Raw genomic sequence first — 115045 nt, 5'->3', positions numbered from 1 at the left:
CAACTAATTCCCTGAAACGCGCACTGTCTTCTATCCGCTGATAAATTTGGTCATTCATCACAGAGCTCTCCAGAGGTCCCCCTGCGTCTTTCGCGCTACAGGCGCGTTGGCCGCACTCGCGCGCCCCAGCCACATAGTGAACTATGCTGCTGAGGATGTGCTCGCTTGCCGCCTTCCTGTAACACGAAATCCTTTGGGGGAGGTTTTTTTATATTTCCCTCTCCCGGTTTGAGAGAGGGCAGGGGTAGGGTCGTAGGCCGGATAAAACGCATTCGCGTTGCCATCCGGCATTTATGGTTATGACGGCATCGCGATGGCCTGCTTCTCTTCGAGCAGTTTCTCCACCACGCCAGGATCGGCGAGAGTCGAGGTATCGCCCAGATTGCTGGTATCGCCCGCCGCGATTTTGCGCAAAATGCGGCGCATAATTTTGCCGGAACGGGTTTTTGGCAGTGAGTCGGTCCAGTGCAGCACGTCCGGTGTCGCCAGCGGGCCAATCTCTTTACGTACCCAGTTGCGCACCTCCGCGTACAGTTCTGGCGACGGCTCCTCGCCGTGGTTGAGCGTCACATAAGCGTAAATCGCCTGGCCTTTGATAGCGTGTGGAATACCCACCACCGCCGCTTCGGCGATCTTCGGATGCGCCACCAGCGCCGATTCGATTTCCGCCGTACCCAGACGGTGGCCGGAGACGTTTAACACGTCATCCACGCGACCGGTGATCCAGTAATAGCCGTCTTCATCGCGACGCGCGCCGTCGCCGCTGAAATACATATTCTTAAAGGTAGAGAAATAGGTCTGCTCAAAACGTTCATGATCGCCGAACAGAGTGCGCGCCTGGCCCGGCCAGGAATCGGTGATGACCAGATTGCCTTCCGTCGCGCCTTCTTGCGGATGGCCTTCGTTATCCACCAGCGCAGGCTGTACGCCAAAGAAAGGACGGGTGGCGGAACCGGCTTTCAGTTCGATAGCGCCTGGTAGCGGCGTGATCATAAAACCGCCTGTTTCAGTCTGCCACCAGGTGTCGACGACCGGACATTTTTCCTTGCCGATCTTCTTCCAGTACCATTCCCACGCTTCGGGATTGATCGGCTCGCCGACGGAACCCAGAATGCGCAGTGAAGAACGGTCGGTGCCTTCAATGGCTTTATCGCCTTCCGCCATCAGCGCGCGGATGGCCGTTGGGGCGGTATAGAGAATGTTGACCTGGTGTTTGTCGACCACCTGGCACATGCGAGCGGGCGTTGGCCAATTCGGCACGCCTTCAAACATTAAGGTGGTCGCGCCGCAGGCCAGCGGGCCATACAACAGATAGCTGTGCCCCGTCACCCAACCCACATCGGCGGTACACCAGTAAATATCGCCAGGGTGATAATCAAAGACATACTTAAAGGTGGTCGCGGCGTAGACCAGATAGCCGCCGGTGGTGTGCAGCACGCCTTTCGGCTTGCCGGTGGAGCCGGAGGTATAAAGGATAAACAGCGGATCTTCGGCATTCATCGCTTCAGGCTGGTGCTCAGGGCTGGCTTTTTCAATCAAATCGCGCCACCACAGGTCGCGGTCTTCTTGCCAGTCAATGTCGTTGCCGGTGCGCTTCAGGACGATCACATGCTCAACGCTAGTGACATTCGGGTTTTTCAGCGCGTCATCGACATTCTTTTTCAGCGGGATACTGCGTCCGGCACGTACACCTTCGTCAGCGGTGATCACCAGCCGCGAGCTGGAGTCGATAATGCGTCCGGCGACGGCTTCCGGCGAGAACCCCCCGAAGATCACCGAATGCACCGCACCGATGCGGGCGCAGGCCAACATTGCCACCGCCGCTTCCGGCACCATCGGCATATAAATCGCTACCACATCGCCTTTTTTAATGCCCAGATCCAGCAGTGTATTCGCGAAACGGCAGACATCGCGATGCAGTTCGCGATAAGAGATATGTTTACTCTGCGACGCGTCATCGCCTTCCCAGATAATGGCGGTGCGATCGCCATTTTCCTGCAAATGGCGGTCAAGACAGTTCGCCGCCAGATTCAGCGTGCCGTCCTCGTACCATTTAATCGACACATTGCCTGGCGCAAAGGAGGTGTTTTTCACTTTTTGGTACGGCGTGATCCAATCGAGAATTTTTCCCTGTTCGCCCCAAAACGTATCGGGGTCGTTAATAGACTGTTTATATTTAGTCTCATACTGCTCTGGATTTATCAGGCAACGATCCGCAATGTTGGCGGGAATGGCGTGTTTATGTGTTTGGCTCATGCTGTTGTTCTCCTTGTAGGATGTTAATAATATGTCGCATAAACGTTAAATGTAGGGTCTTAATAAGTTTTGTTTAGTATTTGGGCGACAGATCACGCAAAAAGGGAACTGTGCAAATAAGCAGCAATCTATTTTTTGATTGTGTCCCGCAAAATTAGATAAATTTTCGGGATAACATGACGTTATATGAAATTTTTTAAAAAAGTGATCCGTGTCCGGAAATCAGAAAAGAGAGGGAGTTTTGTCCAGGTTACTAACTCTAAAGTGGTATTTTACATACACTTACAATTGATTAAAGACAACATTTTAAGTGTGGTTATTTGTTACACATAGAGGAGATCAATGTAATAACAGTATTTGTGCGGTTGCTGTTATGGAAAACGATAAAAAATCGCCATTAAAGATAATGGCGCAATCTGGATGAGACCTCTATGGCAAGGAAAACACTACGCGCACGCCGTTTCTTCAGCCTTATATTTCCTTTTTTCTTCATTACCTCTGTTTACGCTGAGCAAACGCCTGTATCCGCAAAAACCGTTACTGTTGAAGCGAAAAATGAAACGTTCGCGCCTCAACACCCCGACCAATATCAGTCATGGAAAGCGACGTCAGAACAGTCTGCCCGTGAAGATGCGCTGGCGGAAGACCCTCGTCTGGTGATCCTGTGGGCGGGCTATCCCTTCTCCCGTGATTACAACAAACCACGCGGCCACGCGTATGCGGTAACTGACGTGCGTGAAACGCTGCGTACCGGCGCGCCAAAAACGGCGGAAGACGGCCCGCTGCCGATGGCCTGCTGGAGTTGTAAAAGCCCCGATGTCGCGCGCCTTATCCAACAAGAAGGCGAAGACGGCTACTTCCATGGCAAATGGGCGCGCGGCGGCCCGGAAATTGTCAACGATTTGGGCTGTGCCGACTGTCATAACACCGCGTCGGACGATTTCGCCCAGGGGAAGCCAGCATTAACGTTGTCGCGCCCCTATGCCGAACGGGCGATGGAGGCTATCGGCAAACCGTTTGATAAAGCGGGACGATTTGATCAGCAATCGATGGTCTGCGGCCAGTGCCACGTGGAGTACTACTTTGACGGTAAAAACAAAGCCGTTAAGTTCCCGTGGGATGAGGGCATGAAAGTCGAAAATATGGAGCAATACTACGACGCCATCGCCTTCTCTGACTGGACTAACTCTCTGTCCAAAACCCCGATGCTGAAAGCGCAGCACCCGGAATATGAAACCTGGAGCGCGGGCATTCACGGTAAGAACAACGTGACCTGTATCGACTGTCACATGCCGAAAGTACAGAACGCCGAAGGCAAGCTCTACACCGACCATAAAATCGGCAACCCGTTCGACAATTTCGCGCAAACCTGCGCCAACTGCCACACCCAGGACAAAGCGTCCCTGCAAAAAGTGGTCGCCGAGCGTAAACAGGCGATTCATGACCTGAAAATCAAGGTTGAAGATCAGCTGGTACATGCGCACTTCGAAGCGAAAGCCGCATGGGATGCGGGGGCGACAGACGCGGAAATGAAACCGATTCTGAACGATATTCGCCACGCGCAGTGGCGTTGGGATCTGGCGATTGCGTCACACGGTATTCATATGCATGCCCCGGAAGAAGGTCTACGGATGTTAGGCAGTGCGATGGATAAAGCCGCGGATGCCCGAACTAAACTGGCGCGACTGCTGGCGACCAAAGGCATTACCCATGAAATTCCGCTGCCGGATATTTCGACAAAAGAGAAGGCGCAGAAAGCGATTGGTTTGAATATGCAACAAATCAACGCGGAGAAGCAGGACTTCCTGAAAACGGTCGTACCGCAGTGGGAAGATCAGGCGCGTAAAAACGGTCTGTTAAGCCAATAACCTCACATGTGACAAATTTGCCGGATGACAGCGCAAGCGCTTTATCCGGCCTACAGAAGTCTTGTAGGCCTTAAAGCTGCGCGCCATCAGGCATTATGTAATGGAGTGAATATGAGCGTATTACGTTCGTTATTAACTGCTGGGGTGCTGGCGTCAGGCCTGTTCTGGAGCCTGAGTGGAATTACTGCCACGCCAACGCCGCAGGAGTCGGATCAACGCTGGACGGTCACCCAGCAGCGTAATCCGGATGCTGCCTGTCTGGACTGTCACAAGCCGGACACCGAAGGTATGCACGGTAAACATACGGGCGCTATCAACCCGAACAATAAATTGCCGATAACCTGTACCAACTGCCACGGTCAACCGTCGCTTCACCACCGTGAAGGGGTGAAAGATGTGATGCGTTTTAACGACCCGATGTATACGGTAGAGCAACAGAACAGCGTCTGTATGTCCTGCCACTTGCCTGAACAACTGCAAAAAGCGTTCTGGCCGCACGATGTTCATGTTACTAAAGTGACCTGCGCCAGTTGCCATTCCCTGCATCCGCAGCAAGACACGATGCAGACGCTAAGCGAGAAAGGGCGGATCAAAATATGCGTGGATTGCCACAGCGATCAGCGTACTAACCCGCACTTTAACCCGGCGTCCGTTCCGTTGCTTAAGGAGCAGCCATGAGTTGCACCCGACGTCAATTTATTACCCGTGTCGGCGCGCTGGCGGCGGTAAGTGGGATGGCAGGACGCGTTGTAGCGAACACGTTGAATATTAATGGCGTGCGTTATGGCATGGTACACGATGAGTCATTATGCATCGGCTGCACGGCCTGCATGGATGCCTGTCGGGAAGTCAACAACGTGCCGGAAGGCGTATCGCGCCTGACGATTATTCGCAGCGAGCCGCAGGGGACGTTTCCGGAGGTGAAATATCGCTTTTTCCGCCACTCGTGCCAGCATTGCGACCATGCCCCCTGCGTTGACGTCTGCCCGACCGGCGCATCATTCCGCGATGCCGCCAGCGGTATTGTCGACGTGAACCCGGACCTTTGCGTCGGCTGCCAGTACTGCATTGCCGCGTGTCCCTACCGCGTGCGCTTTATCCATCCGGTCAGTAAGACGGCGGATAAGTGCGATTTTTGCCGGAAAACCAACCTGAAAGCGGGTAAACAGCCCGCCTGCGTTGAGTCATGCCCGACGAAGGCGCTGACGTTTGGTAATCTGGACGATCCCAACAGCGATATTTCCCGTTTGTTGCGGCAGAAAACCACCTATCGTTACAAGCTGGCGCTGGGCACAAAACCGAAGGTCTACCGCGTTCCCTTTAACTACGGGGAGGTGAGCCAATGACATCCGCTTCTGCATTTCATTTTGCATCACTGGTGTGGGACTGGCCCATCGCCATCTATCTGTTTCTGATTGGCATCTCCGCCGGACTGGTTACGTTGGCGATTCTGCTGCGCCGCTTCCATCCGGAGGCGGGCGGTTCGGACAGCACGCTGCTGCGCACTACGCTGGTGTTAGGGCCGGGGGCGATTATCTTCGGTCTGCTGATTCTGGTCTTCCACCTGACGCGCCCGTGGACCTTCTGGAAGCTGATGTTCCACTACAGCTTTACCTCGGTGATGTCGATGGGGGTGATGCTGTTCCAGTTGTACATGGTGGTGTTAGTACTGTGGCTGGCAAAAATCTTTGGAAAAGAGGTGATTGCCCTGCAACAGCGTTGGCTGCCGCGTTTAGGGATCGTGCAGAAAGTGTTGGCGCTAATAACGCCGTTTCATCGCGTGCTGGAGACGTTAATGCTGGTACTGGCGGTTCTGCTCGGGGCGTACACCGGGTTTCTGCTGTCGGCGCTGAAATCCTATCCGTTCCTGAATAACCCGATCCTGCCGGCGCTGTTTCTGTTCTCCGGCATCTCCTCCGGCGCGGCGGTGGCGCTGATCGTTATGGCGTTACGCCATCGTAGCAACCCGCACAGCACCGAGGCGCGTTTTGTACATCGCATGGAAACCCCAGTGGTATGGCTGGAGATCTTCCTGCTGGCGGCCTTTTTTATCGGGCTGGCGCTGGGCGATGACGGCAAAATGCGCGCGCTGGCGGCGGCGCTGGGCGGCGGATTCTGGAGCTGGTGGTTCTGGCTTGGCGTCGTAGGGCTGGGATTGATTATCCCGCTGCTGCTGAAACCCTGGGCAAATCGTAGCGTCACGTTTCACGGCGTGCTGGCCGTTTGCGGCGCCAGTTTGACCGGCGTGCTGCTGCTGCGCTTTTTCATTCTTTATGCGGGACAGCTAACGGTTGCATAATCTGGACATCTTCCTTCCTGAAGCCGGATTTCTGGCGCTGTTGTTGAGTCTCGGGGTCAACGTGTTGACCCCGCTGGCGACGTGGTGCGGGATGGGGCAGCACTGGCGTGGCGTCATGCGCCTGACGACCTGCGGCGCGTGGACGGCGTTCACGCTGCTGCTACTGGCGTTTGCGATTCTGGTTAGCTGTTTTCTGACCAGCGATTTTTCGGTCGTTTATGTTGCGCAGCATAGCCATAGTCAGTTGTCATGGGGACTACAACTGGCGGCGGTATGGGGCGGTCATGAAGGCTCGCTCCTGCTGTGGGCGCTGCTTCTTTCGGGGTGGACGGCGCTATTCGCCTGGCGCTCCCGGCATGAATCTGACGCGCTTTTTCCGCTGACCCTGAGCATCTTGTCCCTCATTATGGCTTCGCTGCTGCTATTTATTGTGCTGTGGTCCGATCCGTTCCTGCGTATTTTCCCTCCCGCCATGGAAGGGCGCGACCTTAATCCCATGCTGCAACATCTGGGGCTGATCTTACATCCGCCTCTGCTCTATCTGGGTTACGGCGGCCTGATGACCGCGGCGAGCGTAGCGCTGGCTTCGCTACTGTGCGGCGGCTTTAACGCGGCAACCGCCTGGGTGTGCTGGCGCTGGGCGTTACCCGGCTGGTGCGCTCTGACGCTGGGGATCATTCTCGGATCGTGGTGGGCGTATTGCGAACTGGGCTGGGGCGGCTGGTGGTTCTGGGACCCGGTGGAAAATGCCTCGTTGTTGCCGTGGCTTGCCGCCAGCGCCTTGCTGCACAGTCTGTATGTCAGCCGCCAGCGCGGGAGCTTCCGTCACTGGTCGTTGCTGCTGGCGATACTGACGCTGATCCTCTCGTTGCTGGGAACGCTGATTGTGCGTTCCGGCATTCTTGTTTCGGTACATGCCTTTGCGCTGGATAACGTGCGCGCGGTGCCGCTGTTTACCCTTTTTGCCGCGTTAAGTCTGGCATCGCTTGCTCTGTACGGCTGGCGGGCGCGGGAGCCGTATCCGGCGACGCGTTTGGACGGCGGAAAGTGCGAAACGCTCATTCTGGCGACGTTGCTGCTCTTTAGCGCCGTCTTGTTGATCGTGCTGGTCGGGACGCTCTACCCCATGATTTATGGTTTGATGGGCTGGGGAAGGCTTTCGGTGGGCGCGCCCTATTTTAATCGCGTCACGCTGCCGTTTGGCCTGCTGATGCTGGTAGTTATCGTGCTGGCGACAATCAGAAGCCGCAAACTCTCTGTGCATCGTCAGCTTCCGGCATTGCTGGCGCATACGGGCGTATTTATCTTCGCCGCTGGGATCATGGTTTCCAGCGGCAGTCGGCATGAAATCAGTCTTAACCTCAGCCCCAGTCAGCAGGTGGTACTGGCGGGCTATACCTTTCGTTTCGAGCGTCTGGATCTGGAGGCCAAAGGCAACTACACCAGTGAAAAAGCGCGGATCACGTTGTGGCGGAATGAAAAACGCATTGGCAGCCTGCAGCCTGAAAGGCGCTTCTATGCCGCGCGTCGTCAACAGATGATGGAGCCGGGGATTCACTGGAACCTGCTACATGACTGGTACGCGGTGATGGGCGAAAAAACCGGACCGGATCGTTACGCCATGCGCTTATACGTGCAGACCGGCGTGCGCTGGATCTGGGGTGGGGGATTGTTGATGGTGTGTGGCGCGCTGCTGAGCGGATGGCGGGGGAGGAAGCGTGATGCGTAAATTACTCACAGCGTTGCCGGATGGCGGCGTAAACGCCTTATCCGGCCTACAGGATGCGCAAACCGTAGGTCGGATAAGCGTAGCGCCATCCGGCAGAAAGTTTTTACTCTTAACGATCGTCCTGTTTTTAATCACCTTCGCCACCCACGCCCAGGTGGTGGATACCTGGCGCTTTGACAATCCGCAACAGCAGGAAAAAGCGCTGTCTATTGCCAGTCAACTGCGTTGTCCGCAGTGTCAGAACCAGAATTTGCTGGAATCCAATGCGCCCGTGGCGGTCAGTATGCGCCATCAGGTTTACAGTATGGTGGCCGAAGGTAAAAGCGAAGCGGAAATCACCGCCTGGATGACCGACCGTTATGGTGATTTCGTACGCTACAACCCGCCGTTGAATGAGCAAACGCTGCTGTTGTGGGCGCTGCCGTGCCTGCTGTTATTGCTGGTGGGCGTGGTGGTCTGGCGGGCGAGAAAGCGTCAGCACGCAGAAGAGGGGGAACAATGAGCCAGTCTGAACACTCCACTGCGCCGTTACGTCCCATGCCCGTAAAGCGTCTGGCGGCTGCGGCGGTGTTGATGGTGGCTGCCTGTATCGGCGGCTATATGTTGACGCCGAAATGGCAGGCTGTGCGTAGCGAGCAACAGCGTCTGGCCGATCCGCTACGTGACTTTACGAACCCGCAAACGCCAGAGGCGCAGCTTTCCAGGCTGCAAGAAAAAATACGCGCCAATTCGCAGGATAGCGAGCAATGGGCGCGGCTGGGCGAGTATTATCTCTATCGCAATGCATATGACAATGCGCTGCTGGCATATCGTCAGGCGTTGCGTCTGCGAGGCGATAACGCGCAGCTTTTCGCCGCGCTGGCAACGGTGTTGTATTACCAGGCCGGGCAACATATGACGCCTGCGACGCGTGAAATGATTAATAAAGCGTTAGCGCTGGATGCGACAGAAGTGACCGCGCAGATGCTGCTGGCGGCGGATGCGTTTATGCAGGCGGATTATGCGCAAGCCGTGTCGCTGTGGCAAACCTTACTGGACGCTAACTCGCCGCGAGTGAACCGCGCGCAGCTGGTAGAGGCCATTAATTTGGCTAAATTGTTACAAAATCGGCAGAAATAATTTTCTCTTTTTTGTGACTTTTGTCATGTGTGCTGTTTAAAAAAACGGCGAATGAGACACAAGTAAAAATTAATTACCTCAGTGTATTATTCGTTTTTGACGAAGTAAAAAACTTTCCATAACAAATAGTTATTCATCATTAACGCCATAAACTCGCGTTATTATGCATAAAAACAGCCAAAAGCCCTGTTATGAAAGGGTTGCGCAAGACGCTATGCAAATGATACTGATTATGCGCGTTAAAAAACTCTACAAACCAACGCAACACAAATCATACCCTTTCAGTATGTATTGCTCTCATGCTTTCGGCGGAGAGCAACGCTTCATCGAGGAAGTCTGTTGTTATGAAAAATTTGAAAGTCAGCCTGGCCTGGCAAATTTTGCTGGCTATGGTGCTGGGCATTCTGTTGGGCAGCTATCTGCATTATCACAGTGACAGTCGTGAATGGCTGATTGCCAACCTGCTGTCGCCTGCTGGCGATATCTTTATCCACCTGATTAAAATGATCGTAGTGCCGATCGTGATCTCGACTCTGATTGTCGGCATCGCCGGCGTTGGCGATGCGAAACAGCTAGGCCGTATCGGCGCCAAAACCATTCTCTATTTTGAACTGATCACCACGGTGGCGATTATCCTCGGCATTACGCTGGCGAATGTCTTTCAGCCAGGCTCAGGCATTGATATGTCGCAACTGGCGACCGTCGATATTTCGAAATACCAGAACACCACGGCGGAAGTACAAAGTCATGCGCATGGGCTGATGGGGACGATACTGTCGCTGGTGCCGACCAATATCATCGCATCGATGGCCAAAGGGGATATGCTGCCAATTATCTTTTTCTCGGTCCTGTTTGGGCTGGGGTTGTCGTCCCTGCCGGCAACGCACCGCGAACCGCTGGTGACGGTATTTCGTTCCATATCTGAGACCATGTTTAAAGTCACCCATATGGTGATGCGCTATGCGCCAGTGGGCGTTTTTGCGCTGATCGCCGTCACGGTGGCGAATTTTGGTTTCGCGTCGCTGTGGCCGCTGGCGAAACTGGTGCTGCTGGTACACTTTGCCATTATCTTCTTTGCGCTGGTGGTGCTGGGCATCGTGGCGCGCCTGTGCGGGTTAAGTATCTGGATTCTGATTCGCATTCTGAAAGATGAATTGATTCTGGCGTACTCGACCGCCAGCTCCGAGAGCGTGCTGCCGCGCATTATCGAGAAGATGGAAGCTTACGGCGCGCCAGCCTCTATCACCAGTTTCGTGGTACCGACCGGTTACTCATTTAACCTCGACGGCTCCACGTTATACCAGAGCATCGCCGCCATTTTTATCGCGCAGCTATACGGTATCGACCTGTCGCTGTGGCAGGAAATTGTACTGGTGCTGACGCTGATGGTGACGTCGAAAGGGATTGCCGGCGTGCCAGGCGTTTCCTTCGTGGTGTTACTGGCGACGCTGGGCAGCGTGGGCATTCCGCTGGAAGGGCTGGCGTTTATCGCCGGTGTCGACCGTATCCTCGACATGGCGCGTACTGCGCTAAATGTGGTGGGGAATGCGCTGGCGGTGCTGGTGATTGCCAAGTGGGAACACAAGTTTGACCGTAAAAAAGCGCTGGCCTATGAGCGCGACGTACTGGGGAAATTTGATAAGACCGCCCAATAACGGATTGCCGGATGGCGCTTTGCTTATCCGGCCTACAGAGAAAGAAAATGTAGGCCGGATAAGGCGTTCACGCCGCCATCCGACAACCTGCTCCGGGTTGCCTGATGGCGCTACGCTTATCAGGCCTACAACGACTACGTTCATCAGGCAATAAACATCAGCCATTTGTTAGCGTTTCGAACTCTTCGCAACCGGTATCAAACCCTTCCAGATAGCTTAGATTCAACCAGTGCAACGCCTTCTGCTTGTTCTTTTCAATAAAGCCCGGTTCACCGTTTAAAAACATCATTCCCGCCCAGTATTCTGAATAGCCGGTACGGGAAATGGCGGAACTGCGTTTGAAATACCAGGCGGCTTTTTCATCATCGGCGGCAATGCCCACGCCGTTGGCGTAAATCAGGCCAAGCAACATTTGCGCATCCACCGCGGAGTCGTTATCCAGATCTTCAGAGGCCTTTTGCAGCAGCGAGATGGCTTTTGGGTAGTCCGGACGCCCGGCCTGGGTGTTGACCAGGATCCGCGCCAGCGTAATTTCGCCCGCTTTACTGCCCGCGTTAGCCGCCTTTTCAGCCAGCTTTTTCGCGTCGGGATAATCCAGGCTTACCGGATTAGTGATTTTGATTTGCGCCAGTAGCGCGCAGGCGTCGGCGTCGCCATTGTCGGCGGCTTTTTGCGCCCAGTATTCAGCTTTGTTCAAATCGCCATAGCTCAACCAACTGTCGGCCAGAAAATATTGCGCGCGTCTGTCACCTGCCTCTGCTGCCTGCAAATACTGGCTACCCGGCTCAGGATCTGCGGCATGGGCAAAGAATGTCATAAACAACATCAATGCAAGAAGTGGTTTCATTTTGAATTTTATTTAGGGTACGGAAAAGACAGTATAAAGAGATCGTATGGATAAAAAAACAGCCTCCGGGCGGAGGCTGTTATAGGGAAAATGCCTGATGGCGATGCTAATGCATCTAATCAGGCCTACAGTAGACGCAGGCCGAATAAAGCATTCTGATGCCGCCATCCGGCAGATCAACCCATTGCGCTTTCGCGCAGGCGGGTTTTCAGTTTGTTGTACTCATCAATCACATACTGCTCGGCGGCTCGCTGATCGGCGATCGGCTCAACGCGTACGGCGCAGTATTTGTACTCCGGCGTTTTGGTAATCGGGCTGAGGTTTTCAGTCACCAGCTCGTTACAGGCGCCAATCCACCACTGGTAGGTCATGTAAATCGCCCCTTTGTTCGGGCGATCGCTGACCTGCGCGCGGGTGATGATTTTGCCTTTGCGCGAATGAACCCACACCAGCGCTTCATCTTCAATGCCCAGACGCGCGGCGTCGGCGGTATTGATTTGCGCATAGCCCGGTTCATCGGCCAGCGCGGCCAGCGCCGCACAGTTACCGGTCATTGAGCGGCAGGAGTAGTGGCCGACTTCGCGCACCGTCGACAGTACCATCGGGTACTCTTCGGTGAGTTTATCGATAGGCGCTACCCAGTCGCAGGTGAAGAACTGCGCCAGACCGTTGGGGGTATCGAACTTCTCTTTAAAGAGGTACGAGGTTCCCTGATCGGCATCCGACGTGTCGCGGCACGGCCACTGGATATAGCCCAGCTCGCCCATTTTCTCGTAAGTGGCGCCGTAGAAATCCGGGCACAGATGACGCAACTCATCCCAGATCTCCTGGGTGTTGTTGTAGTGCATCGGATAGCCCATCCGGGTGGCGATTTCACTGATAATCTGCCAGTCGGTTTTCAGGTCCCACTTCGGCTCAACGGCTTTAAAGAAACGCTGGAAACCACGGTCAGCCGCAGAGAAGACGCCTTCATGCTCGCCCCACGAGGTGGAGGGTAAAATCACATCCGCCGCCGACGCGGTTTTGGTCATGAAGATATCCTGCACGATGACCAGTTCCAGATCCTCAAACGCTTTACGTACTGCAGAGAGTTCCGCATCGGTTTGCAGCGGATCTTCACCCATAATGTACGCCGCGCGCACTTCGCCATGCGCCGCACGGTGCGGCAGCTCGCTGATGCGATAGCCGGTATGCGCAGGCAGACTTTCTACACCCCAGGCTTTAGCGAACTTCTCGCGATTTTCCGGGAACTTAACGTACTGGTAGCCCGGATAAGTATCCGGCAGCGCGCCCATATCGCACGCACCCTGAACGTTGTTCTGGCCGCGAACCGGGTTAACGCCCGCGCTTGGCTTGCCGAGGTTGCCGGTCAGCATCGCGAGGCTGGTCAGTGAACGCACGGTTTCCACACCCTGATAGAACTGGGTGACGCCCATCCCCCACAAGATCGCTGCGCTTTTCGCGCTGGCATACATCCGCGCCGCCTGACGAATCTCCTGTGCGCTCACGCCAGTGATCTCTTCGACGGACTCCGGCGTATAGCCTTCGACAATCTTGCTGTACTCTTCAAAACCTTCAGTACGGCTGGCGACAAACGCTTTGTCGTACAGGTTTTCTTCAATAATGACATGCCCCATGGCGTTGAGCAGCGCGATATTCGAGCCGTTTTTCAACGCGATATGCATGTCGGCAATGCGCGCGGTTTCAATTTTGCGCGGATCGCAGACGATAATTTTCGCCCCGTTGCGTTTAGCGTTAATCACATGATTCGCCACGATAGGGTGGGAATCCGCCGGGTTATACCCGAAGACGAACACTAAATCAGTGTTATCAATTTCGTTAATCGCATTACTCATTGCGCCGTTACCGACCGATTGGTGCAGACCTGCAACCGATGGGCCGTGTCAGACGCGAGCGCAGCAGTCAACGTTATTGGTACCAATAACGGCGCGTGCGAATTTTTGCATTACATAGTTGGTTTCATTTCCGGTACCGCGAGAGGAGCCGGTTGTCTGGATTGCATCCGGACCGTACTTCGCTTTGATGGCGCTCAAACGTTCAGCGACGTAATTGAGCGCTTCATCCCAGGAAACAGATTCCAGTTTGCCGCCACGCTGGCGACGGATCATTGGGGTTTTCAGGCGCGGGGTCAGGATCTGGGTATCATTAATAAAATCCCAGCCGTAGTAGCCCTTCAGACACAGGGTACCCTGGTTGGTTTTCCCCTGCGCCGCCTCAGCCCGGACGATTTTGCCGTTATCGACCACCAGATTGATTTTGCAACCTGATGCGCAATACGGGCAAACCGTGACGACTTTTTTCATCGGTTTCGCTCCAGTTAATCAAATCGCGCATACGCGCTGTCGCCCTCAGTATGCATGTTTTATGCCACTTTTTTAGTATGGGCTTTCCCTGATATTACGGGCGAATTTTGTTCAAAACCCTGACGAAAAACAGGCTATCGTCAGTTTTGACGTGTCGAAAGAAAATGCCGCATGACATTTATTATGGGGAGAAACGCTGAGCGCAGGCCAGATAGGGCGGAGCCGCCATCCGGCAATCTGCTCTGCCTGAAGTGGGGGTTTTTAATAAATTGTCCGGATGGATAGACTCAAGGCCAGGGAACGCGTTGAGACTAACGCCAGGATAGAACGGGCCGCGGCAGGCAGTTCCATACCGCGGCCCGGCTTCAGAGGAGGCTGAAAAGGATTATCGCGGCAAAAATAGCGGCAATAACGAGATATTTCAGCGCGTAATAGAGAGTGCGGTTTTTCTTTTTCAGCCGTTGCCCGGCATCGCGTGCTGCGTGAACGTATTTAAAGATGCGATTAATCGCACCGGTGCGATCGTTCTCGTCGTTTGGCGAACTGGCGGCGGACATCAACGATGCGCCGACCCAGTGGTTTACGCTCTGCGCCCAGCGCCATTTCATTGGGCGCTCAATATCGCAAAAGAGGATAATACGCGTCTGCTCAGTTTTATTTTCCGCCCAATGAACGTAGGTTTCGTCGAAGATGACGGCTTCGCCGTCGCGCCAGCTATGGCGCTGTCGATCAACTTCAATAAAACAGCGGTCATCATTCGGTGTGCTTAATCCAAGATGGTAACGTACTGAACCGGCATAGGGGTCGCGATGTTTTCCCAGATAGGCCCCGGGAGGCAACTCGGCGAACATCGCCGCTTTGATAGAGGGGATGCTGTTGACCAGCTTTGTCGTTATCGGGCATAACGTTTCCGCCGACGGGTGGGCATCGGAATACCATTTAAGGTAAAACCGTTTCCAGCCGCGCTTGAAAAAGGTGTTGAATCCGGCGTCGTTATTGGACTGCGCGGCTTTTATGTGATGCTGAAGCCGTAGCGCCTCTTCACGAATCACCTGCCAGTTTTCCGTCAGCTTCTGCAGCTCTGGAAATGCCGTGGTATCAAAGTACGGCTGCTTTGCCGGTAACGTTGAGAAGCGAGTCATGAACATATTGATCGGCGCCATAAACGTCGAGTGGTCAAAGAGCTGACGGGAAAGCTTTTGTTTTTCCACCCCGCGTGAATGCGCATAAATGACGCTGATAATAAAAATACCGATAATGATTGCTGCGAACATAACGTCACTGTCCTTCTAAGAAAACCTCATCCCGGGATTTTCAGGCAACCCTCCCGGTGATGCCAAAGAGAAAAGTGTAGTTCGTTGACAATAAATTTACATTTATACAACTTAAAAGGGCCATTTTTGTTAAAGAAGCGAGTCAGCCCGTTTAATCTTTATCCAGGCTTGCCGACAGTAGAATTAAGATGGCTCCGCTACTTCACCCGGTGACGGTTGATTACGTTATGTCTTATCTCCCGATGACGGCTGCCAGATCACAATGCTTTCGTAAACCGAAAATGACTTTGCTTGTAACCTTCGCGAACATAAAAACGGTGTGCATCGCGGCGTTTAATATTTGTGGAAAGCTCCGTTAGCTCGGCGCCCGCCTGACGTGCTTCTTCTTCTGCCCAGGCCAGAAGCTGACTGCCAACTTTTTGTCCCCGCATCTGCGGTAATACCACCAGCTCCTGAATTTCGCCAATCCAGTTGGCATGATGGAGATGAAACTGCATATGCAGGCTGATCATGCCGACTACCTCTCCGTTGCGCAGCGCTAAACGATAATGAACGTTGGGGTCCAGTAAATTAGCGGCGAATCCATCCCTGAAAGCCTGATAATCAAGCTCATCTTTAAGTAACTCACAGATAAGCGCGTAAACAGAATCGGTATCCTCTGTTGTCGCGTGGCGTAATTCACAGACTGGCATAATGTCCTCCCGATGCTTCATCAGGATCAACCATCTTTCGCCAGACTGTAACAAACTACCGTCATTATTTATTCTATGGCAGTTAAACGGCGGATAACGTGCAGCCAAAGATCACTCTGATGGCAAGGGGGAGGGCGAGCCTCCCGGGGAGTTAGGTGGCAGGCTGATGTTTAACCACGTTAATCATCCACGGCACACCGAAACGATCGCTGACCTTGCCGAACCCCTGCGCCCAGAAGGTCTCCTGCCAGTCCATTTCGATTTGCCCTTGTGCGGCAAGGTTATCAAACCAGCGCTTCCCTTCTGCTACATCCTGGGTATCAAGCACCAGCGTAAAGCCGGAATAATGCGCCGTTCCCGACGCGCTGGCATCACTCATCATGATATCGCTGCCGGCAATGCGCATGTTGGCGTGGGCGATAGCAGTATCGGGAAAGCGCATTCCTGACGGGCAGCCCTCTTCGTTATCCGCCGCCGAGGGGGGCATTTCACCGAAGCTGAGTTTATAAAGCAGTTCTGCGCCTAACGTTTGTTGATAATACGCGATGGCGTCGGCACAGTTGCCGGCAAAAGAGAGATAGGGACTTAACGGCATGATGGTTACCTCAGGTAAGAGATGCTCGTTAAGTGTAGTTCGAAATTGGCACAATATTGTCGGTGGCAGGCCCGCTCAGGCCCGGTAAGCGAGGCGCTACCGGGCAATGACACGGTAAATCAGTTCTTTTTCACGAACTCGGATTTCAGTTTCATCGGGCCAAAACCATCGATTTTGCAGTCGATGTTATGGTCGCCTTCAACCAGACGAATATTCTTCACTTTGGTGCCGATTTTCAGCATGGAAGAGCTGCCTTTTACTTTCAGATCTTTCACGATGGTGACGCTATCGCCGTCCGCCAGCAGGTTGCCGTTGGCGTCTTTGACAATCAGCTCATCGCTCTCCTGAGCGGGTTCCGCATCGTTCCATTCGTGAGCGCATTCCGGGCAGATGAACATGCCGTTATCTTCGTAGGTATATTCGGAGTTACATTGCGGGCAGTGGGGTAATGACATGTTGGTATCCTCAAAAAGTCAGCGGGGGCAAACGCGCCCAAAAATGGCAGATCGCCGAAAAAGGCCGCAATTATACACAAAATCCTTAGCGTTGTCGGGACTATTGCCGCTTTTATAAAAGGGTCAGCGCAACGACAGTCAGCAATGGTTTACACTCAAATAACCGCTTTTTTACTGTCACCACAGCGCATTAGGGCGTCCTTATTTACACCTTTTGACCGAATTGACATATATGTGTGAAGTTGATCACATATTTAAACCCTGTTAGGGTAAAAAGGTCATTAACTGCCCATTCAGGCGTCAACAGGTTCGGTTGTACAGTCCGTAACCGGACAGTGTAAGTAAACCTGCTACGCTTGTATGAGGGAGAGCGTTCGCGCCCCTCCCTCCGCTCGACGGCGACGCTGGCGCGGTATGCCAGTGCCCGCCGTATATAGCGCTACAGGGCTTAGCCTATGAGGACAGCTATGCTGAAAAGGAAAAAAATAAAACCGATTACACTGGGCGATGTGACCATCATTGATGACGGTAAACTTCGCAAAGCGATTACCGCCGCCTCGCTGGGCAACGCGATGGAGTGGTTTGATTTTGGTGTTTATGGATTTGTTGCCTACGCGTTGGGTAAAGTCTTTTTCCCCGGTGCCGATCCCAGCGTCCAGATGATTGCCGCGCTGGCCACGTTTTCCGTTCCCTTCCTGATTCGTCCGCTCGGCGGGTTATTCTTTGGTATGCTCGGCGATAAATACGGGCGCCAGAAGATCCTGGCGATCACGATTGTGATTATGTCGATCAGTACTTTCTGTATCGGGTTAATTCCCTCTTACGCGACGATCGGTATCTGGGCGCCAATACTGTTGTTGCTATGTAAAATGGCGCAGGGCTTCTCGGTTGGCGGGGAATATACCGGCGCGTCGATCTTTGTCGCGGAATATTCGCCGGATCGTAAACGCGGATTTATGGGAAGCTGGCTGGATTTTGGTTCCATCGCCGGGTTCGTGCTGGGCGCGGGCGTGGTGGTCTTAATCTCAACGATTGTCGGCGAGGAGAATTTCCTGGAGTGGGGCTGGCGTATTCCGTTCTTTATCGCCCTGCCATTGGGAATTATTGGTCTCTACTTACGCCATGCGCTGGAAGAGACGCCAGCGTTTCAGCAGCACGTGGATAAACTGGAGCAGGGCGACCGCGAAGGGCTGCAGGATGGGCCGAAAGTCTCCTTTAAAGAGATTGCCACCAAACACTGGCGTAGCCTGTTGTCATGTATCGGTCTGGTGATTGCCACCAACGTGACCTACTACATGCTGCTCACCTACATGCCGAGCTACCTGTCGCATAACCTGCACTATTCTGAAGATCACGGCGTGTTGATTATCATCGCCATTATGATCGGGATGCTGTTTGTGCAGCCAGTGATGGGGCTGCTGAGCGACCGTTTCGGTCGACGTCCATTTGTGATTATGGGCAGCATTGCGCTGTTTGCGCTGGCGATCCCGGCCTTCATCCTGATTAACAGTAACGTTATTGGCCTGATTTTTGCCGGTTTGTTGATGCTGGCGGTGATTCTGAACTGCTTTACCGGGGTGATGGCCTCGACATTGCCGGCGATGTTTCCGACGCATATTCGTTACAGCGCGCTGGCGGCGGCTTTTAATATCTCTGTATTGATTGCCGGTCTGACGCCAACGCTGGCGGCCTGGCTGGTGGAAAGCTCGCAGGATCTGATGATGCCGGCGTATTATTTGATGGTCATCGCGGTGATAGGCTTGATTACCGGTATTTCCATGAAAGAGACGGCCAATCGTCCGTTAAAAGGCGCAACGCCAGCGGCGTCGGACATCCAGGAAGCGAAGGAAATTCTGGGCGAGCATTACGATAATATTGAGCAGAAAATCGACGACATCGATCAGGAAATCGCGGAACTGCAGGTCAAACGTTCGCGTCTGGTACAGCAACATCCGCGTATCGATGAATAAATTTCGCGCTTAAGGTTCGCTTAATCTCTCGCGGGCATACTCTCCTCCATACCTTTGGAGGAGAGCGTCATGAAAAGCTATATTTATAAAAGTTTGACGACCCTGTGTAGTGTGCTGATTGTCAGCAGTTTTATCTATGTGTGGGTCACGACGTATTAAACGCCTGTTATGCCTTTTTCAACATCACCCAGGCACGGGTGCCTGTTCTTTCCGTACGGTTTTGCAGGAAAAACTGTCCCTGATGTAGCTGGGTGATGCGGCTGACGATACTCAGCCCCAGGCCAATTCCGCCATAACGGCTGTCCATCCGCACGAACGCTTCGCTTAGCTTCCCGCATTTGCTTTCATCAATACCCGGCCCCTCGTCTTCGACCGCCATAATAGCGTCGGGGTCGGCGCTAATGTGGATAGTGATATGGGTTCCTTCAGGGCTATAGCGATGCGCGTTTTCCACCAGATTTCGCAGCAGCATACGCAGTAACGTCGCGTCACCGCGCACCACCACGTCCGCCGCGCTTTCCGGCAGCAACAGAGTTTGCTGACGCGTTTCCAGCATGGTGTTCAGCTCATCGTAGGAGGGGAGGATCACATCTTCCAGCAGTTTTACTTCCTGATAATTCCCGGAAGAGAATGACTGGCCCACGCGCGCCAGTTGCAGAAGCTGGGAGACGCTATCCATCATCTGGTCAAGACGGGCGATAAGCGGCGCGACATCAACATTGTGGGTTTTTGACAATAATTCCAGATGCAAACGCACCCCCGACAGCGGCGTGCGTAGCTCATGGGCCACATCGGCGGTAAAAAGGCGTTCATTGTCGAGCGTGGTGGTCAAACGCGTAACCAGTTGATTGATCGCCGAGACAACGGACTCAATCTCAAGCGTGGAGCTGTGAATGGCGATCGGCGTCAGATTATCCGCCGTCCGCGCTTCCAGCTCTTTTTGCAGTTCGGCGAGTGGGCGGGTAATACGCCGTACCGCCTGGTAGCAAACAAGCAGCGTCAGGCTAACCATAAATATGCTGGGGACGATCAGGCTGGCGACCGCCTCGCGAATTTCGTGCATGATATGGCGATCGTTGTTGCGATTATCCCGCAGCGCCTGCTCGAACAGTTGGATTTGCTCAGTGCTTTCATGCCATAACCAGAAGGTACTGATTAGCTGGAACACCAGCAGAATAAGACCAATTGTCAGAGTTAAACGCTGGCGAAGGGTCATCGCTCTTCGCTGAAAACGCATCAGGCTCACTTAGCTTTCCTCAGTGGCAACCAGCATGTAGCCAAACCCGCGAACCGTGCGAATGCGCGACTTGCCGACTTTGTCGCGCAAATTATGTATATGCACTTCCAGAGTGTTGGTCGAGGGTTCGTTATCCCAGTTGTAGATATCGTTATAAAGAATTTCCCGGTGCACCGGACTGCCTGCCTTGAGCATCAACCGTGAGAGCAACGCGTACTCCTTAGGCGTCAGGGTCAGTTCCTGTCCATCCCTCCATGCCTGATGGCGGCCTATATTGAGCGTCAGATTGCCAACCGTCAGTTCACTTTCACCCTGGTTATTATGGCGGCGCAGCAGCGCGCGGATGCGGGCGTGCAACTCCTCCAGGGCGAAGGGTTTTACCAGATAATCATCTGCGCCGACATCCAGCCCGCTAATGCGATCGTTGAGCGTATCGCGGGCGGTCAGAATGAGTACCGGCAGAGTATATTTTTTCTGTCGGATTCGCGTCAGGAAATGCAGGCCATCCTCATCGGGCAGCCCTAAATCCAGCACCATCAGACTGTAATGACCAGACTCCAGACTATGCTCGGCGGCACGCGCTGTCGAAACGCCATCACACGCATAGCCTTCGGTTTGCGCGGCGAGTATTAACCCCTGTAATAATAGCGTGTCGTCTTCAACAATCAGTATCTTCATTCGCTTAGTCTCCTGCACGGTTGCAGAATATCATCTGCGGCCTGGTAATACGTCGTTTGTACGCCGGTTAATCCCAGCATGGTTGAGAAAAGATTGTCCTGTGAATAATCCAGCGTGCTCGCCCGTTTTTGCAGGCAGGCCTGATCCACCTGATAACGCTGTTGATAATCTTTAGAAAGCCAAATGAGCATCGGGACATGTTTTTGCGTATCCGGCGCAATGGAATACGGCAGACCGTGTAAATAAACGCCATTTTCACCCAATGATTCGCCGTGATCGGAAAGATACACCAGGCTGGTTGTGAATTTATCCTGATGAGATTTCAGCAGGTTAATGGCTTTATCTACAATATAGTCCACGTACAGCACGGTATTATCATAGGTGTTGATCAACTGCTGTTGGGAACAGTTCTGAATTTCGTTAGTGTCACAGGTTGGGGTAAATTTTTTAAACTGCGGTGGATAACGGTTGTAATAGGTTGGGCCGTGGCTGCCGATGGTATGTAGTACAATAACGCCATCGCCTTTCAAATGGTCGATATAGTCTTCCAGACCGTGGAATAACACCTCATCGTAGCACTCGCCGTCGATACATTGTCCGGGCAGGTTTAGCTCGGTGACATTTTGATGCGGAACGCGATCGCATGCGCCTTTACAGCCGCCGTCATTATCATTCCACAGTACGTTAATCCCCGCGCGCTGGATAATATCCAGTAGCCCTTCCTGGTGATGCGCCAGCTCTTCGTCATAATGTTTGCGCGGCATATCAGAAAACATGCAGGGAACGGAGATCGCGGTCGCCGTACCGCAAGAGGTGGTATGCGGGAAATAGATTACATCGTCTTTCGCCAGCCGCGGATTGGTGTCGCGCGGATAGCCGCCAAGAGAGAAATCATCGCCGCGCGAGGTTTCGCCAACGATAAGAATCGTCAGGTTTTTGCGATCGCCTTTCAGCATTAATGGATTGCGATGGGCATCCTCGCCAATGCGTACCAGCGGCAAATTCGCCAGCCGTTGATGCGAATACCATGACCAACTGGCGACAATACTGTTCGATGGGCTTAACGCTTTGATCAACTGTTTATTATTTCGAAATAGCGAGGCGTAATCTTTATAGAAAAAGGCGGCGACCAGAATAACTAATAAAATAGAGATCAGGACGCTGGCCAGGCGGTAAAGCCCGCTACGTAAGCGCGGCGTCGCCGGGCGGATTTTGACCCAGAAGGCAATCACGGCGGCCAGAACGCCGCTTAATCCCAGCGTCAGCACCATTCTCGGCGTCATCAGCGCAAAGGTTTCCGCAGGCGTGGTATCCATCATATTGGCGATCATGGAGCGATCGATGATGATGCCGTAAGTCAAAATAAAATACTGCGCGGCAGCGCCGACCAGAATAAAAACGCAGGCCAGCAGTCGGTTTAGCCAAATAAATGAGGCCAGCGTCAGCACACTATTGACCACGCTAAACGCGACGACCGGCATGGAAATAAACACCAGCACATTGCGTAGCGAGTTTAACGGTAGGTCTTGTAGTACCTGCTTGTAGAACGCAATGTTCAGGCAGACGGCAATATAAAAGGAAAAAAGCAGAAGCCAGGCGATTTGCCCAAGAACAGGTCTTTTAAGAAAGCGCTTTAACATGTTGATGCGTCCATCGATTCGGTGACGCTAATCGTGACAAAGTAAAATTAAGTGAACCTTAAGAACTTAATGTTGGTGGTGGCCGGATAACCTGCGCTATCCGGCCTGTTGCGATAACATTAACTACACGTGGTCAATCCTGTTTAACCGGCGCATCCAGCGGATACGGGTTTTTGTGAATGCGGTTGTAGTTCAACGCATACAGCGCGGTGATCACCATCAACGTGACGAACGACCACATCACTTCTTTGGCGCCGGAACCGATGACCGCCCAGATGCAATACACAAACGCGACGAAGGTAATCAGCAGATACAGCGGGCGCGCTTTACCAAAGTGGCCGTGGCCCAACAGCAACAGCGCAGCACAGGTGTAAAGATAAGGCACCAGGGTGAAGATAACCGACACGGAGGAGACCAGACCAAACTCTTTCGCGGCATTCGGCGACATACTGCTGAACTGGAAGATAGTCATCAGCACGCCGACGATAAGCAACCCAGCCACTGGCGTACCGGCTTTATTAACCCGCGCGAAGATCGGCGGGAAGAGACCATCGTCCGCCGCCGCTTTTGCGGTTTGACCGGCAAGCAGCGTCCAGCCGCCGAGAGAGCCCAGGCAACCTGCTGCCGCACAGAAGGAAACAATAGCCCCTGCGGTATCGCCCAGCGCCATACGCGCCGCGTCACCGAAAGGCGATGCCGACACACGCAGCGCTGCGTTGGGGATCATCCCCATAATCGCCGTTGTGGAGAGTACATAGCAGACGGCGGCGATCAGTACCCCGCCGATGGTGGCGATAGGCACGTTGCGTTTCGGGTTTTTGACCACACCGGCCGCAACGGAGGCGCTTTCTACCCCGATGAATGACCACAGCGTAACGTTCAACGTGCTTTGAATCGCGCCGAAGGTATTCATGCCGCTCACGTTCCAGGCCGCCATATAGGTTTCGCCTTTAAACCAGAACCAGCCGAAGACCGCAATCCCTACGATAGGCACCAGCGCCAGTACGGTGGCGACGGCCTGTACGCGGGTAATCATTTTCGGCCCGACGATGTTCAGCAGAACAAAAATCCACAGCACCGCGACGCAGGTAAGCGTTAATACCAGCGGATCTTTCAGAATCGGGAAGAAATAGCTCAGATAGCCGACGCCGATAACGACCATCGCGATATTACCGATCCAGCATGCCAGCCAGTACAGCACGTTCGTTTGATAGCCCAAAAACGGCCCGAAGCAGCGACGTGCGTAGGCATAGGAACCGCCGGGACTGGGATCTAAGGACGACATTTTGGCATAAACCATCGACAGCGCCAGGGCGCCGATGATAGTGACCAGCCATCCGTAGATTGCAATCCCGCCAGTGGCCGCCAGGTTGGCAGGGAGTAAGAATACCCCTGAACCCATAATATTCCCCGATACCATTAAGGTGACGGGGATTAGGCCCACTTTGTGAGCATCAGCATCCGAAGACATAATTTGGACTCCTGAAAAGGTGACTTCGTTACGATAAATTACGTCGTATCATACCCCCTCAGAATGCCGCTGAATTATGTCGGAGACGGGTTATCGCCAATGCTGTTATTATCGTGTCTTATCGTTGAGTGTAGAAAAATTAGGCAGCCGTTCGTTCCCGATGTTGGCTAACATAATGCAGGGGGGTCATACCATAAAACTCTTTAAACACGGAAATAAAGTACGATGTGCTGTTATACCCACACAGCTGTGAGACTTGAGAGATATTCTTTCCGTCCATTAATAATTGGTTTACGGCATAACGCATTCGGCAGGTCGTGATTATTTGGCTATAACTGGTATTCTCGTTTTTGAGCTTTTTCTTTAACAAGCTTGGACTCAGGCACAGGCAGCTGGCAACGGCGCTCAGATTCCAGTCTTTATGAATATCGCTCTGAATGATGTGGTAAACGCTGTCACTGATGCGGCTGCGCAGCATGTGCATTAACAAAGAAATAAATTTTTTGTGGTCAAGAAAGCGGGATAAAACGGTGAAAAGGAGCGCACGGGTACGTTCACTAACAATTTCATCCGGTGCTTCCATCGCGCTGTAGCGGGCGGCGACCCTGAAGATATCCGGCGTCAGACAGTTGGCGGTCAATAAGGGATCGGCGTTGCGTTGCCAGACGGGAAGGTGTGAGAGATCTTTATTCAGGAATTGTAAATAGTCTTTAATATTATTGCGACTCACTTGTATTACTAGCACGCTATTTAATGATGAAATGTCAATAACGTTATTTTCACAAGCCAGAATGGCCATATGATTCGCTTTTAAACTGATTGGCTCCTTACCATTTACTCGTAACCATGTATCTTTTTCGGTTAATAACACTATGCAAGGTTCGTTGCTGCAAATCCTCATACCCGAACTCCTGGAATATGAACATAAAATACCGGATCTCGCCAAACGGGAGAGATAACGGGGACTGAGTCAATTGTGTGATGAATTGAAACTGCACTAAAATAACTTTCCTGAATAATATTACAATATTTGTACGATGAATTAGGGTGTACAAAAAGTTGTACGCGAGTGGCAACTTGTCATTTTTGTATAAAAAAAGCGCGGGATGGGGCCCGCGCAAAAAGGTATGACAGTATTATTGTTTTGCAGCAATACTCAGGGAATACATGCCATCCTCAAAAAAAAGACTCTTTGTGATTAGGCTTTCACGCACATAACGTGATATACGCCATCAATAATTTCCGTGCCTTCGGTTTCATGCTCAAAGCCAGGGAAGTGATGATCCCAGGATTGCAGTGAGCGTAAGTAACCCACCTGCGGACTGTTTTCATCGCCAAAGTTTTCGCCGGAGAGCAGCATCGGGATGCCTGGCGGGTAAGGAATAACGGAGTTCGCCGCGATGCGACCCGGTAGATTTTCAATCGCCACCATTTCAATATTGTTGTTCACAATCGCGTTGTAGGCGTCGCGCGGGGTAATCTCCGCAACCGGCAGGGTGGAATAGGCGGCGTTGAGACGGGCGCCCGGGTTATTTTCACGTAGCCAGGCAAACATTTTATCGCCCAGGTCATGAATACCCATGTTCGCGTAAGTGTCAGGATAATCCTGCACCAGTTCCGGCATCACCTGCGCCAGCGGCGTATTCGCGTCGTAATGATGTTTGAAGGAGCACAGCGTGTTGATCAGCGTTCCCCATTTCCCGCGAGTTACCCCCATGGAGAACAGGAACATAATCTGAAAGTCGGTGGTGCGGGTCGGCACGATACCGTGGCGGCCAAGCCATGCTGTGACCAGCGCAGCAGGTACGCCGGATGCTTCCAGTTCGCCATCGTCGCCCATACCCGGCGCCAGAATACTGACTTTAATCGGGTCCAGCATACTCCAGTTATCCGGCAGGTCTTTAAAGCCGTGCCAGGTTTCTCCGGGGCGCATGACCCAGCAGTTCTGGTCGGTGGCCAGCAGTTTTGCCGGCGCGTCGGCGAAGTCATACGTTTTACCGGTTTGTGGATCGGTGACGACGTCTTTATTCCACGGTTTAAAGAACCAGTCGCCTTCATCGGTAAACTCTTTATAAAGACGCGCCATCGCCTGACGGAAATCAACCGCTTCGTCAATCACCTCTTGAGTCAGGGACAGGCCGCTGTTACCGTCCATCATCGATACCGCCACATCGTTGGATGCGCAGATGGCATATAACGGAGAGGTGGTGGCATGCATCATATATGCCTGGTTGAAGCGGGAGAAATTCACCGCGCCACGGCCTTCACGGACATGAATGTAGGAAGCTTGTGAAAGCGCATTCAATAATTTGTGCGTGGAGTGGGTGGCAAACACGGTCGGACCGTTATGGTCGCCTGGCTCGCCGCGCATCGCGTAGTGATCGCAATAAATCGGGTTGAAGCGCGCATAGCCGTACCATGCTTCGTCGAAGTGAATGCGATCGCTGGTTTTTGCCAGCAGATCCTGCGCCTCTTTGGCGTTATAGCATACGCCGTCATAGGTACAGTTGGTCACCACGCTGTAAGACGGTTTCTGTCCGGCTTTGGTTTTGGTCAGCGGGCTGGCGCTGATTTTTTTCTGCAAGGTTTCAGGCTGCATTTCCTGCGGGTAGATTGGCCCGATAATGCCGTAACGGTTACGGCTTGGCACCATATATACCGGTTTGGCCCCAGTGAGGATCAGCCCCTGCTCGATGGATTTATGGCAGTTACGATCCAGTACAACGACATCATTATCCGTCATACAGGCCTGCATAATAGTACGGTTAGAACCGGAGGTCCCGACAACCACGGACCAGGAGCGGTCAGCACCGAATACGCGGGCGGCGTTTTTCTCGCTTTCGCCAAACGCGCCGGTATGGTCGAGGAGTGAACCGAGCGTGGTACGCTCAATCCCCATATCGCTGCGGAACAGGTTTTCGCCATAATAATCGTGATAAAAGCGACCGGCAGGCGTTTTAGTGAAACCGACGCCGCCCTGGTGTCCCGGCGCCGCCCATGAATATTCATGAATGTCGCTGTATTTCATCAACGCGTTAAACAGCGGCGGTAACAGTTGCTGGCGATACCGGGTCATGGCGGCAACAGCGCGTCCGGCGATAAAGTCAGCGGTGTCTTCCAGAATCCAGGTGAATTCATCGACAAGCTCCAGCAGGTCGCGGTCCAGCGATGCCGTCGCTTTTTCCCTGTCGCCTAACAGGAAAACGGGCACGTTTTGCTGACGCTCGTGAAGCTTACCGATCAATTGCCTGACGCTCAGGTGCTCATCCGGTTGTTCCATTTGGTAGCTAAACATCAGACAGTCAATGGCTTCGTTCGCGGACAAGATGGCATAGCCGTCATCGAAGGATGTCGATTTAATGACGGTAACATTTTGTTGGCTCAAGGCATCCGCCAGACGCTCAACCGCGTTGCCAACCCAGGTGTCCTGATGCAGAAACTCACTTTCAACAATTAATACTTTCATCATCTTTTACCCGGTTGTGGAGGCCGTGCAATTTACGCCTTGCCGACCCGCCGTATGAATGTGACGTGGGCAAGTATTACCCCGTCAAATAGGGGGTGTAAAGTGATGGAATAATGGTCAGTTATTGATATTATTGTTTAATAAACAATGGGTTAATTATTGATATCGAGCGATTTCACCTGCCGTTTATCGACAGGTGAATTATTTTTTTGGCTGATAGTGGTATCCGGCTTTAGCCGGGCATCGTCTGGCGTCGTTGCTGGCTTAGCTTGCGATATTGTTGCGGAGACATGCCGACAAATTTGCTAAAAGTACTGTAAAAACGGCTGCTGGATCGGAACCCGGCAGTCAGAGCGACATCGAGGATCGTTTTGTCAGTATCGCTCAATAAGGCACGTACGTGATTGATGCGCATCGCCGTGATGTACTGCTTCATCGTCAATTGCATAACCCGCTGGAATATTCCCATCGCGTAATTAGCATTGAGTTTGACATGCTCCGCGACGTCGTTAATGGTGAGCGCCTGATCGTAGTTATCGGCAATAAATCCCAGCATCTGGCTTACGTAAAACTGCGCATGGCGTGAGACGCTATTCTTGTGGGTGCGTGATGTTTTATTGAGCAAAATGGGCTGCCAGCCGGAAAGGCTAAAGCGTTTAAGCATCAAGCCGATTTCATCGATCGCCAACTGGCGAATTTGCTCATTCGGGCTGCTTGTTTCCTGCTGCCAGCGCAACACTTCAAAGGTGCTAAGCTGCTGGGTCGCCAGTGATTTGACCACCATCCCGTGCGTGACGTGGTTGATAAGATCGCGATCCAGCGGCCAGGAGAGAAACAGGTGCATCGGCAAACTGAAAATCGCCATCTGGCGGCAGTTGCCGGGGCGGGTAAGCTGGTGTGGCGTACAGGCCCAAAACAGGGTGATATGTCCCTGCTTTATCTGCACGACTTCATTGTTGATTAAATACTCCACATCGCCGTCAAACGGAACATTCACTTCTACTTGCCCATGCCAGTGACTGCTGGCCATTCTGTGCGGTGGCCTCAGCTCAACGTCCAGTCGTTGATATTCGGAATAGAGCGACAGCGGGCTACGGGTTTGCTTTTCATCGCCGTTGCACATGTGCGGGTCGGGCGGGAGGAGGGATATTGCTTGCGTACTCATCGTCACTCCATTTCCTGAATTATCAGAATTATGCCCCTTTAGCCGGGAGGAAACCGGGAATCCGGACACAGAATCCGTCGATATTGTAGAGCGTAGCCTGACTTTCAGGCCGAATACTCTGCTTTTTACGCCATTTTGTCCCAAAAACTCAGATCTCCCGCATGTCAGCATACGATCTGAGTTTTCGGGAATGCTCATCGGGGAAGACGGAGGTTTTCACCGGGAACGCGTGCCACCATGAAGGTGTTCACTACTGTTCTGGAGAGTCATGATGACGGCACCCAAAATTACCTTTATCGGCGCAGGTTCTACGATTTTCGTCAAAAATATCCTCGGCGATGTGTTTCACCGCGAGGCGCTAAAATCAGCGCATGTCGCCCTGATGGATATTGACGAAACCCGGCTGGAAGAGTCGCACATTGTGGTACGGAAACTGATGGACTCAGCGGGCGCTTCTGGCCGGATTACCTGCCATACCAACCAGAAAGCGGCGCTACAGGATGCGGATTTCGTGGTGGTCGCCTTTCAGATTGGCGGCTACGAACCCTGCACCGTGACCGATTTTGAGGTTTGTAAGCGTCATGGCCTGGAACAGACGATCGCCGATACGCTGGGGCCGGGCGGCATTATGCGCGCGCTGCGGACCATCCCGCATCTGTGGCGGATTTGCGAAGACATGACGGAAGTCTGTCCGAAGGCCACCATGCTCAATTATGTCAACCCGATGGCGATGAACACCTGGGCTATGTATGCCCGCTATCCGCATATCAAACAGGTCGGCCTGTGCCATTCGGTACAGGGAACGGCGGAAGAACTGGCGCGCGACCTGAATATCGATCCCGCCTCGCTGCGCTACCGCTGCGCCGGCATTAACCACATGGCGTTTTACCTCGAACTGGAGCGCAAAACGGCTGACGGGACTTATGTCAATCTCTATCCTGAATTGCTGGCGGCTTATGACGCCGGACAGGCGCCGAAGCCCAATATTCACGGCAATGAACGCTGCCAGAACATTGTGCGCTACGAGATGTTCAAAAAGTTGGGCTACTTCGTCACCGAATCATCAGAGCATTTTGCCGAGTACACGCCGTGGTTTATTAAACCGGGACGCGAAGATCTGATTGCGCGCTACAAGGTGCCGCTGGATGAATATCCGAAACGCTGCGTAGAACAACTGGCGAACTGGCATAAAGAACTGGAGGAGTATAAAACCGCCGAGCGTATCGACATCAAACCGTCCCGCGAGTACGCCAGTACCATTATGAACGCTCTGTGGACCGGCGAGCCGAGCGTGATTTACGGCAATGTGCGTAACGAGGGGCTGATTGATAACCTGCCGCAGGGAAGCTGCGTGGAAGTGGCTTGTCTGGTGGATGCCAACGGCATTCAACCGACGAAGGTGGGGACGATCCCTTCTCATCTGGCGGCGATGATGCAGACCAACATCAACGTGCAAACGCTGTTGACCGAAGCCATCCTCACGGAAAACCGCGATCGCGTGTATCACGCGGCGATGATGGACCCTCATACCGCGGCGGTGCTGGGTATCGAAGAAATCTATGCGTTGGTTGACGATCTGATCGCCGCGCATGGCGACTGGCTTCCGGCCTGGTTACGCCGTTAATCTCCAGCCGCGCTGGACGGCAGATCCGGCGTTTAACCTCTACTAACAGAAGGCGGGCGCTGGTAACAGCGACCCGGTACCCTATGAGCATCTCTCTGACAACAAAGCTGAGTTACGGGTTCGGTGCGTTTGGTAAGGATTTCGCCATCGGCATTGTGTATATGTACCTGATGTATTACTACACCGATGTGGTGGGACTCTCGGTCGGCCTCGTCGGCACCCTTTTTCTGGTCGCGCGAATCTGGGATGCGATAAACGATCCCATCATGGGATGGATTGTCAACGCCACGCGTTCGCGGTGGGGGAAATTTAAGCCGTGGATATTGATCGGCACCTTAACCAATTCGCTGGTGCTTTTCCTGCTGTTCAGCGCCCATCTTTTTGAGGGAACCGCGCAGGTTGTATTTGTCTGCGTAACCTACATCCTGTGGGGCATGACGTATACCATTATGGATATCCCATTTTGGTCGCTGGTGCCGACCATTACGCTTGATAAGCGAGAACGCGAACAACTGGTGCCGTTCCCGCGTTTCTTCGCCAGTCTGGCTGGCTTCGTCACTGCCGGTATAACGCTGCCGTTTGTGAACTACGTTGGCGGAGCGGATCGTGGGTTCGGCTTTCAGATGTTTACGCTGGTACTGATTGCGTTCTTTATCGCCTCGACTATCGTGACATTACGCAACGTACATGAGGTGTACTCCTCCGACAACGGTGTAACGGCGGGCCGCCCACATCTGACGTTAAAAACGATCGTTGGATTGATATACAAAAACGATCAGCTCTCTTGCCTGTTGGGAATGGCGCTGGCGTATAACATTGCCTCCAATATTATCAATGGCTTTGCGATCTACTACTTCACCTATGTGATTGGCGATGCCGATCTTTTTCCCTATTACCTTTCTTACGCCGGCGCGGCGAATCTGCTGACGCTGATTGTCTTCCCCCGGCTGGTGAAAATGTTATCGCGGCGGATATTGTGGGCGGGCGCCTCCGTGATGCCCGTTCTGAGTTGCGCAGGGCTCTTCGCGATGGCGTTGGCGGATGTCCATAATGCCGCTTTAATCGTGGCGGCGGGTATTTTCCTGAATATCGGGACCGCGCTCTTTTGGGTGCTTCAGGTGATCATGGTGGCGGATACGGTCGATTATGGGGAATTTAAGCTCAATATTCGCTGCGAGAGTATCGCTTATTCCGTACAGACGATGGTCGTGAAGGGCGGCTCGGCGTTTGCGGCGTTCTTTATCGCTCTGGTGCTGGGGCTGATTGGCTACACGCCGAACGTGGCGCAGTCTGCGCAAACCCTGCAGGGGATGCAGTTTATTATGATTGTCCTGCCGGTACTGTTTTTCATGATGACGTTGGTTCTCTACTTCCGCTACTACCGTTTGAACGGCGATATGCTGCGCAAGATTCAGATCCACCTGCTGGATAAATACCGGAAAACGCCGCCATTCGTCGAACAGCCGGATAGCCCGGCGATTTCTGTGGTAGCGACCAGCGATGTAAAAGCGTGAGCATGGTCTCTCGTGCAGGCCGGATAAGCGTAGCGCCATCCGGCAATTAACCGATAACGCGGCCCGGGTGAACGCCGGGCCTGCCAGGTTATTTCGCGCAGTTAGCGCACTGTTTGCTGACAATCTGCTGGAAGAAATCGTTGCCTTTGTCATCCACCAGGATAAAGGCCGGGAAATCTTCTACTTCAATTTTCCAGATAGCTTCCATGCCGAGTTCCAGATACTCGACGCACTCCAGATGCTTAATGCTCTGCTGTGCCAGAACCGCCGCCGGGCCGCCGATACTGCCCAAATAAAAGCCGCCGTGTTTTTTACAGGCATCCGTGACCTGCTGACTACGGTTGCCTTTCGCCAGCATGATCATACTGCCGCCGTGGGATTGCAGTAGATCGACATAAGAGTCCATTCGGCCTGCGGTGGTGGGGCCTAATGAGCCAGATGGATAACCTGCCGGGGTTTTTGCCGGACCTGCGTAATAGATGGGATGGTCTTTAATATACTGCGGCAGGTCTTCGCCGGATTCAATACGCTCTTTTAGCTTCGCGTGGGCGATATCGCGACCTACGATAATGGTGCCCGTCAGCGACAGGCGAGTCGAGACCGGGTACTGCGATAGCTGGGCGAGGATCTCTTTCATCGGACGGTTGAGATCGACTTTCACCGCGTCGCCTTCGCCCGCCTGACGCAGCGCTGGCGGAATATACTGGCCCGGATTGTGTTCCAGTTTTTCGATCCAGATGCCTTCGCGGTTGATTTTCGCTTTGATGTTACGGTCTGCCGAGCAGGAGACGCCCATCCCCACCGGACAGGAAGCGCCGTGACGAGGCAGGCGAATTACGCGAATATCGTGGGCGAAATATTTCCCGCCGAACTGGGCGCCGAGGCCAAGTTTTTGCGCTTCTTCCAGCAGTTCCTGTTCCAGGTGGAGATCGCGGAATGCCTGGCCGTGCTCGTTACCTTCCGTCGGCAGCGCGTCGTAATAGTGGGTGCTGGCGAGTTTAACGGTTTTCAGCGTGCTTTCCGCCGAGGTGCCGCCAATGACAAAGGCGATATGGTATGGCGGACAGGCTGCGGTGCCCAGCGTGCGCATTTTCTCAACGAGGAAGTTTTTCAGCTTGCCTGGGGTGAGCAGCGCTTTGGTCTCCTGATAGAGATACGTTTTGTTTGCTGAACCGCCGCCTTTCGCCACGCAAAGGAACTTGTACTCGTCGCCGTCGACGGCATAGAGATCGATTTGCGCTGGCAGGTTGCTGCCGGTATTGACCTCTTTGTACATATCCAGCGGCGCGTTCTGCGAGTAGCGCAGGTTATCTTCGATATAGGTATTAAACACGCCTTTGGAGAGCGCGGCTTCATCGCCGCCGCCCGTCCAGACGCGTTGGCCTTTTTTACCCACGATAATCGCCGTGCCGGTATCCTGGCAGGTCGGCAGAATGCCTTTGGCGGCGATTTCGGAGTTTCTCAGGAATTGCAACGCCACATATTTGTCGTTTTCGCTGGCTTCGGGGTCATGGAGAATGGCGGCGACTTGCTGCTGGTGTTCAGGACGGAGCATAAAAGACGCATCATGGAAGGCCTGCTGAGCCAGCAACGTTAACGCCTGCGGCTCAACGTTGAGGATAGATTCTCCATTGAATTCACTGACGCTGACATAATCGGAGGTGAGCAGATAATACTCTGTTTTGTCCTCTCCCATCGGGAAAGGCGCCTGATAGATAAACTCTTTTTTCGACATGTGCTTCCAGCCTAATAGTAAGAAAATGTATTAAGAGCCTCATGGGCCAGGCTCTAAGTCGCGCGCCGCGCATAGCCGGGCGGCGCGCGCGGCCATTACAGGAATCCGTACATTGCGGCAAAGATCCAGCCAAAGACGCAGGAGACGCTCACGCCAATCAAACCCGGCAGAATGAAGCTGTGGTTAATGACGAAGCGGCCAATACGTGTTGTGCCGGAACGGTCAAACTGAATCGCCGCCAGATCGCTTGGGTAGGTCGGCAGAATATAGTAGCCATAACATGCCGGCGCAGAGGCCACGATATACGCCGGATCGACACCGATAGCCAGCGCGACGGGAACAATCGCCGCAAGCGCCGCTGCCTGGGAGTTAACAAACTTGGAGACCAGCAGCAGAACGATGGCGTAGGCCCACGGATACTCTTTGACCATTTCGCCCAGCACGCCCTGAATTTCCGACATATGCGCGCCGAACATGGTTTCCGCCATCCAGGCGATCCCGTATACCGCGACAATCGCAATCATACCGGAACGAAAAACTTCGTTTTTTGAGATAGACGCAGGATTGGTTTTGGTCAGGATGATAATGAGCGCCCCGGTCAGCAGCATGAACATCTGAATGACCAGCACCATCGACAACGGTTTGCCGCCGAAGGTTGGGCGTAAGTCGGAGTCCGCGCCCAGGAGAGCGACCACGGCAATCGCCGCCAGGAAGATCCACATCGCCAGCCAGTTGCTTTTCGGCAGTTTTTTATCCAGCAGCGTCGCGGTATCGCCGTACACGTACTGACGGTTTTCCGGTACGGAGATAAATTTCTGAAACGCTTCGTCTTTATCCAAATCTTTACCGCGGAACCAACTAAAAATACCGATTGCCAGGATACCGAGCAGGGTAGACGGGATGGTGATCGACAGCAGATCGAGGAACTCCAGATGTTTTCCGTCAAATGTCACGTTGCCCAGCATCGCTACCAGAGAAACAACGGCGACGGAAACCGGACTGGCGATGATGCCCATTTGCGCGCCGATAGAACTGGCCGCCATTGGACGTTCCGGACGGATATTATTCTTGATCGCCACATCATAGATAATCGGCAAAATGGTGTAGACCACGTGGCCTGTCCCACACAGAATCGTCAGGGTACAGGTGACGAACGGCGCCACAATAGAGACGTATTTGGGGTTGCGACGCAGCAGCTTTTCGGCAATCTGCAGCATCACATCCAGCCCGCCTGACGCCTGCAACGTTGCCGACGCGGCGACTACCGCGATAATGACCAGCATTACGTCAACGGGCGGTTTACCTGGCTGGAGATGGAAAACAAACACCAGAATGACCAAACCGATACCGCCCAACAACCCGAGCGCGATGCCGCCCTTTCGGGCGCCATAAAACAGACATATTAATATTATGAGAAGCTGTATACTAAATAACATTTTTATTTATCCTCGCGATAAACCCAGTCAATTTTGATAAATGGATCACAGCCATCTTCTGATTTGTGTGAATGAGCATCAGGAAATGGCGAATATTCAATGCGCCAGTGGCGACGATTAACGATTAAGCTTTTTACAGAGTTGCTTTAAGTAATTATTTTCTTGCGATGGTGATGTTCAGAGGGGAGTACCCTCTGGCGATGGGCAGGTGGAGTCAGCGAGAGCAGTAAATTATGATTTGTCTGTTTTAAAAACAGGCGTTTATTCTTTAATTTTTGTGTCTCGCCATCAGGTAAATCACGAGATAAAGCGAACAGAATGTGACTTATGTGATCATTGTCACGCCATTTTTTTAAATTATTAGTATGGCGTGTGGAGACGCGTATCTGCTCACCAATATACGTATTGTCCATAAGCGTAGCACAAGCTCCATTGCTACAAACATAATTTTATTTAAGTGTCAGGAAAATTCCGGACAAATCCCTTTTTTAATAAAAATACACACTCTCGGCATGGGATAATACTTAATTAACTTTTGTTAGCGTTTTGAAATTAAAAACAGCGCATAGCGCTGTAATTATAGAAAATAACGTTAACAGGCCTGGGTTGAGTATATTTGATCTGACACAATTTCCCAGGTTTGTTATTAATGTGATAGCGTTTTTATTGGCATTGTTATAATAAATGTTATCAGGATATAACGCTTCGCGTCGGATTTATGCGGTATCCTTACTGACAATATTGTTTCAGTAAAGAGTAATGTTCCGGCTGAACGCGGTAGCGGTAAACCGGCCTGCCGGTCACGCCGTAATGAATACTGGTAAACAAGATATGGCAATTCACCAGCCAGATAAGATATTTACGGCAGGAGACGCGCGAGATATTCACTTCGTTGGCCAACTCGTCGGTAGAAAATTCCTGCTCCTGATGCGCATCAATCCACTGGCATAAGGTGCGTAGCGTTTGCTGCGTCAGCCCTTTTGGCAGCCGGCGAGGCTCCTGCTCGCTGGATGAATTACCGTGAATGAGCAGGTCAAGCTCAGACTGTTCGTAATACTGGCGTTTTTCCATCGCCGTTTTCTTACGTAGCCAGCCGGTCAGCGCTTCTTCAAAGCGCGTGGCCTGAAAAGGCTTGATCAGATAATCCACCACGCCGTAGTGAAGCGAATCTTTAATGGTGGCGGCGTCAGCGGCAGAAGAAATGACAATAACGTCGCTTTTGCAGCCTGCGCTGTGCAGGACAGGCAGCAGATCCAATCCGTTTTCCTGCTGCATGTAGATATCCAGCAGGATTAGGTCAATGTGATTTTCACTGTTGAAGATAAACTCTTTCGCTTTTTCCAGCGTCGAAGCGGTTCCACAACAATGAAAACCGGAGATTTGCGCGACATAGCGGCGATTTAACTCCGCGACCATCGCATCGTCATCGACAATTAATACATTGATCATAGGCTGGTCCTTTTTCCATCCCAGGGTAACTGTACAAAAAATTGTGTGAAGATCCCAGGCTCGGACTCCACGGAAATTACGCCGCCAAGCGCTTCAACCTGCTGTTTAACCAGCGCTAAACCGACGCCGCGTTCGGCGCCTTTCGACGAGACGCCTTTTTCAAAAATCGCCTCGATGCGCTCAGGTTCGATACCCGGACCGTCATCGCTCACTTCGCAATGCAGCCAGCCATGGCGGTAGTGTAACGAGACGCTGATTTCGCCGCCGGATTCCTGGCTCAATGCTTCCAGCGCGTTTTCAATCAAATTACCCAGCGCCGTAATCAGCACCGTAACCTGATCTTCATTGTTATTATCCGGTAACTGGCTGTCGCTGCTTATCACCAGGCTGTGCCCGAAATCAGAGGCGCGAGTAATTTTACTGAGCAAAAAGCCAGCGATAATCGGCGACTTTATTTTACCCAGCAGCAAACCGATCTCTTCCTGATAGTTATTGGCCGTCTTGATAATATACGCTTCAAGCTGCTTATAACTCTTCAGGTGCAATAATCCCAGAATCACATGTAATTTGTTCATGAATTCGTGGGATCGTTCACGGAGCGCATCCGCGTAGTTCACCATCCCGTCCAACCGCTGCATCAGTTGGCGAACTTCTGTTTTATCCCTGAAGGTGGATATCGCGCCGATAATTTCGTCGTTGCTGCGCACCGGAACGGTATTCACCAGCAGCAGGCGGCCTTTGACGATAATCTCTTCATCGCGGCGCGGCGTACCGTCACGCAACACTTCGCTAATGTCCACCACCTGCGACCAGGCATGACTCAGGGTGGATAATCTGGCGTCATCCTGCGTTTTTCGATAATCGAGCAGCGCCTGCGCCGCATGGTTAATCAACGTGACTTCGCCGCTATCATCCACGGCGATAACGCCCTCTTTGATTGACTGCAGCATCGCCTGGCGTTGTTCAAACAGGGTTGAGATCTCATAGGGTTCGAGGCCAAACAGGATACGTTTTAGCACCTTGACCAGCGCATACGTGCCTAATAACCCCACCAGAGCGCCGAACAGAATGGACCAGATAATACTGCCGCGGCTATTGTTGATCTGCTGCGTAACGTGACTGAGTTCCAGGCCGATCGCTACAACGCCGATCTGCCGGTGATGTTCATCATAAACCGGTGTGAAAACGCGCAGCGCTTTGGCAAGAAAGCCGCGATTAATGGCAACGTTTTCCTTTCCCTGCAGCGCGAGCAGAATATCATCGCCTTTGAACGGTTGGCCGATTCGCTGCGTTTCTGGGTGTGAATAACGGATGCCCTGCATGTTGGTCACCACAATAAACAAAAAGCCATTATGCTGGCTCACCGCTTCGGCGAGCGTCTGAATGCCGCTTTCCGCAGGCGGTTTTTTCAGCCCCTCGCGAATTGCCGGAGAGTCCGCCAGCGAGCGCGCCACCGCCAGCGCTTTATCTGCCAGCGCGTCGCGCGTCATGCTGCTGATTTGCGAAAAATAGATCAGATGGACCACAACGAGCACCGAAAACAAAACGGCGCTGACCATCAGAATGACGGTAGTGCCGAGTTTCATGGGGCGTTTGCGTAACGCCCGGCATGGCAGGGAGTGTTTCATAGTGGACCTGAGCGGACGAATCGTAAGGTTATTATCCCTGATGAGGCGTCTAATTCAAAGGCATAGGCGATGTTGCTCCAGTGTTGAAAAGCCCGTCTTACCTTGTAGGGGGCGCTACCTGCTCATGTCGACTGGCAAACGTCATGTCGTTAATTAATATCGCCGGATACCGTGATGGGTAATTTATTTTCATCACAATTGCATAAAATAATTTTTCATTAATTTTTATAATAACGTATGCGGTATCACATTTTATTTTTACTGACGTTCAGAATGCGTTTGATCACAATCAATCAGCGCTAATGTTTAATCTATTATGATTAGTTTTCATTACATATTATTAATAATTATGGAAGCAATGTGAGAAATAAAACATGGAAATAAAAAAATGGCTGAACACAACCATAACCCGACGTGATGCTATTGTCGCTACTGCAAAAGTAGGGGCGGCGGTGACGCTAAGCCAGGCGATTACGCTGCCTTTTGCTACCACTGCCCAGGCGCAGGATACCCCGATACCGAAGGATGCCAACGACGAAACCGTCAGGCACAGCGCCTGTCTGGTCAACTGTGGCAGCCGATGCCCGCTTAAGGTTATCGTGAAAAATGATCGCATCGTGCGCATTGAGCCGGAAGACGCGAAAGATGACGCGGTATTCGGCGAGCATCAGATTCGTCCCTGCCTGCGTGGGCGTTCCAGTCGCTGGCGCGTCTATAGCCCGGATCGCATTAAGTATCCGATGAAAAGAGTGGGAAAACGCGGTGAAGGAAAATTTAAACGTATTTCATGGGATGAGGCCACGGCCTTTATTGCAGCGGAATTAACGCGCGTTAGCGAACAATATGGCCGGGAAGCTATTTATTATAATTATCAATCCGGGGCATATTATCATACGCAGGGCAGGCCCGCCTGGATAAGATTATTAAATCTCACCGGCGGTTATTTAAATTATCACAACACCTATTCCACGGCGCAAATCGCCACCGCCACGCCCTATACCCACGGCGATTATGTCGGTAGCCATTTTACGCAGATCGCGCATTCCGATCTGGTGGTGCTATTTGGTCTGAATCTCTCAGAAACGCGGATGTCCGGCGGCGGTCAGGTTGAAGAGCTGCGCCGGGCGCTGGAGACCTCGAAAGCCCGAGTCATTATTATCGATCCACGCTATACCGATTCGGTGATTACCGAACACGCCGAATGGCTACCGATTCGCCCAACCACGGACGCTGCGTTAGTCGCCGGCATCGCGCATACGCTGATTACCGAACAGCTTCTCGACGAGGCGCTGGTAAACCGCTATTGCGTCGGCTATGACCGTAGCACTTTGCCGGACACGGCTGCGCCTAACGCCAGCTATAAAGATTATGTTCTTGGCACGGGCGATGACGGTATCGCGAAAACCCCGGAATGGGCGGCGGATATCACCGGTATTCCGGCAACGCGTATTCGCCAACTGGCGCGCGAAATCGCCTCGGCGCGCGCCTGCTATATTTGCCAGGGCTGGGGGCCGCAGCGTCATGCCAACGGCGAACAAACCGTGCGTGCTATTCAGACGCTGCCAGCGTTAACCGGCCACTTCGGGCGGCCCGGCACCAACAATGGCAACTGGCCTTACGGTACGCCGTATGGCGTGCCATTGTTGCCTGTCGGTAAGAATCCGATCAAAACCTCTATTCCTTGCTATTTATGGACGGACGCCATTCAGCATCCGGAGAAAATGACCGCGACGACAATGGGCGTGAAAGGCGCGGACAGGCTAAAAACCGGGATTAAGCTGTTTTTCAACCAGGCCGGTAATACCTTGCTGAATCAGCACGGCGAAACGAACCGCACCCGTCAAATTCTCGCGGATGAATCGCTGTGTGAAACCATTATCGTGATTGAAAACCATATGACGCCCAGCGCGATGTATGCGGATCTGCTGTTGCCGGAGACCAGCTATCTTGAGGCGGAAGACCTGGTGGACAGCTCCTATGCGGCGGGATCGCATAACTATATGATTGCGATTCAGAAAACCGTTAAACCGATGTGGGAAGTGCGCAGCACGTATGACATCTGCGCGGATATCGCCGGGCATCTTGGACTGCGCGAGCAATATACCGAGGGCCGAACTCAGGCGCAGTGGGCGGAGATGCACTATCAGCAGATCCGTGAGAAACGTCCATACCTGCCGGAGTGGAGCGTGGCGAAAGAGATGGGCGTGATTGACCAGCGTATCGCGACCGAGCAGCAGAGCCTTGCGTTTGCCGATTTCCGCGCCGACGCCGAGGCTAATCCACTCTCCACGCCGTCGGGCAAAATTGAAATTTACTCCCAGGCGCTGGCGGATCTGGCGCAAACGTGGACTTTGCCAGAAGGCGAGCGAATTCCCGCATTGCCGGAATTTTGTCCGGCGAAAGAGTCGCACCTTAACAAAGCGCTGACGGCGAAGTATCCGTTGCAGTTAAGCGGCTTCCATACCAAAGGGCATACCCACTCGACCTACAGCAATGTGCTGATGCTGCATGAGGCGGTGCCGGATGAAGTCTGGATTAACCCGATTGACGCCAGCGCCCGCCAATTGAAGTCCGGCGATCGGGTGCATGTATTCAATGACCGCGGCGTGGTGGAGCTTCCCTGTAAAGTGACCCAGCGCATTTTACCCGGCGTGGCGGCGATGCCGCAGGGCGCGTGGACGCGGCTTGACGGCAACGGCGTTGATGTCGGCGGCTGTATCAATACGCTGACCAGCCACCACCCTTCGCCGCTGGCGAAAGGCAATCCGCAGCATACCAATCTGGTTGAAATTAAACGCGCTTAAGGAGTGATGTACGATGAAACAGTATGGCTTTTATGTTGACTCCTCGCGCTGTTCAGGCTGTAAAACCTGCCAGGTAAGCTGCAAGGATAATAAAGATCTGGATGTCGGTCCGAAACTGCGCCGCATCTATGAATATGGCGGCGGAAGCTGGGTGAAAGAGGGGGAAAGCTGGCATCACGACACCTTTACCTACTACCTCTCTATTGCTTGTAACCATTGCGATGAGCCGGTATGTGTCTCCGGCTGTCCGACCGGGGCGATGCATAAACGCAAAGAGGATGGTCTGGTCGTGGTGGATGACAGCGTATGCGTCGGCTGCCGCTATTGTGAAATGCGCTGCCCCTACGGCGCGCCGCAGTTTGATACGCAGGCGAACGTGATGCGTAAATGCGACGGTTGTCTTGACCGACTGGAGAACAATCTGCGCCCTATTTGTGTGGATTCTTGCCCGCAGCGAGCGCTGGATTTTGGCCCTGTCGATGAATTACGGGCAAAATATGGCACGGAGAATCAAATTGCGCCGCTGCCTTCGGCGTCGTTCACCCATCCTAACCTCATTATTAAACCGCATCCGAAAGCGAGACCCACAGGCGATACGGAAGGCGCAATCATGAACATTCGGGAGGTGCGCCATGCATGAGTTACCGCTGGTCTTTTTTACGGTCTTTACCCAGAGCGCGGTCGGCGCGTTTATTCTGCTGCTGATTGGCGGCGCAATGGGGCTGGTCGCGCCGCGGCGTAAGGCTATCGGTCTGTTCTCGGTGATGTGCCTGTTTGGGCTTGGCGTCATTGTCGGCATCTTCCACGTCGGGCAACCGCTGCGCGCGCTGAATATGCTGCTGCGCGTCGGACATTCGCCGATGAGTAACGAGATTGTCTTGTCGGCGGCTTTTGCGGCGCTCGGCGGTCTGGGGGCGCTCGGTTTGTTGCTGAACCGGGCGACGCCGCTGTGTAACGCGTTGGTATGGTTGGCAGCGATAGTCGGGGTGGTCTTCTTATACGCCGTTCCGCAGATTTACCAACTGCCGACGGTGGCGACCTGGCGTTCATCTTACACCACGGCAATGATGATATTGACGCCGTTGATTGGCGGCGGCGCGTTGGCGGCATTGTTTGGCGTGCGCCGTCTGGGGCTACTGGTCAGCGTGTTGGCGATTTTGGTGAGCTTTTGTCTGCGCCCGGGCTATATGGCGACGCTGATGAGCGCCGATAGCGCTCTGACCGCCGCGCAGCATAGCTGGTTTACCGCCCAGGCGATATTGCTGGCGGCGGGTGTGGTCGGGGTGGTGGTCTGCGCGCGCCTGAAATCGAGCGCTGCGGTGCTGGCCATGACGGCAGTGGTGGTTATCGCGGCGGAGTTGGCGGGTAGGATTGCGTTTTACAATCTGTGGACGCTGCCAATGTAGTTTTTTGCCCGGTTTATGCCATGTAAGCCTGATAAGCGTAGCGTTATCAGGCGAAATATTTCAGGAGCTATTGCTATGCCTTCCCGTGCTGTTTTGCCGCGTATCCTCGGCGCACTGTTTTACTTCTCCCCTGAGAGGCCGGAGGTGAAAGCGTTGTTCGACTGTTTGCCAACGTTGCCTGAGCTTTACCCCTGGCGCGATCGCGGACATATTGAATCACTATGTGCGTCATGGTCGCTACCGGATGATGATGCGCTTACATGGCAATTTTCCGTGTTGTTTGAAGGCCAGGGAAAGATGCCCGTCCCGCCCTGGGGATCGGTCTATCTGGAAAAAGATAATTTGCTGATGGGGGAAACCACCGCCGATTATCGAGCTTTTTTACAGGCGCAGGGCATGGTATTCACTGACCGTGAACGCGAGCCGGAAGATCAGTTTGGCCTGATGCTATTAGCCTGTAGCGATCTGCTGGCTCGAGGCGACAACGTGGCGGCCAACCGGTTACTGGAGGCGCATCTGCTGCCCTGGGGATTCCGCTATCTGGAATTGCTGCAACGCAATACCGTTAGCGCCTTCTATGCCCGGCTTGCCATCGTAGCGACCTGTTATCTGCAGGATGTTCAGCAGCAACAGGGACTACAGCCTGAGAATAAACGGTTGTTTTTCTGAGGTATTGGTCAGGTTTTGATGGCGTGCCATAATGCTTGTGCCGCCATCGTGCCCGCTGTTGCGTCAGCGGGCACAGTTTACTATTACAGCTCCGGCGTCTTTTTGAAACCGGTCAGCATCAGCACCAGGCTCTGTTTTGAGTCCGCTGGCGTGAAATCGTAGTGATTTCCCTGACGGTCGCCGCCGATATACCAGGATATTTCCGTTTTCCCTTCCGCCAGCGCCTTGCGCACCGCTTTATCGACATCAACCATGCGATACTCATGTGAATGGTTTAGATATAACACGGCATCGGAACGGTAGTTGATCGCCGGTTTATTGTTCCAGGACACGGTACTGACGTGCCAGTCACTGCTGGTCGGGTAAAAGAAAATTTGATCGGCGCCGTTCGTTTCCGTTTTGCCGCCAAAAAGGCGAATACGGTATTTGAATAGCGAAGCGTCCATATTGGCAGGCAGGGGCGGGATCTTAAATTTCACCAGCGTGAGCGTTTCCGGGTGCTGCGTGCGTCCGCCATTTGTCCAGTCATCCTGTACGTACAAGGTATCGATGCTGGCATGAGGCTTGTCATCTTCGCTGCTTACCCAGGTATTTTCTTCCGCTTTACTGTAGGCGTAAGGAACCGTAGTGCCGCAATCCAGTCCCTGATTCATACACAGATCCGTCATAAACTGCGCGCCATCTTCCGTCCAGCCATTCATAAAATCGGCATGGGCGGTATAAAGACTTCCCCAGCGATCTGCCCGGGTTTCGCCATGCATTACCGGGTCCATCGACAATTCCACTTTGGACGTATCCAGCGAGGAGATCTGCGGGAGTACCCAGGCGATGTTCATATTAACCGTTGGGATTTTGACCGGATAGTCTGCGGAACATTTCCCGTGGTCGGCATAGATAGCGTTATTGTGGCTATGGGTTGGTTTCAGGTTGACGCCATCCCAACAGTTGGGGAAAGCGATCCCTATATTAAACTGGACGGCATCGTCCGCTTTACGCAGGCCGCATATTTCGCCTACCTTGTTGGTGTAACCTTTGCCGTTGGCACATAAAAAGGTGATTGCGGAACTGGGGCCAGTACCGTGATGATCGCCTGCCAGTAACTCCAGCCCGGCCGGGAATGGATGGAGCGGATATTGCGCTATATTTGTGGATTGATAATAGGTCTTTTGGTAGGCCGGATTTACGATTTCACCATCAGGTAATTTCATGGACGGCGCCCAGTAAGCGGAGCTGTCGGCTTTATTATCACAGGTGGTATCGGGTTGCGCGCGCAACGTCTGGTAGGTAGAGACCGCGTCGGTGTGGGTGTTGCCAAAAAAGTCATGCCACATCGCCTGATTCGCTTTACCAAACATCATAATCGCGTCATCGCCCAGCGTGTGGTGATAGCCGCACACGACATGTGCCTGAGGACCGGCATGGGCCGGGAATGCGCCAGCGGCAACGAGCGTAGCCAGGCTGACGGTAATAAGGTTGAGTTTCATTTTTTTGCTGCCCGGTTGAATAGAAGTGGAAGCAGCAATAGCAGATCAGATTGCGGTGTTACATCTCATTAATTATCACTTTTTGTCATTTGCCCTGCATACAGGGGCGAATTTGCAGACGTACTATTTAAATAATTAGCCGAAACTACCCTCCTCTTGATTATGTCAATTTACAAAAAGGGTACGTTAGTGATTAAAATCGGGCTTTTTGTGATAACCCTCACTATTTCATTTTGCCTATGCTAATGGCGCTCGCCATAACCGAATAACGATTCTATCGGACATCGGCTTTATTTTTAAGAAATGCGTTACGACATCAGTCGTGACGCGATCTGCTATGGATTTTTTATGAGATTACTAAAACGCGTTATTGTGGTTGTACTCTTGGGCGTGATTTTATTTATGGTCAGGGACGATATACGCTATGTTTATCAACTGATCCTCAAATATGGTGATAAACCCTCGGCGCTGGCACTGAGTAGCTATAAAGCGGTTATTCAGCAAAAACCAGTCGCAGGAGTTAAGAGTAACCTTTCAGGTTTGACCTACTCCGCCGAAGACAGGATGCTTTTCGCCGTTATTAATAATCCCCCTGAACTGGTCTGGTTAACGACAGAAGGGCAGTTGGTAGGGCGGATGCCGCTCCAGGGCATCCACGACCCGGAGTCTATTGCATGGAGTGGGGGCAACCAGTTCCAGATAGGCAGTGAGAAAGATGGCGCGGTCTATAAAACACAGGTGGATATTCAGCGCGGCACCATGCAGATAATCTCCATGGTGAAGCTTGAGGGCTATGACAAAGCAAAAAATAAAGGGCTGGAAGGTACGGCATGGGATGCGAAAAATGAGAGATTATATGCCGCAAAAGAAAGAAAACCCATAGTGATCAAAGAAGTAGAAATGAGCAAAAATGGTATTACCAGAGCGTTGCCTTCTGCCATCACTGCAAGTGTGAGCGATGTCTCCGGACTTGAATACCATGCCCCAACGGATTCGCTGCTGGTGTTGTCGGACGAGTCAAAAATGATTCTGGAGGTCAGTTCCGAGTGGCGGGTGCGCGATCGATTGTTCCTGACGGCGGAGTGGTCAGGGCTCAGAGATGATATCCCCCAACCAGAAGGGATTGCCATGGATAATGAAAATAATTTGTATATTGTGAGTGAACCAAATCTGTTTTATAAATTTTCGTGTGATATACAGAATGACTAAAATGTATTTTTACTGTCACAGTATGCTAAAACAGAACAAGGTTATTAATACCATGATTTGACGATTGCTTGATTCGTTGATTCATTGTTGGGGATATTTATGTTTTACTTACCTCAGTAACGGATTACTTTGTGGTGTAGCGTAACGGTAATTGTCCTCCTCATATTTGCGGCAGCGTAGTCTGCCGCTTTTTTTTATAAATTAACTCTCTCTGTAATAATTAACAGACAATAAATATTATTCTGTTTTTTTCAGGAGGCCTCCGAAGAGACCTCGCATGGTGATGTTTAGTTATCAGGCATAATATTCTTCATCAACACTTACCGAATGCCATGTCGCCTCGCTAAGCGAAATCATTTCATCTACGCCGGAACTCTTGTTAACCGGGTTTTACGTCGGCGATGTGCCTGTAAATGTTCCATTGGCGGTGGCGCTATTCCCGGCGGGATCGGTGGCCGTAATGATGTACTGATTCTCCCCCCCGACAGAATAGCGGATTGCGGAACAGAAACATACCAGTTACCGGTATCGTTATCAACACTGGCGGAGTAGAGTCGATCGTCAGCCAGCCGATAGACAGCGAAGAATTACCCCATAGCGTTTGCGGAACGAACACTGATTGAACAGCTTTCATTCACTGCTGTTCCCGGAGATTTTATGGGTATTATCGGTACATCAGGTTCAGGTAAATCTTCTTTAATCAAAGCACTATCAAATTCCAGTCATTGCTATACGGGAACAGTTAAATTAAACAACGTAGATATCACACCGATCTCTGAAGATGATATCCAGAATTGCCTTGCCTACCACTTTGGCAACATTTTAGAAAAAATTACGTAATATCGACTGATATGTAAAACTCATTCAGCATCAAATGGATTAATTCAACATCAGTAGTAATATCCATTTTTTTATAGGCTGATCTCTTTTGTGTTGAAATCGTTTTTATATTTCGATCTAATAAATTTGAGCAACTTTTAACAGATAATCCTGCTGCCACGTAATAAATGACTTTTTTCTCGCTCAATGTTAGGTCGAATTTTTTAGCGAGCAACAGAATTCCATCTCTTATATTAATATGTTTTGCTTTGTTCTTATACTGCATTGTCAGATATCTCAATTAACATATTGATGACGAGAGGAAGATAAAAACGCTAAAAATTCCGATGGTGTAGTTTTGAAGTGTTTTTTAAAAACGCATGTAAAATAAGAAGCACTATCATAACCACACATATAAGCCACTCGGGTAATATTATATTCACTATTGCGTAGAAGTTTTGTCGCTTTATTCATTCGCGCATTAAGGTAAACTTCGCTGAATGAGGTGTTCTCTTGTTTCAATTTCCTCTTTAATGTGGAACAACTCATATAGAGTGAGTCAGAAATATCCTTGAGCGCCCATTTTCGACTTATGTCGCTTATAATAATATTATAAATGTTTTCGGCTAATGTATTTTGCGATAGTTCTCTGAAGAGAGCAAATGCTTCGGGTTCATAGATGAACTCTGAAAGTAGAAATCTTATTAAATATTCCTTTTTATCTTGGGATAGTTTTTGGCTTTTATTTGAAGAGTGTAAGAGGTTGAATACTCTTGCTACGCCTGTTTCTATTGGCGCTAACAGATGTTTTGTCGTCGGTTTTGTTAATGGGGCCGAAAAGTCTGCATGTTCATACAGAAAAAAATTATAAGCATTTTTTATTGACGCTGAATCTAATTCAATTAAATTATAATTTAACTGTTCATGAGTCTCTTCCATTGTGATATGAATGGTTTGATCTTTAGCTAAAAATATTAACATTGGCCCTGATGCCGTAATATACTCCCCGGACGATGTCGTAATTGAAATTTTACCCGTGGTGAGCTTGATGAGCACGGACTGCAGTAAATTTAATCCCTGAAGTGATAAGGATTTCCTCTGCCAGTTTTGCGCTGATTGTAAACATTCAATGCTCCCCACCTGGACAGGTGAGGGATTAAATACTTTTAGCATGATAATTTCCTTTTATTAAATGTGCGTGTAAATCAAAAATTATTCTGAAAAATATTTCAAAAAAACTAATATATAGCTATATAATTATTTGCGAACTTAAGGTATCAGGTGGCGATCTTTTCATTTTCTATGGAAAATGCTATTTTATATTGCATTTCTACATATTATAGTATCGTTAAAAAACTATGTCGCGTATAAAAAAAAGATGGAAATTTACAAGAATTGGCTCATGTTATTATCAAATTATCTCTTTAAAATTTGAATTAAGTAATAATTTCCTTTAATCTTTTAGAGAATAGCTCTTTAATTTCATGGAGGTAGTTAGCATGAGGTATAAGATCTGATTTTAATTTGTGATAAGGTTTATCCTGGAGGTAAATATTAACGTTCTCGGTTAGGAAAGGCATACAACGCGGTAAATATATACTGCGGCGGGTAGATGGCGTAGCGATATCCGGAAGTTTGAGGGGGAGGGGACGCATTCAATCGTATGGTTGGCTTTATGAAAAACGGTGTAACACGTTATTGAGGTTCTTACTGTGCGTATCCGTTAGGTTTATGCTTTCTGGATTGTATAATGTTGCGTGTTTTGGCGCGGCAGTATTGAATCTTTTGCTGCGTCGGCCCCGAGGAGGAATCACTCACAGCGAATGCCAGCGCACAGCCTGGTACTGAATCTCTAAATGAGTAGAAAACCTTTCGGTTCGATACTCCGGTTCTATTCCTTCTAAATTTATCGTAATGACATCTGCGTTACGCGTGTTGTATACTTAATATCCACAGAAGTACAAGAGGACAACACTATGCCAGCCGCAAACAGTATGGCGATGAAACGCGAAACCCTGAACCTGCGTATCAAACCCGCCGAGCGCGATCTTATTGATAGAGCGGCGAAAGCCAGAGGGAAAAACCGCACTGACTTTGTGCTGGAAGCTGCCCGTGCTGCCGCCGAGGAAGCGCTGATCGAACAACGCATCATTATGGCCGATCCAGAGGCCTATCAGGAATTTCTGGCTCGTTTGGATCAAACACCTTCACCTAATGCCGCACTGCGTAAAACCATGCAGACCCCTGCGCCGTGGGAGCAGGAAAAATGATTTCCTCCCCTGAGCCGCTTCATGCCGGACATATTCTTACTCCGTTTTGCTGCGGTGTGGATTCTATGGATAACTGGCTGAAACAGCGGGCGATGAAAAATCAGACCACTGGTGCGTCCCGTACCTTTGTGTGTTGTGGCAGCGATTCGAGCGTACTGGCCTATTACTCGCTGGCGTCCAGCGCGGTCACGACGAATACCGCCCCCGGTCGCTTTCGTCGCAATATGCCTGACCCGATTCCGATTGTGGTATTGGGGCGTCTGGCGGTGGATAAATCGCTTCATGGGCAGGGCGTTGGTCGGGCGCTGGTACGCGACGCAGGGCTGCGGGTTATTCAAGTGGCGGAGACTATCGGCATTCGCGGGATGCTGGTTCACGCCCTGTCGGATGAAGCACGGGAATTTTACCAGCGGGTGGGGTTTGTACCGTCGCCGATGGATCCGATGATGTTGATGGTGACGTTGGGGGATTTGGTGGAGAGTGTTTAAACTCCAGAACGTATCCATTAACCTCACAGACACTTCAAGTTACGGATGAACATTGCCCCTGAAATAAAAAATGAATTCAGTTTTGAACATTTTCCATCAAATTAAGTGGGTTTTCGTCGATATGCAGCGTCAAGTTGTACAAAAAAATAGTTACGAAACACACCCTGGTCCTACGTTACTTATAAGAGTTATCGCTTGTTATTATGCAGCAGCGAGGTCAGCACAGAACCAATAAGTAATGAGTTACGTAAACAGAGAGTCTTTATCTCCGGAAGCGGTGTCCGTTCTGTTTGGTTTCGCCATAACCTTGAGAACTTCAAAAAGCGCCTGAAAGCGCTGGAACGTAGAGCCAGTGACGACGAGGCGTGTGGAGAAATCGAAACGGCGCATCCCGGTTATCTGGGGGCACAGGACATATTCTATGTTGGCAACCTGAAAGGCGTTGGGCGTATTTACCAGCAGACATTCTCGACCAGACTGTGTGTTCTGTTCTTTTTGACGATCGGATGTCAGAAGATGATGGCTGCCGCCAGACTGACGATGTCTGTCCTGCTGCTCAATGTCCCGTCCGGGGGCGTGATGATGCTGTCAGGTCTGCTGCCCGGTGGCCGCTGGTTTGCGCAACTTTGTGTCCTGCACCTGACCGTTATCGGAGCCGTGTTATATCTCCCCTGATCATTCCTTTCCTGTCGAAAATTACACTGTCTGTTGTTTAATTATGTATTAACCCGGAGAGACTCTTTAAGCTCCAGCAGTCAGGCATTGCGGGTTGTTTATCTGCTGACTGAACGTTTTCTCTGTGTGTAAACACCTTCCCTTCTTCCACCTGCTCCATGTTTAAGAATGGAACGGAGGTTATTTTATTACGGCAACCATGTCCGTTTTTTTTATTTATTTCCCTTTTTTTAATATCTGAACATAATTTAATACTCTCCCAGCCTGTTTTCTGAACGTTGTTTTTATCCGGCATTAATGGTTCTGTATTTTATATACCCTGTTCATCGGGCCCTTTAATTCTCGGTTACTGTTTTGCGTTTTGTTGAAAAACAGGAAGATACTTGCGTGGTGAATAATATCCTGCGGTACTTGTTCGGGGCTGGGAAACCTCTTTGTTTGCGGTCGATTCCGGCTTAACTATAAATCAACGTCTTTTTTAAGTGCTGCGAGGTTGCTGTGTATCCATTTGATTTAAATGTATTTTATATCGTGATATTCAGTTTTATTACATGAAGTTCTGTCTTTTTCGTTATTATTTTCTGTTTTTGATTTTGATTAATTTATCTTTTCTTTTTTTTGGGAGTGTAATGCATGGTTAATGGATGGTTTGGCGATCTTTTGTATTGATTTGATGTTATTTTTTAGAATCTAATTCTGTTTTCATTATATTTTCTAGTGTTATATTTTGGGTATGTGTTTTGTTATGGATGAAAAGATCGTTAAAGATATGCTTTTCAGAATTAACGTCTTAAATATAATAAGCGAAAAGATTAGTTATCTTCCCTTTACATGTTTTCCTTGCCGGGAAGGTTAAGGAAAAGTTAAGGAAGGAAGTTCCGTTGAAACTGAATAAAAAATCATTTTCCGGCGTCAGGATAGTGAGGGCCGGGGAACTCGAACCGGGGGCCGTGTCCGAAGAGCAGTTCTGGCTACTTGTTGATATATCCCCGATACACAGTGAAAAGATTATTCTGGCCCTGAAAGATTATTTCGTTTCCGGGTATTCCAGAAAGGTTGTGTGCGAACGCCACGGTATGAGTGGCGGATATCTCAGCACCAGTGTTAACCGGCTGAATTTTATCAGCAGGAATGTGCATAAACTGGCGGGTTATTACAGCCATCATGAATGATAAAGCAGACTGAACCGTCTGCTCCGGATTTGCGATGAAAAAAATAAAGATACTTTTCCTTCTGCTGCTGGCAGGGGGCGGGCTTTCTCACGCTTCCGTTCAGAAAACCCTGTTCAGTGCTGATGTGGTGGCCTCTGCCTGTCATGTGGTGGTGGATGCTGACGGTACCGGCAGCAGCCGTTTGACCTTCGGGACATACCGTAAGTCGTCCGCTGCACCCGTGCCGCCGCGTGATTTCACCGTGCGTCTGTATGAGACCGGCGCCACCGTTCAGGGCTGTTCGGCCTTTCTGGCCGGGCAGATCGCCACCCTGAATTTCGGCAACCCGGGCCAGCTGGACGGACAGGGTGTGGTCACCCGTGGCGCTGGCGACGGTATCCGTATCGATGTGCGGGCCGCGGATACGCAGGCGGACTTCCGGGGGCGCATCACGCAGGCAAATCATGAGGTGAAGTACCCGGTGGATTTTGCCGCGAAGGGGCAGTTCCGGTTTCGTGCGCAGCCGGTGTTTCCGGCGGACGTGAAGGCGGGTGAGTACAACGGCGCCCTGACCTTTGTGGTCACCTACCAGTAAGGAATGCTGATGAACGGGAATAACGTAAGACAGCCAGCCTGCCAGATGTCTTTTTGCCATGCCGTGCTGGCACTTGCGATAGCGGTTGCCCTGGGCAGCGGTACCGCAAGTGCCGGAGAAAAACTGGACATGTCCTTTATTCAGGGTGGGGCGGGGATTAACCCTGAGGTCTGGGCGGCGCTGAACGGAGATTATGCGCCGGGGCGTTACCTGGTGGATCTGTCCCTGAACGGGAAGGATATCGGGAAGCGGATCCTGGACGTAACACCACAGGACAGCGAAGCGCTGTGTCTGTCAGAAGCGTGGCTGGCAAAGGCCGGGATTTATGTCAGCGCGGAGTACTTCCGTAAGGGATATGACGCCATGCGGCAGTGCTGGGTGCTGGCGAAAGCGCCGGCGGTGAAGGTGGACTTTGATGTCGCCACCCAGAGCCTGTCGCTGGCCATTCCGCAGAAAGGACTGGTGAAAATGCCGGAGAACGTGGAGTGGGACTACGGCACGGAGGCGTTCCGGATGAACTACAACGCGAACGCCAACAGCGGGCGGTACAACACGTCGGCGTTCGGCTCAGCAGACCTGAAGGCCAACATCGGTCGCTGGGTGGTGAGCTCGTCAGCCACGGCCAGTACCGGGGATGGCGGGAGCAACGAGGCCACGATAAACATGTTCACGGCCACCCGGGCCATCCGCTCCCTGAGTGCGGACCTGGCGGTCGGGAAGACCTCGACCGGTGACAGTCTGCTGGGCAGTACCGGCACGTACGGTGTGTCCCTGTCGCGGAACAACAGCATGAAGCCGGGCAGCCTGGGGTATACCCCGGTGTTCAGCGGCATTGCGAACGGTCCCTCAAGGGTGACCCTGACCCAGAACGGCAGGATGCTGTACTCGGGGATGATGCCGTCCGGGCCGTTCTCCGTCACGGATGTGCCGCTGTACAGCAGCGGGGACGTGACGATGACGGTCACCGGGGATGACGGGCGGGAGCAGACGCAGGTCTTTCCGCTGTCGGTAATGGCCGGGCAGCTGAGTCCGGGACAGCACGAGTTCAGCGTGGCGGCCGGGATACCGGACGATGACAGCGACCTGGAGGGCGGGGTGTTTGCCGCGTCATACGGGTATGGTCTGGACGGGCTGACGCTGCGCACGGGGGGCGTGTTCAACCAGGACTGGCAGGGTGCCAGTGCCGGTGCGGTTCTGGGGCTGGGGTATCTGGGGGCGCTCTCCGCTGACGGCGCTTATGCCACGGCGAAGTACCGGGACGGCAGCCGCAGCGGGAATAAGGTGAAACTGGCCTGGAGCAAACAGCTGGCGCTGACGAACACCGGACTGCGGGTGAGCTGGTCACATCAGAGTGAGGAATATGAGGACATGTCCTCCTTTAACCCGGCTGAAACATGGCTGCAGCAGAACCAGGGGCGCCGGACCCGGGATGAGTGGAATGCGGGCATCAGCCAGCCGGTGGGAGGGCTGTTCAGCCTGTCGGCGTCGGGATGGCAGCGGAGCTATTACCCGGCCTCCACGACCGGCAGTTACCGGTACGCTGATGACAACGGTAAGGAGACAGGAATTACCGGTACCCTGAGCACACAGATAAAAAGCGTCAGCCTGAATCTGGGCTGGTCCGGGTCCCGGAACATGAACGGGGAGAACACCTGGTCGGCCTCCGCGTCGGTGTCGGTGCCGTTCACCCTGTTTGAGCGGAAGTACAGCAGCAGCACCACGGTGAGCACCGGTAAAGATGGCGGCACCGGCGTCAGTACCGGTATCTCCGGGGCCCTGAACGACCGGTTCAGCTACGGTCTGGGCGGCGGCCGTGACAGTGACGGCGGTATCAGCAGTTACCTGAACGCCGCCTACAGCGGCGACCGGGCGAACCTGAACGGCACGGTGAACCACTCGTCCGGTTCGGGCACCAGTGGTTCGGTGTCAGCCAGCGGTTCGGTACTGGCGGTGCCGGCGGCGCGGGACATCATGTTCAGCCGGACCACCGGGGACACGGTGGCGGTGGTGAGCGTGAAGGACACGCCGGGGGTGAAGGTGATGTCCGGCAATGAAACGTCGGACAGTGACGGGAACCTGGTGGTGCCGCTGAACAGCTATGACTGGAATACGGTGACCATAGATGCGGGCACGCTGCCGCTGGACACGGAGCTGTCCACGACCAGCCGGAAGGTGGTGCCGACGGACAGGGCGGTGGTGTGGATGCCGTTTGATGCTCTGAAGGTGCACCGTTACCTGCTGCAGGTGAGGATGCCGGACGGGGCCTTTGTGCCGGGCGGCACATGGGCACGGGACAGCAATAACACGCCGCTGGGCTTTGTGGCGAACAACGGCGTGCTGATGATTAACGCGGTGGACCGCCCCGGCGATATCACGCTGGGACAGTGCCGGATACCTGCGGCGAAACTGCAGGAGACGGCGAAACTACAGGAAATTACGTGCGAATAAGCATAACCGGACAATGATGACGATGAAACAGACCCAGAAAATGCGTTCTTTTTTCCGTAACAGAGTGACGAAGGCGCTGGGAATGACCCTGGCCCTGATGATGGCGAGCCAGAGTGCGCTGGCTTCCCTGGCGGCGGACCAGACCCGCTATATTTTTCGCGGCGACAAGGACGCGCTGACCATCACGGTGACCAACAATGACAAGGAGCGTACTTTCGGCGGCCAGGCGTGGGTGGACAATATTGTGGAGAAAGACACCCGCCCGACGTTTGTGGTGACACCGTCCTTTTTTAAGGTGAAACCGCAGGGGCAGCAGACGCTGCGTATCATCATGGCCTCTGACCACCTGCCGAAGGATAAAGAGTCAGTGTACTGGCTGAACCTGCAGGATATTCCGCCGGCGCTGAAGGGAAGCGGGATTGCCATTGCCCTGCGCACGAAGCTGAAGCTGTTCTACCGCCCGGAGGCGCTGCTGAAGGACCGTAAAGGCGCCGAGGAAGGCATCAGCCTGCAGGTCCGTCCGGACGGGCGGACGATGCTGGTCAACACCACGCCGTATATCTACGCCATCGGCAGCCTGCTGGATGCGAACGGTAAAAAGGTTGCGGTAGACAACGACACGGCTCAGAAACTGCTGATGTTTATGCCGGGGGATGAGGTGCAGGTGAAGGGGAATGTGGTGAAGGTGGATTCCCTGAACGATTACGGCGAGCTGCAGACCTGGACCATCAACCAGAAAAAAGCGGCGGCACCGGAGGCAAAGACGGTCCCGGAGACGAAAACAGCGGCCGGGGCAGGTAAAAAATAATCCTTTCCGGTCCTGCGGAGTAAAGAGAAACCATGATGAAAAAAGCACTGATGGCGGTGGCCCTCTTCAGCGCCCTGCCGGTCCTGGCGGCGGATTACAGCGAGAAGACGCAGTACCTGGGCGTGGTGAACGGTCAGGTGGTGGGCAACAGCGTGGTGAAGGTGACGCGCACCCCGGCGGACCCGGTGCTGTACCGGACGGAGAGCAACGGTCCGCTTCCGGAGACGCTGGTCATCCGCAATGCCGAAAGTCGTCCGGCATCCGGAAACATGGCGTATATCACGGTGAAACGGACCCTGGGAGACGGCCGGGACGCACGGCTCACGCTGAAGACCACCCTGATGGTGGACGGGCAGCGGGCGGCCATTACGGCCGGCCAGCGGGGAGAGGATGTGGTTATCACGGTGCCGGCGGCAATCCGGCAGGTGGAGCTGAGAAGTGACGCGCCGGCGGAGCTGGAGGTGCCGGCGAACTACCGGGGGAATGTGCAGGTGCCGGTGGAAGTGGAAGGAGTAAGCGTCAGTTAAAAAGAACGGCAGGACACCACGAATTACCTGAGTGAATGACGCCCAGTTATTTACAGCAATAACGTAAAGCCATTCTGTATTACAGGGATAAATATCTCAGTGATGCCATCTGAATAAGGTGGCAGGGGATGGCTTTGCGGTAAAGCCAGATAAATGGGTTACCAAAATAAAAGATGTATTTATTTATTGTTTTATAAAACAGAAAGGAACTTAATTTATGAAAAAAACACTGATTGCACTGGCAGTGGCTGCATCTGCAGTGGTATCCGGCTCGGCTATGGCAGCATGGTCGACGGGCGGTGATTTTAACGGTAACATTAATATCGGCGGTAATATCACTACTGATGCACCAGCCTGGCTGTGGAAGACCGGGGCTGATCAAGGCACTGCGGTTGATTTAAAACTCGCAGATGCTGTCGTGTCTGGTGATAATAATGTGTGGAGCGGTGTTGGTAAAACTTCATTTCCTGTATTGATGGGGAAAACAAAAGCTCCATACTCCGGGATATCTACAGGTATGGCTCCGGTTATCACTTATGGTGGTGAGGGCTTCTCAATTTCTCAGCCTGCTGATTCTGCACCAGTGATCACGTTAAGTGCTTTTGCTAAAGATGATAAAACGAAGGCTGGTACGTTCCAGTTTAAAATGGATATTATGTCACTGGCTAATGTCTTCTGGAAAGGTGATGGCGTTACTACCAATGATAAAAACGCATATCAGACAATTGGTGACACAGGAAAAACTTATGGTAACGGATTTGCTCAAAATAAAACCTATGTAAACTCAATGACCCCAGTAGCAATCAAAGATAAAATCTCTGCTATTCTGGGTGCCGATATGATTACCATCCCAGCCGATGCTGTAACTAGCGGTTATACTGGGCCGAATATTTTTAACCGCGCTGATGCAGGAAGTATTCAGGGGGTATATGCTTCTGAATATGTTGCTGGTTCTGGCGTATTAACTTTCCCGAAAGCTAAAACACCTAAGAACTGGAACGCAAATATGACTGTCACTGTTTCTTATCAGTAATAGATCAGATTATCAGGCATAACAGAAAGTAATTTGCCTGATTATTAAAAACGGCGAACTATTTTTCGGTCGTTTGCCGGTAATAAACCCGGCATTCCGGTATATTTATTTCCTGCTTCTCTGCCAGTCAGGAAATGTTCGCGTACGCCGGTGCCGGGTTTATTCTTTTCAGCTTATCTGAATGCTCGTTGTTTATTAATTATGACCAACGGATAAAACAGAGTGAATAACGATGAAAATAACGCATCATTATAAATCTATTATTTCCGCCCTGGCCGCGCTGGCCCTGTTTTATTCCGCAGCACCCCGGGCCGGAATTCTTGACGGCGGGGAAATACAGTTTCACGGTCTGGTCACTGACGAGGCCCCGAAATGGACCTGGCAGGTGGGCTCTCCTGACCAGACATGGGCGGAGGATACCGCTGATGCCCGCACAGAGAACGGGCAACTGGTTTTTGATTTACGAGGCAAGGGCTCCCTGCCGTTTCTGGAAGGCCATCTGTATGAGGTGGCAGATCGCGGTGGTCCCGGCTTCACCCCTTTTATCTCCTTCAGCAGTAACGGGCAGCCGTTTTCCGTGACGGATGGCGGCAGCACGACGGCGCAACACTTCCGCGCCTCTGTCCCGGTACGTAACCCGGAGAACGGTCACGTGGCGGGACAGCTTTCTTTCACCCTTGACCAGGGAATGGCCGTCAGCGCCGGACACCAGGAAGACGGGGCGGTTCTGCCGGCAGGCATGTCGCTCGTAAACGGGCAGAGCGTGAGCGGTGTGCAGGCCGACACCCTGCCGCAGTGGCTCAAAAGCCGTCTGCCTTCCCTGCTGATGCTGAACCGGGGCTTCGGTAACGGAATGAGCACGGCAGATAACGGTCAGGTTATCAGTCAGGGCGTGCTGGCTGACGGCCGGGTGACCCGGCTGGCGGCGGCCTATGCGTCCGCCGTCTCGGATTTTGAGCTGCGCCTGCCGGCAGAAAACACGCCGGCGCAGTGGCAGGCCGGGCTGAGTGTGACGGTGACGGTCCAGTAAAGAACGGGCAGGGAGAGGAAGAACACAATGAAACGAATGACGATTTTACTGCTGGCCGCCAGTCTGCTGCCGTCCTGTGTGCTGGCGTGGAACACGCCGGGGGAAGACTTCAGCGGAGAGCTGAAGCTGGGCGGGCCGGTGACCAGCACCCGTAATCCCTGGGTCTGGAAGGTCGGGGAAGGGAACACACAGATAAACACGAAAGCTGTCTCTGTCCTGCGCAGTGGGGAGCAGGTAATACCGGTTCCCCTGCCGGCCATGACGGTCCTGCTGGGAAAAACTATCCTGACCACCCCGGCCGGCCGGGAGGGGCTTGCGCCGCAGGTGACGTACGGTAAGGAAACCGAGGGTTTTGCACTGACGTGGACGGCGCCGGGTACGGCATCGGTGACACTGCCGGTGACGGGGGAGGGAAATGTCCGTACCGGGACATTCACCTTCCGGATGCAGGCGGCGGGTGTGCTGCGCCATGTCCTGGGGGACCGGGCGGAGTATGCCGGGCTGTATGGCGACCTGCAGGGCAACGGCTTGCCGCCACAGACGCAGGTGATGCCGGCAGGGCAGACGCCGGGTGTGCTGCAGACCCTGTTTGACAGTGAAGGCCCGGTCTGGCTCCGGAAGATGACGGTCAGCAGCGTGTCCGGACTGAGCCGGTTCAGTGACGCCGCCCTGCGCCAGGTTGACGGGGTATACGGCGCACAGACGGTGGCGGACAGCGGTGAGCTGCGTTTTAAGGGGGCGGTACCGTCCCGCTGGCATACCTCCCTGGCGGTGAGCATTGAATATCGGTAAGGCTGCAGGCCCCCGGTCACCCGTTCCGGGCCCCGCCGTTTTTGTGGGGCTGGAGCGGGCTGACGGCGTGTTTTTCTTTGTGAGTGTCCGGGATATCCGGCAGGTGCAGGAACATAACGGCCGGGTCAGGCTGGTATTCGGGGAAGGCACGACATTCATGACCAGAATGACGCTGTCTGAGTTTACTGCTGCCTTACATGAAGCCGGTGGCTGTTATCTGTCGGTTGTTGATGCAGGTACTGTGTTATGTCAACCACTCGCAGAGAAACCTGATGCCGGTAGTGAACTATTTCTGAGCAGGGATCGTAATGAAAATATCTGTACGTGTACTGGTCACGGTTTATCTGCTGGTTCTTGTGGGACTGTCAGCCATGCTGGCAGAGCTGATAAGCCCGGCGTTAAGTTAGCGGGGGCAGGATAAATGGAAAATGCCATGTCCCGCCGGAAACGCATACTGCTGACGGGGAACTGTGAATATGAACTGCTGGGGCTGTCACATCTGCTTGCCGGTATGGGGTATGCCGTGGTGCGACCGGAGATGTCACCTCCCGGGGCATATGACCTGGCCCTGGTGGCACTGAGTGCGGAGCCGCTGGCCGGCTGGGGGCGGCATCTGCAGGACATCAGAATGCTGCACGCGGCCAGTCCGGTTCCCATGGTTGTTCTGGTACCTTCGCGGCTGCAGGAAATGCGGCTACTGAGAGGAACTGCGCAGGTTATCAGTGGCCGGGACAGCCTCCTCCGGCTGCGTGACATGCTGCGTCAGGCGCTTGAGGGAAGAGCCGGGCCGGAAAGCTCAGGTGAACTGACTGAGTTGCGAAAGCGGACTCTGATATCCCTGTGTACGGCCATAAACAGGAATGCCTCACTGAAGGCGGCATCACGCAAGGATTATTACCTCCGGGCCTGCCTGGTGGAGTATGCAGGGGTGGAGAACCTGCATGTACTGTGCACGAGCGGCCTGTTACCCGGGGTGATTACAGATGAAACCGGACAACGGTTCTGATATGTGAAGACCCGGGGCAGGTATTTCAGCTTCCGGGACACCATTGCTTCCCCGTAGTCACAGGAGAACAAAATGAGTAATGACGCTTGCGACAAAATTCTGTCTTTTATGCAGTCACAGGCAAACGGCAGGATAAATATACCGGTCAGGACCCGGAGTATTGCGGATGCGGCCGGGCTGACAATATACCAGGCCAGGGCTTATCTGGTTACGCTTGAGGACGCTGGCGTGGTGGAGAAAATGAATGCAGGTAAAGGCGTGTCCGGCCGATGGCTGCTGGTCTGACGGATATCCGGTAAAACAGGGGCATGGAGAGAACAAGTGGCCGGAACAGATATTGCGGTAACTGACTGATGAACTTTCTGAAGATGATTTATTACATCTGTATTTCTTTTGTCGTCATGATGTCACTGGTGTTTTTTGTATCAGTATTTCTGTTACTGAATATTGAATGAATATAATCCGGGGCTGCATGACAGGCCTTACGGGAATAAAGCTCTTTTTATCCGGACATCTCCATACCGGTAATTCCCCGGAGAATTTTTTTGCAGAAGGACAACATGCCGGATGACGAAAGACGCGCCGGGTATGGCGGGGGACGCTTTTCGCTCCGGGCGCTGATTTTACTGCTGCTGACCAGCGCTTTCATCTCCGGCTTCCTGACCGGAGCCCTGGCCATGCTCTGGTTTGTCATTGACTGCATGTAATGCGATGAACTGAACATCCGGAACCATGACTCTGAGACGTTTACTTAAACAAAAACCGGCACTGCTGGCTGGCGCTCTTCTGATGGTGGCCGGTGCGGCCACACTGTATTTTCCGGAAACCTGGTACCCGGAGGAAACGCAGTGGCAGCTTGCGACAGAAAAAGACATTCCCGGTATACAGGGCGGTCTCTCCGGCCTGACGTGGAACCCGGACAGCGGAACGCTGTTTGCCGTGACCGACCATCCGTCGTCGGTGGTGGAGCTGGACACGGACGGGAACGTGCTGCGGGTGATACCATCGGATGGCGACCATGATTTTGAGGCCATTGAGTATCTCGGCCGGAACCGCTATGTCCTGTCCCGGGAACGGGAGCGGATACTCACCACCCACCACATTGACAGGAATACGTCTGTCCTGCCGCCGGCGTCATACACCCTGACCCTGGATGTGGACAGAAAAAGCGACAATGCCGGTTTTGAAGGCCTTGCCCGTGGACGGGGAGAGAATGCCCTGATAGTGGCGCAGGAAAAGAAACCGCTTCGTTTTTTAGAAACGGACCACAGCCATGACTCTCTGTCGGTCAGTGATTCACTGACGCACCGGTTGTCCCTGCCGTGGTTCCTGAAGGATATCTCCGGTCTGCATTACGACAGGATAAACAGGCGGCTGTATGTGCTTTCCCATGAATCAGCCCTGGTGCTGGTGTCAGACCCGGAGGGCGGCAGGAGGGTGATGCCGCTGCGCCGGGGACACAGTGGTCTGGAGCGGGACATTCCGCAGGCGGAAGGGATAGCTTCTGATGGCCGGAATTCGCTGTGGATAGTCAGTGAGCCAGACCGGTTTTACCGCTTCAGCCGGACAACGACGTCATGACGGTCTGGACGGACTGCAAACGGGGGAGAGGCGTTGAATTCATGCGAATCGGGGAAACCAAAGGCGTTCTCCACGCCCGGTCGCCCCTACGCAGTTGCACTTCCTTTCATTTGCTGTGGCCAGTTTGCGGGAAGACTTTCACCTTCAGTAATTAAGTTTGGGGTGATCTTCTTTACTCAATAAATTATTTTTGTCGTTCAGCTCCTCACGGACTTTTGCCAGTGACTTCTGAAAAGCCGGGATTGTTTGCAGTCTTGCAAACTCTACTGCTCCCACATAACGGCCAGCATCAACATCACTTTGCCAGTGAGCACCACATATCACTCTGCTTTGCCCGAACTCCCATCCTCGTCTGGCGAGCTCCTGCGCGCGTTCCGGTCTGGCCTGGGATAATACTAATGCCAGAAGTGTACCATAAGCAGTATGCCCGGAAGGGTAAGAGCCATCTTTTCGCAAAGTATTCTCATCTTCAGGACGGCAGGTGGAATGATTAAATAAGACAAAGGGGCGAGTACGCATATAATATTTTTTTGCCGAAGCAGTAGCGTAGTAGCCGCCCATTTTCAGAAGGTTCTGTAACATATTCCAGGTTTCAGGCGTATCTTTGGGATTAATTTTAGCACCCACTACTGGCGAGAATATTCTGGCTATATTTTCCACGCTTACATCTGCATCCTCAGCAGCTTGTTTCCATCGTGGGGAACCCTTTATCGCATAGCCCTTAAAATAAGCCTCTTTATCATAGCGGAAAGCCGGATCATCATTACCTGGCGGTGGTGGTAAGTAGAACTGACTGTTCACTGATTCTTCAGGAGAATGAAAGAGTTGCACTGTTGCTGCTGATGTATATTTAGCTACGATCAGTGGTAGAAAAAATAGTAAATAACGACTTTTCATAAAGACTCACTCCGGATCAGACAATAATAAACAGATGTGATTCTATAATGATTTATTGAAATGGTTATTCAACATACAGGTAAAAAAGCAGGACGCTGTACTGGCATTATCCTCTACCCATACCGAACTGACTGCAGCGGACAACAGAACAATACTGGTACTTCCGGCTAACAGCATTTTGTTTAACTTTTCCCCCGGTTATTTTTTATCTGCGTGCCTGACTGACACGCATTAGGTTAAAATGTTTACGTAATAACAAAGTATGAATGAGTATTTTAAAATATGTGCCCTGTTACCCCGACAGTTACCACCAGTTATGATGTGCTGAGTATTAATTTATGATTATGAACAAGAGCCGGAAACAGTATTTAAGAATAAAGAAACCGAAAAAGAAAAAATGCTAAAATTGGCGAAGGAATTGTTGTTGTCAGTGATGGAAAAGTTCATGGCGGAGATATTGGACTCACTTGTCGAGGCTAGCGAACCGTCAGATGGAGTGATACGCGTTATTACTGGTAATAATCTCCCTGTAGCTAAGTAAGCTTTTGACCCAGGCCCAAAGATGAGCGGCTGATCGCCGAAGCGCTGGGCGTTGCGCCAGAGAAAATCTGGCCTTCTCGTTATAGCTAGTCAGGCCGGAGATGGGGGCTACGGATTTCCACTCCCAGAAAAGCAAAAACCCAGCCATAGGCTGGGTTTTCTGAATAAGTGGTGCCCGGACTCGGAATCGAACCAAGGACACGGGGATTTTCAATCCCCTGCTCTACCGACTGAGCTATCCGGGCAACGGGGCGCATTAAACCGTAAAGGGGCGCGGTCGTCAACGGCTTTACACGAAAAAAGTGATAAAAGCGCGCTGACTGCCTGCTTTTCAGGCAAAATGCATAAAATCAGTACCCGTCAGGTGAGCGCTCCACCCTGACGGCACTGTGCAAAACGCAGAATATCTTCCGCCAACCGCTGAGCGGTATCTACATCAGCCTGACTGCGGTTGACCAGCATTCGGCTGAGACAACCTTCCAGCACCAGCTCCATCTGCCTTGCGACCATCGCCGGATCGTCAATTTCCAGCGTGGTCAGTAGCTCATGGGTAAAATCATGTGCCGCGCGTTTTTGTTGATTGGCCAGTTGGTGAATAGGATGGGTTGGGTCGGGATAAAACGTACAGGCGGCAATGAACAGGCAACCAGGATAACGGTTATTACTGACACATTCCGAGAGCGCGCTGTAGCGTGCCAGTAGCTTTTGTTCAGCAGAAAGCGTCTCATCAAGAAGAAGCTGGCGTCGCCAGATATCTACCTGATGACTCAGATAACGTAGCGCGTCATATAAAATGGCTTCTTTATCTGGCCAGAAACGCTGTAATGTGCCGAGTGGGCGATTTACGCGCTCCGCCACCATTTCCAGCGTAGTATCGGCTATCCCTTGCGTCTCCAGTAATTTCAGGGCTTCTCCCAGAATATCTTCACGTTGCACGGTATTCTCCTCCGTCTTTGCTTTTGCAAGTGTCGCTCACGGTTGGCGATCGTGCAAATGCGCGCTAAAGGTGGCGGCGTCCATAAAGCCGGTGACTCGCGATTGCGGCTGTTCCTGGCCTTGGGCATTAAAGAACAGAATGGTGGGCAGCCCGAGGACTTGCAGATGCTTTAACAGCGCGACATCCTGCGCATTGTTAGCGGTGACGTTAGCCTGCAAGAGCACCGTGTCGCCGAGCGCCTGCTGGACCCGCGGATCGCTGAAGGTATACTTTTCAAACTCTTTACAGGCCACGCACCAGTCGGCGTAGAAATCCAGCATAACGGGTTTGCCTTTGGCCTGCGCCAGCGCCTGATTGAGTTCGTCCACGGTAGAAATAGCCGTGAAATTGAGGTGCGCTGGAGCTTGCGCGGATGGCGATCCGAACGCCCAATCCTGTAGAGGCCGCACGCTAATGAGCGCAGCCGCCAGCAGGATAATCTGTACGATACGCATCCACGCTTGTCTGGCCTGAAGGCTGGTGATAAAGGCCCAACCAAAGAAAGCGACGCCCAGCAGCGACCACAGACGTAAACCCCAGGCCTCGCCAATAATCCGCTCCAGTAAAAAGACCGGTAACGCGAGGATCACGAAACCAAAAGCGGTTTTGACATGCGCCATCCACGGGCCGCTTTTCGGTAGCAGGCGGTTGCCAAACACGGTGACCAGCATTAGCGGCAGACCCATACCTAATGCATACAAATACAGCGTACCGCCGCCCAGCCACATGTTGCCGCTCTGAGCGATATAAAGCAGGATCGCGCTTAACGGCGCTGTAGTGCAGGGCGAGCAAATTAATCCGGCAATCGCCCCCATAACAAAAACGCCGCCGGGCGAGCCGCCTTGCTGACGATTACTCATTAATGTCAGCCGGGTTTGCAGTGAGGAGGGGAGCTGTAGTGTGAACAGGCCAAACATCGACAACGCAAGCAGGGTGAACACGATGGCAAGGCCGATTAACACATAAGGGTGCTGCAGCGCCGCCTGAAACTGTAATCCCGCCGCGGCGACGACCAGACCCAGTGCGGTATAGGTCAGCGCCATCCCTTGAACATAGATAAAGGCCAGCAGCAGTGCGCGCCCCGTCGACAAACGTTGCCTTCCCCCCAGGACAATACCGGAAATCAGCGGATACATGGGTAAAACGCAGGGCGTAAAGGCGATGCCGATGCCGATCAGCAGCGCCCAGAGCGCGGAAAAAGGTAGCTGGGCGGCGGGTTTTGACGTCTCACCCGTCTGGGTGACAGCAGGCGTCGGCGTGGCGTCTATTGCCGCGGCGACTTCACTTAGCGGCACCGTTTTCGTTTCCGGCGGATAACAGAATCCCGCATCGGCGCACCCCTGGTACGTTACCGTTAATGTCGCGCCAGCCGCCGCCTGGTTAACCGTTACCGGAACGTTTAGCCGCTTACGGTAGATTTCGCTTTTTCCGTAGAATTCATCTTCATGCCAGACGCCTGCCGGGAGTTGGACTGCGGCGATATCCGCTTTCGTTGGCGTGATGCTGATTTGTTTACGGTAAAGGTAGTAACCCTCTTTTACCTGCCAGGAGAGGGTAAGATCGTGTTGATTTTGCTGAAAATCAAAAACAAACGCCCGGTCGGCAGGGACGAACTGCGAGCGACCCGGCGCGTCGAATAATCCGGCGAAGGCGGATGTGCTGCACAGCAGCAGGATCAGCGTAAAGATGCGTTGAGCCATGAGAGGTAATCAGTATCTCCGTGAGTAACAGGTAAAACCAGAAGTTCAGGCGTTTGATACGGGTGATGAGACTTCAGGCAGTCGATAAGCGCTTGCTGATGTGAAACGGTGGTTTTTAAGATCATTTGAACTTCATACTCCTGCTCCAGTTTGCCTTCCCAGTAGTACAGCGATGTCGCGCCGGGGAGGAGGGTGGCGCAGGCGGCCAGTTTTTCCGCCAGCACTTTGGCGGCCAGATCCTGGGCGGTAGCTTCATCCGGGGCGGTACAAAGCACCACAACGGCCTCGGGGATGGAAATATCCTGACTCTTAACATCAAGCATAAACACCTCGAAAGAACAAAAAGACCCGCAAGTGAACGGTCACTATACAACGGACGAGGGCAGGATGTTAGTCAAAGGGCGGGAGAATGCGGGGCGTGATACGCCCCGCGGGTGAAACACTTACAGCATAAAGCTGCCCAGCAGGAAGCCGAAGCAGACAGCCAGAACGACGCCCAGGGTGCCTGGGATGAAGAACGGGTGGTTAAAGACGAATTTACCGATACGGGTTGTACCGGTGTCATCCATCTGTACCGCCGCAACCAGAGTCGGGTAGGTCGGCAGAATGAACAGGCCGGAAACGGCGGCGAAGGAAGCGACTGCCGTCAGCGGAGAGACGTTCAGCGCCAGCGCCATCGGCATCAGCGCTTTCGCCGTTGCCGCCTGAGAGTAGAGCAGCGCGGAAGCAAAGAAGAAGATGACGGCCAGCAGCCACGGATGACCCTGGATGACGCTACCCGCAGTGTCTTTGATCCAGTCGATGTTAGCGGATACGAAGGTATCGCCCAGCCACGCCACGCCCAGAATACAGATACAGGCGCTCATCCCTGCTTTAAAGGTGCTGGAGTTGAGAATGGCGTCAGTTTCCACTTTACACAGGATGGTGGTCAGCGTTGCGACGCTCAGCATGATGATCAAAATAGCGTTGGTGGTGTTCATCAGCGGTTTCTCAACCAGGCCGAGGCTCGGACTGTTGACAATCGCATAAACAACCACGCAGATAACGCCCAGCAGGAACAGCCAGACGGAATTTTTTGCCATCGGTTTGATTTCAATCTGCTTTTCACCACGCAGTTCAATCAGCCCTTCTTCCAGACGCTTGCGGTAAATCGGGTCGTCCGACAGTTTGGAGTTGAACAGCATAGTGACCAGGAAGGACATCACCAGCACCGCCAGCAGCGTAGAGGGGATAACCACGGACAGCAGGTGAATGTAGCTAATGCCATGACCTTCCATAACAGAAGACATATACACCACGGCCGCAGAAATCGGCGAGGCGGTAATCGCAATCTGCGCGGATACCACGGCGGTCGAGAGCGGACGGCAAGGTTTGATTCCCTGCTCCTTCGCGACTTCAGCAATAACCGGCAGCGTTGCCAGGGAAATGTTCCCGGTACCAGCAAAAATAGTCAGGAAATAGGTCACAATCGGTGCGAGGATAGTGATGTATTTCGGGTTCTTACGCAGCAGTTTTTCCGTCTGGTTTACCAAATAATCCAGACCGCCCGCGACCTGCATAGCAGAGATCGCGGCGATAACCGCCATGATGATGGAAATGACATCGAATGGAATTGTCCCTGGCTTCACGCCGATGGCGGCAAGTACCAGAACACCCAGCCCACCAGCGAATCCAATACCGATGCCCCCAAGTCTGGCGCCCAAAAAGATTGCCAGCAAAACAATGATAAGTTCGACAACTATCATATTAGCCTTCCTTGTTGTTTAACAAGTTGATATTAAATTGTTGTTATTTGGTAACTTCTTGTAAGAAAAAAGGCACGTCATCGTGACGTGCCTCTTTGGTACTACCCTGTACGATTACTGTTCGCTTTCATCAGTATAACGTTTAGCTTTATAAGCCGGGTGCATCAAGTTCTGTACGGAGAAAATATCGTCCAGCTCGGCTTCCGTTAACAGGCCGCGCTCCAGCACAACTTCACGTACGCTCTTACCGGTTTCAGCACAGATTTTACCGACGATGTCGCCGTTGTGGTGGCCGATGAACGGGTTGAGGTAAGTGACGATACCGATGGAGTTATAAACGTACCCTTCGCACACTTCTTTATTCGCGGTAATGCCGTTAACGCATTTTTCCAGCAGGTTGTAGCACGCGTTGCTCAGAATGTGGATGGATTCGAACATCGCCTGACCGATAACCGGCTCCATAACGTTCAACTGCAACTGACCGGCTTCCGCCGCCATCGTAACGGTGGTGTCGTTACCGATGACTTTAAAGCATACCTGGTTTACGACTTCCGGTACTACCGGGTTCACTTTGGCTGGCATGATGGAAGAGCCCGCCTGCAGTTCCGGCAGGTTGATCTCGTTCAGGCCGGCACGAGGACCAGAAGAGAGCAAGCGCAGGTCGTTACAGATTTTGGACATCTTCACTGCCAGACGTTTCAGCGCGCTGTGAACCATAACATACGCGCCACAGTCAGATGTCGCCTCAATCAGATCTTCCGCCGGAACACAGGCAAAACCAGTGACTTCAGCCAGTTTTTTCACCGCCAGCGGAGAGTATTCTTTCGGCGTGTTCAGACCGGTACCGATTGCCGTTGCGCCAAGGTTGACTTCCAGCAGCAGCTCAGCAGTACGCTCGATGTTTTTCACTTCTTCTTTCAGCAGGATGCTGAACGCACGGAATTCTTGACCAAGCGTCATCGGTACGGCGTCCTGCAACTGGGTACGACCCATTTTCAGGATGTCCTGGAATTCAACCGCTTTACGTTCGAAACCTTCACGCAACTGGTTGATGGCATCGATCAGTTTGACGATAGAGGCGTAAACCGCTACACGGAAGCCTGTCGGATAGGCATCGTTAGTGGATTGACATTTATTCACGTGGTCGTTCGGGTTCAGGTACTGATATTCACCTTTCTGATGACCCATCAGTTCCAGCCCGATGTTGGCCAGCACTTCGTTGGTATTCATGTTGACGGAAGTGCCCGCGCCGCCCTGATAGACATCTACCGGGAACTGGTCCATGCACTTACCGTTGTTAAGGACTTCATCACATGCGGCAATGATGGCGTTCGCCACACTCTTAGGAATGGTTTGCAGCTCTTTGTTGGCCAGCGCCGCCGCTTTTTTTACCATAACCATGCCACGCACAAATTCAGGGATGTCGCTGATTTTGTTATTGCTAATGTAGAAGTTTTCAATCGCTCTCAGAGTGTGAACACCATAGTAGGCTTCAGCTGGAACTTCCCTGGTACCCAACAGATCTTCTTCGATACGAATGTTGTTTGACATGTGAACCTTCTTTTTCAAGCTGCCAATGATTTTTACTTTAAAACACACAGGATATATGTGATTTCGAATGTTTTCTGACCGACGATTATCCCCTCCATCGGCCTGATAAACGAGATCATATGCTGCTTCAGAATTCCTACCGTAATCTGGATCACTTAAAGTGTGGGAATTTACCCCTTATTTATTATTTTGTGAAATAGGTCACCGCTTTAGTATTACTACCTAAAATAGGTGTACAAACCACTTGAAATTTTGCTACGCACCACCATATCGAATCGATGCGAATCGCAACCCCATTCAAATGGTCGTCGCAGACGGCCATGACTTACAGGAGAGTCCTTTGCGCTGGATACCCTTTTTAGCTGTCTTTCTCTATGTTTACATTGAGATTTCTATCTTTATCCAGGTCGCCCATGTGCTTGGCGTCCTGATGACGCTAATCCTGGTGATTTTTACGTCTGTTATCGGTATGTCGCTGGTACGTAACCAGGGTTTTAAAAACTTTTTGCTGATGCAACAAAAAATGGCGGCCGGTGAGAGCCCGGCGGCAGAAATGATTAAGAGTGTATCGCTGATCATCGCTGGCTTACTGCTCCTGTTGCCGGGATTTTTCACCGATTTTCTCGGCCTTCTCCTTTTGTTACCGCCAGTGCAAAAACATTTGACGCTGAAGTTGCTGCCGCATTTACGTTTTTCCCGGATGCCGGGCGGCGGATTTAGCGCGGGTACTGGCGGTGGCGAAACATTTGACGGCGAGTATCAGCGTAAAGATGACGATCGCGATCGTATTGAACATAAAGACGATCGTCGGGATTAAAGGTAGAGATGTTGGTCGGATAAGTCGCGCGAGGCGTTATCCGGCCAGCGGATGCGTCTTACGCCATGCGTTTTCGCTTCGGTAAAAACAGCCATAATGCAGCCAGCATGATAATGGCATATAAGCTTTTCCACCCCAGCATTGCCAGCAATAACAGGCACAGTAGACAACCCGTCACCGCCAGTGCATAGCAACGCCCTTTCAACAGTCGACAGCCCGCCAGCATACAAAGCAGATAGAGCATAATAAAAATACCGTTAGCATAGACGATCAGCGCATTGAGGTTAATCTTCAGGGCGTAGACGACCAGGGAACTCACGCAACAACAGACCAGAATAACGTTTAACGCGTGCAAGGGAAGGCGCCCGGGAGAGAGTTGAGCCAGATAGTGATCGGGCTGATATTGCATTTGCGTCCATATCAGACGCGCAAAACTCTGAGCATACACATTCAGGCTGGCAAAGCAGGTGAGATAACCAATAATGCAGGCTACCCACAACGCCTGGATACCGAAGAGATGAACAATAATAAGCGGTAGCGATGCTGTTGCCGCTATCTTGTCGCTATAGACGCCAAAATGCAGCACCACGGCGGTACAGGCCCAATAAATGGCGCCGGCCAGCATCAGGCCAATGATCAATGCGCGCGGAAAATCACGTTCAGGATTTTTAAATTCAGATGACAAATGCGTAAACGCCTCAATTCCCACAAATCCCCAGAACATGATCGCCAGGGCGGTACACAGCCGGGAAAAGGTAATTTCGTTTGCGGCTGGGAAGGTGATATCTGCAGGTTTAATCGCGCCTTTCCACAGAATGGCGGCAATAAGCGCGATAATTAATCCAGCGATAATGGCTTGCAGGTTGGCGCTGGAGCTGGCGCCGCGCGATCCCATAAACCATAGTAAACCTAGAGTACCCAGCTCCCCAAATAAGAGCTGTTCGCTTTGCCAGCCAAACAGCGCCTGGCCGAAACCCACCGCAATATGCAAGGCTGCGGGAAAACTAACAGGAATAACTGATAAAAACAGCCAACTGATCACTCGTTGCAGACGCGGGCCAAATGCCATCCCGACAAAATGCGCTACGCCGCCAGCGTGTGGAAAATGACGCCCCAGCACAGCAAAGACAATCGCAATAGGGAAAATCAAAATAATGAGCAGCGGCCATGCCCAAAGGCTGATGTCGCCTGCCGCCAGCGCAGCCAGCTCCGGAAGCGCAAAAACGCCAGTCCCTAATAATGATGTGGTTAACAAGATAACGCCCTGAACCAACCCAAGCTCTTTTTTTAGTTCATTCATCAGCTCATTATCCGGCGGCATTGTAACGTCAGGTGACGACAGGCATTTTTAAGCGTATCACACACGCCTTTTCTTATAGCAGGATGTTCTAAACCTTGGGTAAACGTGAGATAAGTAGCGTTTTTACCGCTTTTTTCGCTCAGAAGAATTTTTTTTCATCTCCCCCCTTGAAGGGGCAAAACCCCATCCCCATCTCTCTGGTCACCAGCCGGGAAACCGTTTACGGGCCGGCGTCACCCATAACTGATAATGACTTTCTCAAAGGAGAGCTATCAATGAGTATTCGTCCGTTACATGATCGTGTGATCGTCAAACGTAAAGAAGTTGAGTCCAAATCTGCTGGCGGCATCGTACTGACCGGTTCCGCAGCGGGTAAATCAACTCGTGGCGAAATCATCGCTGTCGGTAAGGGTCGCATCCTGGACAACGGTACTGTACAGCCGCTGGACGTGAAAGTTGGCGACATCGTTATTTTTAACGATGGCTACGGTGTGAAATCTGAAAAGATCGACAATGAAGAAGTGTTGATCATGTCTGAAAGCGACATTCTGGCAATTGTTGAAGCGTAATCCGCGAACGACACTGAACATACGAATTTAAGGGAAAGAGAAAATGGCAGCTAAAGACGTAAAATTCGGTAACGACGCTCGTGTGAAAATGCTGCGCGGCGTAAACGTACTGGCAGATGCAGTGAAAGTAACCCTCGGTCCGAAAGGCCGTAACGTGGTTCTGGATAAATCTTTCGGTGCGCCGACTATCACTAAAGATGGTGTTTCCGTAGCGCGTGAAATCGAACTGGAAGACAAGTTTGAAAACATGGGCGCGCAGATGGTGAAAGAAGTTGCCTCTAAAGCGAACGACGCTGCAGGCGACGGCACCACCACCGCGACCGTACTGGCGCAGTCCATCATTACCGAAGGCCTGAAAGCCGTTGCTGCGGGCATGAACCCGATGGACCTGAAACGTGGTATCGACAAAGCGGTTGCTGCTGCGGTTGAAGAGCTGAAAGCCCTGTCCGTACCGTGCTCCGACTCTAAAGCGATTGCTCAGGTAGGTACTATCTCCGCTAACTCCGACGAAACCGTAGGTAAACTGATCGCGGAAGCGATGGATAAAGTCGGTAAAGAAGGCGTCATCACCGTTGAAGACGGTACCGGTCTGCAGGACGAACTGGACGTGGTTGAAGGTATGCAGTTTGACCGCGGCTACCTGTCTCCTTACTTCATCAACAAGCCGGAAACTGGCGCAGTAGAACTGGAAAGCCCGTTCATCCTGCTGGCTGATAAGAAAATCTCCAACATCCGCGAAATGCTGCCGGTTCTGGAAGCCGTTGCAAAAGCAGGCAAACCGCTGCTGATCATCGCTGAAGATGTTGAAGGCGAAGCGCTGGCTACCCTGGTTGTTAACACCATGCGTGGCATCGTGAAAGTGGCTGCGGTTAAGGCACCTGGCTTCGGCGATCGTCGTAAGGCGATGCTGCAGGATATCGCTACCCTGACCGGCGGTACCGTAATCTCTGAAGAGATCGGTATGGAGCTGGAAAAAGCAACCCTGGAAGACCTGGGTCAGGCGAAACGCGTTGTGATCAACAAAGACACCACCACCATCATCGATGGCGTGGGTGAAGAAGCTGCAATCCAGGGCCGTGTTGCTCAGATCCGTCAGCAGATTGAAGAAGCGACCTCCGACTACGATCGTGAAAAACTGCAGGAGCGCGTAGCGAAACTGGCAGGCGGCGTTGCGGTTATCAAAGTTGGCGCTGCGACCGAAGTTGAAATGAAAGAGAAGAAAGCCCGCGTTGAAGATGCCCTGCACGCGACCCGTGCTGCGGTAGAAGAAGGCGTGGTTGCCGGTGGTGGCGTTGCGCTGATCCGCGTTGCTTCTAAAATTGCTGACCTGAAAGGCCAGAACGAAGACCAGAACGTGGGTATCAAAGTTGCGCTGCGCGCAATGGAAGCTCCGCTGCGTCAGATCGTGCTGAACTGCGGCGAAGAGCCGTCTGTTGTCGCTAACACCGTTAAAGGCGGCGACGGTAACTACGGTTACAACGCAGCAACTGAAGAATACGGCAACATGATCGATATGGGTATCCTGGACCCAACCAAAGTTACCCGTTCTGCGCTGCAGTACGCGGCTTCAGTGGCTGGTCTGATGATCACTACCGAGTGCATGGTGACCGACCTGCCGAAAAGCGATGCTCCTGATTTAGGCGCTGCTGGCGGCATGGGTGGTATGGGTGGTATGGGCGGCATGATGTAATTGCCCATACCCTGCATCCTTCAGGCTGCAGATGCGTTGGCTAACCCCAGTCACTTACTTGAGTAAGTGACTGGGGATTAACAAACTGGCCGCCTTCCTGCAACCAGTATGATTTGGGTGCTTATCTCCCAGAATTGAGAAACCCCCGGGCAGAAATGACCGGGGGTTTTTCTTTTAGTCATCTTTTTAGTATAAGATTCAGATACGGACAAAACGTCCAGCTCATTGATTATGGGGAATAACATGCACGTGAAATATTTAGCAGGGATCGTTGGCGCCGCGCTGCTGATGGCGGGTTGTAGCTCCAGCAACGAACTCACCGCTGCCGGCCAAAATGTACGCTTTGTCGAAGATAAGCCAGGCGCGGAATGCCAGCTTATTGGTACGGCAACTGGTAAACAGAGTAACTGGTTTTCAGGCCAGCACGGCGAAGAGGGTGGCTCAATGCGTGGCGCAGCGAACGATCTGCGTAATCAGGCGGCCGCGATGGGTGGAAACGTGCTGTATGGCGTAAGTAGTCCGTCACAGGGCATGTTGTCCAGTTTTGTCCCGACGGCCAGCGAGATGAACGGCCAGGTTTATAAATGTCCGAACTGATATGTCTGAATCGTAACGCCCTCTGAAAGATTCAGAGGGCGATATGGTTAGCGTTTTTCCTGCGATGATGCCATGCGTAGATTATGCAACGCGCGCATGCATTGATCTTGCGTCAGACGCGCTGCTTTACCGGTTCCAAGCGTTCTGACAAAAACCTTACACGGTTTTCCTTCCAGCTTTTTAAGACGCGGGCTGAAATTCAGCAAACGGCGTGATATCGCTTCAGCTTCTTTAGAGCCTGACTGACTACGGGTCTTAATGATGGTGCCGCAATCATGCGATTGTCCTGCCTCATCCGTATAACGATAAACGAGCGCTAAATAATGGTTATACAAATTATGTTTCCAGTCAGGCTGGTTATAGGTATCGAATTCGATATTACCGTTTTCCTGGCAGTCAGCATCGTATAATGGTAAAAAGTCCAGCATTGAAGAAATACGCAATGCGAGCTCACGCATTTCGGCATTATTAATGGCGTGAATAATAGCCATCACCAGAACTTCAACCTGCCACTCACCGACCTGTAAATCAAGATGGCTACCATTGTGCAGCTTTAACGTAAAGGTTAATACTTTTTCTGTATTATCGCTCAACGCTAAAGATTCAACACGCTGATTAACATCGGCGTTTTCCAGCTCTTCACGGAGTATTGCCGGAATATTCTCATGCATTTTAAGCACATGACTGCTTTTGGCTTTCTGGCGTTTTTCCTGCTCTTGTTCCGGCAGCGAGTGTTGTAAATAAAGCCGGTGTTCAAGGCCGATCAACAAGTCTCGCAGCGCGAGCACAGGAAAGAAAAGCAGTGTTTCTTTATTTCTCAGTGACTTCACCTTAAGCGCCAGCGCGATAAACTTATCATTGTGACGAATAACGCCGGTATTTAGTCCCTTAATCGTTAAGGCCATGTCAATTCTCCACAAATATAAAATAATTAAATGTTTTACTGCAATGTATTTGATATATAAATTGTTTATGCCGCCCTATAAAAAGGAGAACCAGTATAATTCGAAAATGCAGTACACGCTAAGCGAGTCCTAAAACGGACTTTATTGAAAAGAGAGTAGCGGAAAGGTGTATTTAACGAAGGGTATTTTATCGTCGCCAGAGGGTGAGGAGAATCGCGGGGGAATCTCCTCGTGATATTGCGCGGTAATATTTTCGTCGTCCCTGACGCGCCCGCGAGGATTAGCGCTGACGAAGCTGTAAATCCAGCGGTGTTTTGCTCGGTTCGCCGCCGATTTCACGCGCCAGTCTTGGCACCATATAGCCGGATACCAGCGTGAGCAGTTCGCGCATGATTTGCCGGGCTTCGTCATCGGTGACCATAAAATGCGCGGCGCCCTGCACTTTATCCAGCACATGCAGGTAATAGGGCATCACGCCGGCGTCAAATAGCGCGTTGCTCAGATTCGCCAGCGTTCGCGCGTTATCATTCACGCCACGCAGCAGGACGCTCTGGTTGAGAAGCGTGACGCCCACGTGGCGCAGTTTCTTCATCGCCAGGCAGAACGCCTCGTCCACTTCATTGGCGTGGTTGATATGGTTCACCAACAAAATTTGCAGACGTGACTGGTCAAAGCGGGCGACCAGTTCGTCAGTAATGCGTGCCGGGATGACGATAGGCAACCGGCTGTGGATGCGTAGCCGCTTGACGTGCTTAATGGCTTCCAGTTGCGTGAGCAGCCAGTCCAGCTCATGATCTTTCGCCATCAGCGGATCGCCGCCGGAAAAGATGATCTCATCCAGTTCCGGGTGTGCGGCGATATACTCCAGCGCGACTTTCCAGTTGCGCTTATTGCCTTGATTCACCGCATACGGGAAGTGACGACGGAAACAGTAGCGGCAATTTACCGCACATCCGCCTTTTACCAGCAATAGCGCCCGGTTTTGGTATTTATGCAATAATCCTGGCACCACGCTGTGTTGCTCTTCCAGCGGGTCGGTGGAGAAACCGGGGGCGACAATAAATTCATCCCGGGACGTCAGCACTTGACGTAACAGAGGATCGTCAGGGTTGCCCTTCTCCATGCGCGCAATAAAAGCGCGCGGCACGCGGAGGGCAAACAAGCGCCTGGCGTCCTGTCCTGCCCGGAGGTTTTCATCAGCTTCAATCTGTAAAAGATGCAGCAGTTCGTTGGGATTGGTCACAACATCGGCAAGTTGCGCTAACCAATCTTCTCGCAATGGGGTATTTAGGGTTACAATATGCGCCATTTTGTGGCTTAGCTACCAGTTAACAATTTCAGAGGGCCTTATGGCGACTTACTATAGCAACGATTTTCGTTCCGGTCTTAAAATCATGTTGGATGGCGAACCTTATGCGGTTGAATCCAGTGAATTCGTGAAACCGGGTAAAGGCCAGGCGTTTGCCCGCGTTAAGCTGCGCCGTCTGCTGACCGGCACGCGCGTTGAGAAAACCTTCAAATCGACCGATTCCGCTGAAGGCGCGGATGTAGTCGATATGAACCTGACTTACCTGTACAACGACGGTGAGTTCTGGCATTTCATGAACAACGAAACCTTCGAACAGCTGTCTGCAGATGCCAAGGCTATCGGCGACAACGCAAAATGGCTGTTGGATCAGGCGGAATGCATCGTAACCCTGTGGAACGGTCAGCCTATCTCTGTCACTCCGCCGAACTTTGTTGAACTGGAAATTGTTGATACCGACCCAGGTCTGAAGGGCGATACCGCAGGTACTGGCGGCAAACCAGCCACGCTGTCTACTGGCGCAGTGGTTAAAGTTCCGCTGTTCGTGCAGATTGGCGAAGTGATCAAAGTCGATACCCGTTCCGGCGAATACGTATCCCGCGTAAAATAATTTACGTTATCGGGAAAAATGGTGCAGCGTATGCTGCGCCATCCTATTTTTCGCGCCTCAATGATGAAACGCTTTATCTGCCTTGTCGCACTGGTTCTTCTTACCGGCACATTATTAACGGCATGTAATACCGCCCGCGGCTTCGGCGAAGATATTCAGCATCTTGGCCACGCCATCTCCCGCGCAGCCAGCTAATCGCTTCTCGTCTTCCTAAAATTAGTCGATCGCCCGTCATTTTCTGGGATGTTGTCTATTATTAAGTTGCTATACACAAACAACATTGGCTAGAAAAGGAAGACATTATGGTTAAAAAGACAATTGCAGCGATCTTTTCTGTTTTGGTACTTTCCACTGTATTAACTGCTTGTAATACCACGCGCGGCGTGGGCGAGGACATCTCGGACGGTGGTAGTGCGATCTCTGGCGCTGCAACCAGAGCTCAGCAGTAATCATCAACGGTACGGCATGGCGTCGTACCGTTAATCGATTTTCTCCGGAAGCATAAGAAAGGGAGAATACCGGTTATCCATATGAAGTTTCATACGGATATTACGCTTATAGGTGTAAACCGTTTTCCCGTGAATGCCAAGCGCATACGCAATCTCTTTATTGCTGGTGCCTTCCGTCCACATCGCGAGTACCTTTTCCTCCTGCGGAGAGAGCAATGGCGTGGCGCTTTCCGGCGCTTCCTGCAGTGGATGAGTATATAGCGCTCCTTTAATTCGTTGTGCAAGCTCATGTAAAGGCGTGTGTTTAGATAACACCGCATGACTGGCATATTGTGGTCTGTACGGCATATTCCCTGACTGTAATAATACCAACGGCGTCATCCTGCAGGCGGCAAAAAATGCATTGATAGGCTGTTCGGGTAAGGCATCGTTGAGAAAACCATATAAATCAGCGATAACCAGATGGGGCTTCCATTGCAGAATATGTTCTTTCGCCAGTATAAGGTTATTCATCCCGGATACCAGCAGTGAAGAACTGAGCACATCAGTGTGATTAAGCCAGGCCTCCATGCCCGTACGGGTAAAGTGGCATCGGTCTATCACTAAAATTTTCAACATAGTTTTTTGCACCCGGAAGTAGATAAAGCACTTTCTTTCCCAGAAGGCGTTCCATCATAGAGAACTCCTGTGGGCGCTAAATGCGAAAACTACGCGGCTTAAAAGGGCCAATTCCCGCCTTTAGACGGAAAAAAATAAAAAGGTTGAAATTCATTTTCTCTCAGGCAAAAATGGCTTTTCATCCGTATACGTTACAGGACGACCTGTAAACGCTATTCTCACCGGGGACGGCCCCATTAATTATCTGGAGCCTGCTATGTCCTGGATCATTCTATTAATCGCTGGTTTACTTGAAGTGGTATGGGCTGTCGGCCTGAAGTATACCCACGGTTTTTCTCGTCTGACCCCCAGTATTATCACCATTACGGCCATGGTTATCAGTATGGCGTTACTTTCCTGGGCAATGAAAACGCTGCCCGTTGGAACGGCGTACGCCATCTGGACCGGCATCGGCGCCGTCGGGGCGGCAATCACCGGTATCCTTCTGCTGGGCGAGTCTGCCTCACCGGCGCGTTTGCTCAGTCTTGGCTTGATCGTCGCGGGTATCATTGGGCTAAAACTCAGTGCGCATTAATTCGTCGCTGACATTGCTACGAACCTGATTGTTTTACCCAAATTAATTTATTGACGTCAAACCCCTCCCGGGTCGCGACGGCCAGCATTTGCTGTTTTATTTCCTCAGAAAGCGTTGGCGTGCGAGAGAGTATCCACAGATAGTCGCGATCCGGGCCGCACACCAACGCATGACGGTATTCCCGGTCAAGCGCAATCACGTTATAGCCGCCGTAGAACGGGCCGAAAAAAGAGACCTTGAGCGCGGCGCGGTTTGGACTACCGGTAAAATACGCTTTGCCTTCTGTTTTTTGCCACATTCCCCGATCCGGGTTATAGCCTTTATTGATGACATTAATCCCGCCATCGTCACGCAGACTATAGGTGGCCGTGACTTGTTCCAGTCCACGTTCAAATCGATGATCGAGGCGTGCGATCTCATACCAGGTGCCGAGGTAACGTTTGGCATCAAAGTTATTTACCACGGTAACGCCTTTAGGCGGAGTAGGCGAACTACAGGCGACGACCAGAAATGCGGCCGTAACTGCAGCAACGACGGGCAGAATGCGCATAAGATTTTCCTTCCAGTGTTTTTTCTAAGTGTAGAACCTGGCGGGAAAATGAGAGGCAGGAAAAGAAAAAACGCCCTCTTATCGGGTAGATAAGAGGGCGTCGTGGCAACTTAGAGAGTGATAACGCCAATCGCCGTCACAACGGTCAGGATTGCCGCCAGACCGTAAAAGACCCATTTGCCCGCGGGCACGTGGATTTTCAGGTCATGCATCGCGTGGTGCATACGGTGTAGGCCACACCATAGCGGCAGCACAATCATCAGGAACAGAAAAACGCGACCAATAAAGCTTTGGGCGAACGTCAGTACGCGCTCAAAACTCAGGGCATCGCCCGGAAATAGCCCCAGCGGCAGCATGATGCCAACCAGTAGCACGATCACCGGCGCGATGATCGCGCCCCACATACCGCCTGCGCCAAACAGTCCCCAGAATACGGGTTCATCAGAACGTTTTGGGTTTGGATTAATCATCCGGGACTCCTTACCAGAACAGGGCAACATACAGAATGACTACGGTGACTACCGCAGTGACCACCCAAAGCCCTTTGATGATTGGCTCTGGCCCCATTTTTTCGTCTTTTACAATGATATTGGCCGCCTTCGGCGCCAGTTCAAACCAGGTTTTGGTGTGCAGCAGCGCGGCCGCCAGGGTGATCAGGTTTAAGATCACTACCACCGGGTTTTGTAAAAAGCCGACGAATCCCATCCAGGATTCCGCGCCGTGTTTGAGCGCAAACAGACCGAAAATCAGTTCAATACTGAACCAGACTGCCGGCACCGCTGTGCCTTCGCGCAGCATATAAAAGCGATAAAACGGCAGTTTTTTCCACCAGGTGGACGTCATCGGCCGCACATAGGGTTTGCGTTTAGTCGTCATGTTGCACTCCTTAGCGTGGTTTCAGGGTGGCGATAAGAAAGTCTTTCGAGCTTTCCACTTTACCCTGCTGAATGGCCGCAGCCGGATCGACATGTTTTGGACAGACTTCGGAGCAGTAGCCCACGAAAGTACAGGTCCATACGCCGTTCGGACTGTTCAACTGCGCCATACGCTCCTTCTTACCGTGATCGCGGCTATCTTCGTTATAGCGATGCGCCAGCGTAATCGCAGCCGGTCCGATAAACTCAGGATTCAGACCGAACTGCGGGCACGCGGCGTAGCACAGACCACAGTTGATGCAACCGGAGAACTGGTGATACTTCGCCATTTGCGCCGGGGTCTGGACATTCGGCCCCTGATCTGGCGTGCGAGAGTTGCCAATAATGTACGGTTTGATCGCTTCCAGGCTTTCGATAAAGTGCGTCATATCGACAACCAGATCGCGCTCAATCGGGAAGTTCGCCAGCGCTTCCACCTTCATACCGTTGGTGTAATCGCGCAGGAAGGTTTTACACGCCAGTTTAGGGACGTTGTTGACCATCATGCCGCAAGAGCCACAGATCGCCATACGGCAGGACCAGCGGTAGCTCAGGTCTGGCGACAGGTTATCTTTGATGTAGCCCAACGCGTCCAGTAGCGATGTTGTTTCATCATAAGGAACTTCATAGAAAGCACTGTGCGGCGCGGTATCGGTTTCCGGGTTATAGCGCACCACCTCAACTTTCAGGTTTTTCATCTCAGCCATTCGCCTTCTCCTTCTTATCGGCTGCTTCCGCTTCACCGCCGTAAACACGTTTGGCTGGCGGCAGGGTGGTGATTTTCACGTCGCTGTATTCCAGACGGGTCGTGCCATCAGCATCGCGGAAGGCGAGGGTGTGCTTGAGGAAGTTCACATCGTCGCGCTCGGTACAGCCTTCATCCAGACGCTGATGCGCGCCGCGGGACTCTTTACGCGCCAGCGCAGAGTGCGCCATACATTCCGCCACGTTCAGACCATGACCCAGTTCGATGGTATACAGCAGGTCAGTGTTGAACACGCTGGAGGTATCGGAGATACGTACGCGCTTGAAACGTTCCTGAAGCTCGGCCAGTTTATCAATGGTTTTCTGCATCAGTTCCGGGGTACGGTAAATACCGCAACCTTCTTCCATAGACAGACCCATCTCATCGCGGATCTTCGACCAGTTTTCGTTGCCTTCCTGGTTCACCAGATTTTTCAGACGTTGTTCAATATCGGCAACCTGGGCGTCGAGCGCGGCGCTATTTGCGGCGCCTGCCGTCGCAGCGCGTTCCATTGCTTGTTCGCCAGCCAGACGACCAAATACCACCAGTTCCGCCAGTGAGTTGGAACCGAGGCGGTTCGCGCCATGCAGGCCAACAGAGGAGCATTCGCCAACGGCAAACAGCCCTTTGACACGGCTTTCACAGTTCTGGTCGGTTTCAATGCCGCCCATGGTGTAGTGCGCGGTCGGACGTACTGGAATCGGTTCTTTAACCGGATCGACGCCGACATAGGCTTTCGCCAGTTCGCAAATGAACGGCAGACGTTCATGCAGTTTCTTCTCGCCGAGATGACGCAGGTCGAGGTGAACCACATCGCCGCGCGGCGTGGAGATGGTGTTGCCTTTACGCCATTCGTGCCAGAAAGCCTGGGATACTTTGTCGCGCGGCCCCAGTTCCATATATTTGTTTTTCGGCTCGCCCAGCGGCGTTTCGGGGCCCATGCCGTAGTCTTGCAGGTAACGGTAGCCATTTTTATTGACCAGAATACCGCCTTCACCGCGGCAACCTTCGGTCATCAGGATACCGGAACCTGGCAGGCCGGTCGGGTGATACTGAACGAATTCCATATCACGCAGCGGAACGCCGTGGCTCAGCGCCATGCCCATCCCGTCGCCGGTGACGATGCCGCCGTTGGTGTTATAGCGGTATACGCGGCCTGCGCCGCCTGTCGCCATTACCACGGCGTTGGCACGGATTTGCACCAGCGTGCCTTCCATCATATTCATTGCCACCAGGCCGCGCGCATGGTTGTCATCAACCAGAATATCCAGCACAAAATGTTCGTCAAAGCGCTGGATTTGCGGGAACTGCAGGGAAGTCTGGAACAGGGTATGCAGCATATGGAAGCCGGTTTTATCCGCGGCGAACCAGGTACGCTCGATTTTCATACCACCGAAGCGACGCACGTTAACGCTACCGTCCGGACGGCGGCTCCACGGGCAGCCCCATTGCTCCAGCTGCGTCATCTCAGTGGGACAATGGTGGACAAAGTAATCCACGACATCCTGCTCACACAGCCAGTCTCCGCCTGCTACCGTATCGTGAAAATGGTAGTCAAAGCTGTCATGATCCTGGGCGACAGCGGCTGAACCCCCTTCGGCAGCGACGGTGTGGCTGCGCATCGGGTACACTTTTGAGATCAGTGCGATTTTAGCATTGGGATTCGCCTGTGCGGCAGCAATTGCAGCACGTAATCCCGCGCCACCGGCGCCTATAATGGCAAGATCGGCTTGAAAGGTTTGCACGACATTCCTCCAGATTATTGTAATTTCACCCTCGCGCAGCCAGATAAAGCCTCTGGGTTCTGCGAAGTATGAATGCGTTTCCACTGCTCCTTTATGGGTACAACAGTATAGTCTCAGGGATGTCAGGGAAATTTGACGTGTTCGATTTTTTTAGCGTATCAGAGGGATGAATTATCATTGATTTTGATTAATTTAATTACTAAACCATCTGAAATCACTTTTTTTACCCTCCAGAAGGCGCCCGATACGCCTGCGCAAAATTTGTTTCGCCCGCGCGTTGCGAGTAGACTTCGTGACCTTGTCTTAAACTGGAGAAAGAATCATGAGCGAAACGGCAACCTGGCAGCCGAGCGCGTCCATCCCCAATTTATTAAAACGTGCGGCGATTATGGCGGAAATCCGTCGTTTCTTTGCCGATCGTGGAGTGCTTGAGGTTGAGACGCCCTGCATGAGTCAGGCGACGGTCACAGACATTCATCTGTTCCCGTTCGAAACGCGTTTCGTCGGACCTGGCCATTCCCAGGGGATGAACCTCTATTTAATGACCAGTCCGGAATACCATATGAAACGCCTGCTGGCGGCAGGGTGCGGCCCGGTTTTCCAGCTATGCCGCAGTTTCCGTAATGAAGAGATGGGACGACATCATAATCCGGAATTCACTATGCTGGAGTGGTATCGCCCGCATTACGATATGTACCGCCTGATGAATGAAGTGGATGATTTGCTTCAGCAAGTGCTGGATTGTCAACCTGCGGAAAGTCTCTCCTATCAACAGGCGTTTCAGCGCCATCTGGAGATTGACCCGTTGTCAGCAGATAAAACGCAACTGCGTGAGGCGGCGGCAAAGCTTGATTTAAGCAATATCGCCGATACGGAAGAAGACCGTGATACGTTGCTGCAACTGTTGTTCACGATGGGGGTTGAGCCGCATATAGGTAAAGAAAAGCCGACCTTTATTTATCACTTTCCGGCAAGTCAGGCATCGTTGGCACAAATCAGTACCGAGGATCATCGCGTCGCCGAGCGCTTTGAGGTGTACTACAAAGGTATTGAGCTGGCGAATGGTTTCCACGAACTGACGGACGCACGTGAGCAACAACAGCGCTTTGAACAGGACAATCGTAAGCGCGCCGCGCGCGGTCTGCCGCAGCAGCCGATTGACCAAAATCTATTGGATGCGCTGGCCGCCGGTCTACCGGATTGTTCCGGCGTGGCGCTGGGTGTTGATCGTCTGGTGATGCTGGCGCTGGGAGCAGAAAGCCTGGCGGACGTGATTGCTTTTACGGTCGATCGGGCGTAAATCTGAAATTCACTCTTTGGCGAGATAAAATGGCGCAATAAGCGCCATTTTGTAGCATATTTTTTCAATTATCCTCTGTTTGCCACAACATAAGGCTGGAACTTTGATGCCATTTAGGTATCAATCCTGTGTTGATTTTTTTATCGCTGACCTTTGTAAAAAAGAAGGCGGCGTCAATCGGTGAGCGGCGTCTGGCAAACGCGCTCGAGCGTAAGGGATGGTTGAATGACCCACACGATAAAAAAGATGAGCCTTATTGGGCTTATCCTGATGATTTTTACTTCTGTTTTTGGTTTTGCGAATAGCCCGTCGGCGTTTTATTTAATGGGGTATAGCGCAATCCCGTGGTATATATTTTCTGCCTTGCTGTTTTTTATTCCATTCGCCTTAATGATGGCTGAAATGGGTTCCGCTTATCGCAAAGAAGAGGGCGGGATCTATTCGTGGATGAATAATAGCGTGGGGCCACGTTACGCGTTTATCGGCACGTTTATGTGGTTTTCATCGTATGTCATATGGATGGTAAGTACGGCGGCAAAAATTTGGGTACCGTTTTCTACTTTTGTTTTTGGCGCCGATATGACGCAGCACTGGCGTATTGCGGGGCTTGAGCCTACGCAGGTTGTCGGGCTGCTCGCCGTCGGCTGGATGATTCTGGTGACGTGTGTCGCCGCCAGAGGGATCAATAAAATTGCGCGAATTACGGCGGTCGGAGGTATTGCCGTAATGTGCCTTAATTTAGTTTTATTGTTAGTGAGTGTCGCTATTTTGTTATTAAATGGTGGGCATTTTGCACAAGAAATTAATTTTACCTCGTCACCGAATCCGGGTTATCACTCCGGCCTGGCAATGTTGTCATTTGTGGTATTTGCTATTTTTGCTTACGGCGGTATTGAGGCTGTCGGCGGACTGGTGGATAAAACCGAGAAACCGGAAAAGAATTTTGCGAAAGGTATTGTTTTCGCGGCTATTGTGATTTCAATTGGTTATTCTTTGGCGATCTTTTTATGGGGCGTCAGCACTAACTGGCAACAGATATTAAGTAATAGCGCCGTTAACTTAGGGAATATCACCTACATTCTGATGTCGAGTTTAGGCACGACATTAGGTAACGTGTTAAACCTTTCTCCGGACGCAGCGATGACGGTGGGCGTCTGGTTTGCGCGTATCACCGGCCTTTCTATGTTTCTGGCTTATACTGGCGCGTTTTTTACGTTGAGCTATTCACCGCTGAAAGCCATTATTCAGGGGACGCCAAAAGCGTTGTGGCCCGCGCCGATGACGACACTGAACGCTAACGGTATGCCGGCGACCGCTATGTGGCTACAGTGCGTGCTGGTGAGTCTGTTTATTTTGCTGGTCTCTTTTGGCGGTGACACCGCATCGGCGTTTTATAACAAACTCACGCTGATGGCGAACGTCTCAATGACCTTGCCATACCTGTTCCTTGCGCTGGCATTTCCCTTCTTTAAAGCGCGTCAGGATCTGGAGCGGCCATTTGTTCTCTTTAAAACCAAAGCCTCTACCCTGGTCGCGACGGGTGTTGTGGTGCTGGTGGTGACGTTTGCCAACGTCTTTACCATCATCCAGCCAGTGATTGAAGCTGGGGACTGGGACAGCGCCTTGTGGATGATCGGCGGCCCGATCTTCTTCTCGCTGCTGGCGATGGCGATTTATCAGAATTACAGCAGCCGCATGAGCGCTGATCCGGAGTGGGCGGCGGAGTAAAGGCCGTATGCCGGATAAGACCCCACGGGTCGCATCCGGCATTTCTTGCCTGGATCATGCGCTACAAACTCCCCGCCGGGCGGCTGGTTTTACCCGCTGACGTTAACGTTCTCCCCGTTTGTTTACCGCCGAGACTCTCCAGACGCATCTGGAACGGCGGGAACGGCATATCAATACCGTGCTCGCGGAAGCCCGCCAGAATCAATTGGTGGATCTCATGGCGTAATGGCATACGGTGTCCCATTTCCGCAGCATAGATACGCAGTTCGAAAATCTGAATACCCTGCTGGAGATCCACCAGAAAGATTTCAGGCGGCGGGTTATCCAGCACCAAAGAACAGCGCTGCGCCGCCGTCAGTAGAATTTGCGTCACCTCTTCGCTATTGGCATCCGCCGGTGCCGGGATGGTTAACACCACGCGCGTAACGGAGTCAGACAGCGACCAGTTGATAAACTGTTCGGTGATAAAGGCTTTATTCGGCACGATAATCTCTTTACGATCCCAGTCGCTGATGGTGGTGGCGCGGGTATTGATTTTGGTCACGCTGCCGGTGAGATCGCGAATGGTCACCGTATCGCCGATACGAATCGGCTTTTCAAACAAAATAATCAGGCCGGAGATAAAGTTAGCGAAAATTTCTTGCAGGCCAAAACCAAGCCCAACGCCGAGCGCGGCCACCAGCCATTGTAGCTTCGACCACTCAATGCCGATCATTGAGAAACCGACCAGCCCGCCAATCAGCATTAACAGATATTTGGTGATGGTCGTGATGGCGTAACCGGTACCAGGCGTTAAATCGAGATGCTGTAATAACGCCAGTTCCAGCAGCGCGGGCAGATTACGCACCAACTGCGTGGTGATGATAAAGACCAGAATCGCAATGAGCACCGCCCCGAGGGTAATCGGCTCCAGGCTTTCCACGCCTTGCACCGTAGAGGTGACATCCCACAGCGAAATATTCTCCAGGAAGCCGAATGCCGAGTGGATTTCCGACCACAGTACAATTACCGATAGCAGGGCGATAAGCATCAGAATTGAGCGGACCAGACGCAGCGACTGAGCGCTAATAGCGTCAAGATCGATTTCACTTTCATCGATGTCGACCGCGCCTTCCAGGCTGGAGGAGTGCGTCGGTTCTTCTTCGCCGCGCGCGCGCTGCGCCAGCATTTCCGCCCGACGATGTTTGGCGCGGTCAAAAGCCAGTCGGCGTCGTTGGATCAGCATCCAGCGGCGAATGACGTGATAGATGACCAGCAACAGGAACCAGATGGCGACCGAGGTTTCCAGTCTCGCCAGTAGCGCCTGCGCCGTGGCCAGATAACCCACCGCCGCCGCCAGAATCGCGATAAGCGGCGCGCCCATCAACATATTCCACAGCAGGCTGTTGACCATGTTGTCGCCGTTGCCTTCTTTATCAAGATAGAGCGGGATGCCCGCTTTTTTCAGACTCAGCGTGACCAGCGCCAGCGCGCCGCATATCAGGATGAAGCAAAGGCGGCCCAACGAGCCGGAAAACTCCCGATCGTTAAGATTATCAAACATGATCACTGCCATGATGAGCGGCACGATCAGCCCAATGCTCATCAGGTAGTAGCGCATTGCTTTCGCTACCCGGTTTCGCGGCCAGCCGAAATGCGCCACAAACAGACCATTAGGGCGGGCAAACGCGGCGCAAATCATGACTACCCACAACAGCGGTACTGTCGCCGTCACGCCATCGCCGATGGCGACGGCCAGCGGATACGGCCAGGCTTCCTGTAGACCATAGCCGAGCGTCGCCCACAAGACGGGCAGCGGCGAGGCGACCAGAATCGACCAGAACACCGTTCGCAGCGTCAGCGAGAAGTGATCCTGGGTGACTTTCCCGACGCGCGAGGCCGAGCGCTCAAGGAACCGGTTGAAGTGTTGGCGTGAATAGAGGCTAAACCCGACCAGCGCCAGCGCGCCGAATAACGGCAGTAGCGTCTCTTTGCTGGTCAGCATCATGATGCTGGCTTTACCTAACTGATTAAACGTATCTAATGAGATAAGCCGACGTAAATCCTGAACCAAATCAACAGGCCAGGAGAGCGATAGCGGGCTAACGTCAGCGGTCCAGAACAGATAACGGTGGGTCGCTTCATTAACCTCTTTAAGCGCATCCTCCAGTTGGCTGTTGGAGACTTTCAGTTTGGTCAACTCCAGGATCAGCGTGTCGCCGCCCTGTAACAAAGAGTTGAGCAGCTCGCGCTGAGTGCGAAGCTGGGCGTCAAGAATCTGGTTTTGCTCGGCGGTCAGTGGTTGTCCATTGGCCTGACGTATTTGCCGTAGCTGCGGCTGTTTATTGAGTAATTCTTCATAGCGCATACGGTGAACGCGTAGCTGCGCCATTTCCGTATCAAGCTGCTGCGGTTTAGGCATCTCTGGCAGACGGGCGACCTGCGCGCGCAGCGCTTCGCCAAGCATGTTGGACACGCCAAGCCATTGCGACTGCTCCCGCAGCGTATTGAGCGCCTGGCGCACCTGTAACGTTTGGCTGGTGGCCTGTCGCTGCTGCGAGGCGACCAGATCCATCCGCTGCGCTTGTTGATTGAGCGCCTGTGACAGCTCGCGGTTGACTTTAAATTGTTCGACGATGCCTTCCGGCAAACCGGCGCTGTTTTCCGCCAGCAGCTCAGTGCTTTCCAGCGCGCGTTCCGCTTCACGTTGACGCAGGCTATTGAGCTGATTGCGCAGCGCCTGAAGATACGCATCCAGTTGCTGACTCTGTTTTTCCGCCAGCTCGGAACGCAGACGAGCCAGTTCCTGCCGGTTGTTGGCGGACAGTTGCGCCAACTCCAGTTCGTCGACTAACGCTTTTAGTTTGGCGGACTCCGCCTGCATACTGAGACTTTGCGCCTGGCTAAGCGCGGCACTTCCGCCTGCGGCGCCGAGCCGTCGCTCAATCTCATTAAGCTGGCGGCGGGCATCGTTTTGCTGTTGGGGAAGCTGGCTGAGCGAGTCGGCGATCTCCCTGACGCGCTCCTGCTCCTGTTGCGCCTCGCGGGTTTTATCCAGTAGCTGGCTGCTAACCTGCAAGATCTCCTGATTTAACGCTTCGGTGGACATCTCTGGCGGTACGCTGCGAGGCTCATCGCGCAGATTATTCAACTGGGCGCGCAAGGAGGCGGATAGCTTAGGGAAATTATCAATAACGTGTTGATATTGTTTCGCGCGCTCAAGCGAGCCTTTTCGCTCTTCAAGCGCGTTTAAAGCAGTCTGGAGCGCCTCAACGGCTTCCGGCTGAGCGGGCTTCGCCGCTTTTGCCTGCTCCAGTTCCTGCGTGATTTGTTTGGCGTCGGGGGCCGTTGCGGCGAACGCCCCCGTGCTGAGGCACCAGGCCATCAGAAAAGCGATAATCAGGCGCACGTCAGCATTCTCTCTTGATTAGGTGTCGTCTTTTTTATTGTCAACCAGCGGGCTGGCGTCGTGTTCGGCTTTAATTTCTTCTGCCGGCAGCGGAGCAGGTTCTACCTCCGGCGCGACGAATGTTTCGGTCGACGTCGCCAGCGGTTGGCCAATTTTGGTAACGGACAGGCTTGCCAGCGACGCGATCAGATTCACTTTCCCCGGCGCAAATAAGTTGATGACCGTGGAACCCAGTTTAAAGCGCCCCATCTCCTGGCCTTTCAACAAGGCGACAGACCCTTCATGTTCGCCTTCTGGCCAGGTCCAGCGCTTGATGATGCCTTCGCGCGGCGGGGTAATGGTCCCCGCCCAGACGGTTTCGATACTGCCGACAATAGTTGCGCCGACCAGAATCTGCGCCATAGGACCGAACTCGGTATCAAACAGACAGATAACGCGCTCGTTGCGGGCAAACAGGTTGGGGACGTTTTGCGCGGTCAGATGGTTAACGGAGAACAGATCGCCCGGTACGTAGATCATTTCGCGCAGGATGCCGTTGCATGGCATATGCACGCGATGGTAGTCGCGAGGAGAGAGGTAAGTGGTCACAAACGTGCCGTTGCGGAACTTATCCGCCATCAGGTAGTTACCCGCCAGCAACGCCTCAAGGCTGTAATTATGGCCTTTGGCCTGCAAAATTTTATCTTCTTCGATACGACCTAACTGGCTTATCACGCCGTCGGCAGGCATAACCAGGATGTTAGGATCGGTATTGAGCGGACGCACGTCATCACGCAGCGGACGAACAAAGAAATCATTGAACGTACGATAGCTGGCGGTATCCGTTTTTTGCGCCTCAGTCATATCAACTTTGTAATACTTTACGAAGAGATCGATAACCAGTTTTGTCAGCCATCCTGCTCGTTTGCTTGCGCCCCAGCCCGCCAGGCGAGTGAGCCATAGTTTCGGCAGAATGTATTGTAGCGAAAGTTTAAATGAGTTTAACAAGGTAGCCTCCAGGCCATTGTTGTTCCTGAACCGGCAGTTATACCGGTATCCTGAAAAAAGGGGACGATTCTAACGACGCCTAGCGTATCTGTCAGTCGTCCGTATCAGAAAAGTTTTTACGCGTTTTTACCTGCGCCATACTTTCAAGAATTCGGTGATAATTTTCGAAACGGGTTTCCGCAATAGCGCCGTTCTCTACCGCTTCGCGAATGGCGCAGCCTGGATCGGCGTCATGCTTGCAGTCCCGGTATTTGCAATGTCCCAAATAGTCATGAAATTCGACAAAGCCCTGGGTGATTTGTTCCGGCTCCAGATGCCATAAGCCGAACTCGCGCACGCCGGGGGAATCAATGACATCGCCGCCATGCGGGAAATGATACAGACGAGCAGCGGTAGTGGTATGTTGACCCAGACCGGAGACATTCGACACATCGTTCGTCAGAATCTCGTTCTGTAAGCCGAGCAGAGCGTTTAGCAGACTGGATTTTCCGACGCCGGACTGCCCGGCAAAAATACTGATGCGACCGGTTAACGCCTCTTCCAGCGGTTTCAGACCATCCTGCGTATGGCTGGAGACCATCAACACGCGATAGCCGATATTGCGGTAGATATCCATCTGCTCATTAACGAAGTCCATACCTTCGTCGTCCAGCAGATCAATTTTATTGAGTACGATAAGCGGCTCAACCTGTAGGGTTTCACAGCCGACCAGATAGCGATCGATGATATTCAGCGACAGCTCCGGCAAAATCGCGGAGACGATAACGATTTGGTCAATGTTGGCGGCAATAGGCTTCACGCCGTCGTAGAAGTCCGGGCGCGTCAATACCGAGGTGCGCTCATGCACCGCTTCAACGATGCCTTTTACGTTGACGCCCTCTGCGGCGGCTTTGCCCGGACGCCAGACGACGCGATCGCCCGTCACCAGCGAACGGATAGTGCGGCGGATATTGCAACGGTGAACCTCGCCGTCAGCAGACTCCACATCGGCATGCATACCAAAACGGCTAATGACGATACCTTCTGCAGGCTCGCCAAACAGGTTGTCATCGTAGTCGGCTTTCTCCACGGACGTTTTTAAACGACGCTGGTGATTGGCGTTCACACGGCGCTGCTGGCCTTTGGAGAGTTTATTTTTGCTCAATCGTACTGGCTCCTGGTCGCCCATAGTGGGCAAAACATCTATGATACACGCAATTGTAGATGAATATAGTCACAGTGAATGTGACCTCTGAAGGGTGGAAAATAGCATGAGTGCCGATGAAAACAACCTGATTTGGATCGATCTGGAGATGACAGGTCTGGACCCCGAGCGCGATCGCATTATTGAGATAGCCACGCTGGTGACGGATGCCAGTCTGAATATTCTGGCGGAAGGGCCGACGATTGCGGTACATCAATCCGATGCGCAACTGGCGTTAATGGATGACTGGAACGTGCGCACCCATACCGGCAGCGGCCTGGTAGATCGCGTTAAGGCAAGTACGATGGGCGAACGAGACGCTGAACTGGCGACGATTGAATTTCTGAAAACGTGGGTGCCTGCGGGTAAGTCGCCGATTTGCGGTAACAGTATCGGTCAGGATCGTCGTTTTCTGTTTAAATATATGCCGGAACTGGAGGCTTACTTCCACTATCGCTATCTGGATGTCAGTACGCTCAAGGAACTGGCGCGCCGCTGGAAGCCGGAGATTCTGGCCGGCTTTACCAAGCAGGGCACGCACCAGGCGATGGATGATATTCGCGAGTCGGTGGCGGAGCTGGCTTACTACCGCGAGCATTTCATTAAGCTGTGAGGCGTAACATGCCGGATGGCAACGCCAGAGCGTCTCATCCGGCAGCTCTCCCGCCACTGAATTACTGCGTAAACCATTTCTCTTGCATTTGCGCATATTCCGGCGACGCTTTCACCTTGTCGAGCGCGGCATTAATTTCTTGCAATAGCGCGTCATTGCCTTTGCGTACCGCAATGCCTAACCCTTTTCCGTAGTAGTCAGGATCGCTGGCGCGTTCATCCATGATGGCGTAATCCGGATTGTTTTTTAGCCACTTACCAATCGCGGCGACATCGCCAAACACGCCCTCAAGACGGTTGTTTTTCAGATCGGTAAAGGCGTTTAGATAGCTGTCATAGGCGACAGGCGTGATAGCTTGTTGTTTATCCTGCAAATAGCGCTGATGCGTTGTACCGTTTTCCAGACCGACTTTTTTGCCTTTCAGATCGGCAAAAGTGTGATAAGCCCCTTTACGCGTGACGACTACCGCCGATAGACCTTCGTAATAGGGTTGGCTAAAGGAGACCTGCTGCTCACGTTTGGGCGTCATATCCATACCGGCGATCACCGCATCAAACTTTTTGAAGCGTAGGCTGGGGATCAGACTATCAAAGCTCTGGTTAGTAAATGAGCACTCCGCTTGCATCTCTTTGCAGACCGCGTTGGCGACATCAATATCGAAACCAACAATTTTATTATCGGCATCGACAAACTCATAGGGCGCATAGGTGGCAGAGGTGCCAAAATGTAATGTTCTGGCGGAAACGGAAGCGGCGTGAACGGAGAGGCTGGCTAACAGCATGACAATAAGTTTTTTTTTCATCTTGATCCCTGATATCAGTTGGATGTTGTGGTCACCGTGCTATTCTTTTTTTGGCGCAGGGTGCTATTCTGATTCTGTGCCTTTAGGCGTGGCGTGAAAAGTTTTTTGTTGCATAGCGCGCGCTTTGCTCGTTTTTTGTCTTGTTTGGTGATTTAATCAGCATTCAAACAAAAATCGCGAAAAAATGCGTTCAGGGGCTTGCAGCTAAATGGATTTCTCGTATAATGCGCCTCCCGTAACGACGCAGAAATGCGAATTACGACAGCAACAAATTTGCGGGAATAGCTCAGTTGGTAGAGCACGACCTTGCCAAGGTCGGGGTCGCGAGTTCGAGTCTCGTTTCCCGCTCCAAAATTTGAAAGTACTTGTTAAGTACAGACCACCAATCGCAGGATTTCGAATTGCGACAAGGCGGCAACTGAATGAGTCCTCAGGAGCTTACTGAAGTAAGTGACTGAGGCGAATGAAGGCAGCCAACGCAGTAGCGGTTCGAAAGACGAAGATTATGCGGGAATAGCTCAGTTGGTAGAGCACGACCTTGCCAAGGTCGGGGTCGCGAGTTCGAGTCTCGTTTCCCGCTCCAAATTTGAAAGTACTTGTTAAGTACAGACCACCAATCGCAGGATTTCGAATTGCGACAAGGCGGCAACTGAATGAGTCCTCAGGAGCTTACTGAAGTAAGTGACTCAGGCGAGTGAAGGCAGCCAACGCAGTAGCGGTTCGAAAGACGAAGATTATGCGGGAATAGCTCAGTTGGTAGAGCACGACCTTGCCAAGGTCGGGGTCGCGAGTTCGAGTCTCGTTTCCCGCTCCAATTCTTATCTACAGTGAAATTATCCACAACGAATATCGCGTTGGGGCACGTTTTGTTCCGCTTTCGTCAGATCCTTGTAAACAGACTTATCCACAGGACGGCCCATTACTCCTGGAATGCAAAAAATCATACCTGACGCGTAGAATTTCTATAATTTACTGAAAAGTATAGAAAAAATAAGATTTCAAAACGTTAGCGTTATTGTCTGTTCCTTTTTTCCCTCTTGAATCGCAATGTGTTTTTATTTTTATACACAGCCTGTGAATAATTCAGGCATCGCGCACCAGCCCTTTTTCAATCACCCTGACCAGACGCTGTTTTTTCGGTAGCTGCACTTCAATGATGCAGGCGTTGCGCTTTTCAATTTGTTGCGCAATCGCCCATTCGATATGCTCATCAAGAAGTGGATGCTCACCCTTGCGGCTTTCCAGCGCCGTAATGACGGCATTACTCCACGGCGCATTCCCCAGCGCGACGGCAACATTGCGCAGCCAGCGTAAATGGCCAATGCGCCGAATCGCAGAACCTTCAGTGACTTTCAGAAACTGCGCTTCGCTCCAGCTAAACAACTCAAGCAAATCTGGGTTATGCAGCGCCTTGCGTGGGCTAAAATCTGCTTCGTCGGTCAACTGAGAGTAACGATTCCACGGACAGATAAGCTGGCAGTCATCGCAGCCGTAAATACGGTTGCCTATCAGTGGGCGAAATACTTCCGGAATAGCGCCTTCCAGCTCAATGGTGAGATAAGAAATACAGCGCCGCGCGTCCACCGTATACGGTTCGACAATCGCCCCGGTCGGGCAAATGGTCATACAGGCGACGCATTTGCCGCAACCTTCCTCGACCGGCTGGTCGACCGGCAGCGGTAAATCAATCAACAATTCCCCCAGGAAAAAGAATGAGCCTGCCTCCCGATTAAGGATAAGTGAGTGCTTACCCGTCCAGCCAAGTCCGGCTTTTTCCGCTAATGGGCGTTCAAGAATAGGCGCAGAGTCGACAAACGGTCTAAAATTCAGCGAACCGCAGTACTGTTGGATCTGCTCGCCCAGTTTTTTAAGGCGGCTGCGTAACAGCTTGTGATAATCACGCCCCAGCGCATATCGGCTAACGTAGCCCAGCGTGGGATCCTTCAACGTACTGGCAAACGCGGCGTTGGCGGGCAGATAGTTCATGCGCACGCTGATGACACGTAGCGTACCGGGTAAGAGTTCATGAGGCCGGGCGCGCATCATACCGTGGCGCGCCATCCATGCCATCTCGCCGTGGTATTGTTTGTCCAGCCACGCCTGCAGCGCAGGTTCGGATGCGCGCAGGTCGGTATCAGTAATACCGACCTGCTGAAAGCCCAGCTCCAGCCCCCACTGCTTAATATTTTGCGCTAACTGATTGAGATCGAGGGGCTTTGACATGATGGACCATAACATGAAGAAAAACCCTGTAAGTATACCACACTCCATTTGGCCCGCCGATGACATCAAACGGCTGGAACGCGATGCGGCGGATGCCTTCGGACTCACACTCTATGAATTGATGCTGCGCGCTGGCGACGCGGCATTTCGGGTAGCCCGTGACAGTTATCCTGACACCCGACACTGGCTGGTGTTGTGTGGTCATGGCAACAACGGCGGCGATGGTTACGTCGTGGCGCGACTAGCGCAAGCGGCGGGCATTAGCGTAACGTTGCTGGCGCAGGAGAGCGACAAACCGTTACCTGAAGAAGCGGCGCAGGCGCGCGATGCCTGGCTGAATGCTGGCGGCATTATCCATGCTGCCGATATTATCTGGCCGGAAGCGACGGATCTGATTATCGACGCGCTGCTTGGCACCGGCATAGCCCAGGCGCCGCGCGACCCGGTAGCCGGTCTGATTGAACAGGCGAACGCCCATCCTGCGCCGGTTGTCGCCGTCGATATCCCGTCAGGTCTGCTGGCGCAAACGGGCGCCACGCCTGGCGCGGTGATAAGCGCCGCGCATACGGTCACGTTTATCGCCCTGAAACCAGGCCTGCTGACCGGCAAAGCGCGTGACGTTACCGGCATATTGCATTATGACGCGTTGGGACTGGAAGGCTGGCTGGCGAGCCAGACGCCGCCGCTCCGGCGTTTTGACGCGACGCAGTTGGGGCAATGGCTAACGCCGCGTCGACCGACCTCGCATAAGGGCGATCATGGTCGTCTGGCGATTATTGGCGGCGACCAGGGAACAGCGGGCGCAATTCGGATGGCTGGCGAGGCGGCGCTGCGTACGGGGGCTGGGTTGGTCAGAGTTCTGACTCGCGGTGAAAACATCGCGCCGTTGCTGACGGCCCGCCCGGAACTGATGGTACATGAACTCACGCCTCAGTCGCTGGAAGAGAGCCTGACCTGGGCTGACGTTGTGGTGATCGGCCCGGGGCTTGGGCAGCAGGAATGGGGCAAAAAAGCCTTACAGAAAGTAGAAAACGTCCGTAAACCTATGCTGTGGGATGCGGATGCGTTGAACCTACTGGCAATCAATCCTGATAAACGTCACAATCGCGTGATTACGCCGCATCCGGGAGAGGCTGCCCGCCTGTTAGGATGTTCTGTGGCAGAAATTGAAAGTGATCGCTTACTTTCAGCACAGCGTCTGGTAAAACGGTATGGAGGCGTGGTCGTGTTAAAAGGCGCAGGAACGATTATCGCCGCTGAACACCACCCTCTGGCTATCATTGACGCTGGTAATGCGGGGATGGCGAGCGGCGGAATGGGCGATGTCCTGTCCGGCATCATCGGCGCATTGCTCGGACAGAAGTTTACCCCGTATGATGCGGCATGTGTGGGATGTGTGGCTCACGGCGCGGCGGCGGACTTACTGGCAGCGCGTTATGGCGCTCGCGGCATGTTGGCGACCGATCTTTTTACTACGCTGCGGCGTATTGTTAACCCTGATGTGATTGACGTAAACCATGATGAATCGAGTAATTCCGCTACCTGACGAACAGGCGACGCTAGACCTGGGGCAACGGGTAGCCAACGCCTGCGATGGCGCGACCGTTATTTATCTGTATGGCGATTTAGGTGCCGGTAAGACGACGTTTAGCCGGGGATTTTTACAGGCGTTAGGCCATAACGGTAATGTAAAAAGCCCCACCTATACGCTGGTAGAGCCTTATGCGCTTGATAACATGATGGTATATCACTTCGACTTATACCGTCTTGCGGACCCGGAGGAGCTGGAGTTTATGGGTATTCGCGATTATTTCGCCAACGACGCCATTTGTCTGGTGGAGTGGCCGCAACAAGGTAAAGGCGTTCTCCCCGACCCGGACGTCGAAATCCATATTGATTACCAGGCGCAGGGGCGTGAGGCTCGCGTAAGCGCGGTATCCTCATCGGGTCATTCGTTACTGGCGCGTTTAGCCGATTAGCTATAAAGGTGGCGGGATGATTTATCGCATCAAAAATGCCGTAATAGCAGCCTTAATCCTGCTGTGCGCGCAGGCGGGCGCCGCCAGTCTCTCTGATATTCAGGTGTCCAACGGCGAGCAGCAGGCGCGCATTACGCTGAGTTTTATCGGCGAGCCGGAATATGCTTACTCACAGGACGGTAAACGTACCGTGGCGCTGGATATCAGGCAGACCGGCGTGATTCAGGGGCTGCCGCTTCAGTTTAGCGGTAACAATCTGGTGAAAACGATCCGTGCCGGAACGCCGAAAGATGCGCAATCTTTACGGTTGCTTGTCGATCTGACGGAAAATGGTAAAACCGAGGCTGTGAAGCGGCAAAACGGCGGCAACTATACGGTCATTTTCACCATTAATGCCGATGTTCCGCCGCCACCGCCGCCTGTCGTCGCGAAACGGGTTGAAAGCGCGCCCCGCCCGACGGAGCCGGCCCGTAATCCGTTTAAATCTTCTGATGATCGCCTGACCGGCGTAACCAGCAGCAATACCGTTACGCGGCCTGCGGCGCGCGCGTCGGCAGGCGCTGGCGATAAAGTGGTGATTGCTATTGATGCCGGACATGGAGGCCAGGACCCCGGCGCAATAGGCCCGGGCGGTACGCGCGAGAAAAATGTCACCATCGCTATCGCGCGTAAGTTACGCACATTGCTGAATAACGATCCGATGTTTAAAGGCGTGCTGACGCGTGACGGCGACTATTTTATTTCGGTGATGGGGCGGTCTGACGTGGCGCGTAAGCAAAACGCCAACTTCCTTGTCTCTATTCATGCGGATGCCGCGCCAAATCGCGACGCCACCGGCGCCTCCGTCTGGGTATTGTCCAATCGTCGCGCGAATAGCGAAATGGCAAACTGGCTTGAGCAGCATGAGAAGCAATCCGAACTGTTAGGCGGCGCTGGCGATGTGCTGGCGAACAGTCAGTCAGACCCTTACCTGAGCCAGGCGGTACTGGATTTGCAATTCGGTCATTCGCAGCGGGTAGGGTATGATGTGGCGACGAACGTACTAAGCCAACTCGACGGCGTGGGGTCGCTGCATAAACGTCGCCCGGAACACGCTAGCCTGGGCGTGTTGCGTTCGCCGGATATCCCGTCCATTTTGGTGGAGACGGGCTTTATCAGTAATCACGGCGAAGAGCGATTGCTGGCGAGCGACCGCTATCAGCAGCAGATTGCTGACGCTATATACCGGGGGTTGCGTAAGTACTTTGCAGCGCATCCGATCCAGTCTGCGCCGCAGGGCGGCCCAGGCCAGACGGTCAGTACCAACCAGCCTGGCGCTATAACCGCCGCGAATTAAGGAGATTTCATGCCGATTCAGGTTCTGCCGCCGCAGCTTGCGAACCAAATCGCCGCTGGCGAAGTGGTGGAACGCCCTGCGTCGGTTGTTAAAGAGCTGGTAGAGAATAGTCTGGATGCAGGCGCCACCCGCGTTGATATCGACATCGAGCGTGGCGGCGCGAAGCTTATTCGTATTCGCGACAATGGCTGCGGCATTAAAAAAGAGGAGCTGGCGCTGGCGCTGGCCCGTCATGCCACCAGTAAAATCGCCTCGCTTGACGATCTGGAAGCGATTATCAGTCTGGGATTTCGCGGCGAAGCGCTGGCCAGTATCAGTTCGGTCTCGCGTTTGACGCTAACGTCGCGCACGGCGGAGCAGGCGGAAGCCTGGCAGGCGTATGCTGAAGGGCGCGACATGGACGTGACGGTAAAACCCGCCGCGCACCCGGTCGGCACCACCCTGGAAGTTCTGGATCTCTTTTATAATACGCCCGCCCGGCGCAAATTCATGCGTACCGAAAAAACGGAATTTAATCACATCGATGAGATCATCCGTCGTATTGCATTGGCCCGTTTTGACGTCACGCTTAACCTGTCGCACAACGGCAAATTGGTACGGCAGTATCGCGCTGTCGCAAAGGACGGGCAAAAAGAGCGCCGGTTAGGCGCCATCTGCGGGACGCCGTTTCTCGAACAGGCACTGGCGATCGAGTGGCAGCATGGCGATCTGACCCTGCGCGGCTGGGTCGCCGATCCGAATCACACCACCACGGCGTTAACGGAGATCCAGTACTGCTATGTGAATGGCCGCATGATGCGCGACCGCTTGATCAACCATGCCATTCGCCAGGCCTGTGAAGATAAACTGGGCGCGGACCAACAGCCTGCGTTTGTGCTGTATCTGGAGATTGACCCGCATCAGGTGGATGTCAATGTTCATCCCGCCAAGCACGAAGTGCGTTTTCATCAATCCCGGCTGGTGCACGACTTCATCTATCAAGGGGTGCTGAGCGTTCTGCAACAGCAGACGGAAACGACGCTGCCGCTGGAGGAGATTGCGCCAGCGCCGCGGCATGTCCCGGAAAACCGTATCGCCGCCGGGCGCAACCATTTTGCTGTACCCGCCGAGCCAACTGCGGCGCGCGAGCCCGCGACACCGCGTTATTCCGGCGGCGCATCGGGCGGTAACGGCGGGCGTCAGTCCGCAGGTGGTTGGCCGCACGCGCAGCCAGGTTATCAGAAGCAGCAGGGCGAGGTTTATCGCGCGCTTTTACAGACGCCGGCGACGAGCCCCGCGCCGGAGCCGGTTGCGCCTGCGCTTGACGGACATAGCCAGAGTTTTGGTCGCGTACTGACGATAGTCGGCGGTGACTGCGCGTTGCTGGAACACGCGGGGACTATCCAGCTCTTGTCGCTGCCGGTTGCGGAGCGTTGGCTGCGTCAGGCGCAGCTTACACCGGGTCAAAGTCCGGTTTGCGCGCAGCCGTTGCTGATTCCGCTGCGTTTAAAAGTGAGCGCCGATGAAAAAGCCGCGCTGCAACAAGCCCAATCTTTGTTGGGAGAATTGGGTATTGAATTTCAGTCAGATGCGCAGCATGTGACCATTCGGGCGGTGCCTTTACCCTTACGACAACAAAATTTACAAATCTTGATTCCTGAACTGATAGGCTACCTGGCGCAACAGACCACATTTGCAACGGTCAATATTGCACAATGGATAGCGCGTAATGTGCAGAGCGAACATCCGCAGTGGTCGATGGCGCAGGCCATATCGCTGCTGGCGGATGTTGAGCGGCTATGTCCGCAGCTGGTAAAAGCGCCGCCGGGTGGCCTGTTACAACCTGTTGATTTACATTCGGCGATGAACGCCCTGAAGCATGAATGATGTAAGCAAGGCGAGCCTGCCTAAGGCGATATTTTTGATGGGGCCGACGGCCTCCGGCAAAACGGCGCTGGCGATAGAACTGCGTAAAGTTTTGCCAGTAGAGTTGATAAGCGTTGATTCCGCCCTCATTTATCGGGGAATGGATATTGGCACGGCTAAGCCGAATGCCGATGAGCTGAAAGCGGCGCCGCATCGACTGTTAGATATACGCGACCCGTCGCAGGCGTATTCGGCGGCGGATTTTCGCCGCGACGCGTTAGCGCAAATGGCGGAGATCACCGCTGCGGGGCGTATCCCGCTGTTAGTGGGCGGTACCATGCTGTATTTTAAGGCATTGCTGGAAGGGTTATCGCCGTTGCCTTCAGCAGATCCGGAAGTCAGATCCCGGATAGAGCAGCAAGCAGCGGAGCTTGGATGGGAGGCGTTGCATCAGCAACTTCAGGAGATAGATCCGGTTGCCGCCGCGCGAATTCATCCAAATGATCCGCAAAGACTTTCCCGGGCACTGGAAGTTTTTTTCATTTCGGGTAAAACTTTAACGGAGCTAACGCAAACGTCAGGAGACGCGCTACCGTACCAGGTGCATCAGTTCGCTATCGCCCCGGCGAGCCGTGAACTGCTCCATCAGCGCATTGAGCTGCGTTTTCATCAGATGTTGGCTTCAGGTTTTGAAGCAGAAGTCCGGGCGCTTTTTGCCCGAGGAGATTTGCATACGGACTTGCCTTCCATCCGTTGTGTGGGATACCGCCAGATGTGGTCATACATTGAGGGCGAAATCTCATATGATGAAATGGTTTATAGAGGTGTTTGCGCCACGAGACAGTTGGCGAAGCGCCAGATGACCTGGTTGCGCGGTTGGGAAGGGGTGCGCTGGCTTGACAGTGAGAATCCCGATCGGGCGCGAAAAGAAGTATTACAGGTTGTTGGTGCTATCGCAGACTGAATGTGTACAATTGAGACGTATCGTGCGCAATTTTTCAGAATCGAAAGGTTCAAAGTACAAATAAGCATATAAGGAAAAGAGAATGGCTAAGGGGCAATCTTTACAAGATCCGTTCCTGAACGCATTGCGTCGGGAACGTGTTCCAGTTTCTATTTATTTGGTGAATGGTATTAAGCTGCAAGGTCAAATCGAGTCCTTTGATCAGTTCGTGATCCTGTTGAAGAACACGGTCAGCCAGATGGTTTATAAGCACGCGATTTCTACTGTTGTCCCGTCTCGCCCGGTTTCCCATCACAGCAACAATGCCGGTGGCGGCGCCAGCAATAACTACCATCACGGTAGCAACGCGCAGGGTTCTACTGCGCAACAGGACAGCGAAGAGACTGAATAAGTTCACGCGCTGTTTATCCATGTCGGGGGCGTCGGATAATCGCCCCCGCTGGTTATTAAGAGGGTTTACGCTTGTTTGACCGTTATGATGCCGGTGAGCAGGCGGTACTGGTACACATCTATTTTTCGCAAGACAAAGATATGGAAGACCTCCAGGAGTTTGAATCTCTGGTCTCTTCCGCCGGTGTCGAAGCAATGCAGGTGATTACCGGTAGCCGTAAAGCACCGCACCCGAAGTACTTTGTAGGTGAAGGTAAGGCAGTTGAAATTGCGGAAGCCGTGAAAGCGACTGGCGCAGCGGTCGTATTGTTTGATCATGCATTGAGTCCAGCCCAGGAGCGAAACCTGGAGCGTTTGTGCGAGTGCCGGGTTATCGATCGCACCGGTCTTATCTTAGATATTTTTGCCCAGCGTGCGCGTACCCATGAAGGTAAGTTGCAGGTTGAGCTGGCGCAGCTACGCCATCTGGCTACGCGTCTGGTGCGTGGCTGGACCCACCTTGAACGTCAGAAAGGCGGGATTGGTTTGCGCGGTCCGGGTGAAACCCAACTCGAAACCGACCGTCGTTTACTGCGTAATCGCATTGTGCAGATTCAGTCGCGCCTGGAGAAAGTTGAGAAGCAACGTGAGCAGGGGCGGCAGTCGCGCATCAAGGCCGACGTTCCGACGGTATCGCTGGTGGGCTATACCAACGCCGGAAAATCCACCCTTTTTAATCAGATCACTGAAGCGCGGGTCTATGCGGCAGATCAGCTATTTGCGACGCTGGACCCCACGTTACGTCGTATTGATGTAGCGGATGTCGGTGAAACCGTTCTGGCGGATACGGTAGGCTTTATCCGCCATTTACCGCACGATCTGGTGGCTGCCTTTAAAGCTACCCTGCAGGAGACGCGTCAGGCAACGCTGCTGCTGCATGTGGTCGATGCGGCGGATGTTCGTGTGCAGGAAAACATCGAGGCGGTAAACACCGTTCTTGAAGAGATTGACGCTCACGAAATCCCCACCTTAATGGTGATGAACAAAATCGATATGCTGGACGACTTTGAACCGCGTATCGACAGAGATGAAGAGAATAAACCCATCCGCGTTTGGCTTTCAGCGCAAAGCGGCGTGGGAATACCACAGCTTTTTCAGGCTTTGACGGAGCGTCTTTCCGGCGAGGTGGCGCAGCATACGCTGCGTTTGCCGCCGCAGGAAGGGCGTCTGAGAAGCCGGTTTTATCAGCTTCAGGCAATAGAAAAAGAGTGGATGGAGGAAGACGGTAGCGTCAGTCTGCAGGTACGAATGCCGATTGTCGACTGGCGTCGCCTCTGTAAACAAGAACCGGCGTTGATCGAATACGTGATCTAGACGCGAAGTCATTCAGGTCGTATTGAAGCGGTAGCTGAGAGAATTTCAGGAGCTCACAACGAAGTGACCTGGGGTAAAAAAGCCGCCACTCAGGACGCAGTCTGAAAGATGATGTCTGTAACGGCGGTTCGTCTGAAGCATGGAGTAATTTCGCCTTATCCTCTGAGGTCGAAAGACAACGGGGATCACCGCATAACAAATATGGAGCACAAACATGGCGTGGAATCAGCCCGGTAATAACGGACAGGACCGCGACCCGTGGGGAAGCAGCAAACCTGGCAGCAACTCTGGGGGAAATGGAAACAAAGGTGGCCGCGATCAGGGACCTCCCGATCTGGATGATATCTTCCGTAAGCTGAGTAAAAAACTCGGTGGTTTTGGGGGCGGTAAAGGCACCGGTTCCGGCGGCGGTAGCTCATCGCAAGGCCCGCGTCCGCAACTGGGAGGCCGTATTGTCGCCATCGCCGCGGCGGCAGTAGTCATTATCTGGGCGGCCAGCGGTTTTTATACCATTAAAGAAGCCGAGCGCGGCGTTGTGACGCGTTTTGGTAAATTCAGCCATCTGGTAGAGCCAGGTCTGAACTGGAAGCCGACATTTATTGACGACGTCACGCCGGTGAACGTCGAAGCGGTGCGCGAACTGGCGGCGTCAGGCGTGATGCTGACGTCTGATGAAAACGTCGTGCGCGTTGAAATGAACGTGCAATACCGCGTCACCGATCCGCAGAAATATCTGTTTAGCGTGACCAGCCCGGACGATAGCCTGCGTCAGGCCACCGACAGCGCGCTGCGTGGCGTCATTGGTAAATACACGATGGATCGCATCCTGACCGAAGGTCGTACCGTTATTCGTAGCGATACCCAACGCGAGCTGGAAGAGACTATCAAACCGTACAACATGGGGATTACCCTGCTGGACGTGAACTTCCAGGCTGCGCGTCCGCCGGAAGAGGTGAAAGCCGCCTTTGACGACGCGATTGCCGCACGTGAAAACGAGCAGCAGTACATTCGTGAAGCGGAAGCGTATACCAACGAAGTTCAGCCGCGCGCCAACGGTCAGGCGCAGCGTATTCTGGAAGAGGCACGCGCCTATAAAACCCAGACTATCCTGGAAGCGCAGGGTGAAGTCGCCCGGTTTGCGAAGATTTTGCCGGAATATAAAGCCGCGCCGCAGATTACACGCGAGCGTCTGTATATTGAAACGATGGAAAAAGTGCTGAGCCATACCCGTAAAGTACTGGTTAACGACAAGAGCGGTAATTTAATGGTGCTGCCGTTAGATCAGATGCTGAAAGGCGGGAATGCGCCGGCGGCAAAGAGCGACAATAGCGCCAGCAACCTGCTGCGCCTGCCGCCGTCCACAAAGTCTAACGCCAGCGGAGCAAGCAACACGTCGTCCTCAAATCAGGGCGATATTATGGACCAACGCCGCGCGAATGCGCAGCGTAACGACTACCAGCGTCAGGGGGAATAACGATGCGTAAGTCAGTTATTGCGATTATCATCATCGTGCTGGTAGTGCTCTACATGTCCGTCTTTGTGGTCAAAGAGGGCGAGCGTGGCATTACGCTGCGTTTTGGTAAAGTTCTGCGTGACGATGAGAACAAACCGCTGGTTTACGCGCCGGGTCTGCACTTTAAGATCCCGTTTATTGAATCAGTGAAAATGCTTGATGCGCGTATCCAGACGATGGATAACCAGGCCGATCGCTTTGTGACTAAAGAGAAGAAAGACCTGATTGTCGACTCCTACATCAAATGGCGTATCAGCGACTTTAGCCGTTACTATCTGGCGACCGGCGGCGGCGATATTTCGCAAGCCGAAGTGCTGTTAAAACGTAAATTCTCGGACCGTTTGCGTTCTGAGATTGGTCGCCTGGACGTAAAAGACATCGTGACCGATTCTCGTGGTCGTCTGACTCTGGAAGTGCGCGACGCGCTGAACTCCGGTTCAGCCGGTACCGATGATGAAGTGGCGACCCCGGCGGCGGATGACGCGATTGCCGAAGCGGCGGAACGCGTCACGGCGGAAACCAAAGGTAAAGTACCGGTCATCAACCCGAACAGTATGGCGGCGTTGGGTATCGAAGTGGTCGATGTGCGTATTAAGCAGATCAACCTGCCGACCGAGGTTTCTGAGGCGATTTACAACCGTATGCGCGCCGAGCGTGAAGCGGTCGCGCGCCGTCATCGTTCACAAGGTCAGGAAGAAGCGGAAAAACTGCGTGCGGCTGCTGACTATGAGGTGACGAAAACTCTGGCGGAAGCCGAGCGTCAGGGGCGTATCATGCGTGGTGAAGGTGATGCTGAAGCCGCGAAGCTGTTTGCCGACGCGTTCAGTCAGGACCCTGATTTCTACGCGTTCATTCGTAGTCTGCGCGCTTACGAGAAGAGCTTCGAAGGTAATCAGGACGTGATGGTACTGAGCCCGGACAGCGATTTCTTCCGCTACATGAAGACACCGAGTTCGACGACACGCTAAAATAGCGTCAGCGGTTTTAGACCAGCAAAACCACCGCATCCAAAGGATGCCGGTGGTTTTCTTTTATAAGGGCGATAAATGAATTCAACAATCTGGTTGGCGCTTGCTCTGGTATTAGTCCTCGAAGGGCTGGGACCGATGCTGTATCCCGGCGCATGGAAAAAAATGGTTTCGGCACTGGCGCAACTGCCGGAAAATGTTTTACGTCGTTTTGGCGGCGGACTTGTGGTCGCGGGAGTTGTGGTCTACTACATGTTGAGGAAAACGATTGGCTGAGCAAAAAGTGGTCGGATTTGCCGCATGTTGAGTGCAAAAAGTGCTGTATATCTGAAAAAGCGATGGTAGAATCCATTTTTAAGCAAACGGTGATTTTGAAAAATGGGTAACAACGTCGTCGTACTGGGCACCCAATGGGGTGACGAAGGTAAAGGAAAGATCGTCGATCTTCTGACTGAACGGGCTAAATATGTTGTACGCTACCAGGGCGGTCACAACGCAGGCCATACTCTCGTAATCAACGGTGAAAAAACCGTTCTCCATCTTATTCCATCAGGTATTCTTCGCGAGAATGTAACCAGCATCATCGGTAACGGTGTTGTGCTGTCTCCGAGCGCGCTGATGAAAGAGATGAAAGAACTGGAAGACCGTGGCATCCCCGTTCGTGAGCGTCTGCTGCTGTCTGAAGCCTGTCCGCTGATCCTTGATTATCACGTTGCGCTGGATAACGCGCGTGAGAAAGCGCGTGGCGCGAAAGCGATCGGCACCACCGGTCGTGGAATCGGGCCTGCTTATGAAGATAAAGTGGCACGTCGCGGTCTGCGTGTTGGTGACCTTTTCGACAAAGAAACCTTCGCTGAAAAACTGAAAGAAGTGATGGAATATCACAACTTCCAGTTGGTTAACTACTACAAAGCTGAAGCGGTTGATTACCAGAAAGTTCTGGATGATACGATGGCTGTTGCCGACATCCTGACTTCTATGGTTGTTGACGTTTCAGACCTGCTCGACCAGGCGCGTCAGCGTGGCGATTTCGTCATGTTTGAAGGTGCGCAGGGTACCCTGCTGGATATCGACCACGGTACTTATCCGTACGTAACTTCTTCTAACACCACTGCAGGTGGCGTGGCGACCGGTTCCGGCCTGGGCCCGCGTTATGTTGATTACGTTCTGGGTATCCTCAAAGCTTACTCCACTCGTGTAGGTGCAGGTCCGTTCCCGACCGAACTGTTTGATGAAACCGGCGAGTTCCTCTGCAAGCAGGGTAACGAATATGGCGCCACTACCGGCCGTCGTCGTCGTACCGGCTGGCTGGACACCGTTGCCGTTCGTCGTGCGGTACAGCTGAACTCCCTGTCTGGCTTCTGCCTGACCAAACTGGACGTGCTGGATGGCCTGAAAGAGGTGAAACTCTGCGTGGCTTATCGTATGCCGGATGGTCGCGAAGTGACTACCACTCCGCTGGCAGCTGACGACTGGAAAGGTGTAGAGCCGATTTACGAAACCATGCCGGGCTGGTCTGAATCCACCTTCGGCGTGAAAGATCGTAGCGGTCTGCCGCAGGCGGCACTGAACTACATCAAGCGTATCGAAGAACTGACCGGCGTGCCGATTGATATTATTTCTACCGGCCCCGATCGTACTGAGACGATGATTCTGCGCGATCCGTTCGACGCGTAATTGATGGATGATGCCCGGTAACGCTACGCTTACCGGGTCTATGATGAGTACGCATTTGATAGCCGGATAAGATGCTTTGCATCACCCTTCGGTTCAAATGCGTCATTGTTCCCCGCTTTTTTCCTTCCTGAACCGAAATAAATTAGCAGCCTGACAGGTGGCTGGTTTATCATCAATACAGATAAGTTATATCCCGTTTTCCCTTTTCCTGAGGTTGATGTGCAGTTAACGAGTTTCACCGATTACGGCTTACGTGCGCTAATCTATATGGCGTCGTTACCAGATGGACGAATGACCAGCATTTCTGAGGTGACAGAAGTCTACGGCGTGTCCCGTAATCATATGGTCAAAATTATCAATCAGCTTAGCCGGGCGGGCTTTGTCACCGCCGTTCGGGGAAAAAATGGCGGTATCCGCCTGGGTAAACCGGCTAATACTATTTGTATTGGCGATGTGGTGCGTGAGCTGGAACCCTTATCACTGGTCAACTGTAGCAGCGAATTTTGCCACATCACCCCTGCCTGTCGTCTGAAACAGGCGCTTTCTAAGGCCGTGCAGAGTTTTCTCAAGGAGCTGGATAACTACACGCTTGCCGATTTGGTTGAAGAGAATCAACCGCTTTATAAATTATTACTGGTGGAGTGAAGTAAACTTCATTAGAGATGACAATGGAGGAACCTCAATGTCACAAGATCCTTTCCAGGAACGCGAAGCAGAAAAATACGCGAATCCTATCCCGAGCCGGGAATTTATCCTCGAACATTTAACGAAACGTGAAAAACCGGCCAGTCGCGAAGAACTGGCCGTAGAACTGAATATTGAAGGCGAAGAGCAGCTTGAAGCCTTGCGTCGCCGCCTGCGCGCGATGGAGCGCGACGGACAACTGGTCTTTACCCGCCGCCAGTGCTATGCGCTGCCGGAACGCCTCGACCTGCTGAAAGGCACCGTGATCGGTCATCGTGATGGTTACGGTTTCTTACGTGTCGAAGGCCGCAAAGACGATCTGTATCTTTCCAGCGAGCAAATGAAAACCTGTATTCATGGCGATCAGGTGCTGGCGCAGCCGCTGGGCGCCGATCGTAAAGGTCGCCGCGAAGCGCGTATCGTCCGTGTACTGGTACCGAAAACCAGTCAGATAGTCGGGCGTTATTTCACCGATGCGGGCGTCGGCTTTGTAGTGCCGGACGACAGCCGTCTCAGCTTCGACATTCTTATCCCGCCAGAAGACGTCATGGGCGCGCGGATGGGGTTCGTGGTCGTGGTTGAACTGACCCAACGTCCAACTCGCCGTACTAAAGCGGTAGGGAAAATCGTCGAAGTGCTGGGCGACAATATGGGCACCGGTATGGCGGTTGATATGGCGCTGCGTACCCATGAAATACCTTACATCTGGCCGCAGGCGGTAGAGCAGCAGGTCGCCGGGCTGAAAGAAGAGGTGCCGGAAGAGGCGAAAGTCGGTCGTGTCGATCTGCGCGATTTGCCGCTGGTCACGATTGATGGCGAAGATGCCCGTGACTTTGACGACGCGGTTTACTGTGAGAAAAAACGCGGCGGCGGCTGGCGTTTGTGGGTCGCTATTGCTGACGTGAGCTATTATGTACGGCCGCCAACGCCGTTGGATCGCGAGGCGCGCAATCGCGGCACGTCGGTTTACTTCCCGTCACAGGTTGTCCCAATGTTGCCGGAGGTGCTCTCCAACGGCCTGTGTTCGCTAAACCCGCAGGTTGACAGGCTGTGTATGGTCTGTGAAATGACCATCTCGGCGAAAGGTCGGCTGACCGGCTACAAATTCTATGAAGCGGTGATGAGCTCCCATGCGCGTCTGACCTATACCAAAGTCTGGCATATGCTGCAGGGCGATCAGGATCTGCGTGAACAATATGCGCCGCTGGTGAAGCATATTGAAGAGCTGCACAACCTCTACAAAGTGCTGGATAAAGCGCGTGAAGAGCGCGGGGGGATCTCGTTTGAGAGCGAAGAGGCGAAGTTTATCTTTAACGCCGAACGTCGCATTGAGCGTATCGAACAGACCCAGCGTAATGACGCGCATAAGCTTATCGAAGAGTGCATGATCATGGCGAATATCTCGGCGGCGCGCTTTGTCGAAAAAGCTAAAGAGCCGGCGCTATTCCGTATTCATGATAAGCCCACCACCGAAGCGATCACCTCATTCCGCTCCGTACTGGCGGAGCTGGGGTTGGAGCTGCCGGGCGGAAATAAACCGGAACCGCGCGATTATGCCGAACTGCTTGAATCGATTGCCGACCGGCCGGACGCCGAAATGCTGCAAACTATGCTGCTGCGTTCAATGAAGCAGGCGATTTACGATCCGGAAAACCGCGGGCACTTTGGCCTGGCGTTGCAGTCTTATGCGCACTTTACCTCGCCGATTCGCCGCTATCCGGATCTTTCTTTGCACCGCGCCATTAAGTACCTGTTGGCGAAAGAGCAAGGGAACAAGGGCAACACCACAGAAACGGGCGGTTATCACTACTCGATGGAAGAGATGTTGCAGCTCGGCCAACACTGTTCGATGGCGGAACGCCGCGCTGATGAAGCGACGCGTGATGTCTCCGACTGGCTGAAATGTGACTTTATGCTGGATCAGGTAGGCAACGTCTTTAAGGGCGTGATTGCCAGTGTCACCGGTTTCGGCTTCTTTGTCCGTCTTGATGAACTGTTTATCGATGGGCTGGTACACGTTTCCTCACTGGATAACGATTACTATCGTTTCGATCAGGTAGGGCAACGCCTGATTGGCGAGTCCGGCGGGCAGACATATCGCCTGGGCGACCGGGTCGAGGTACGCGTCGAAGCGGTGAATATGGACGAACGGAAAATTGACTTTAGCCTGATCTCCAGCGAGCGCGCACCGCGTAACGTCGGCAAAACGGCGCGTGAAAAAGCGAAAAAAGGTGAAAGTAAAAACGCCGGTAAACGTCGTCAGGTAGGTAAAAAAGTTAACTTCGAGCCTGATAGCGCCTTCCGCGGCGAGAAAAAAGCGAAGCCGAAAGCAGCGAAAAAAGACGCGAGAAAAGCAAAAAAGCCATCGGCTAAAACGCAGAAAATAGCCGCAGCGACCAAAGCGAAGCGTGCGGCGAAGAAAAAAGCGGCAGAGTGAGCAATACCCTCTTCAAACAGAAGAGAGTGAATTATCTGTAGGCCGGGCAAGCGTAGCGCCCCCGGCAAAACGTAAACAATGAGTACATTAATGAGCGAAATGATTTACGGCATCCACGCAGTGCAGGCCCTGCTGGAGCGCGCCCCTGAACGTTTTCAGGAAGTCTTTATTTTAAAAGGCCGTGAAGATAAACGTCTGTTGCCGCTGATTCACGCCCTTGAGTCCCAGGGCGTGGTTATCCAGCTGGCAAACCGCCAATATCTCGACGAGAAAAGCGACGGTGCCGTGCATCAGGGCATTATCGCTCGCGTGAAACTAGGCCGGCAGTATCAGGAAAACGATCTGCCGGATCTGATCGCATTACACGATCGCCCCTTTTTGTTGATCCTCGATGGCGTCACCGATCCGCATAATCTTGGCGCCTGTCTGCGCAGCGCCGATGCCGCTGGCGTACATGCGGTAATCGTGCCGAAAGACCGCTCCGCGCAACTTAACGCGACGGCGAAGAAAGTCGCCTGCGGCGCAGCAGAAAGCGTGCCATTGATCCGCGTCACCAACCTGGCGCGCACGATGCGCATGTTGCAGGAAGAGAATATCTGGATTGTCGGAACGGCGGGCGAGGCTGACCATACGCTGTATCAGAGCAAAATGCCTGGCCGCATGGCGCTGGTCATGGGCGCAGAAGGTGAAGGTATGCGTCGTCTGACCCGTGAGCACTGCGATGAGCTGATCAGCATTCCTATGGCCGGTAGCGTGTCGTCGCTGAATGTCTCTGTTGCGACCGGGATTTGTCTGTTTGAAGCCGTTCGCCAGCGCACCTGACGCTAATAGTATTTTTTAAGAAAAAACCATCCATAATCGGATGGTTTTTTTTTATCTTTGGCTGGTAATATATAAAACAAAACCTACCCTGTAATTTCCTTTTTTTATAAAAAAGAGATAGAGATAATAATATGGCATGGGCTCCACGGACGCTGGCGGATGCATTAAACAACATCGCTGAATTAAATATTGATATAGAAAATAATGAATCTTCATTAATAATAAAAATGAATGATTATGGCGATTTACCACTGGCGGTTTTATTTACCTCGCAACAAATAGTTATCGAGACTTATATCTGTCCGGTAAATACGATTAGAGATACAGCGGAATTTAATCTTTTCTTATTGAGAAATCAGAAGGTTTTACCGCTGTCTTCGGTCGGTATTACCCAGGTAAAACAGGAGGAATATTATGTCGCTTTTGGCGCGCTGTCGTTAAATTCGTCGCTTGCCGACGTGACGCTGGAAATCACCACGCTTGTAGAAAATGCGTTGGATATCGCTGAAATAACACAAGTCTATTCACAGGAATAATACAGGCGGCTTACATGGGAATTTTAAAAAGTTTGTTCACGTTAGGTAAATCATTCGTTGCTCAGGCAGAAGAAGCCATTGATGAAGCACAGGGTGTACGTATGCTGGAGCAGCATATTCGCGACGCAAAAGCCGAGCTGGATAAAGCGGGTAAATCCAGAGTGGATTTATTGGCGCGGGTGAACCTAAGCCATGACAAGCTGAATGATTTACGTGAGCGTAAAGCCAGCCTTGAAACGCGGGCGTTGGCGGCAATGAGTAAGAATGTCGACGCCGCTTTACTCAACGAAGTGGCGGAAGAGATAGCCCGTCTGGAAAATGCCATTCTTGCCGAAGAACAGGTGCTGACTAATCTGGAAGCCTCTCGCGATGCGGTGGAGAAGGCCGTAACGGCGACAGGCCAGCGGATTGCGCAGTTTGAGCAGCAACTTGAAGTGGTTAAGGCGACAGAAGCCATGCAGCGCGCGCAGCAGGCGGTGACGACTTCGACCGTCGGAGCCGCGTCGAATGTGTCTACGGCGGCGGAGTCGCTTAAACGTTTACAAACGCGTCAGGCTGAACGCCAGGCCCGGCTGGATGCCGCCGCGCAGCTGGAAAAAGTCGCCGATGGACGCGACCTGGATGAAAAACTGGCGCAGGCCGGCATTGGCGCAACCAATAAAAGCAATGCTCAGGATGTGTTGGCGCGTTTACAGCGTCAACAAGGCGAATAATGCTCTTTACGTGGATGGTCAAAACCTGCCAGCGTCATTTGTCCAGACTGACCTGGCCTGTTTATCGGGCAGTATCTGCTTTGTTATCGGTAGCGCGAAAGCGCGCTACCGTGCTGAGCTCGTCGCTTTCATACGAGACGGCACATGAATGCGCGATCTCAAATGGCATTATGCCTAACGACAATCGCATTCTGGCTGAAGAGGTCGCATGGCAAGAGATAGAGGTTCCCCTATGATGCAATTTTTTCAGCGTTTGCTCGGTAAAACAAGCGCGCCAGCGCCGATTCGCGGACCATTAGGATTACATCTTAACGCCGGTTTCACGCTGGATACGCTGGCATTCCGGCTACTGAAGTCGTCGTTGCTGGTAGAGCTACCGGGTGAAAAATACACTGTCGCGGCAGCGAGTCGCATAGATTTAGGCGGCGGCAGTCAGATTTTTCGCTACTACACTTCTGGCGATGAGTTTCTGCAAATTAACACCACTGGCGGCACGGATGTTGACGACATTGATGACATCAAACTCTTTGTATATGAGGAAAGTTTCGGTATTAACGAGGAACGTCACTGGCGTTCAGCCATTGCGCCAGCGGCAATAGGGCCGATGACGCTCAACTGGCAAGAACGGCGCTGGCAGCGCTTTTTTAACCATGAAGAGCCGGGCAATATTGAACCTGTCTACATGCTGGAAAAGGTTGAAAATCAGCAGGCAGAGAAATGGGACGTTCACAATTTTACGATGGGCTTCCAGCGCCAGGTGACGGATGACGCCTGGGAGTATCTTCTATTGAACGGGGAAGAATCATTTAACGAACGCGGTGAGCCTGAATGGGTGTTTTCGCGCGCGCTCGGCGTGGATATCCCGCTCACCTCACTGACGGTTATTGGTTAAGCACATACAGGACAATTATGCATATACTGGACGCATTACTGGCTTTCTGCGCCTATTTTTTTATTGGCGCGGCAATGGTCATCGCATTTCTTTTTATTTACTCAAAGATAACGCCGCATAATGAATGGCAGTTGATAAAAAATAACAATACTGCGGCATCGCTGGCCTTTAGCGGTACGTTGCTGGGCTATGTCATCCCCTTATCCAGCGCGGCGATAAACTCGGTCAGCATCCCGGACTATTTTGCCTGGGGCGGCATTGCGCTGGTGATTCAACTGCTGATTTATGGCTGCGTAAGGTTATACATGCCTACGCTGAGCGAAAAAATTATTCATCACAACGTGGCGGCGGGGCTATTTATGGGAACCGCAGCGCTGGCTGGCGGTATTTTTAACGCTGCCTGTATGACATGGTAACGGAAGATCATGGCAAAAAAACGAAAATCCAGAAGAACATCCGGCGTAGGCCATTCGGCAATAAGACGGATAGCCGAACCGGTTAATCCCTTTGAGCGGCAACGAAATCGCTACACGCCAAAATGCCTGACGCTGGCGATTATGGGCGGAGCGGCCTTTTTTCTCCTGAAGGGGTGCGGTGATGGCGGCAATAGTGACAACGACGGCGATGGGACGTTTTACGCCACGGTGAACGACTGTATTGACGATGGCAATAGCGCCAGCGTTTGCGCTGACGGCTGGAATAATGCGAAAACAGAATTTTACGCGAATGTGCCTAAGCAATTGACGCAGGAGAGCTGTCAGTCGCAGTTTGGCGATTGCTACTTTGATAGCACCGATCGGAGTTGGGTTCCGGTATTAAGCGGCTTTTTGCTCAGCCGCGCGATTCGTCAAAACCGTGACGAACAATACATCTATAGCAGCGGCGGTTCATCCTACGCCTCCCGTCCCGTCTGGCGCACCACGTCCGGCGATTATGCGTGGCGCAGCGGTACAGGGAAAAGCGATACCGCGACCAGCCCTGGTTATACGACACGGAAAGCGTCCACCGTCTCCCGCGGCGGCTATGGCCGTTCTTCCAGCGCCCGCGGGCACTGGGGAGGCTAACCATGCTACGACATAACGTACCGGTACGCCGGGATCTGGATAAGATCGCCTGCGATCACGGTTTTGACTTTCATGTTATCGATAACGAAATTTACTGGGATGAAAGCCGGGCCTACCGTTTTACATTACGGCAAATTGAAGAACAGATCGAAAAACCGACCGCAGAGCTTCATCAGATGTGTCTGGAGGTTGTCGAGCGGGCCGTCCGGGATGAGCAGATCATGCAGCAGTTGGCGATCCCGCCATTGTACTGGGATGTCATCGCCGAAAGTTGGCGCAGCCGCGATCCTTCGCTTTACGGACGGATGGATTTCGTCTGGTGCGGCAAAGATCCGGTTAAATTGCTGGAATACAACGCGGATACGCCGACATCGCTCTATGAATCCTCCTACTTTCAATGGCTATGGCTGGAGGATGCTCGTCGTAGCGGCGCCATTCCGCGTGATGCCGATCAATACAACGCGATACAGGAGCGGCTGATCGCCCGCTTCAGCGAGCTGTACAGTCGGGAACCGCTCTACTTTTGCTGTTGTGAAGATACCGACGAAGATCGCACGACGGTGCTGTACCTTCAGGATTGCGCGCAGCAGGCGGGCCAGGAAACGCGATTTATCTATATTGAAGAACTGGGGCTTGGTGTAGGCGGCGTGCTGACCGATCTGGACGATAATGTGATTCGCCGCGCCTTTAAGCTCTACCCGCTGGAGTGGATGATGCGCGATGACAACGGCCCGCTGTTGCGAAAACGGCGTGAGCAATGGATTGAGCCATTGTGGAAAAGTATTCTGAGTAACAAAGGGCTGTTGCCGTTATTGTGGCGCTTTTTCCCTGGCCATCCGAATCTGCTACCGGCCTGGTTTGAGGGCGAAAAATCGCTCGCAGCGCCAGGTGAAAGCAGCGTGCGGAAGCCGATTTATTCACGTGAAGGCGGCAACGTCACGATTTTCGACGAGCGGCAAAATGTTATCGATCATGCCGACGGCGACTACGCTGACGAGCCGATGATTTACCAGGCGTTTCAGCCTTTGCCGCGCTTTGGCGATAGCTATACGCTGATTGGCAGTTGGATCATTGACGATGAAGCCGCCGGGATGGGGATTCGCGAGGACAATACGCTAATTACCAAAGACACTTCCCGTTTCGTCCCACATTATATTGCCGGTTAATCATACTTTTGTGATCTTGCTCCGGCGTCAATGGCGCAGTCATGACCATACTTGACTTCAGCGCCATTGAAGGAGGGAGACACCATGTCCTGGCAAACACATACCGTCTTTAATCAACCTGCTCCGCTCAATAACAGTAACTTATTCCTGTCTGATGGCGCGCTGTGTGAAGCGGTTTCCCGGGAAGGCGCGGGATGGGATAGCGATCTTCTCGCCAGCATTGGCCAACAACTGGGAACGGCGGAATCACTGGAACTGGGTCGTTTGGCGAATGCGTATCCTCCTGAGTTGCTGCGTTACGATCCCCAGGGGCAACGTCTGGATGACGTTCGCTTTCATCCCGCCTGGCACCTGTTGATGCAGGGGCTTTGCGCTAATCGGGTACATAACCTGGCCTGGGAGGAGGAGGCAAGGGCGGGAAGTTTTGTCGCCCGGGCGGCGCGTTTTGTATTACATGCTCAGGTAGAAGCGGGAACACTCTGTCCTGTCACGATGACCTTTGCCGCGACGCCGTTGCTATTGCAGATGCTTCCCGCCACTTTCCATGACTGGCTGGCGGCGCTGCGCAGCGATCGCTACGATTCGCATTTGCTGCCGGGCGGGCAAAAACGGGGCCTGCTCATCGGCATGGGAATGACGGAAAAGCAGGGCGGATCGGACGTACTCAGTAATACGACCCACGCGGAGCGGCTGGCGGATGATTCATATCGGCTGGTGGGACATAAATGGTTTTTCTCTGTGCCGCAAAGTGATGCGCACCTCG

General features: G+C 52.7%; 106 protein-coding genes, 4 tRNA genes and 8 pseudogenes (2 of these 118 only partly in view). 69 read left to right on the top strand and 49 right to left on the bottom strand.

The features are described from left to right. Positions 1-58: the beginning of a DUF485 domain-containing protein gene (locus J4614_RS09405; protein ID WP_000999620.1), read on the bottom strand. 257 nt of this gene lie to the left of the window's left edge; only the first 58 of its 315 coding nucleotides appear in the window; its start codon is at positions 56-58; its stop codon lies beyond the left edge, outside the window. Between the two features lie 239 nt (positions 59-297). Continuing rightward, positions 298-2256, bottom strand: a complete 1959-nt coding sequence (gene acs / locus J4614_RS09400) for an acetate--CoA ligase (protein WP_000083873.1) — start codon at positions 2254-2256, stop codon at positions 298-300. 431 nt (positions 2257-2687) lie between these two features. On the opposite strand from acs, the gene nrfA reads away from it, so the two are divergent. The 7 genes and pseudogenes from nrfA (at position 2688) to gltP (ending at position 10926) form a co-directional block, all read left to right on the top strand. Then, positions 2688-4124, top strand: coding sequence for an ammonia-forming nitrite reductase cytochrome c552 subunit (nrfA, locus tag J4614_RS09395; RefSeq protein WP_000101784.1), 1437 nt, complete (start codon positions 2688-2690; stop codon positions 4122-4124). A gap of 111 nt (positions 4125-4235) precedes the next feature. Next, positions 4236-4802: a cytochrome c nitrite reductase pentaheme subunit gene (nrfB, locus tag J4614_RS09390; protein WP_000115065.1), complete on the top strand. Its 567-nt coding sequence runs from the start codon at positions 4236-4238 to the stop codon at positions 4800-4802. Then, complete coding sequence (gene nrfC, locus J4614_RS09385; protein ID WP_001278026.1) at positions 4799-5470, top strand: cytochrome c nitrite reductase Fe-S protein; 672 nt, start codon at positions 4799-4801, stop codon at positions 5468-5470. Before nrfB ends, nrfC begins: the two co-directional genes overlap by 4 nt. Beyond that, a complete protein-coding gene (nrfD, locus tag J4614_RS09380) occupies positions 5467-6423 on the top strand; it encodes a cytochrome c nitrite reductase subunit NrfD (RefSeq protein WP_079965669.1) in 957 nt (318 codons plus the stop codon). Before nrfC ends, nrfD begins: the two co-directional genes overlap by 4 nt. Further along, positions 6416-8654, top strand: a pseudogene (gene nrfF / locus J4614_RS09375) (heme lyase NrfEFG subunit NrfF). The gene nrfD and the pseudogene nrfF overlap by 8 nt, the downstream one beginning before the upstream one ends. Beyond that, positions 8651-9271, top strand: coding sequence for a heme lyase NrfEFG subunit NrfG (gene nrfG / locus J4614_RS09365; RefSeq protein ID WP_000083227.1), 621 nt, complete (start codon positions 8651-8653; stop codon positions 9269-9271). The pseudogene nrfF and the gene nrfG overlap by 4 nt, the downstream one beginning before the upstream one ends. Before the next feature lie 344 nt (positions 9272-9615). Next, positions 9616-10926 carry a glutamate/aspartate:proton symporter GltP gene (gene gltP / locus J4614_RS09360; RefSeq protein WP_000793278.1) on the top strand — a complete coding sequence of 437 codons (1311 nt, stop codon included), beginning with the start codon at positions 9616-9618 and terminating at the stop codon, positions 10924-10926. 157 nt (positions 10927-11083) lie between these two features. Here gltP and yjcO read toward each other — a convergent pair whose 3' ends face one another. The 6 genes from yjcO to J4614_RS09330 all read right to left on the bottom strand — a co-directional run bounded on the left by yjcO (position 11084) and on the right by J4614_RS09330 (position 17113). Beyond that, entirely contained in the window at positions 11084-11773 is a 690-nt protein-coding gene (gene yjcO / locus J4614_RS09355) for a Sel1 family TPR-like repeat protein YjcO (protein ID WP_208293145.1), read from the bottom strand. A gap of 176 nt (positions 11774-11949) precedes the next feature. Then, positions 11950-14097, bottom strand: coding sequence for a formate dehydrogenase H subunit alpha, selenocysteine-containing (locus J4614_RS09350; protein WP_011233236.1), 2148 nt, complete (start codon positions 14095-14097; stop codon positions 11950-11952). 365 nt (positions 14098-14462) lie between these two features. Next, positions 14463-15371 (bottom strand): lipid A hydroxylase LpxO, encoded by a 909-nt coding sequence (lpxO, locus tag J4614_RS09345; RefSeq protein WP_000457035.1) that lies wholly within the window; start codon positions 15369-15371, stop codon positions 14463-14465. 257 nt (positions 15372-15628) lie between these two features. Next, positions 15629-16063, bottom strand: a complete 435-nt coding sequence (phnO, locus tag J4614_RS09340) for an aminoalkylphosphonate N-acetyltransferase (protein WP_208293144.1) — start codon at positions 16061-16063, stop codon at positions 15629-15631. Positions 16064-16214: 151 nt separating this feature from the next. Further along, a complete protein-coding gene (yjdN, locus tag J4614_RS09335) occupies positions 16215-16658 on the bottom strand; it encodes a VOC family metalloprotein YjdN (protein ID WP_001131301.1) in 444 nt (147 codons plus the stop codon). 119 nt (positions 16659-16777) lie between these two features. Then, positions 16778-17113, bottom strand: coding sequence for a zinc ribbon domain-containing protein YjdM (locus tag J4614_RS09330; protein ID WP_000056482.1), 336 nt, complete (start codon positions 17111-17113; stop codon positions 16778-16780). Between the two features lie 467 nt (positions 17114-17580). On the opposite strand from J4614_RS09330, the gene proP reads away from it, so the two are divergent. Continuing rightward, positions 17581-19083, top strand: coding sequence for a glycine betaine/L-proline transporter ProP (proP, locus tag J4614_RS09325; protein WP_000919710.1), 1503 nt, complete (start codon positions 17581-17583; stop codon positions 19081-19083). 69 nt (positions 19084-19152) lie between these two features. Next, complete coding sequence (gene pmrR / locus J4614_RS09320) at positions 19153-19242, top strand: LpxT activity modulator PmrR (RefSeq protein WP_000844399.1); 90 nt, start codon at positions 19153-19155, stop codon at positions 19240-19242. A 7-nt stretch (positions 19243-19249) separates the two neighbouring features. Here pmrR and pmrB read toward each other — a convergent pair whose 3' ends face one another. From pmrB to melR, 7 genes are all read right to left on the bottom strand, one after another. Further along, complete coding sequence (gene pmrB, locus J4614_RS09315; protein ID WP_071585826.1) at positions 19250-20320, bottom strand: two-component system sensor histidine kinase PmrB; 1071 nt, start codon at positions 20318-20320, stop codon at positions 19250-19252. A gap of 9 nt (positions 20321-20329) precedes the next feature. Next, positions 20330-20998: a two-component system response regulator PmrA gene (gene pmrA / locus J4614_RS09310; protein ID WP_000697894.1), complete on the bottom strand. Its 669-nt coding sequence runs from the start codon at positions 20996-20998 to the stop codon at positions 20330-20332. Beyond that, positions 20995-22638 carry a phosphoethanolamine transferase EptA gene (gene eptA, locus J4614_RS09305; RefSeq protein WP_001630070.1) on the bottom strand — a complete coding sequence of 548 codons (1644 nt, stop codon included), beginning with the start codon at positions 22636-22638 and terminating at the stop codon, positions 20995-20997. The genes pmrA and eptA overlap by 4 nt, the downstream gene beginning before the upstream one ends. 133 nt (positions 22639-22771) lie before the next feature. Then, positions 22772-24109 (bottom strand): arginine/agmatine antiporter, encoded by a 1338-nt coding sequence (gene adiC / locus J4614_RS09300; RefSeq protein ID WP_000093130.1) that lies wholly within the window; start codon positions 24107-24109, stop codon positions 22772-22774. 139 nt (positions 24110-24248) lie between these two features. Next, positions 24249-25010, bottom strand: a complete 762-nt coding sequence (locus tag J4614_RS09295) for an AraC family transcriptional regulator (protein ID WP_023232997.1) — start codon at positions 25008-25010, stop codon at positions 24249-24251. Between the two features lie 297 nt (positions 25011-25307). Beyond that, positions 25308-27575 (bottom strand): arginine decarboxylase, encoded by a 2268-nt coding sequence (gene adiA / locus J4614_RS09290; protein ID WP_208293158.1) that lies wholly within the window; start codon positions 27573-27575, stop codon positions 25308-25310. Positions 27576-27807: 232 nt separating this feature from the next. Beyond that, positions 27808-28740: a transcriptional regulator MelR gene (melR, locus tag J4614_RS09285; RefSeq protein WP_000106992.1), complete on the bottom strand. Its 933-nt coding sequence runs from the start codon at positions 28738-28740 to the stop codon at positions 27808-27810. 268 nt (positions 28741-29008) lie between these two features. Here melR and melA point away from each other — a divergent pair, with 268 nt between their 5' ends. Both melA and melB read left to right on the top strand, forming a co-directional pair. Further along, positions 29009-30364: an alpha-galactosidase gene (gene melA, locus J4614_RS09280; RefSeq protein WP_001666042.1), complete on the top strand. Its 1356-nt coding sequence runs from the start codon at positions 29009-29011 to the stop codon at positions 30362-30364. Between the two features lie 83 nt (positions 30365-30447). Next, entirely contained in the window at positions 30448-31878 is a 1431-nt protein-coding gene (melB, locus tag J4614_RS09275) for a melibiose:sodium transporter MelB (protein WP_000028070.1), read from the top strand. An 88-nt stretch (positions 31879-31966) separates the two neighbouring features. On the opposite strand, the gene fumA is transcribed toward melB, so the two are convergent. From fumA to J4614_RS09250, 5 genes are all read right to left on the bottom strand, one after another. Next, positions 31967-33613, bottom strand: a complete 1647-nt coding sequence (gene fumA / locus J4614_RS09270) for a class I fumarate hydratase FumA (RefSeq protein WP_208293143.1) — start codon at positions 33611-33613, stop codon at positions 31967-31969. 95 nt (positions 33614-33708) lie between these two features. After that, a complete protein-coding gene (gene dcuB, locus J4614_RS09265) occupies positions 33709-35049 on the bottom strand; it encodes an anaerobic C4-dicarboxylate transporter DcuB (RefSeq protein WP_000899149.1) in 1341 nt (446 codons plus the stop codon). A gap of 146 nt (positions 35050-35195) precedes the next feature. Beyond that, complete coding sequence (locus J4614_RS09260; RefSeq protein WP_001530565.1) at positions 35196-35462, bottom strand: hypothetical protein; 267 nt, start codon at positions 35460-35462, stop codon at positions 35196-35198. A 316-nt stretch (positions 35463-35778) separates the two neighbouring features. After that, positions 35779-36498 (bottom strand): two-component system response regulator DcuR, encoded by a 720-nt coding sequence (gene dcuR / locus J4614_RS09255; protein WP_000611307.1) that lies wholly within the window; start codon positions 36496-36498, stop codon positions 35779-35781. Then, on the bottom strand, positions 36495-38126 hold the full coding sequence (locus J4614_RS09250) for a sensor histidine kinase (RefSeq protein WP_023232995.1): 1632 nt from the start codon (positions 38124-38126) through the stop codon (positions 36495-36497). The genes dcuR and J4614_RS09250 overlap by 4 nt, the downstream gene beginning before the upstream one ends. Positions 38127-38500: 374 nt before the next feature. On the opposite strand from J4614_RS09250, the gene J4614_RS09245 reads away from it, so the two are divergent. The 4 genes from J4614_RS09245 (at position 38501) to J4614_RS09230 (ending at position 43005) form a co-directional block, all read left to right on the top strand. Beyond that, entirely contained in the window at positions 38501-40930 is a 2430-nt protein-coding gene (locus J4614_RS09245; RefSeq protein WP_023207450.1) for a DMSO/selenate family reductase complex A subunit, read from the top strand. A 13-nt stretch (positions 40931-40943) separates the two neighbouring features. Next, positions 40944-41570, top strand: a complete 627-nt coding sequence (locus tag J4614_RS09240) for a DMSO/selenate family reductase complex B subunit (protein WP_208293142.1) — start codon at positions 40944-40946, stop codon at positions 41568-41570. Next, complete coding sequence (locus J4614_RS09235; RefSeq protein ID WP_000544921.1) at positions 41563-42336, top strand: DmsC/YnfH family molybdoenzyme membrane anchor subunit; 774 nt, start codon at positions 41563-41565, stop codon at positions 42334-42336. The genes J4614_RS09240 and J4614_RS09235 overlap by 8 nt, the downstream gene beginning before the upstream one ends. Before the next feature lie 75 nt (positions 42337-42411). Further along, positions 42412-43005: a molecular chaperone gene (locus J4614_RS09230; protein ID WP_001542855.1), complete on the top strand. Its 594-nt coding sequence runs from the start codon at positions 42412-42414 to the stop codon at positions 43003-43005. An 83-nt stretch (positions 43006-43088) separates the two neighbouring features. Here the strand turns inward: J4614_RS09230 and J4614_RS09225 are convergent, their stop codons facing one another. Further along, a complete protein-coding gene (locus tag J4614_RS09225) occupies positions 43089-44489 on the bottom strand; it encodes a DUF1996 domain-containing protein (RefSeq protein ID WP_023215131.1) in 1401 nt (466 codons plus the stop codon). 303 nt (positions 44490-44792) lie between these two features. On the opposite strand from J4614_RS09225, the gene J4614_RS09220 reads away from it, so the two are divergent. Continuing rightward, complete coding sequence (locus J4614_RS09220) at positions 44793-45698, top strand: YjiK family protein (RefSeq protein WP_001268201.1); 906 nt, start codon at positions 44793-44795, stop codon at positions 45696-45698. Between the two features lie 294 nt (positions 45699-45992). Here the strand turns inward: J4614_RS09220 and J4614_RS22100 are convergent. After that, positions 45993-46127, bottom strand: a pseudogene (locus J4614_RS22100) (hypothetical protein); the annotation flags it as partial. Between the two features lie 109 nt (positions 46128-46236). Continuing rightward, a pseudogene (locus tag J4614_RS22095) lies at positions 46237-46336 on the bottom strand (hypothetical protein); the annotation flags it as partial. Between the two features lie 19 nt (positions 46337-46355). On the opposite strand from J4614_RS22095, the gene J4614_RS22090 reads away from it, so the two are divergent. Then, positions 46356-46538: an ATP-binding cassette domain-containing protein gene (locus J4614_RS22090; RefSeq protein ID WP_001527266.1), complete on the top strand. Its 183-nt coding sequence runs from the start codon at positions 46356-46358 to the stop codon at positions 46536-46538. Here the strand turns inward: J4614_RS22090 and rtsB are convergent. From rtsB to J4614_RS22085, 3 genes and pseudogenes are all read right to left on the bottom strand, one after another. Continuing rightward, positions 46531-46818 carry a transcriptional regulator RtsB gene (rtsB, locus tag J4614_RS09210; RefSeq protein ID WP_001269916.1) on the bottom strand — a complete coding sequence of 96 codons (288 nt, stop codon included), beginning with the start codon at positions 46816-46818 and terminating at the stop codon, positions 46531-46533. The genes J4614_RS22090 and rtsB overlap by 8 nt on opposite strands. Beyond that, positions 46815-47690: an AraC family transcriptional regulator gene (locus J4614_RS09205; RefSeq protein WP_000921676.1), complete on the bottom strand. Its 876-nt coding sequence runs from the start codon at positions 47688-47690 to the stop codon at positions 46815-46817. The genes rtsB and J4614_RS09205 overlap by 4 nt, the downstream gene beginning before the upstream one ends. 263 nt (positions 47691-47953) lie before the next feature. After that, a pseudogene (locus J4614_RS22085) lies at positions 47954-48176 on the bottom strand (hypothetical protein). Positions 48177-48493: 317 nt separating this feature from the next. On the opposite strand from J4614_RS22085, the gene J4614_RS09200 reads away from it, so the two are divergent. From J4614_RS09200 to J4614_RS09190, 3 genes and pseudogenes are all read left to right on the top strand, one after another. Next, a complete protein-coding gene (locus J4614_RS09200; RefSeq protein WP_001110450.1) occupies positions 48494-48787 on the top strand; it encodes a DUF1778 domain-containing protein in 294 nt (97 codons plus the stop codon). Continuing rightward, positions 48784-49275, top strand: coding sequence for a GNAT family N-acetyltransferase (locus J4614_RS09195; protein ID WP_000625912.1), 492 nt, complete (start codon positions 48784-48786; stop codon positions 49273-49275). Before J4614_RS09200 ends, J4614_RS09195 begins: the two co-directional genes overlap by 4 nt. 234 nt (positions 49276-49509) lie before the next feature. After that, a pseudogene (locus J4614_RS09190) lies at positions 49510-49743 on the top strand (IS481 family transposase); the annotation flags it as partial. Positions 49744-49987: 244 nt separating this feature from the next. On the opposite strand, the gene J4614_RS09185 reads toward J4614_RS09190, so the two are convergent. Then, complete coding sequence (locus J4614_RS09185) at positions 49988-50245, bottom strand: hypothetical protein (RefSeq protein WP_001112996.1); 258 nt, start codon at positions 50243-50245, stop codon at positions 49988-49990. A gap of 586 nt (positions 50246-50831) precedes the next feature. Between J4614_RS09185 and J4614_RS09180 the strand changes: the two genes are divergently transcribed. From J4614_RS09180 to J4614_RS09125, 12 genes are all read left to right on the top strand, one after another. Then, a complete protein-coding gene (locus J4614_RS09180; RefSeq protein ID WP_000773469.1) occupies positions 50832-51122 on the top strand; it encodes a PapB/FocB family fimbrial expression transcriptional regulator in 291 nt (96 codons plus the stop codon). A 34-nt stretch (positions 51123-51156) separates the two neighbouring features. After that, the gene (locus J4614_RS09175) at positions 51157-51696 is read left to right on the top strand and encodes a type 1 fimbrial protein (RefSeq protein ID WP_000721295.1); all 540 of its coding nucleotides are present in this window, start codon (positions 51157-51159) and stop codon (positions 51694-51696) included. 9 nt (positions 51697-51705) lie between these two features. Next, positions 51706-54144, top strand: a complete 2439-nt coding sequence (gene faeD, locus J4614_RS09170; RefSeq protein ID WP_023232993.1) for a F4 (K88) fimbrial usher FaeD — start codon at positions 51706-51708, stop codon at positions 54142-54144. Positions 54145-54166: 22 nt separating this feature from the next. After that, positions 54167-54952, top strand: coding sequence for a fimbria/pilus periplasmic chaperone (locus J4614_RS09165; RefSeq protein ID WP_024134449.1), 786 nt, complete (start codon positions 54167-54169; stop codon positions 54950-54952). Between the two features lie 35 nt (positions 54953-54987). Next, the gene (locus J4614_RS09160) at positions 54988-55479 is read left to right on the top strand and encodes a DUF5462 family protein (RefSeq protein WP_000709796.1); all 492 of its coding nucleotides are present in this window, start codon (positions 54988-54990) and stop codon (positions 55477-55479) included. Between the two features lie 217 nt (positions 55480-55696). Further along, the gene (locus J4614_RS09155) at positions 55697-56512 is read left to right on the top strand and encodes a K88 minor fimbrial subunit FaeI (RefSeq protein WP_000751765.1); all 816 of its coding nucleotides are present in this window, start codon (positions 55697-55699) and stop codon (positions 56510-56512) included. Between the two features lie 232 nt (positions 56513-56744). Further along, complete coding sequence (locus J4614_RS09150; RefSeq protein ID WP_000704720.1) at positions 56745-57542, top strand: K88 minor fimbrial subunit faeH; 798 nt, start codon at positions 56745-56747, stop codon at positions 57540-57542. Between the two features lie 27 nt (positions 57543-57569). Beyond that, complete coding sequence (locus J4614_RS09145) at positions 57570-58334, top strand: K88 minor fimbrial subunit faeI (RefSeq protein ID WP_000827659.1); 765 nt, start codon at positions 57570-57572, stop codon at positions 58332-58334. A 421-nt stretch (positions 58335-58755) separates the two neighbouring features. Then, positions 58756-59340 carry a hypothetical protein gene (locus J4614_RS09140; RefSeq protein WP_000426473.1) on the top strand — a complete coding sequence of 195 codons (585 nt, stop codon included), beginning with the start codon at positions 58756-58758 and terminating at the stop codon, positions 59338-59340. Between the two features lie 72 nt (positions 59341-59412). Then, on the top strand, positions 59413-59625 hold the full coding sequence (locus J4614_RS09135) for a FaeA/PapI family transcriptional regulator (RefSeq protein ID WP_000063792.1): 213 nt from the start codon (positions 59413-59415) through the stop codon (positions 59623-59625). A gap of 260 nt (positions 59626-59885) precedes the next feature. Then, positions 59886-60047 (top strand): hypothetical protein, encoded by a 162-nt coding sequence (locus J4614_RS09130; protein WP_001816720.1) that lies wholly within the window; start codon positions 59886-59888, stop codon positions 60045-60047. A 25-nt stretch (positions 60048-60072) separates the two neighbouring features. Continuing rightward, complete coding sequence (locus J4614_RS09125) at positions 60073-60921, top strand: SdiA-regulated domain-containing protein (protein WP_000175389.1); 849 nt, start codon at positions 60073-60075, stop codon at positions 60919-60921. A gap of 144 nt (positions 60922-61065) precedes the next feature. Here the strand turns inward: J4614_RS09125 and J4614_RS09120 are convergent, their stop codons facing one another. Both J4614_RS09120 and J4614_RS22080 read right to left on the bottom strand, forming a co-directional pair. Continuing rightward, positions 61066-61818 (bottom strand): non-specific acid phosphatase, encoded by a 753-nt coding sequence (locus J4614_RS09120; RefSeq protein WP_000842407.1) that lies wholly within the window; start codon positions 61816-61818, stop codon positions 61066-61068. Between the two features lie 90 nt (positions 61819-61908). Next, positions 61909-61995: pseudogene (locus J4614_RS22080) on the bottom strand (porin family protein); the annotation flags it as partial. Positions 61996-62373: 378 nt separating this feature from the next. Between J4614_RS22080 and J4614_RS09115 the strand changes: the two are divergent. Beyond that, a pseudogene (locus tag J4614_RS09115) lies at positions 62374-62448 on the top strand (helix-turn-helix domain-containing protein); the annotation flags it as partial. A 79-nt stretch (positions 62449-62527) separates the two neighbouring features. Here J4614_RS09115 and J4614_RS09110 read toward each other — a convergent pair. The 6 genes from J4614_RS09110 to aspA all read right to left on the bottom strand — a co-directional run bounded on the left by J4614_RS09110 (position 62528) and on the right by aspA (position 68330). Next, positions 62528-62603: transfer RNA gene (locus J4614_RS09110), tRNA-Phe, on the bottom strand. Positions 62604-62718: 115 nt separating this feature from the next. Continuing rightward, positions 62719-63294, bottom strand: coding sequence for a transcriptional regulator (locus J4614_RS09105; RefSeq protein WP_001188514.1), 576 nt, complete (start codon positions 63292-63294; stop codon positions 62719-62721). A gap of 36 nt (positions 63295-63330) precedes the next feature. Then, entirely contained in the window at positions 63331-65034 is a 1704-nt protein-coding gene (locus J4614_RS09100; protein WP_000068890.1) for a protein-disulfide reductase DsbD, read from the bottom strand. Then, positions 65010-65357 (bottom strand): divalent cation tolerance protein CutA, encoded by a 348-nt coding sequence (gene cutA, locus J4614_RS09095; RefSeq protein ID WP_000887832.1) that lies wholly within the window; start codon positions 65355-65357, stop codon positions 65010-65012. Before cutA ends, J4614_RS09100 begins: the two co-directional genes overlap by 25 nt. A 120-nt stretch (positions 65358-65477) precedes the next feature. Continuing rightward, on the bottom strand, positions 65478-66779 hold the full coding sequence (dcuA, locus tag J4614_RS09090; RefSeq protein WP_000637595.1) for an anaerobic C4-dicarboxylate transporter DcuA: 1302 nt from the start codon (positions 66777-66779) through the stop codon (positions 65478-65480). 114 nt (positions 66780-66893) lie between these two features. After that, the gene (aspA, locus tag J4614_RS09085; RefSeq protein WP_208293141.1) at positions 66894-68330 is read right to left on the bottom strand and encodes an aspartate ammonia-lyase; all 1437 of its coding nucleotides are present in this window, start codon (positions 68328-68330) and stop codon (positions 66894-66896) included. A gap of 340 nt (positions 68331-68670) precedes the next feature. Here aspA and J4614_RS09080 point away from each other — a divergent pair, with 340 nt between their 5' ends. Beyond that, a complete protein-coding gene (locus J4614_RS09080) occupies positions 68671-69147 on the top strand; it encodes an FxsA family protein (protein ID WP_001267291.1) in 477 nt (158 codons plus the stop codon). A gap of 58 nt (positions 69148-69205) precedes the next feature. On the opposite strand, the gene yjeH is transcribed toward J4614_RS09080, so the two are convergent. After that, complete coding sequence (gene yjeH, locus J4614_RS09075) at positions 69206-70447, bottom strand: L-methionine/branched-chain amino acid transporter (RefSeq protein ID WP_023199022.1); 1242 nt, start codon at positions 70445-70447, stop codon at positions 69206-69208. 275 nt (positions 70448-70722) lie between these two features. On the opposite strand from yjeH, the gene J4614_RS09070 reads away from it, so the two are divergent. The 3 genes from J4614_RS09070 to J4614_RS09060 all read left to right on the top strand — a co-directional run bounded on the left by J4614_RS09070 (position 70723) and on the right by J4614_RS09060 (position 73303). Further along, positions 70723-71016 carry a co-chaperone GroES gene (locus J4614_RS09070; protein WP_000027827.1) on the top strand — a complete coding sequence of 98 codons (294 nt, stop codon included), beginning with the start codon at positions 70723-70725 and terminating at the stop codon, positions 71014-71016. Positions 71017-71059: 43 nt separating this feature from the next. Further along, the gene (groL, locus tag J4614_RS09065; RefSeq protein ID WP_000729126.1) at positions 71060-72706 is read left to right on the top strand and encodes a chaperonin GroEL; all 1647 of its coding nucleotides are present in this window, start codon (positions 71060-71062) and stop codon (positions 72704-72706) included. Positions 72707-72949: 243 nt separating this feature from the next. Further along, positions 72950-73303 carry a DUF4156 domain-containing protein gene (locus J4614_RS09060; RefSeq protein ID WP_000558210.1) on the top strand — a complete coding sequence of 118 codons (354 nt, stop codon included), beginning with the start codon at positions 72950-72952 and terminating at the stop codon, positions 73301-73303. A 47-nt stretch (positions 73304-73350) separates the two neighbouring features. Here J4614_RS09060 and J4614_RS09055 read toward each other — a convergent pair whose 3' ends face one another. Together J4614_RS09055 and epmB are read right to left on the bottom strand one after the other, a co-directional pair. Beyond that, a complete protein-coding gene (locus J4614_RS09055; protein ID WP_138019753.1) occupies positions 73351-74208 on the bottom strand; it encodes a YjeJ family protein in 858 nt (285 codons plus the stop codon). Positions 74209-74488: 280 nt separating this feature from the next. After that, complete coding sequence (gene epmB, locus J4614_RS09050) at positions 74489-75517, bottom strand: EF-P beta-lysylation protein EpmB (RefSeq protein WP_114047422.1); 1029 nt, start codon at positions 75515-75517, stop codon at positions 74489-74491. A 40-nt stretch (positions 75518-75557) separates the two neighbouring features. Here epmB and efp point away from each other — a divergent pair, with 40 nt between their 5' ends. The 3 genes from efp to ecnB all read left to right on the top strand — a co-directional run bounded on the left by efp (position 75558) and on the right by ecnB (position 76573). Next, positions 75558-76124, top strand: coding sequence for an elongation factor P (gene efp / locus J4614_RS09045; protein WP_000257282.1), 567 nt, complete (start codon positions 75558-75560; stop codon positions 76122-76124). A gap of 60 nt (positions 76125-76184) precedes the next feature. Then, positions 76185-76319, top strand: coding sequence for an entericidin A/B family lipoprotein (locus tag J4614_RS09040; RefSeq protein ID WP_001670700.1), 135 nt, complete (start codon positions 76185-76187; stop codon positions 76317-76319). 107 nt (positions 76320-76426) lie between these two features. Further along, a complete protein-coding gene (gene ecnB / locus J4614_RS09035) occupies positions 76427-76573 on the top strand; it encodes a lipoprotein toxin entericidin B (RefSeq protein ID WP_000239598.1) in 147 nt (48 codons plus the stop codon). A 30-nt stretch (positions 76574-76603) separates the two neighbouring features. Here the strand turns inward: ecnB and J4614_RS09030 are convergent, their stop codons facing one another. Then, the gene (locus tag J4614_RS09030; RefSeq protein ID WP_000912959.1) at positions 76604-77191 is read right to left on the bottom strand and encodes a LuxR C-terminal-related transcriptional regulator; all 588 of its coding nucleotides are present in this window, start codon (positions 77189-77191) and stop codon (positions 76604-76606) included. A gap of 256 nt (positions 77192-77447) precedes the next feature. On the opposite strand from J4614_RS09030, the gene sugE reads away from it, so the two are divergent. Beyond that, complete coding sequence (gene sugE / locus J4614_RS09025) at positions 77448-77765, top strand: quaternary ammonium compound efflux SMR transporter SugE (RefSeq protein ID WP_000118469.1); 318 nt, start codon at positions 77448-77450, stop codon at positions 77763-77765. Positions 77766-77781: 16 nt separating this feature from the next. Here sugE and J4614_RS09020 read toward each other — a convergent pair whose 3' ends face one another. From J4614_RS09020 to frdA, 5 genes are all read right to left on the bottom strand, one after another. Continuing rightward, positions 77782-78315, bottom strand: a complete 534-nt coding sequence (locus J4614_RS09020) for a lipocalin family protein (protein ID WP_001221670.1) — start codon at positions 78313-78315, stop codon at positions 77782-77784. 110 nt (positions 78316-78425) lie between these two features. After that, positions 78426-78785: a fumarate reductase subunit FrdD gene (gene frdD, locus J4614_RS09015; protein ID WP_000609650.1), complete on the bottom strand. Its 360-nt coding sequence runs from the start codon at positions 78783-78785 to the stop codon at positions 78426-78428. A gap of 10 nt (positions 78786-78795) precedes the next feature. Next, complete coding sequence (gene frdC, locus J4614_RS09010) at positions 78796-79191, bottom strand: fumarate reductase subunit FrdC (RefSeq protein WP_000208749.1); 396 nt, start codon at positions 79189-79191, stop codon at positions 78796-78798. A 10-nt stretch (positions 79192-79201) separates the two neighbouring features. Further along, positions 79202-79936 (bottom strand): fumarate reductase iron-sulfur protein, encoded by a 735-nt coding sequence (frdB, locus tag J4614_RS09005; RefSeq protein ID WP_000829509.1) that lies wholly within the window; start codon positions 79934-79936, stop codon positions 79202-79204. After that, positions 79929-81719 carry a fumarate reductase (quinol) flavoprotein subunit gene (gene frdA, locus J4614_RS09000; RefSeq protein WP_001192952.1) on the bottom strand — a complete coding sequence of 597 codons (1791 nt, stop codon included), beginning with the start codon at positions 81717-81719 and terminating at the stop codon, positions 79929-79931. The genes frdB and frdA overlap by 8 nt, the downstream gene beginning before the upstream one ends. A 322-nt stretch (positions 81720-82041) precedes the next feature. Between frdA and epmA the strand changes: the two genes are divergently transcribed. Together epmA and yjeM are read left to right on the top strand one after the other, a co-directional pair. Continuing rightward, positions 82042-83019 (top strand): elongation factor P--(R)-beta-lysine ligase, encoded by a 978-nt coding sequence (gene epmA / locus J4614_RS08995; protein WP_000004797.1) that lies wholly within the window; start codon positions 82042-82044, stop codon positions 83017-83019. Positions 83020-83244: 225 nt separating this feature from the next. Then, the gene (gene yjeM / locus J4614_RS08990) at positions 83245-84747 is read left to right on the top strand and encodes a glutamate/gamma-aminobutyrate family transporter YjeM (RefSeq protein ID WP_183046155.1); all 1503 of its coding nucleotides are present in this window, start codon (positions 83245-83247) and stop codon (positions 84745-84747) included. A gap of 61 nt (positions 84748-84808) precedes the next feature. Here yjeM and mscM read toward each other — a convergent pair whose 3' ends face one another. The 3 genes from mscM to rsgA all read right to left on the bottom strand — a co-directional run bounded on the left by mscM (position 84809) and on the right by rsgA (position 90266). Further along, positions 84809-88135: a miniconductance mechanosensitive channel MscM gene (gene mscM, locus J4614_RS08985; RefSeq protein WP_208293140.1), complete on the bottom strand. Its 3327-nt coding sequence runs from the start codon at positions 88133-88135 to the stop codon at positions 84809-84811. Positions 88136-88153: 18 nt separating this feature from the next. Further along, the gene (gene asd, locus J4614_RS08980; RefSeq protein ID WP_208293139.1) at positions 88154-89122 is read right to left on the bottom strand and encodes an archaetidylserine decarboxylase; all 969 of its coding nucleotides are present in this window, start codon (positions 89120-89122) and stop codon (positions 88154-88156) included. A gap of 91 nt (positions 89123-89213) precedes the next feature. Continuing rightward, complete coding sequence (gene rsgA, locus J4614_RS08975; RefSeq protein ID WP_000041988.1) at positions 89214-90266, bottom strand: small ribosomal subunit biogenesis GTPase RsgA; 1053 nt, start codon at positions 90264-90266, stop codon at positions 89214-89216. 106 nt (positions 90267-90372) lie between these two features. Here rsgA and orn point away from each other — a divergent pair, with 106 nt between their 5' ends. Continuing rightward, positions 90373-90918 carry an oligoribonuclease gene (orn, locus tag J4614_RS08970; protein ID WP_001271546.1) on the top strand — a complete coding sequence of 182 codons (546 nt, stop codon included), beginning with the start codon at positions 90373-90375 and terminating at the stop codon, positions 90916-90918. 61 nt (positions 90919-90979) lie between these two features. Here the strand turns inward: orn and J4614_RS08965 are convergent, their stop codons facing one another. Next, on the bottom strand, positions 90980-91720 hold the full coding sequence (locus J4614_RS08965) for an arginine ABC transporter substrate-binding protein (protein WP_000727897.1): 741 nt from the start codon (positions 91718-91720) through the stop codon (positions 90980-90982). A gap of 275 nt (positions 91721-91995) precedes the next feature. Between J4614_RS08965 and J4614_RS08960 the strand changes: the two genes are divergently transcribed. The 3 genes from J4614_RS08960 to J4614_RS08950 all read left to right on the top strand — a co-directional run bounded on the left by J4614_RS08960 (position 91996) and on the right by J4614_RS08950 (position 92534). Further along, positions 91996-92071 (top strand) — tRNA-Gly (locus J4614_RS08960). Positions 92072-92227: 156 nt separating this feature from the next. Next, positions 92228-92303 (top strand) — tRNA-Gly (locus tag J4614_RS08955). Positions 92304-92458: 155 nt separating this feature from the next. Next, a tRNA-Gly gene (locus J4614_RS08950) sits at positions 92459-92534 on the top strand. A 269-nt stretch (positions 92535-92803) separates the two neighbouring features. On the opposite strand, the gene queG is transcribed toward J4614_RS08950, so the two are convergent. After that, positions 92804-93943: a tRNA epoxyqueuosine(34) reductase QueG gene (gene queG, locus J4614_RS08945; protein WP_196774675.1), complete on the bottom strand. Its 1140-nt coding sequence runs from the start codon at positions 93941-93943 to the stop codon at positions 92804-92806. Here queG and nnr point away from each other — a divergent pair. The 22 genes and pseudogenes from nnr to J4614_RS08840 all read left to right on the top strand — a co-directional run. Further along, the gene (gene nnr, locus J4614_RS08940; protein ID WP_000968675.1) at positions 93942-95489 is read left to right on the top strand and encodes a bifunctional ADP-dependent NAD(P)H-hydrate dehydratase/NAD(P)H-hydrate epimerase; all 1548 of its coding nucleotides are present in this window, start codon (positions 93942-93944) and stop codon (positions 95487-95489) included. The genes queG and nnr overlap by 2 nt on opposite strands. Further along, complete coding sequence (gene tsaE / locus J4614_RS08935) at positions 95461-95922, top strand: tRNA (adenosine(37)-N6)-threonylcarbamoyltransferase complex ATPase subunit type 1 TsaE (protein ID WP_000981984.1); 462 nt, start codon at positions 95461-95463, stop codon at positions 95920-95922. Before nnr ends, tsaE begins: the two co-directional genes overlap by 29 nt. Positions 95923-95938: 16 nt before the next feature. After that, a complete protein-coding gene (gene amiB / locus J4614_RS08930; protein ID WP_000640363.1) occupies positions 95939-97258 on the top strand; it encodes an N-acetylmuramoyl-L-alanine amidase AmiB in 1320 nt (439 codons plus the stop codon). Positions 97259-97267: 9 nt separating this feature from the next. Continuing rightward, positions 97268-99124: a DNA mismatch repair endonuclease MutL gene (mutL, locus tag J4614_RS08925; protein ID WP_001527559.1), complete on the top strand. Its 1857-nt coding sequence runs from the start codon at positions 97268-97270 to the stop codon at positions 99122-99124. Next, entirely contained in the window at positions 99117-100067 is a 951-nt protein-coding gene (gene miaA, locus J4614_RS08920; protein WP_001000734.1) for a tRNA (adenosine(37)-N6)-dimethylallyltransferase MiaA, read from the top strand. Before mutL ends, miaA begins: the two co-directional genes overlap by 8 nt. 82 nt (positions 100068-100149) lie before the next feature. Next, positions 100150-100458: an RNA chaperone Hfq gene (gene hfq, locus J4614_RS08915; RefSeq protein ID WP_001051875.1), complete on the top strand. Its 309-nt coding sequence runs from the start codon at positions 100150-100152 to the stop codon at positions 100456-100458. Positions 100459-100529: 71 nt separating this feature from the next. Beyond that, positions 100530-101810, top strand: coding sequence for a ribosome rescue GTPase HflX (gene hflX / locus J4614_RS08910; protein WP_000460338.1), 1281 nt, complete (start codon positions 100530-100532; stop codon positions 101808-101810). A gap of 214 nt (positions 101811-102024) precedes the next feature. Continuing rightward, positions 102025-103284, top strand: a complete 1260-nt coding sequence (hflK, locus tag J4614_RS08905) for an FtsH protease activity modulator HflK (RefSeq protein ID WP_000312505.1) — start codon at positions 102025-102027, stop codon at positions 103282-103284. A gap of 2 nt (positions 103285-103286) precedes the next feature. Continuing rightward, positions 103287-104291, top strand: coding sequence for a protease modulator HflC (gene hflC / locus J4614_RS08900; protein WP_001232417.1), 1005 nt, complete (start codon positions 103287-103289; stop codon positions 104289-104291). Positions 104292-104369: 78 nt separating this feature from the next. Next, on the top strand, positions 104370-104567 hold the full coding sequence (locus J4614_RS08895; protein ID WP_001089290.1) for a DUF2065 family protein: 198 nt from the start codon (positions 104370-104372) through the stop codon (positions 104565-104567). A 102-nt stretch (positions 104568-104669) separates the two neighbouring features. Then, on the top strand, positions 104670-105968 hold the full coding sequence (purA, locus tag J4614_RS08890; protein ID WP_000527972.1) for an adenylosuccinate synthase: 1299 nt from the start codon (positions 104670-104672) through the stop codon (positions 105966-105968). A gap of 219 nt (positions 105969-106187) precedes the next feature. Continuing rightward, a complete protein-coding gene (gene nsrR / locus J4614_RS08885; protein WP_001177632.1) occupies positions 106188-106613 on the top strand; it encodes a nitric oxide-sensing transcriptional repressor NsrR in 426 nt (141 codons plus the stop codon). A 37-nt stretch (positions 106614-106650) separates the two neighbouring features. After that, positions 106651-109089 (top strand): ribonuclease R, encoded by a 2439-nt coding sequence (gene rnr, locus J4614_RS08880; protein ID WP_000076357.1) that lies wholly within the window; start codon positions 106651-106653, stop codon positions 109087-109089. A 90-nt stretch (positions 109090-109179) separates the two neighbouring features. After that, positions 109180-109911: a 23S rRNA (guanosine(2251)-2'-O)-methyltransferase RlmB gene (rlmB, locus tag J4614_RS08875; protein ID WP_111769598.1), complete on the top strand. Its 732-nt coding sequence runs from the start codon at positions 109180-109182 to the stop codon at positions 109909-109911. 131 nt (positions 109912-110042) lie between these two features. After that, on the top strand, positions 110043-110447 hold the full coding sequence (locus J4614_RS08870; protein WP_023212826.1) for a DUF2170 family protein: 405 nt from the start codon (positions 110043-110045) through the stop codon (positions 110445-110447). Between the two features lie 14 nt (positions 110448-110461). Beyond that, positions 110462-111160, top strand: coding sequence for a PspA/IM30 family protein (locus J4614_RS08865; protein WP_183046158.1), 699 nt, complete (start codon positions 110462-110464; stop codon positions 111158-111160). Further along, positions 111160-111247: pseudogene (locus tag J4614_RS22075) on the top strand (hypothetical protein); the annotation flags it as partial. The gene J4614_RS08865 and the pseudogene J4614_RS22075, both read left to right, overlap by 1 nt. Before the next feature lie 121 nt (positions 111248-111368). Then, on the top strand, positions 111369-112052 hold the full coding sequence (locus J4614_RS08860) for a YjfK family protein (protein ID WP_000090295.1): 684 nt from the start codon (positions 111369-111371) through the stop codon (positions 112050-112052). A gap of 17 nt (positions 112053-112069) precedes the next feature. After that, positions 112070-112468: a DUF350 domain-containing protein gene (locus J4614_RS08855; protein ID WP_000547736.1), complete on the top strand. Its 399-nt coding sequence runs from the start codon at positions 112070-112072 to the stop codon at positions 112466-112468. 9 nt (positions 112469-112477) lie between these two features. Next, positions 112478-113116: a DUF1190 domain-containing protein gene (locus J4614_RS08850; RefSeq protein ID WP_208293138.1), complete on the top strand. Its 639-nt coding sequence runs from the start codon at positions 112478-112480 to the stop codon at positions 113114-113116. Positions 113117-113118: 2 nt separating this feature from the next. Beyond that, positions 113119-114282: a glutathionylspermidine synthase family protein gene (locus tag J4614_RS08845; protein WP_000943947.1), complete on the top strand. Its 1164-nt coding sequence runs from the start codon at positions 113119-113121 to the stop codon at positions 114280-114282. Between the two features lie 84 nt (positions 114283-114366). Continuing rightward, positions 114367-115045: the start of an isovaleryl-CoA dehydrogenase gene (locus tag J4614_RS08840; RefSeq protein ID WP_023136353.1), read on the top strand. It continues 944 nt past the right edge of the window; 679 of the gene's 1623 nt are visible here — the first part of the coding sequence; it begins with the start codon at positions 114367-114369; the stop codon falls past the right edge of the window.

This window comes from Salmonella sp. 32031103-2018-00083-FB-01-SM-01 (assembly GCF_017571995.1).
GTDB classification, from domain to species: Bacteria; Pseudomonadota; Gammaproteobacteria; order Enterobacterales; family Enterobacteriaceae; genus Salmonella; species Salmonella enterica.
Note: the sequence above shows the minus strand (reverse complement) of the source record. Positions and strands in the feature narration are given on the sequence as shown.

Excerpts from the sequence above, each read along its gene's own strand:
- acs (WP_000083873.1), bottom strand. The coding sequence starts at position 2,256 with ATGAGCCAAACACATAAACACGCCATTCCCGCCAACATTGCGGATCGT.
- nrfA (WP_000101784.1), top strand. The coding sequence starts at position 2,688 with ATGGCAAGGAAAACACTACGCGCACGCCGTTTCTTCAGCCTTATATTT.
- nrfB (WP_000115065.1), top strand. The coding sequence starts at position 4,236 with ATGAGCGTATTACGTTCGTTATTAACTGCTGGGGTGCTGGCGTCAGGC.
- nrfC (WP_001278026.1), top strand. The coding sequence starts at position 4,799 with ATGAGTTGCACCCGACGTCAATTTATTACCCGTGTCGGCGCGCTGGCG.
- nrfD (WP_079965669.1), top strand. The coding sequence starts at position 5,467 with ATGACATCCGCTTCTGCATTTCATTTTGCATCACTGGTGTGGGACTGG.
- nrfG (WP_000083227.1), top strand. The coding sequence starts at position 8,651 with ATGAGCCAGTCTGAACACTCCACTGCGCCGTTACGTCCCATGCCCGTA.
- gltP (WP_000793278.1), top strand. The coding sequence starts at position 9,616 with ATGAAAAATTTGAAAGTCAGCCTGGCCTGGCAAATTTTGCTGGCTATG.
- yjcO (WP_208293145.1), bottom strand. The coding sequence starts at position 11,773 with ATGAAACCACTTCTTGCATTGATGTTGTTTATGACATTCTTTGCCCAT.
- lpxO (WP_000457035.1), bottom strand. The coding sequence starts at position 15,371 with ATGTTCGCAGCAATCATTATCGGTATTTTTATTATCAGCGTCATTTAT.
- phnO (WP_208293144.1), bottom strand. The coding sequence starts at position 16,063 with ATGCCAGTCTGTGAATTACGCCACGCGACAACAGAGGATACCGATTCT.
- yjdN (WP_001131301.1), bottom strand. The coding sequence starts at position 16,658 with ATGCCGTTAAGTCCCTATCTCTCTTTTGCCGGCAACTGTGCCGACGCC.
- J4614_RS09330 (WP_000056482.1), bottom strand. The coding sequence starts at position 17,113 with ATGTCATTACCCCACTGCCCGCAATGTAACTCCGAATATACCTACGAA.
- proP (WP_000919710.1), top strand. The coding sequence starts at position 17,581 with ATGCTGAAAAGGAAAAAAATAAAACCGATTACACTGGGCGATGTGACC.
- pmrR (WP_000844399.1), top strand. The coding sequence starts at position 19,153 with ATGAAAAGCTATATTTATAAAAGTTTGACGACCCTGTGTAGTGTGCTG.
- pmrB (WP_071585826.1), bottom strand. The coding sequence starts at position 20,320 with ATGCGTTTTCAGCGAAGAGCGATGACCCTTCGCCAGCGTTTAACTCTG.
- pmrA (WP_000697894.1), bottom strand. The coding sequence starts at position 20,998 with ATGAAGATACTGATTGTTGAAGACGACACGCTATTATTACAGGGGTTA.
- eptA (WP_001630070.1), bottom strand. The coding sequence starts at position 22,638 with ATGTTAAAGCGCTTTCTTAAAAGACCTGTTCTTGGGCAAATCGCCTGG.
- adiC (WP_000093130.1), bottom strand. The coding sequence starts at position 24,109 with ATGTCTTCGGATGCTGATGCTCACAAAGTGGGCCTAATCCCCGTCACC.
- J4614_RS09295 (WP_023232997.1), bottom strand. The coding sequence starts at position 25,010 with ATGAGGATTTGCAGCAACGAACCTTGCATAGTGTTATTAACCGAAAAA.
- adiA (WP_208293158.1), bottom strand. The coding sequence starts at position 27,575 with ATGAAAGTATTAATTGTTGAAAGTGAGTTTCTGCATCAGGACACCTGG.
- melR (WP_000106992.1), bottom strand. The coding sequence starts at position 28,740 with ATGAGTACGCAAGCAATATCCCTCCTCCCGCCCGACCCGCACATGTGC.
- melA (WP_001666042.1), top strand. The coding sequence starts at position 29,009 with ATGATGACGGCACCCAAAATTACCTTTATCGGCGCAGGTTCTACGATT.
- melB (WP_000028070.1), top strand. The coding sequence starts at position 30,448 with ATGAGCATCTCTCTGACAACAAAGCTGAGTTACGGGTTCGGTGCGTTT.
- fumA (WP_208293143.1), bottom strand. The coding sequence starts at position 33,613 with ATGTCGAAAAAAGAGTTTATCTATCAGGCGCCTTTCCCGATGGGAGAG.
- dcuB (WP_000899149.1), bottom strand. The coding sequence starts at position 35,049 with ATGTTATTTAGTATACAGCTTCTCATAATATTAATATGTCTGTTTTAT.
- J4614_RS09260 (WP_001530565.1), bottom strand. The coding sequence starts at position 35,462 with ATGGACAATACGTATATTGGTGAGCAGATACGCGTCTCCACACGCCAT.
- dcuR (WP_000611307.1), bottom strand. The coding sequence starts at position 36,498 with ATGATCAATGTATTAATTGTCGATGACGATGCGATGGTCGCGGAGTTA.
- J4614_RS09250 (WP_023232995.1), bottom strand. The coding sequence starts at position 38,126 with ATGAAACACTCCCTGCCATGCCGGGCGTTACGCAAACGCCCCATGAAA.
- J4614_RS09245 (WP_023207450.1), top strand. The coding sequence starts at position 38,501 with ATGGAAATAAAAAAATGGCTGAACACAACCATAACCCGACGTGATGCT.
- J4614_RS09240 (WP_208293142.1), top strand. The coding sequence starts at position 40,944 with ATGAAACAGTATGGCTTTTATGTTGACTCCTCGCGCTGTTCAGGCTGT.
- J4614_RS09235 (WP_000544921.1), top strand. The coding sequence starts at position 41,563 with ATGCATGAGTTACCGCTGGTCTTTTTTACGGTCTTTACCCAGAGCGCG.
- J4614_RS09230 (WP_001542855.1), top strand. The coding sequence starts at position 42,412 with ATGCCTTCCCGTGCTGTTTTGCCGCGTATCCTCGGCGCACTGTTTTAC.
- J4614_RS09225 (WP_023215131.1), bottom strand. The coding sequence starts at position 44,489 with ATGAAACTCAACCTTATTACCGTCAGCCTGGCTACGCTCGTTGCCGCT.
- J4614_RS09220 (WP_001268201.1), top strand. The coding sequence starts at position 44,793 with ATGCGTTACGACATCAGTCGTGACGCGATCTGCTATGGATTTTTTATG.
- J4614_RS22090 (WP_001527266.1), top strand. The coding sequence starts at position 46,356 with ATGGGTATTATCGGTACATCAGGTTCAGGTAAATCTTCTTTAATCAAA.
- J4614_RS09205 (WP_000921676.1), bottom strand. The coding sequence starts at position 47,690 with ATGCTAAAAGTATTTAATCCCTCACCTGTCCAGGTGGGGAGCATTGAA.
- J4614_RS09200 (WP_001110450.1), top strand. The coding sequence starts at position 48,494 with ATGCCAGCCGCAAACAGTATGGCGATGAAACGCGAAACCCTGAACCTG.
- J4614_RS09195 (WP_000625912.1), top strand. The coding sequence starts at position 48,784 with ATGATTTCCTCCCCTGAGCCGCTTCATGCCGGACATATTCTTACTCCG.
- J4614_RS09185 (WP_001112996.1), bottom strand. The coding sequence starts at position 50,245 with ATGCCGGATAAAAACAACGTTCAGAAAACAGGCTGGGAGAGTATTAAA.
- J4614_RS09175 (WP_000721295.1), top strand. The coding sequence starts at position 51,157 with ATGAAAAAAATAAAGATACTTTTCCTTCTGCTGCTGGCAGGGGGCGGG.
- faeD (WP_023232993.1), top strand. The coding sequence starts at position 51,706 with ATGAACGGGAATAACGTAAGACAGCCAGCCTGCCAGATGTCTTTTTGC.
- J4614_RS09165 (WP_024134449.1), top strand. The coding sequence starts at position 54,167 with ATGAAACAGACCCAGAAAATGCGTTCTTTTTTCCGTAACAGAGTGACG.
- J4614_RS09160 (WP_000709796.1), top strand. The coding sequence starts at position 54,988 with ATGAAAAAAGCACTGATGGCGGTGGCCCTCTTCAGCGCCCTGCCGGTC.
- J4614_RS09155 (WP_000751765.1), top strand. The coding sequence starts at position 55,697 with ATGAAAAAAACACTGATTGCACTGGCAGTGGCTGCATCTGCAGTGGTA.
- J4614_RS09150 (WP_000704720.1), top strand. The coding sequence starts at position 56,745 with ATGAAAATAACGCATCATTATAAATCTATTATTTCCGCCCTGGCCGCG.
- J4614_RS09145 (WP_000827659.1), top strand. The coding sequence starts at position 57,570 with ATGAAACGAATGACGATTTTACTGCTGGCCGCCAGTCTGCTGCCGTCC.
- J4614_RS09140 (WP_000426473.1), top strand. The coding sequence starts at position 58,756 with ATGGAAAATGCCATGTCCCGCCGGAAACGCATACTGCTGACGGGGAAC.
- J4614_RS09135 (WP_000063792.1), top strand. The coding sequence starts at position 59,413 with ATGAGTAATGACGCTTGCGACAAAATTCTGTCTTTTATGCAGTCACAG.
- J4614_RS09125 (WP_000175389.1), top strand. The coding sequence starts at position 60,073 with ATGACTCTGAGACGTTTACTTAAACAAAAACCGGCACTGCTGGCTGGC.
- J4614_RS09120 (WP_000842407.1), bottom strand. The coding sequence starts at position 61,818 with ATGAAAAGTCGTTATTTACTATTTTTTCTACCACTGATCGTAGCTAAA.
- J4614_RS09100 (WP_000068890.1), bottom strand. The coding sequence starts at position 65,034 with ATGGCTCAACGCATCTTTACGCTGATCCTGCTGCTGTGCAGCACATCC.
- cutA (WP_000887832.1), bottom strand. The coding sequence starts at position 65,357 with ATGCTTGATGTTAAGAGTCAGGATATTTCCATCCCCGAGGCCGTTGTG.
- dcuA (WP_000637595.1), bottom strand. The coding sequence starts at position 66,779 with ATGATAGTTGTCGAACTTATCATTGTTTTGCTGGCAATCTTTTTGGGC.
- aspA (WP_208293141.1), bottom strand. The coding sequence starts at position 68,330 with ATGTCAAACAACATTCGTATCGAAGAAGATCTGTTGGGTACCAGGGAA.
- yjeH (WP_023199022.1), bottom strand. The coding sequence starts at position 70,447 with ATGAATGAACTAAAAAAAGAGCTTGGGTTGGTTCAGGGCGTTATCTTG.
- J4614_RS09070 (WP_000027827.1), top strand. The coding sequence starts at position 70,723 with ATGAGTATTCGTCCGTTACATGATCGTGTGATCGTCAAACGTAAAGAA.
- groL (WP_000729126.1), top strand. The coding sequence starts at position 71,060 with ATGGCAGCTAAAGACGTAAAATTCGGTAACGACGCTCGTGTGAAAATG.
- J4614_RS09060 (WP_000558210.1), top strand. The coding sequence starts at position 72,950 with ATGCACGTGAAATATTTAGCAGGGATCGTTGGCGCCGCGCTGCTGATG.
- J4614_RS09055 (WP_138019753.1), bottom strand. The coding sequence starts at position 74,208 with ATGGCCTTAACGATTAAGGGACTAAATACCGGCGTTATTCGTCACAAT.
- epmB (WP_114047422.1), bottom strand. The coding sequence starts at position 75,517 with ATGGCGCATATTGTAACCCTAAATACCCCATTGCGAGAAGATTGGTTA.
- efp (WP_000257282.1), top strand. The coding sequence starts at position 75,558 with ATGGCGACTTACTATAGCAACGATTTTCGTTCCGGTCTTAAAATCATG.
- J4614_RS09040 (WP_001670700.1), top strand. The coding sequence starts at position 76,185 with ATGATGAAACGCTTTATCTGCCTTGTCGCACTGGTTCTTCTTACCGGC.
- ecnB (WP_000239598.1), top strand. The coding sequence starts at position 76,427 with ATGGTTAAAAAGACAATTGCAGCGATCTTTTCTGTTTTGGTACTTTCC.
- J4614_RS09030 (WP_000912959.1), bottom strand. The coding sequence starts at position 77,191 with ATGTTGAAAATTTTAGTGATAGACCGATGCCACTTTACCCGTACGGGC.
- sugE (WP_000118469.1), top strand. The coding sequence starts at position 77,448 with ATGTCCTGGATCATTCTATTAATCGCTGGTTTACTTGAAGTGGTATGG.
- J4614_RS09020 (WP_001221670.1), bottom strand. The coding sequence starts at position 78,315 with ATGCGCATTCTGCCCGTCGTTGCTGCAGTTACGGCCGCATTTCTGGTC.
- frdD (WP_000609650.1), bottom strand. The coding sequence starts at position 78,785 with ATGATTAATCCAAACCCAAAACGTTCTGATGAACCCGTATTCTGGGGA.
- frdC (WP_000208749.1), bottom strand. The coding sequence starts at position 79,191 with ATGACGACTAAACGCAAACCCTATGTGCGGCCGATGACGTCCACCTGG.
- frdB (WP_000829509.1), bottom strand. The coding sequence starts at position 79,936 with ATGGCTGAGATGAAAAACCTGAAAGTTGAGGTGGTGCGCTATAACCCG.
- epmA (WP_000004797.1), top strand. The coding sequence starts at position 82,042 with ATGAGCGAAACGGCAACCTGGCAGCCGAGCGCGTCCATCCCCAATTTA.
- yjeM (WP_183046155.1), top strand. The coding sequence starts at position 83,245 with ATGACCCACACGATAAAAAAGATGAGCCTTATTGGGCTTATCCTGATG.
- orn (WP_001271546.1), top strand. The coding sequence starts at position 90,373 with ATGAGTGCCGATGAAAACAACCTGATTTGGATCGATCTGGAGATGACA.
- J4614_RS08965 (WP_000727897.1), bottom strand. The coding sequence starts at position 91,720 with ATGAAAAAAAAACTTATTGTCATGCTGTTAGCCAGCCTCTCCGTTCAC.
- nnr (WP_000968675.1), top strand. The coding sequence starts at position 93,942 with ATGATGGACCATAACATGAAGAAAAACCCTGTAAGTATACCACACTCC.
- queG (WP_196774675.1), bottom strand. The coding sequence starts at position 93,943 with ATGTCAAAGCCCCTCGATCTCAATCAGTTAGCGCAAAATATTAAGCAG.
- tsaE (WP_000981984.1), top strand. The coding sequence starts at position 95,461 with ATGATGAATCGAGTAATTCCGCTACCTGACGAACAGGCGACGCTAGAC.
- amiB (WP_000640363.1), top strand. The coding sequence starts at position 95,939 with ATGATTTATCGCATCAAAAATGCCGTAATAGCAGCCTTAATCCTGCTG.
- mutL (WP_001527559.1), top strand. The coding sequence starts at position 97,268 with ATGCCGATTCAGGTTCTGCCGCCGCAGCTTGCGAACCAAATCGCCGCT.
- miaA (WP_001000734.1), top strand. The coding sequence starts at position 99,117 with ATGAATGATGTAAGCAAGGCGAGCCTGCCTAAGGCGATATTTTTGATG.
- hfq (WP_001051875.1), top strand. The coding sequence starts at position 100,150 with ATGGCTAAGGGGCAATCTTTACAAGATCCGTTCCTGAACGCATTGCGT.
- hflK (WP_000312505.1), top strand. The coding sequence starts at position 102,025 with ATGGCGTGGAATCAGCCCGGTAATAACGGACAGGACCGCGACCCGTGG.
- hflC (WP_001232417.1), top strand. The coding sequence starts at position 103,287 with ATGCGTAAGTCAGTTATTGCGATTATCATCATCGTGCTGGTAGTGCTC.
- J4614_RS08895 (WP_001089290.1), top strand. The coding sequence starts at position 104,370 with ATGAATTCAACAATCTGGTTGGCGCTTGCTCTGGTATTAGTCCTCGAA.
- purA (WP_000527972.1), top strand. The coding sequence starts at position 104,670 with ATGGGTAACAACGTCGTCGTACTGGGCACCCAATGGGGTGACGAAGGT.
- rnr (WP_000076357.1), top strand. The coding sequence starts at position 106,651 with ATGTCACAAGATCCTTTCCAGGAACGCGAAGCAGAAAAATACGCGAAT.
- rlmB (WP_111769598.1), top strand. The coding sequence starts at position 109,180 with ATGAGCGAAATGATTTACGGCATCCACGCAGTGCAGGCCCTGCTGGAG.
- J4614_RS08870 (WP_023212826.1), top strand. The coding sequence starts at position 110,043 with ATGGCATGGGCTCCACGGACGCTGGCGGATGCATTAAACAACATCGCT.
- J4614_RS08865 (WP_183046158.1), top strand. The coding sequence starts at position 110,462 with ATGGGAATTTTAAAAAGTTTGTTCACGTTAGGTAAATCATTCGTTGCT.
- J4614_RS08860 (WP_000090295.1), top strand. The coding sequence starts at position 111,369 with ATGGCAAGAGATAGAGGTTCCCCTATGATGCAATTTTTTCAGCGTTTG.
- J4614_RS08855 (WP_000547736.1), top strand. The coding sequence starts at position 112,070 with ATGCATATACTGGACGCATTACTGGCTTTCTGCGCCTATTTTTTTATT.
- J4614_RS08850 (WP_208293138.1), top strand. The coding sequence starts at position 112,478 with ATGGCAAAAAAACGAAAATCCAGAAGAACATCCGGCGTAGGCCATTCG.
- J4614_RS08845 (WP_000943947.1), top strand. The coding sequence starts at position 113,119 with ATGCTACGACATAACGTACCGGTACGCCGGGATCTGGATAAGATCGCC.